Source organism: Streptomyces sp. NPDC091271, from assembly GCF_044757505.1.
GTDB lineage: Bacteria > Actinomycetota > Actinomycetes > Streptomycetales > Streptomycetaceae > Streptomyces.
Genome location: NZ_JBIVVD010000007.1, coordinates 57,672 through 168,906 on the forward strand (window position 1 = coordinate 57,672; position 111,235 = coordinate 168,906).

The window sequence follows — 111,235 nt, forward strand, 5'->3', positions numbered from 1 at the left end:
TGTGGCGTCTCCGGCGCCGGCTCCCGGGACGTCGTGCGGCGTCGTGGCGGACGGCCGCGGAGCAGTCGCCACAGGAGCACCAGGACGGCCGCCGCGGCCAGGAACGGCGCCGTGGCGCCGAGCGCCACCGCGATCCACCGCAGCATCGTCACGAAGGCGTCCCAGCCGCCCTCCAGCGCGTCCAGGAAACCGGTGTCCTCGTCCTCGGGGTCCTTCCCGTCCTCGTACGGCTCGCTGAGTTCGAGCGTGACGGTCGCGAGCGAGGTGCGATCCTTCAGCGACGCCTGCTGGGCGAGCAGGGACTCCAAGTCGGACTGCCGACTGCTCAGTTCGCCCTCCAGCGTCACCACGTCGGTGAGCTTCTCGGCCTTGTCCATCAGGTCACGGACCCGCGCGACGCTCGCCCGCTGCGTGGCGATCCGGCTCTCGACGTCGACGACCTGCCCGGTGACGTCCTTCGCGTTCGACGTACGCGACAGCAGCTTCCCCGACCCGGCGAGGCCGCTCAGCACCTCCTCGTACCGGGCCTGCGGCACGCGCAGGACGAGATGGGACATGTCGTGGGTGTCGTCGACCCGTTCCGTGGTCTCGTCCGCCACGATCCCACCGGCGTCCTCCGCGGCGCTCCGGGCCGCGGCGACAGCCTTCGGCACGCTCTTCACCTCGATGGAGAGCGTGGCCGTGCGGATGACGTGGACCGCGACCGTGGAACCCGGATCCGGCGCCGAGGAGGCCCCGTCGGCGGGCTTCACCGCCGACTTCCCGCCGGCGCCGGCCTCGGCGGGCGCCGCCGCCTTGTTGTCGCCCGCGGATCGCGGTTCCCGCGTGCCGCTGTCGCCGGAGGCGCCGCACGCGCCGGTGGCCATGAGCACCACGAGCAGCCCGGCGGCCGCCGTCACGCGTGACCCGCGGCGGCCGGGGCGAGTGGGTGGATGACTGTCCGTGTGTCGGTCGAAAGGCATAACGCGTCCCCCCAGGGCCGTTGTTGATGGTGCCGGTTCGACGTACGTGGCCCGTGCGCGGGTTTCCTGTCAGCGGTTTCGAAGCGGTCACGTTCGGGACTCGGCGCGGGTTTGAGAGAGTGGACCCATGCAGGGTTCTTCTCAGCGCGACACCATACGTACGGGCCACGTCGTCGTCATCGGCGGCGGCATCGCCGGACTCGCCGCCGCCCACCGGCTGCTGGACTCCGGCCTCAGGGTCACCGTCCTGGAGGCGACCGAGCGGCTCGGCGGCAAGCTGATGACCGGCGAGATCGCGGGCACCCGGGTCGACCTCGGTGCCGAGTCGATGCTCGCGCGCCGGCCCGAGGCGGTCGGGCTGGCCACCGCGGCCGGACTCGGCGACCGGCTCCGGCCGCCCGCCACCGCCACCGCGTCGGTCTGGACCCGCGACGCCCTGCGCCCCATGCCCAAGGGCCATGTGATGGGCGTGCCGGGCGACCCGTCGGCGCTCAGCGGCGTGCTCTCGCCCGAGGGCCTGGCCCGGATCGCCGAGGAGCGCGACCTCACTCCGACCGCCGTCGGCGACGACGTCGCGGTCGGCTCGTACGTCGCCGACCGGCTCGGCCGTGAGGTCGTCGACCGGCTCGTCGAGCCGCTGCTCGGCGGGGTGTACGCGGGTGACGCCTACCGGATCTCGATGCGGGCGGCCGTGCCCCAGCTCTTCGAGGCCGTGAAGGAGGGCGGCCCGCTCCTCGACGGCGTACTCCGCATCCAGGAGAGGGCCGCCGCCCGGCAGCAGACCGGACCGGTCTTCCAGGGCATCGAGGGAGGCATCGGCACCCTGCCGGGCGCCGTGGCCGACGCCGTACGGGCCGCAGGCGCCGAGATCCTCACGGAGACACCGGTGCTCGGCCTGACCCGGACCGGCGAGGGCTGGGACGTGCGCACCGACAGCCGGGTGATCGCCGCCGACGCCCTCGTCCTGGCCACCCCGGCCTGGTCCGCGTCCACCCTGCTCGCAGCCGAGTGCCCGGCCGCCTCGGTCGAGCTCGCCGCCGTCGAGTACGCGTCGATGGCCCTGGTCACCATGGCCTTCCGGCGCACCGACATCGAGGACACCGAGGCGCTCCGGGGGCGCTCCGGGTTCCTCGTGCCCCCCGTCGACGGGCGCACGATCAAGGCCGCCACCTTCTCCAGCAACAAGTGGCAGTGGGCCGCCGACGCGGCCCCCGACCTCTTCGTGCTGCGCACCTCCGTCGGCCGCTACGGCGAGGAGGAGCACCTGCACCGTGAGGACTCCGAGCTCGTCGCCGCGTCCCTGGGCGATCTCGCCTCCGCTGCCGGGCTGACGGCGAGGCCCGTGGACACCGAGGTCACCCGGTGGATCGGGGGGCTGCCCCAGTACCCCGTGGGCCACCTCTCCCGCGTCGCCAGGATCCGCGAAGAGGTCGCCAAGCTGCCCGGTCTGCGGGTGTGCGGAGCGGTGTACGACGGCGTCGGGATCCCGGCCTGCGTCGCGAGCGCGCACCGCGCCGCGGACGAGATCGTCCAGGACCTGACGGGTCCGGACACGAGGGAGATCGACAACACGCCGCCCCGGGTTCGGGGCACCGGGAGCGAGGCGGGACAATAGCCGTATGAGTGCGCCAGAAAAGCTTCCGAACGCAGGCAAGAAGGCCAAGGACCTCAACGAGGTCATCCGCTACACCCTGTGGTCCGTCTTCAGGCTGAAGGACGTCCTTCCCCTGGACCGCGCCGGTTACGCCGACGAGGTCCAGGAGCTGTTCGACCAGCTCGGGGCCAAGGACATCACGGTCCGCGGCACGTACGACGTGTCCGGTCTCCGGGCCGACGCCGATCTGATGATCTGGTGGCACGCCGAGACCTCCGACGAGCTCCAGGAGGCGTACAACCTCTTCCGGCGCACGAAGCTGGGCCGCGCACTCGAGCCTGTCTGGTCGAACATGGCGCTGCACCGCCCCGCCGAGTTCAACAAGTCGCACGTGCCGGCCTTCCTGGCCGACGAGACCCCGCGCGACTACATCAGCGTGTACCCCTTCGTGCGCAGCTACGACTGGTACCTGCTGCCCGACGAGGACCGCCGTCGTATGCTCTCGGACCACGGCAAGATGGCCCGCGGCTACCCCGACGTGCGCGCCAACACGGTCGCCTCCTTCTCGCTGGGCGACTACGAGTGGGTCCTCGCCTTCGAGGCCGACGAGCTGTACCGCATCGTCGACCTGATGCGTCACCTGCGGGCCTCCGAGGCGCGGCTGCACGTCCGCGAAGAGGTCCCGTTCTACACCGGACGCAGGAAGTCCGTCGCAGACTTGGTGGCCGGACTCGCATAGCCAGCGTTTCCGGTCATCCCGACCCGGAAGATCAGTTGGCGGGCAACGGCGCGTGTGACGCCGCCCGTCGTTCCAGCGACACCGGGTCCGGTGCCGGGTACACATCGGCCGACGGCCGGCGAACTGTCGTGGCTCGCGGGGGAGTCAGCCATTCCTCTCCGCGGGCCGCCGCTCCTCGCCGGTCCGGCCGATGTGTCCCGGCCCGTACAACTGGATAGGACAGCACGAGGGCCGCCCCCGACGCCGGGGGCGGCCCTCGTGCTGCACGGCCCCCGACCGGGGGTTCAGCCGCCGGTCCGCGCCCTGCTCAGCATCGCCGCCCGCAGGCCCGGGTCCTCCAGAGCTCCCACGCCCCTCACCGCCACCGCAGCCAGGAGATCACGGTCCGCGCCGCGCACCGGGGCCGGCAGCGAGTCCAGCCAGCGCTGCCCGGACGGGGAGGCCCACGGGCTGTGCGGATGGTTCTCCGCCCGCGCGATGGCCAGGCAGCCCAGCGTCAGTACGAGCGGCAGCCCGAACCACGCGGCCACCGGACCGGCGTCACCCGTCTCCTGACCGGGCATCAGCATGGCGGCGACCGCCAGGGCCACCACCAGCACCGACGCGCCCCGCACGGCCCGCACCGCCGACTCCAGACCCGTGCGGGTCCCGTGGGGCACGGCGAGGCCCGCCGCGACGAGGCGGTCGGCGAGGGAGAGTACGGCGTCGGCCGCAGCCGCGGCGGCCCGGGTGGGGCCTATCCGGGACTGTCCTTCCGGGCCGATCACGCGGATCACGGTGCGCTCGACCTCGTCCCGGCCCTCCGGATCGACGACCGTCGCCCAGCCCGTGTGGGCGAGCAGCAGGCGCCGCCGCAGATGCATGGAGACCAGCGCGAGATCGGCCACCCGCTGCGGCCCGCCGGCCAGGAACGCCGTCTCGTACAGATTGAGTTCGGGGGCGGCGGGCATCCGCGCGGCACGAGGCTGCCGCTGGGCCGCACCCGCGGTGAGGAGGCACAGCCGGATGCAGGAGACGGCGGCGGCGCCCCATGCGACCAGAAGAAGCAGGACCCAGAGCATGGCCGAGTTCTATGCGAACCGGCAGGGAAGCGCCATAGGTTGTTCACGATATGGACCAAACTCGGTCACGGACGGTCATGGGTGGCTGAATCCATACGCCTGCCGACCCCGTCCCCTCACGAGCCGCCGCCGCAGCTGGACCCTCCGCCGGAACTCGACCCGCCGCCGCAGCTGGATCCACTGCCGGAACTCGACCCGCCGCCGCAGCTGGATCCACCGCCGGTACTCGACCCGCCGCCGCAGCTCGATCCCGAACTGCACGCGGAACCCGTCCCCGAGTGACCGCCTCCGCCGCTGGACCCGCCGCAGCTCCCACCGCCGGGGCCCGCCCCGGCGCACCACACCACCGGCACGAACGTGACGGCGGCGGACGAGGAGACCGATGAGGAGCGCACGGCGGGCCGCTGCCTGGCCGCAGCCACCAACTGACCCTGGAGCTCGGGGTAGGGGAGCGCGGCCAGCCCCCGGGTGGCCACCAGGTGGGCCGGGTCGGTCACATGGGCGTTGGCCACCCGGCAGCTTTCGGCTGCCCTGCGGCCCGCCCCGGTGATCCGTGCCCTGGCCGACGCCGCGGTGGCCAGACCGACCCCGGCCCCGGCCACGAGCGCGGGCAGCACCTTCAGGACGAAGGGGAACGGCAGGTCCCCGTACGAGTCGTGCAGGGCGTACTGCGCGACGGTCAGCGCGATGGCGACCGGGAATCCCACGAGGCACCCGATGCCCAGGGTGAGCGCCCAGGCACGGCGGGCCCGGCTCTCGCCGGGCGCGACCAACAGCCCCCGGGCGGCCAGACCGTCGCCGATCTCCTGCACCGCCGGATGCCGCATCACGGCCTCCCGCAGGGTGTGCAGCGCGCCGTTCGGGGCCGCGGCCAGCTCCTGGAGCACGGCGCGCTCCACGGCGTCCCGGGCCTCGGGCCGCTGGACCACGACGATGCCGGGCCCACCGATGCTCAGCCGCCCGTCGGTGTGCATGCGGGTCAGAGCGGTGTCCACGACCCTGGCCGGGCCGCCGCTGAGAAAGGCCTGCTCGGAGAGGTCGTGCACATACACGGCGGTGCCGCTGTCCCGCAGGCCGACGCGGCGCGTCGCGACGACCAGGAGCGTGCAGGAGACGGCCACGGCCAGGGTCAGCAGAAGGGCAAGAGCGTTCATCCGGAGTCACCTTCCGAGCAGGGTGGTACGGGCGGCGTGGACCAGACGGGCCCCTCGGCGCGGCGGACGGGGGGCGGCGCGCTCCTGCCACCAGCGGGTCAGCCTCCGGCGGGTCGCGTCGTCGGCCGGGCGGCCGGTGGCGAGCAGCTGCTCGGCGAAGCCGAGCGCGTCGCGGCGGTAACCGCCGGACATCGGCCGGTTCCTGGCGTACGCGAGGAACGCGTTCCGGTAACCCTCGCCGAGGATCTCGGGCAGCTCCGGTGCGACCTTGGCGACGACGTCGGCCCGCTTCGCGGCCAGGGCGCGGCTCTGCACCCCGAGGCGCCGGTGGTCGAAGCCGTCCGGGGCGGGGGTGCCGGCCACGAGCGAGGAGAGCAGTGCGGTCTGGGCCACGGCGGTCCGGTCACGGGCCCCGGCCGCGCGGGCGGCCGGCTCCGGGGGCCGGGAGGGCCGCTGCCGGCCGGTCCCCGGAGCGGTGGCCGCAGCGGCCAGGGTGGAGCGGATCGCGGTCAGTTCACCGGCCAGCTCGCCGGCCGGCGGGAAGTCGTCGTCGCGCTCCAGCAGGACCCCGGGCGGGTCCACGCGGGATCGCAGCTCGCCCAGCACGTCCAGGACGGGGCGGGTCACGGGGTGGGCGTGCGTGTCGTGCCAGACGCCGTCCTTCTCGACGCCGCCCGCCACATGGACGTACGCGATGGCCTCCACCGGCAGTTCGTCGAGCGCCGTCGCGGGGTCCTCGCCTCGGTTCACGTGGTTGGTGTGCAGGTTGGCGACGTCGATCAGCAGCCGTACGCCGGTGCGCTCGACCAGCTCCGCGAGGAACTGGCCCTCGGTCAGCTCCTCGTCGGGCCAGGAGATCAGGGCGGCGATGTTCTCCAGGGCCAGCGGGACGGGCAGCGAGTCCTGCGCGATCCGCACGTTCTCGCAGAGCGCCTCCAGGGCGTCCCAGGTCCTCGGCACCGGCAGCAGATGGCCCGCCTCCAGGACCGGCGACGCGGTGAGCGGTCCTCCGGCGCGCACGAACGCGATGTGCTCGGTCACCAGAGGGGTGCCCAGCAGCTCGGCGCGTGCGGCGAGGCCGGCGAGACGGCCGGGATCCGGGCGGTCGGCCCCGCCCAGGCCCAGCGAGACCCCGTGCGGGACGACCGTGACCCCGCGCTCCCGCAGGCGTACGAGGGACTCGGGGAGGTGGTCCGCGCAGAGGTTCTCCGCGACCGCCTCGACCCAGTCGATCCCCGGCAGCGCCTCGACAACGTCCGCGATCTCCGGCCGCCATCCGATGCCGATCCCCAGCTTCATGGTGTCCCCTCCCCGTCCTGTGCAGGGGTCATGACCCCGTCGTGCGGCGGTGAATCCGGAAGGGGGGACGTTCAGAGCTGAATTTGAGGTTCCCGGACAGGACCGAAGTGCTCCGTTATCTGATCGTGATGCTCCTTGCGGACTCATCGGCACCCCACCGACCTGCGGAAACGCGGAGTGACACAGATATGCCGACGAGCCGGACACTCCGGATTAATTCCACGGTCTGTTGACGGAGATCAACAGGCCTTCGCATGCTGATCGACATGCCGTCCAAGGACGGCCGCACACGCCCGGCGGAGTGTACGGGCCGGCACCGTACGACCGCCGCGCCGCGCATCCCGTAGCGCCGACGCGGGCGTGGACCGCCGCCCGGTTCCGCCTCCACCGGCGGGTACGTCCGGCGGAGAAGCCGGACTCGATCCCACCGAAACCGGCCCAGGACCGGGCCGGACGATCCGCCGTGCCCGCCGACGGTCCCCGTGGACCGGCACGGCGTCCTGGACGAACGAAGGAGAACGCAACCGATATGACCAGCACCGAGAACAGGCCGCACCTCGGCCGGCGGTCCCTGCTGGCCCGTGCCGCCGGAGTGGGAGCGGCGGCCGCGCTGCCCGTGGCCGCCGCGCCGGCGACGCAGGCCTCGGCCACCCCGGCTCCGGACCCCGCCGCCGCGGCCGCGGGGAAGCGGCGGTACCCGGCGAACTGGCCCGATCCCGAGCCCTACGGCCTCGCGGACACCCGGCAGGACCTGTGGCCCCGTGAGGACAACTCGTTCGTCCTGCCGCTGGAGCTGCGCCCCCGCGACAAGGAGCGCGGAGTGGTGTGGATGCGGGACACCTACGTCAACTGCTTCGTCGTCGACGGCCGTCCGCTCTACGTCGCCACGGGCACCACCCGCGTGCCCGGCCTCGAAGCGGCCGGCCCGTGGAACGACGGCATCTTCGTCTGGACGGCCCGCTCCCTCAAGGGGCCCTGGAAGCTGGCCGACACGACAGAGATCCGCCCCGGCGCGGAGAGGGGCAAGGTCTGGTCGCCGGAGTTCACCGACGAGAACCGGCCCGGGCGCACGGTCGTCGCCCCGTGGCAGGAGTACTGGTACGACGAGGAGTTCGGCAAGCGCGGCCAGGCGTGGGCCCCGGAGCTGCATCTCTTCCGGGGGAAGTGGTACATCGTCGCGTGCATGGGGGACCACTCCGAGAAGGTGGGCTCGTTCATGCTCGTGAGCGAGGGCGGGGTCGAGGGCCCGTACCGGCTCGTCGAGGGCAACCTCGAGAAGCCCTTCGGCGAGTCGTTCATCGGAGGGCCGAGCTTCATAAAGCCCGGCGCCTACCACCACATCGACGGCAGCCTCTACAGCGAGGGCGACGACGCCTGGCTCGTGCTGCACAACAACCTGTACGCGAAGTTCCGCGACGACATGGAGGACATCGTCCCGGCGACGGACCTCCCCGCGTTCCGGCAGACCCCCTACACGCCCGAGCCGTATCTCGAAGGCGCGTACGTGTTCAAGTACGGGGGGACGTACTTCCTCCTCCACGCCGCCTGGGACCGGACGTCGGTCGAGGCCGACGGCACCGCACGCCAGGCCTACGACCCGGGCGGCACGGGCCGTGTGCAGTACCAGTACGACGCGGTCGCCGCCGTCTCGGACACCTTCGAGGGCCCGTACTCCGAGCGCTGGACGGTCGGTGTCGGAGCCGGGCACAACAACTTCTTCGAGGATTCGCGCGGCGACCTGTGGGCGACGTTCTTCCGCAACCCGAACTTCGGCCACTGGTCCAACCCGTCACGGCTCGCCGACGCGGCCGTGCCCGGTGTCGTGCGGGTGGAGTGGACGGGCTCGAAGGGCAACCGCCTGTACGTCCAGCGCCGCGACCGTGACTGACGCACCCTACGGCTGACGCACCCTACGGCTGACGCACCCTACGGCTGACGCACCCTACGGCTGACGCACCCTACGGCTGACGCACCCTACGGCTGAGGCAGCGGAGCCATCGTCGGTGGCACCGGGCGGGAGGTGAACGACTGGTCACCGCTCGGCGTCACCGGCACCGGGACCTGCGGGACACCCGCACCCGAGGACACGGGAGGCCCCGAGGGGCTGGCCGTCGAAGCGCCGGCCGCTTCGCGCGCCAGGCCGTCGAAGTCGACGAAGCCGGTGCGCTCCAGCATCGTGATGTGGTCGAGCACGGTCTGGTTGGCGTCGGACGCCAGCTGCCGGATCAGCGAGTTGCGCGTGGTGTGCCGGACCTGCGCGATCAGGGCGAACACCTTGCCGTGCGCGGCGCGCAGCAGGTTGGCGAACTTCTGCTCGTACTCCTGGCCACTCGCGGCGGTGAGCTCCCTGAGCCATCCCTGCTGCTGCTCGGTCGGCTGGTTCGGGAGCTCCACCCCGAGCTTGGCGGCCACGTCGCGGGCCCGACGGTCCAGGTCCGTGTGGCCGACCACCAGGTGATCGCCGGCGAGCTTCACCCCCTCGCTCGGCGCGCGCTCGATGGCCTGCTGCCCCGCGGGCAGTTCCCACAGTCCGGCGAGACGCACCTTGACCAGGAAGTCCCGGTCGGTCGCGGAGAGCGGGCCCCACTGGGTCGCGACGCTGGAGGCGTTCAGATTGGCCTCGCCCGTGCCGGAGCGGTCGGCGTACGACCACACGGGAAAGGCGAGCGCGCCGAGCGTGGCGACCAGCGCGGCGATGATGAGGGCCGTTCCGTTGATGCGTCGCAGCAAGATGTCTCCCGGGCCGGTGCGTGACAGCTCGAATCAACCGCCAACTGACTCGGCGTTCAACCTACTTGGCGGTAATGCCGGTGTGGCAGTACGGGGAGATACGTATATCGGCGCAGGGATGTTCAGCCGGGTGGACAGAACGCTGGGTACGCCGGTCGGCCCGGCGGGTCAGCGGCGCAGGGCCGGGTGGTCGGCGACGACCGTGCAGGACCCCGGTGCGATCTCGGTGAATCCGGCGTCCCGCACCACCGGCAGCCCGCCGGCGGTGAGTTCGCGCCAGCGGGCGGCGTCGGGGGTGGCGACGGAGAGCGGGAACCCCGCCTCGCGCCATGCCTTGCGCTCGGTGTCCGACAGCTCCCACCAGGCGAGCTGGGCCCCGTGGCCCGCCTGGGCCATGGCCTTGCCCGCCGACATGCCGACGTCCGGACTCATCCACAGCACCGGACCGGCCGGATCGGGTGCGGCCGGAGGCTCCGGGTCGTCCAGGTCGGTGCCCGACACCTGGAGCTTGGCCAGCTCCTTGGGCCAGCCGTCCAGGGGCACCGGGGGGAAGACCCGGACCTCGGCGTGCTCGCCCGTGACCGTGATCCCGGGCAGCGCGGAGGCCTTGCGCCACTCCGCGCCGCGCGCCCGCCGCACCACCTTGCGGATCCGGGCGTCCTGCCAGTCGCGCATGACCTGCGCCCACTCGCCCTCCGCCCCGCCCTCGTCCTCACCGAGCGACCGGGGGTCCGACAGAATCGTGAGCACCGCGCGGGCCGCGGTCACCAGGGCGTCGTTGCGCGCCGGGGGGTCGGTCTTCTCGAGGTGCACCACCAGCGGCAGGACGAACTGCGGGGCCTCGTCACGGGCCGTCGGTTCCGTACGGAACGGGCTGTCGGCGGAGGCCTCCGGCGCGGCGGGAAGGGGTTCAGGAATGCTGTCGCTGCTCACGCGTCCAGTCTGCCAGGCCCCTCCGACAACGTGTTCTTGGCGGAACAGAGGCCTCCGGGTGAGGATGCCCGCTATGAAGAGCGACCTCTTTTCCAGCGAGCACATGGCGCAGCAGGCCACCGCCCCCGGCATGACCCTGCAGAACGCCAAGTCCGTCAAGTACGCCGTCAACGGTGAGATGCACGCACGTCAGGGATCCATGATCGCCTTCCGTGGCAATCTCCAGTTCGAGCGCAAGGGCCAGGGCATCGGTGGCATGCTCAAGCGGGCCGTGACCGGCGAGGGGCTGGCCCTGATGGCGGTCACCGGCCAGGGAGAGGCCTGGTTCGCCCACGAGGCGGCCAACTGTTTCATCGTGGAGATGGAGCAGGGTGACGTCCTGACCGTCAACGGCCGCAACGTCCTCTGTTTCGACGCCAGTCTGTCCTACGAGATAAAGACCGTGAAGGGCGCCGGAATGACCGGCGGCGGCCTCTTCAACAGCGTCTTCAGCGGATACGGCAAGCTCGGCCTGATCTGCGACGGCACCCCCATCGTGATCCCCGTCACCGCGCAGCAGCCGGTGTACGTCGACACGGACGCGGTCGTCGGCTGGAGCGCCCAGCTCTCCACCTCCCTGCACCGCTCGCAGAGTGTCGGCTCCATGGTGCGCGGCGGGTCCGGCGAGGCGGTCCAGCTGATGCTCCAGGGCGAGGGATTCGTGATCGTACGCCCGAGTGAGCTCAAGCCGGAGAAGTCGTCCTCTTGATCCTTCGAGGAGTCGGCCGCCGGTACGGCCTGCGCGGCCCCTGGGTGCTGCGCGGGCTCGATCTGGAGCTGCCCGCGCGCACCCTGCTCCGGATCGAGGGCGCCAACGGTGTCGGCAAGTCGACTCTGCTGAGGCTGCTCGCCGGCGTCGACGCGCCGACCGAGGGGCGGCTCACGGACCGGCCGCGCACGGCGTACGTCCCCGAACGCTTCCCCGCGGCGCTCCCGTTCACCGCGGCCGGCTACCTCGTCCACATGGGCCGCGTCCACGGGCTCCCCACCGCCGAGGCCGCCGTGAGGGCCCAGGAGTGGCTGGCGCGCTTCGGGGCCGCCGGGCACGCCCGTACACCTCTCGCGGAACTCTCCAAGGGGACCAGCCAGAAGGTCGCCGTCGCCCAGGCGCTCCTCGCCGAACCGGACCTCCTCGTCCTGGACGAGGCCTGGACCGGGCTCGACGCCGCGGCCCGCGGCGAACTGGACCGCGCCGTCGCCGAGCGGGTCGCCGAGGGCGCCACGGTGGTGTTCGTCGACCACGACCCGCGGCGGCTCGCCGGAGCGGCCGGCCTCGCGTACCGGCTGGAGGGCCGCACGCTCACCCCGGCGGCGGATTCGCCCGGTGATACCGGCCCGCGCGTCCGGATCGAGGCGACGGGCCGCCCGTCCGCCGCCCTCCCGCCAGGGCTGCCGGGCGCACCCGTGGTGGAACGGGACGCCGGGAGCCCGGGCGCGGTCCGGCTCACGACGACCGCGGCACACTCGGACACCGTGCTCCACGCCCTCCTCACGGCCCGTCCGGCGTGGCACGTCACGGGGCTCTCACAGCTCCCCGCACCGGTGCCGGCCCCCGGACCCCTCGCCACGGACGGGGCGGCCGTGGATCCGATGCCCCGTCCGGCTCCCGGCCCGGGGCCCGCGGGCACGGCCGCTCCCGTGCCGGAGCGCCCGGGGCCCGCGGGCACCGCCGCTCCCGTGCCGGAGACGGCCTCCCGCCCGGCCCGTGCGGTCCGATCACCGGTGGGTGCCACGACCGCCGTGATCCGCTACCAGGCCGCGACCCTGGCACGCTCCCAGCGGTGGCTCGCGCCCCTCCTCCTGTACACGGCGGTCCTCGGCATCGGCGTACGGGCGGGACAGCCCCTGCTGGACTCGCTCGGCTACGCCGCCGCGGCGCTGCTCCCCGCGGCCGCCTGGTTCGTGCGGCTCTGCGTCACCCAGGAGCCGCTCGCCGCCCGGACGGTCACCGCCTCCGCCGTAGGGCCGTCGCGCGCCCACCTCGCCTCGCTGCTCACCGGCCTGGGGTGTGCGCTCGCCCTGGGCGCCGTGGGTGCGGGGATCGTCCTGCTGATCAGCGAACCGGTCAGCACCGACCACACCGTCGCCGTCCCGCTCCTGCCCGCCGCGCTCGCCGGACTGCTCGCGGCCTGGTGCTCCGCGCTGCTGGGAGCGGCGGTCGGGGCGCTCTGCGCCCGGCCGGTCCTGCACCGGCACGGATGGTCGCTCGCCGCCACCGTGTCCGGCGCGCTGCTCGCCCTCGTGACCGACGGCTCACCCGCGAAGGCCGCGGTGACGGGCCTGGTCTCCGGTTCGCTCACCGGCACGGTGCGGGTTCCGCTCCTGCCCCTGGCGGGGGCCTTCGCCATCGCCGTCGCGGTGGCCGTACCGACGTCCCGGATCGCCGCTCTGCGCGAGTGAGTACGCTCGGGCGTATGGACGATGCGTACTGCGAGACGCCCGCGCCGGACCCCGCACCCGTGGGCGCGGGCCCGCCGTACGCCGAGTGCGTGCTGTGCCGGAAGCCGACCGAACACCCGGAGTCGACGAAGGGCGCCACCCTCTGCCCGGTCTGCGCGTGGCAGGAGGCGGGGCGCACCGCCTGTTCCGGCTGACGCGCGGGTGGGACTGCTCAGCCGCGCATCAGCTCGGAGACCTTGACGAAGCGGAAGCCGCGCTCGCGCAGCTCCGGGACGATCCGGCGTACGGCGTCGTCGGTGACGGGCGCCGCGCTGCGGGTGCAGTGCATGACCACCAGGGACCCCGGCTCCACCCCGTCCAGCACCTGCTCGGCCACCGCGTCCGCGTCCGTGGCGAAGGCGTCACCGCTGACCACGTCCCACTGCACCGCGGTCACACCGGTGCCCGCCAGAGCTTTCAGCGACGCGTCGTCGTAGCAGCCGCCGGGGAAGCGGAAGTACGGCACGACGTTGCGCGCCCCGGTCTTCCGGATCGCTGTGAAGGCCCGCTCCACATCGCTCCGCATGTCCGCCTTCGCTACGGCCGGAAGGCCGTAGCAGGGGGAGGAGAAGGCGTAGTGGCTGAACGAGTGGTTGGCGATCTCGAACAGGGGGTCGGTGCCGATCGAGCGGGCCTGGGCCGGATACTCCTGCGCCCACCTGCCGGTCATGAAGACCGTCGAGGGGACCTTCAGCCGGCGCAGCGACGCGATCAGCCCGGGATTGTCGAAGCGCTCGCCGTCAGCGGCACGCGGCCCCTGATCCGCCGTCATGTCGGCGTCGAAGGTGAGGGCCACGACCTTGTCGGTCCCGCCCGCCTTGCTCCCGGAGCCCTTGCCGGCCCCGCCCGCCCGTCGTTCGAAGACCGGCGTGAGGCCACCGGGGCCGGGGGCCAGGACGGGCGGCTCGCTCTCCGGAACCCGCGACGAGGATGTGGGCCCCGTCGCGGGTTCCGCCGCCGGTGAAGGAGAGGCCGTCGGGAGCGCGGCGGTCGTGGCGCGGGTCGCCCCGGAGCTTCCGCAGCCGGTGAGCACGCCACCCACCACAGTCAGCACGATCATCGTACGAACGGATTTGATCATCGAAGGACGCTAGCCGTGGTCCGGCAGATCGTGCTCGCGGCGCTCCGGCCGCCGGCCGGCCGGGCAGCCGGATCACCCGACTGCCCGTACCCCCGTCAGCGCCAGGGGCCCGTCACCGCGAACGTCGTCCCCGGCGTGTAGCAGTTCACGAACATCGTCCCGCCGTCCGGTGAGAACGTGACGCCCGCGAACTCGCCCCACTCCGGCTCCTCGGCCGTCCCGATGTTCTGCCGGCCCCGCGCCATCGGGTAGACCTCACCGCGCCGCGTCACCCCGAGCACGTGCTGTGCGCCGCCCCCGTCCTCACAGACCATCAGTCCGCCCCCTGCGGCGAGGCAGATGTTGTCGGGGGACTCGCCGGGCAGCTGGATGTCGGTGTCCGGGCCGAAGACGATCACGAGGGTGAGCCTCCGCCGCTTCGGCTCGTACCGCCACACCTGGCCGAAGTGGTCGGCGGCCGACCCCTCCGAGCTGTGCGCGAAGCTGGAGACGAAGTACACCGAGGAACCGCCCCAGTAACAGCCCTCCAGCTTCTGGGCGTGCGTGATGCCCTTCGGCCCGAAGTCCTGCAGCCGGATCGGCGTCTGGGCCGCCTGCGGGTCGGGTACGGGGACCCACTCGATCCGGTCGAAGCTCGCACCCGTCTCCTGGATCGCCGAGAGGTCGGGCACGCCGGGCACCCGCATGGCCTCCAGCGCGCCGCCCGCCCGCAGGGAGCCCGTGCCGCCGAGCGGTTTCTCGGGGAGGAAGCGGTAGAAGAGCCCGAACGGCCTCTCGAAGGCGTCCTCCGTCTCGTACACGATGCCGTTCTTCGGGTCGACCGCGATGGCCTCGTGCTGGAAGCGCCCCATCGCGGTCAGCGGTACGGCCCCGGTGCGGCGCGGATCGGCGCCGTCCACCTCGAAGATGAACCCGTGGTCCTTGGTGTAACCGTTGGTGCCGGCCCTGTCCTCGGTCTCCTCGCACGTCAGCCAGGTGTTCCAGGGGGTGGGCCCGCCGGCGCAGTTGACGGCCGTGCCCGCGATGGCGACGCGCTCGCCGCGTACGTTGCCGCGGCCGTCGAGTTCGAGGGACGTGCAGCCGCCCTTGCCCATCGGGTCGTAGGTGAGGCCCTCGACCGTGGGGACGCCGATCTTTCCGGTGTTGCGGTTCTCGTGGTTGCGCACGAGGTGGACGCGGCCGTTGCGGCCCGCGAAGGCGGCCATGCCGTCGTGGTTGCTGGGAACCTGGCCCTCGCCGGAGCGGAGCTGGTCGCCCTCCCGGGAGAGCACCCGGTAGCGGAAACCTTTCGGCAGATCGAGCAGGCCGTCGGGGTCCGGCAGGAGGGGGCCGTAACCGCTGTGCCCCCTGGCTTCGGCGGTGCCGGAGAAGAGCTCGGTGAAGGCCCCGGTGAAGGCGACCGAGGCCGCGGTCGCGGCGCTGCCGGCCAGGACCTGTCGTCGTGTTGCGAGGTGTCGGGATGCGGATGACATGAGGCAACTCCCTGTTGGCGGACAGGTGAAGTGACCCGCATGTGTGTACCACGTGCCGTGGCGCGCGGGAACCATGCGGGCCACGATGCCGCCTGTGCCCCCGGGGCGGACGAGGCCCCGGGGACGGGTGGTTCTCAGGCCAGCGACGCGGTGAGCGTGATGGTGGTGCCCGAGAGCGCCTGGCTGACCGGGCAGTTCGCCTTGGCGTCCTCGGCGGCCTTCACGAAGCCCGCCTCGTCCAGACCCGGGACCTCGCCCTCCACCGTGAGGTGGATGCCGGTGATACCGGTGCCGGGCTGGAAGGTGACCTCGGCCTGGGTGTTCAGCCGGGTGGGCGGGGTGCCCGCCGTGGCCAGACCGTTGGACAGGGCCATCGAGAAGCAGCTGGAGTGCGCGGCGGCGATGAGCTCCTCGGGGCTGGTCTTGCCGTTCGCCTTCTCCGCGCGGGACGGCCAGGAGACCGGGTACGCCCCGATCCCCGAGGAGTCGAGGGTGACAACGCCGTTGCCCTCGAGCAGGTTGCCTTCCCAGACCGTGTGCGCCTGACGCGTGGTAGCCATGCTGGATCCCTTCAAACGGTGTGCGCGGTTGGTACGGGCGTACGCGGCACCCGGAGGCACTCGTACGCCCTGCAACCCCCGAACCTACTGCGCCACCAGTCCCTTTGCGTCACGCGCCAGTGCCGTCAGCCGCGAGATGGCCCGGAAGTACTTCTTCCGGTACCCGCCGTTCAGCATCTCGTCGCTGAACAGCCGGTCGAAGGGGAGACCGGAGGCGAGCACCGGGACCTCGCGGTCGTACAGCCGGTCCGCGAGGACGACCAGGCGCAGCGCCGTCGACTGGTCGGGCACCGGCTGCACATCGGTGAGGCAGACCGCCGTGACCCCGTCCGTCAGCGCGCCGTACCGGCTCGGATGCACCCGGGCGAGGTGGTCGAGCAGGGCGGGGAAGTCGTCGAGCGAGGCCCCCGGAGTCGCGTACGCGGCCCTGGTGACCTGGTCGTCGGAGTACGGCGGCGGCGCCTCGGGCAGCCCTCGGTGGCGGTAGTCCTCGCCGTCGATCCGCAGCGGCCGGAAGTGCGAGGACAGCCCCTGGATCTCGCGGAGGAAGTCGGCCGCCGCGAAGCGGCCCTCGCCGAGCTTGCCGGGCAGTGTGTTCGAGGTCGCGGCCAGTGCGACACCCGCCTCGACGAGCCTGCTGAGCAGGGAGGACACCAGGACCGTGTCGCCCGGGTCGTCCAGTTCGAATTCGTCGATGCAGAGCAGCCGGTGGCCGCTCAGGGTCCGGACGGTCTGCTGGAAACCCAGCGCGCCGACCAGGTTCGTCAGCTCGACGAAGGTGCCGAACGCCTTGAGCGAGGGGTCGGCCGGGGTGGCGTGCCAGAGGGAGGCCAGCAGGTGGGTCTTGCCGACGCCGTAGCCGCCGTCGAGGTAGACACCCCGAGGCCCGCTGGGCTCGGCGGCCTTCCTGCCGAACCACCTGCGCTTGCCGGTGCCCGTCGCATGCGCCCCGCCGAGCCCCGCCGCGAACGAGCTGAGGACCTCGACCGCCTCGGTCTGGCTCGGCTGGTTCGGGTCGGGTACATACGTATCGAAACGCACCGAGTCGAAGCGCGGCGGCGGCACCATCTCCGCGACCAGACGGTCGGCGGGGACGCGCGGCTCGAGGGCGCACAGGGACTGCGGGGCCGTTTCGGCTATGGGGCTCTGCCCCGGCACGGCTTTGGAGGACGACACAACTCTCCACCTTAAGGGCCGTGCCAGACTGCTGGGCATGCGACGCCTGCTCCCTGTGACGGACCTGACAACCCCGCCCGCCGCCACTGCGGCCGCCGACCGCGAGTGGACGCTCGACGAGCTGGCGGACGCCTACGCCTATCCCGACGGCGGGCGTCCCTGGCTCCGGGCCAACATGGTCTCCACCCTGGACGGCGCCGCCCAGCACGACGGCCGCTCCCAGGGCATCTCCTGCCCCACCGACATGCGGATCTTCGGCACCCTGCGAGGCCTTGCCGACGTGGTCGTCGTCGGCGCCGAGACGGTGCGTCTGGAGGGCTACCGGCCGGCGCGCGCACGCGAGGCCTTCGCCGCCCGGCGCGAGGCGGCGGGCCAGGGCCCCGCCCCGGCCGTCGCGGTCGTCAGCGCGAGCCTGGACCTGGACTTCTCGCTGCCGCTCTTCGTGTCGCCGCTGGTCCCGACCTTGGTGGTCACCGGGGCGACGGCGCCCTCGGACCGGGTCCGGGCCGCCCGGGAGGCGGGGGCCGAGGTGCTGTTCGCCGGGGACGGCGCCGCCGTCGACCCGGCGCGTGCGGTCGCCGCACTGGGCCGGCGGGGCTTCAGCCGGCTCCTCACCGAAGGCGGGCCGCGTCTGCTCGGCCAGTTCGTGGCGGCAGGGGTGCTGGACGAGCTCTGCCTGACCCTGTCCCCGCTGCTGACAGCCGGAGACGCGCAGCGCATCGCGGGCGGTCCCGCCGTCACCGTGCCGGAACGTTTCTCCCTCCTCTCGCTCCTGGAGGAGGCAGGATTCCTCTTCACTCGGTACGGGAAGATCTGACACTTAGCGGAATTACCCGTTCCGGTTAGCTCCGGGTGGGCACACTTAGTCCTGCTACCCCGTGCAATTGCGGGGAAGGATGGTTTCAGCAACAGCGGCCGTCCCTGCGGCCGACGAGATGAAGCGGAAGGGCGCCTGTCGTGTTCACAAGCGTTTTGATGATCGAGAAGCCCCTCACCCCCGAGGACGTGGAATTCGTCACGACCCTCCACGGCGAGGAGCGGATCTCGTTCGTCGTGCTGATGCAGCCCCGCAGTGACCAGGCCGATGTGCTGCTGCGCGCGATCGACGACGTGGCGATCGGTGAGCTGCGGGAAGCCGTCCGCGAGGGGGAGCAGCCGGAGGGGAAGGAGGCCAGGGAGCCCGCCGAGATGGCGCTGGAGTTCTCGCTCCGGGAGCTGCGCGAGGCAGGGTCGGAGGCCGTCGGACAGGTGGTCGAGGACCACCCCCTGGACAAACTGAAGACCGTGGTCGACGACTCCGGGGCCGACGAGGTGATCGTCCTGACGGCGCCGCACTACGTCGAGGAGTTCTTCCACCGCGACTGGGCCTCCCGCGCCCGCCACAAGGTCGGCGTACCGGTGCTCAAGCTCTTCGCGCACAGCGAATAGGCTGGGGGCCGACCCAGACCCACCCCACAGCTCGGGAGAGACACGTATGGCACCCGGTATTCCTGCCGCCCTGGAACGGCCGCACTTCATCGGCATCGGCGGCGCCGGAATGTCGGGCATCGCGAAGATCCTCGCCCAGCGCGGCGCGAAGGTGGCGGGCAGCGACGCCAGGGAGTCCGCCACCGCCGAGGCCCTGCGCGCGCTCGGCGCGACCGTCCACATCGGGCACGCCGCCGGCCACCTGGCCGACGACGCGACCTCGGTGGTCGTCTCCAGCGCCATCCGGGCCGACAACCCCGAGCTGGTCCGCGCCGCCGAGCTGGACATCCCCGTCGTCCACCGCTCCGACGCGCTCGCCTCCCTGATGGACGGCCTGCGCGCCATCGCGGTCGCCGGCACGCACGGCAAGACGACCACCACGTCGATGCTCGCCGTCGCACTCTCCGAGCTCGCCCTCGACCCGTCGTACGCCATCGGCGGCGACCTGGAGGGTCCCGGCACCAACGCCACGCACGGCAGCGGCGACATCTTCGTCGCCGAGGCCGACGAGAGCGACCGGAGCTTCCAGAAGTACGCCCCCGAGGTCGCGATCGTCCTCAACGTCGAGCTGGACCACCACGCGAACTACGCCTCGATGGACGAGATCTACGAGTCCTTCGAGACCTTCGTCGGCAAGGTCGTCCCGGGCGGGACCCTGGTCGTCGCCGCCGACCAGCCCGGCGCTGTCGAGCTGACCCGCCGGGTCCGCGAGCTCTCCTCCCTCACCGTCGTCACCTACGGCGAGTCCGAGGGCGCGGACGTACGCGTGCACAAGGTCACCCCGCGTGGTCTGACCAGCGAGGTCACGGTCGTCCTCAACGGCAAGTACCTCACCTTCACGGTCTCCGTCCCGGGCCGCCACTACGCGCACAACGCGGTGGCCGCGCTCGCCGCCGGTGTCGCCCTCGGCATCCCCGCGCACAATCTGGCCTCCGCCATCGGCAAGTACACCGGGGTCAAGCGCCGCCTCCAGCTCAAGGGCGAGGCGGCCGGCGTCCAGGTCATCGACTCGTACGCGCACCACCCCACGGAGATGACCGCCGACCTGGAGGCCATGCGCGGCGCGGTGACCGACGCCCGCCTCCTGGTGGTCTTCCAGCCCCACCTCTTCTCCCGCACCCAGGAGCTCGGCACGGAGATGGGCCAGGCCCTCGCCCTCGCCGACGCCTCGCTGGTCCTGGACATCTACCCGGCCAGGGAGGACCCGGTCCCGGGCGTCACGAGCGCACTGATCATCGACGCCGCGAAGGCCGCGGGCGCCGACGTCACGGCAGTACACGACAAGGCCGCCGTCCCCGCGGCCGTCGCGGGAATGGCGAAGCCCGGCGATCTGGTTCTCACCATGGGAGCGGGCGATGTCACCGACCTCGGCCCGCAGATCCTGGACCACCTGTCGAGCTGAGGGAGCCACCGTGTCGTACGACGTCGAGAAGCCGGACGAGCAATGGCGGGCGGAGCTGACCCCCGCCGAGTACGCGGTGCTGCGCAAGGCCGGCACCGAGCCCGCCTTCGTGGGTGAGTACACCGACACCAGGACGGCAGGCGTCTACTCCTGCCGTGCCTGCGGTGCGGAGCTGTTCCGCTCCGACACCAAATTCGAGTCGCACTGCGGCTGGCCGTCCTTCTACGACCCGAAGGACACCGACGCGGTCGAGCTGCTCCAGGACAACACCCTGGGCATGGCCCGCACCGAGGTGCGCTGCGCCCGCTGCGGCTCGCACCTCGGGCACGTGTTCGAGGGAGAGGGCTATCAGACGCCCACGGACCAGCGTTACTGCATCAACTCGATCTCGCTGACCCTGGCGCCGGACGAGAGCTGAGCGGCCGCACCCCCGGTGCCCCCGGCCCTCGGGCCGGGGGCACCGGTGTGTTCACGTCCTCACGAGCTCGACCGGATCCCGCTGCACAGGGATCTCCCGCCGCAGTCGCTCGCCCTCGATGTCGAGGTCGGGCAGAACCCGGTCGACGGGGCGGGGCAGCCACCACGCGGCGCGTCCCAGAAGGTGCATGACCGCCGGTACGAGCGCCATACGCACGACGAAGGCGTCGACGAGCACGCCGATCGCCAGGGCGAACCCGATGGACTTGATGATCGGGTCGGGCATGAAGACGAATCCGCCGAAGACGGCCGTCATGATCACCGCTGCTGCCGTCACCACGCGTGCGTTGTGGCCGACACCGCTGATGACGGACTCGCGGGCGTCGGCACCGTGGACGAAGTCCTCCCGCATCCGCGAGACGAGGAAGACCTCGTAGTCCATGGCCAGCCCGAAGAGGATGCCGATCAGGAGGATGGGCAGGAAGCTGACCAGCGGCCCGGGCGTGTCGAGGCCGACCAGATCCGCCAGATGGCCTTCCTGGAAGATGGCGACGGTGATCCCGAAGGTGGCGCCGATGGTCAGCAGGAAGCCCAGCGCCGCCTTGAGGGGCACCAGGATCGACCGGAAGACGAGCATCAGCAGCAGGACGGACAGCCCGACCACGAGCAGGAGATAGACCGGCAGCGCGGCGGCGAGCTTCTCGGAGACGTCGATGCCGACCGCGGTGGCGCCGGTCAGTGAGACGGCGGCGCCCCCGACGTCCGCCACCCGGTCACGGATCTCGTTGACGGTGTCCTCGGTCGCGGCGGCGGTGGGACCGGTCTCGGGGATCACGGCCAGGAGGGCGGTGGTGCCCTTCTCGTTCATCTGCGGGGCGGCGACGGCCAGTACCCCGTCGGTGTCCGTGATGAGCGCGGCGGTCTCCTTGGCCGCCGTACCGGTCGCCTGGGCGGTGTCGCCCGACACGACGGCGACCAGCCGGCCGTTGAAGCCCTCGCCGAACCCTTCGGTCGTCAGGTCGTACGCCTCGCGGTTGGGCGATCCGACCGCCTCGGTGCTCGCGTCGGGCAGCGCCAGACGCATGTCCTGCACGGGCAGGGCGAGAGCGCCGAGTCCGACCACCCCGAGGATGAGGACGGGCACACGCAGCCGTGCCACGATCCGGCCCCAGCGGAAGCCGAAGCCGGTCTCAACCTCGACGCGGGCCGGGTCGGGTGTCCGGTCCTGGGTCCGCTGCTTGCGGGGCAGTACACGGGCGCCCGCGAAGCCGAGGACGGCCGGCAGCAGTGTGAGGGACACCAGCACCGCGAGAGCGACCGTGGCCGCGGCGGCCAGGCCCATGACCGTCAGGAAGGGCACACCGGCGACTGCGAGCCCCGCGAGCGCGATGACGACGGTGGCACCCGCGAACACGACGGCCGAACCGGCGGTCCCGGCCGCCCGGCCTGCCGCTTCCTCCCCGTCCATGCCCTCCGAGAGGTAGTGGCGGTAACGGGAGGTGATGAACAGGGCGTAGTCGATGCCGACCGCCAGGCCCAGCATGAGCGCGAGGATGGGCGCGGTGCTGGTCAGCTCCACGGTGCTGCTGAGGGCGAAGAGCCCCGCCATGCCGGCCGCCACGCCGACCAGGGCGTTCAGCAGGGTCATGCCCGCGGCCACCAGGGAGCCGAAGGTGAGGACCAGGACGAGGGCGGCGACGCCGACACCGATGATCTCGGTCGAACCGATCTCCGGTACGCCCCGCATGATCTCGCCGCCGTGTTCGACCCGCAGACCGGAGACGGACGCGCCCGCCTCGGTGAACGCCTCCCGCTGCGCGTCCGTGATGCCGTCGGCACCCGACTCGAACTGCACCTGGATCAGGGCGTAGCGGCCGTCCTGCGAGACGGCCTTGGACACGAAGGGGTCGACGGCCGCGAGGACGCCGGGCACCTCGGCGGCCTCATCGGTCACAGGAGCGACAGCCGTGGGCGTGAGCTTCCCGCCCTCGGGTGCGGCGACGACTATGGTCCCCGTCGCGCCGCCCGCCTGCGGGAACTCCCGGGCGAGCGAGTCCAGGGCCTTCTGGGACTCGGTGCCGGGGATCGAGAACTTGCTGGTGGTGGGCCCGCTGAAGGCCGCGGCGCCCCCACCGAGCAGGGCGAGCAGCAGGAGCCAGAGGGCGAGGACACGCCCTCGGCGCCGGAAGGACAGCCGGCCGAGCCGGTACAGCAGTATTGCCATGCGAAGGAGGCGTCTTTCTCTTCGGTCTGGACGGCTTCTGTCAGCTCCGGCCGGTCGGATGCCCGAGGGTTCTCAGTGCTCCCTGGACCAGTTCGGCACGCATCGTGCCGGGTTCGACATCCACGCCGGCCGCGACCGTGACAGCCACGCCGCCGATCACCATCTGCGCCGTCACGCGCGCACGGGGCTCGTCCGAACGGCCGGCCAGCGCGGCCGCGAGCTGGTCGACGGCCCGGGGGATGACGGCCAGCACGGGATGGCCGAGCATGTCGGGCAGCTCGGCGAAGATGATCTTTATTTCGAGGTGGAAGCGCATGGCGAGGCCGACGTAGCCCGTGATGGCGGATTCGACGGCCTGACCGCCGGTCAGCGTGGCCAGCTCCTCGCCCATGGAGGAGAGCCCCTCGGCCGGAGGGGTCAGCAGTTCGGTGAGGATCGCGTCCTTGCCGGCGAAGTGGTACAGCAGGGACGCCTTGGAGCAGTGCGCCTCGACTGCGATGTCGTGCAGCGAGGTTCCCTTGAAGCCGTGCTCGGCGAAGAGACGCAGTGCGGAGTCGAGAATCTGACGACGCATCGCGGAAGGCGGACGTGGCATGAGGCCACCGTAGCTGACCGATCGGTCAGAGCTGACCGATCGGTCAGGCGTTCCGGGTGACGCACGCCACATCCGCCGCGGGGGAGGGGGCGCTACTTCTCCGGCCGGCTCCGGCCGACGAGCTCTCCGTCGCGCGCCACGACCACTCCGCCGTGCACGACCATGTCCCGCCGGGGCATGTCCACGACGACCTGAGGCAGGCACTCGCCCCGCAGCAGGACGAAGTCGGCCGGGGCCCCGGGCCGGAGGTCCGCGTGCGCGAGGCCCATGACGTCCGCGCCCCCATGGGTCGCGACGCGGTAACAGTCCGCCAGCTCCTCGTCCAGGCGCACGTCCGTGACCCATCCGAGCAGATGGGCGCGGTGCAGCATGTCGGCGTTGCCGAAGGGGCTCCAGGAGTCGCGTACGCCGTCGGAACCGAGCCCGACCCGCACGCCGTGCTCGCGCAGCCGTGCGATCGGCAGCACCAGGGAGTCGGACGGCGCCACCGTGGTGAGCGCGATGTCCAGATCACCCAGTTCGGCGGCGAGGGAGCCGAGTTCACCGTCCGCCAGCCCGGGCAGGCAGAAGACGTGGCTCACGGTGACCTTGCCGGTGAGGGACAGTGCGCGCGTCCGGTCGATGATGCCGCGCAGCGCCTCGATCCCCTGCGCTCCCCGGTCGTGCAGGTGGATGTCCACGCCGATGCCGTGACGGTCGGCGATACCGAAGACGAGGTCGAGCTGCTCGTCCAGGGCCTGGTCGAAACCGCCGGGGTCGATGCCGCCGATCAGGTCGACGGCGCCGGTGCGTGCCGCTTCCTCCAGCAGCTCCGCCGTGCCCGGAGTGCGGATGACACCGTGCTGCGGGAAGGCCACGATCTGGACGTCCAGGGCGTGCCGGAGCCGCTCGCGGGCCTCCGACAGACCCTCGACCCCGGCCAGGTCGTAGGCCGGGGCCACGTCGGCGTGGGCGCGCATCGCCCGCGTGCCGCGCGTGACGGCGTGGGCCATCAGGCCGTACGCCCGTTCCGCGACGGGCCGGCGCTGACTGTGGAACAGGTCCACGTCCTGGGCGACGTAGTCCGCGATACCGCTCGCCGGCCGGCGCGACACCCAGGATCCGCCCCAGGTGGTCTTGTCGGGGTGGATGTGCGCGTCCACGAGGGACGGCAGAGCGATCCGGCCGCCACCGTCGACGACCTTCGCGCCGCGAGGTGCCGGGCCCCGTGAGACGCGGCCGTCGACGACCACGAGGTCCGTGGTCTCCGGAGCCCCGCGCAGGCGTACGTCGCGGAAGACGACGGTCCTGCTGTCGTCCGGTGCGGCACCGGACGCGGCTGCTCCGGCCGGGGCGGCGTCGGCGCGGGCGGCCGGGGCCACCACGGCCGCGGTCGTCGTGGCCGTGGTGCCGGCGAGTGCGGCGGCACCGGCCAGCACCGTGCGACGGGAGAAGGTGCCGGGAGCGGGCGATGACGGCTGCATGGGGACTCCTACTGCGGGTCGGCGCGGCGAGGGTGCGGGGGAGGGGCGGGGGCCCGGACGGGTCAGAGTGCGACGCCCGCCCGGATCACCCGCACCGGCTTCGTGAGGACGGAGACGTCGGCCAGAGGGTCGCCGTCCACGAGGATCGCGTCGCCCGCGTAACCGCGCGCGAGACGGCCCACCGTGCGTTCCAGCCCGAGGAGGCGGGCCGCGCCCGTCGTGGCGGTGCGGATCGCGTCGAGGGCGGGCAGTCCGGCCGCACGCATCAGCTCCACCTCTCGGCCGATGGGCCGCACCGTGCCGCCGGACGAGTCCGTCCCGGCGGCGAGCGGCACGCCGAGTTCGTGCGCGGCGAGGACCGCCCGTTCCAGGACGGGGAGGTAGGTGCGCCCCCGCTCGGCGAGGACCGGGTCCGTGGACTGTGCCAGGCCGGCGATGGCGGTGAGGGTCGGCGTGAAGTACGTACCCCTGCGGAGCATCTCGTCCAGAGTGCGCTCCCCGACGAACGCGCCGTGTTCCAGGGAGCGGATGCCGGCGGTGACGGCGTCGTGGCAGCCCTGCTCGCTGTAGCTGTGGCAGAGGACGCCCTTGCCCCGTCGCCGTGCCGCGGTGACGACCTCCGAGAGCTGCTCGTGCGAGTACACCTGGGTGAGCGGGTCCTGTTCGGGCAGCCCGGCGCGCTCGTTGACCCGCGTCTTGATCACGTCCGCACCACGCGCGATGTTCACCTCCACCACGCGGCGCAGGGCCTCGGCCGAGCGGACACCGTCCTTGAGCCGGGCGAGCGGGGTGAGGTCCGGGTCGGCGAGCACGGTCTCACCGAGGTCCGGGGTGACGAAGACGCCCGCCGCGGTCAGCCGGGGCGCGAGGTCGGGGCTGTGCCGGGCCAGTTCGCGGACGGCGATGTCCTGGTAGAACGACGTCGACCCGCTGCGTGCGCTGGTCGCCCCCTGGCGGACGGCGTCACGGGCCTCGGCGGCCGTGCTCAGGTGGATGTGCGCGTCGACCAGGCCCGGCAGGACCCAGCGCCCGTGCGCGTCCAGGACGTCGGCGTCGCCCGGTATACCGACACTGCCGCGTGGTCCGGCCGCGCGCACCGTCCCGTCGCGGATGACGACGACGGCGTTCTCGGTGACCTCGCCGGTCGCCGGGTCGAGGAGGGTGCCGCCCCGGATGACGAGGCTGCCGCCTCGCACCGCGCCGCCGGAGGCGCCCCGGTCCGCGGGAGCGGCCACCGCCGGAGCCGCCGCGGCCACGGTCCCGGCGAGGGCGGCGGCACCGGCGAGAACTCCGCGGCGGGTCAGCTTGCCTGAGGGTGGGGGGAGGGCTTCGACGCACATGAGAGCTCCTTGGGGGGAGTGGGCCGATGGCTACAGAATTTGTATACCAAGCATCGGACGACGGGCAAGGATCATGTCGTCGAACAGCCGTAATGCGGGATTTGAGGCCATCACCCCCGGCATGGCGCACGTGTGAGATCGGCTTGGTATACAAGCCGCAGGCCTACAGGCCCTTGCCGGGTATCAGGCGTCGCCGAACAGCGAGCGAAGGGCGACGGCTCGGCTGTCACGTACATGCAGGAGCGTGCAGGCCGCAGCGGCCTCCACGTCGCCGGCGGAGATGTGCCGGAACATCTCCGCGTGCTGGGCCCGCATGTGGGCGGGCTCCTCGCGCATGCCGAACAGCAGCCGGAGCTGCCAGCTCAGCTGCTCCATGGTGCGTGCCAGCAGGGGGTTGCCCGACATCGCCACGACACCCTCGTGGAAGGCGGTGTGGGCGGCCACCTCGCGTGTCCCCTCGTCCGACGCGGCGGCCGACTCCGCTTGGCGGAGGGTGGATTCGAGAACGGCCAGCCCTCCGCTCCGGCCCCCCGCCACCGCACGGGCCGCGAGCCGCGACGCCTGGACGGCCAGGGGCTCCCAGACCTCGTACAGGTGCTCGACATCGGAGTATTCGAGGCGGCGCACGCGGACGCCGCTGTGGGGGAGCAGCTCCAGCAGACCTTCCGCGACCAGCGCGCGAAGTGCCTCGCGTACGGGCACGCGGGACATGCTGAGCTCCTCGGCGACCTCCCGCTCGACGAGGCGGGCGCCCTGCGCGTACCGCCGGTCGACGATGCGCTGCAGGACGGCTTCACGCGCCCTCGCGCTGAGCGAGGCCGGCACCGGCGCCCCCGGCGCACGTGAACCGCTGTCGCTTCCGTCCGCCACCTGTTCCGCCTTGAACCTAGTCCTCGTCGGACCCGGACCCGGACCCGGACCCGGACCCGGACTCCGCGGCCGCCTCGGCCCGCAGCAAGGGGTGCACCACCCCGGGGAACACCCTGGCCCGTACGACCTCCTCGGCCGCACCGCCCTGCACCACGGTCTCGGCCACGCCCCACGGGCGCCCCGCCAGGTGGACGGTGAGCGTGTACGACGACGAGCAGCCCATGCACTCGTAGCGGTCCGCCCAGACCTCGACGTCCGTGACACTGCCCGGGTAACGCTTCACATGCCGGTGCCGGGCATGGCAGTGATCGCACGTCTCGCCCGGCTCACACGTACCGCCGCACGGGCACGGCACGTCCAGCGACTCCGCGGGCTGCCACCGCTGGACGAGCCGGGCTTCGCCGGTGGCGCCCATGTCCTTCATCGCCTTGAGATTCCGCGCGGCGACGTTGTACGACTCGCCGGTCGCGGCCATCCGGTCCCGGATGACGTCCTTGCGTCCGCGGTTCGTCGTCATGCCGTCTCCTCCTGGGGTGTCACGCAGCCCGCCAGGAGGCACACGAGATCAGAACGTCCCACGGTACCCGCCGCCGGCAGCGTCCGGCGACCTCGTCACGCCCTCCGGACCCGCCCCGCGATGCGTCTGCCGAGGCGCCCCAGGGAGCGGGGCGGCCGGTTCCAGGTGCGGAACGCTTCGAGGGTGCGGCTGCTTCCCTCGCGTTCCACGGCCTCCTCCACCGCCGCGAGCCCCTCGGGGGACAGGGCGCGTACCGCGGGGCGCAGCACCTCGTCGAGCAGCGCGGTCCGGGCCCGGGCCCAGCCGGCGCCCGCGTGCGGGTGGGCGTTCCACACGGTGAAGCAGTCCGCCACGTACGCGGGATCCGCCCGCAGCAGCGCCAGGACCGGATCGCGGCGGGCCGCCCTGCCGTACGCCGCGATCAGCTCCTCGTCCCCGCTGTGCACGAACGCGTACAGCTCGTCCCCGGGCCGGGCCGGAGCGAGCAGCCGCTCGGCCAGGGCGCCCAGGGCGTGCTCCAGGGCCAGGGGCTCCGCCGGTTCGGCCTGGCCACGCAGCACCCGTATCCGGTCCGTCCAGCCGGGCTCCGCCGTTCCCGAGCGCATGTCGCGCGCGAAGTCCAGCAGCATCAGGCAGCCGCGTGCCCCGGCGCCGATCTCCTGCGGGAAGCCGCGCAGCAGGTCGTGGGCGAGCTCGGGAGCGTCCTCGTCGCCGACGGGCGCGGAAAGCGCGGCGTCGACCAGGAGCGCCCAGGTGCCGGCCGTCCGGTGGGCGTCGGACGTGGTCTCGCCCAGCAGCGACCGGGCCTCGCCCGCCGTCGGGGTGGCCTCGCCCCACACCAGGCCGACGGCTGTCCGCAGCACCAGCGGCTCGGCGAACGGGGACATGCCCGCCGCGCGCAACACCGTGTGCAGGGCCCCCACCCGGTCGGCGCCCCGTGCCTTCGCCCCGGGTGCCTCGGCGCACATCCGCAGATGCGGCAGCGCCTGGGTCCCGGTGAACGGCAGGGCCACCCGGACCAGCAGCCGTTCCGTGTCAGCCGGGCGGTCCGGGGCGAGCCGGTCCAGCTCACCCAGGAGCGCCGTACGGACGTCGAACTGCTCGTCCAGCAGGTCCGGCAGCGCGCGGCACGCGCCCGCCTCGGGGTCGTCGAGCAGTGCGCGCGCCAGTCGGCCCACCACGCCGGGAAGCAGTTCCGCGCGGTCGACGCCGAGCAGCCGGGCGATCCGCAGCAGCTGGACGGTCCTGGCGACGCCCCCCGGCGACGCGGCGGAGAGCTCGGCCAGCAGCTCGTCGCCGAGCTCCTCGACCAGTTCGGCGAGCGCACGCTCCCCCGCGGACTCCTCGAACGCCGAGCGCGCGGGTGGCTCCAGGTCCACGTCGCCGCCCCGCACCGCCTCCGTCACCAGCAGCGCGGCCAGCGGCGCGGTGACGGCGGCGGGGCAGCGGCCGTCGAGCGCCGTCAGCAGCCGGAGCGCCGCCGCGCACTCGGCGGCCGTACGGTCGTCGGCGGGCGCGGTCAGGGCGTCGGTCAGCTGGCGGGTCCGCTTCTCGTCCAGCGCGTAGGGCCGCTCGGCCGCCCAGTCGGCCGCCGCCGCCCGCTCGTCGGACCCGAGCGCGATGCCGGCGCCGAGCGCGGTGACGGCGAGCGGCCCGGCGGCGAACGGTTCACCCGGCAGCTCCGCAGCCTCCCGGAAGAGCTCGGGGGACCGGCTCCGCCAGATCCGGGCGGCAGTCCCCGCCCACGCGTCGTCCATCGCCCCGGAAGGGCGCGGACCGGAGGCGGTGTGCACGCGGAAGCGGGGGTCGCTGAGGTCGGGCGCGTCCTCGGGAAGGACACCGATGACCTGGTGCGTGGCGAGTCCGGGGTGCCGGGTGTACGTGGTGAAGGTCAGCCGTTCGGCGTGCTCCGGGGGCAGCACGGCGGTGGCCAGCGCGACCCACCGGGCCACGTCCGCGCTCTGCCGCTCCACGAGCACGACCGGCGGCGCGGACGGGTCCTCGCTCACCCGGCGCAGATCGCTGAGCACGGCGGCGAGCCACGGGCTGCGGGCCACGGCGAAGTCGCCGAGGCCTTCCCGGGTGAGCCCCCGCGAAGGGCCGTGCGCGGTGAGCATGGAGGTCAGGGGATCGGGCGGCATGCGGTCCGGCGGCGCGGAGAGCCACCCCGCGGCCCCCCAGGCGGCGACCGGCGGCACCCGGCCGGGTATCGGCGTACCGGGCAGGAGATGTACGGCGTGGGCGTGGAACCCGCCCGTGCCCGTGGCCACCGTACGGCTGAGCAGATGGCTGCCGTCGGAGAGCAGGGCGAAGCCGAACGCCACGGGCAGCGCGCGGAGTCCGGCATCGGGGAGCCGCTCGGGAGTGCCCGCCGGAGCGTCGTACGCCAGGATCGGCGCGGCCTCCGCGCGCACCGGCCCGGGTATCGCGGGGTCCACGGCGGTGAACCGGCCGGAGGGCGCCCCGCCCCCGGCCACGACGGAGGTGTAGTGCAACTGCGGGAGGCTCATGCGTAGGCCCTCATCGTCCCTGCCACGTGCGTCCCCGTCACACGCACCGGCCGCCGCTCGCCGCCCTGTCGGTGCGGCCCGGCCCGGCGGAGCGACGACCCCGGCGGGGAGCTTTCCGTAGTCGTGCGGGCGACGCTATCAAGCCCTGACGCCCCGTTGGGACCCCATGGAGGGGGCGGAGGCCCTAGGTTGACCGTATGACCGAGGTGACGCTTTCCGCGGGAGTGGTGGAGTACGAGGACACCGGTGGCGACGGGCCCGTGGTGGTCCTGCTGCACGGAGTAGCGATGAACGGTTCGCTCTGGCGCCACGTCGTCGACGGTCTGCGCTCCGACTACAGGTGCGTCGTGCCCACGCTGCCGCTGGGAGCCCACCGCAGGCCGATGCGCCCGGACGCCGATCTGACGGTGCTCGGAGTCGCCCACCTGGTGGCGGAGTTCCTGGAGAAGCTGGACCTCCGGGACGTCACCCTGGTGATGAACGACTGGGGCGGGGCGCAGGCCCTCGTCGCGGACGGCCGGGACCAGCGGATCGGCAGGCTGGTGATCACTTCCTGCGAGGCGTTCGACAACTTCCCGCCCGGCCTGCCGGGCCGGAATCTTTACGCCGCGGCCAAGGCGCCCGGTGGGCTGCGGTTCGCCTTCGCCCTGCTGAAGTCGAAGCGGATGCGCCGGCTCCCCCTGACATGGGGATGGATGAGCAAACGGCCGGTACCGCACGACGTGATGGACGAGTGGTTCCGGCCGCTGTGGACCTCCGCCGCGATCCGGCGGGACCTGCGGGCGTACGTACTCGGGGTGCCGCCCAAGGACGAGCTCCTCGCCTGGGCGGAAGCGCTGCGCACGTTCGACCGACCCGCGCTCGTCGTCTGGGCGACGGAGGACAAGGTCATGCCGATCGCCCACGGCCGGAGGCTGGCCGAGATACTGCCCAAGGGCGAATTCGTGGAGATCGCCGACAGCTTCACGCTCATCCCCGAGGACCAGCCGCAGCGGCTGAGCGAGGCCGTCAAGGCGTTCGTGCCGCTGTCCTGAACGCGCCCCGGCCGGGTGCGAGAAGCGCGGACACGCGCTTCACACCCCCGGCCGGGGGTGGATGGCAGGGGCCTCAGCTCGCCACCGCCCCGGTGCGACTGCGCATCCCGAACCCCGCAAGCAGCGCGCCGGCGGCACACAGGACCGCGGTGACGACCACCGCGGCGTGCATGCCGTTCACGAAGGCGTTGCCGCTGCCCTCGATCACGGCGGCCCTCAGTTGGGCCGGCATGTCGGCGGAGACCGGCGAAACACCCATGGACACGGCGTCCTTGGCGCCTTCGAAGCCGGTCGCCGCCTCGGGCGGCACACCGGCGGAGGTCAGCTCGCCCGTCAGCGTCGAACCCACCTTGCCGCTGATCAGGGAGACCAGCACGGACGTGCCGAGCGCACCTCCGATCTGCAGCGAGGTGGCCTGGAGCCCACCCGCGACGCCGCCGTCCTTCCGCGGGGCGTTGCCCACGATGGCGTCGGAGGACGCGGACATCACCATGCCGACGCCCAGACCGATGGCGAGGAACGGCGGCCACATCGCGGTGAACGCCGAATCCGCGTCCCAGGTCAGCATCCACAGCGAGGCCGCCGCCTGGAGGACCATGCCGGCCGGCATGGTCACCCGCGGGCCGAAGCGCTGGGTCAGCGCGGCGCCGAGCGGTGCCGCCACCACGGTGGCCAGGCTGAACGGCAGGGTGCGGACACCGGCCTCGACCGGGGTGAAGCCGCGCACGTTCTGCAGGTACAGCATCACGAAGAAGATCACACCGAGCATCACGAAGAAGTTGATCGCGGTGACGATCGTGCCGATGGTCAGCGAACGGTTGCGGAAGAGGCGCATCGGCAGCAACGGGTGCTCCTGGCGGGTCTCGTACCAGCAGAAGACGGCCAGCACGGCCAGGCCCGCGACGATCGACCCCAGCGTTCCACCGGAGGTCCAGCCCCAGGTCTCCCCCTTGACGACGCCGAAGATCAGGGCGACCAGACCGACGGCGAGCAGGAGCACGCCGGGTACGTCGAAGCGGTGGTACCCCGTGGAGTCCTTGCTCCTGGGGAGGACGAACAGGCTGAACGCCAGCGCGAAGACGCCGATGGGGGCGTTGATGTAGAAGACCGACTCCCAGTTGACGTGCTCGATGAGCAGTCCGCCGACGATCGGGCCGAGAGCGGTGGAGCAGGAGGCCACCATGGCCCACAGGCCCACGGCCATGCCGAACTTCCGGGGCGGGAACACCGCGCGCAGGAGGCCGAGGGTGTTGGGGATCAACAGGGCGGCGAAAAGACCCTGGACCGCCCGGAAGGTGATGACGCCCTCGATCGAACCGGAGAGGGCGATCGCGACCGAGGCCAGTGTGAAGCCGACGGTGCCCGTCATGTAGACCGTGTGCCGCCCGAAACGGTCACCGAGCTTTCCGCCCAGGATCAGCAGGGCGGCCATGGCGATCAGATAGGCGTTGGTGACCCACTGCAGATCGGCCGTGGACGCGCCGAGGTCCCGGCCGATCTCGGGGTTGGCGATCGCGACGACGGAGGAGTCGAGGTTGACCATGAACAGACCGATGGCCACGGCGATCAGAGTCAGCCAGGGGTTGGTACGCCTGCTCCGGGGCGCGTCGGGCGGACTGCTCTCGGGCAGGGCGGAGGTGTCCACGGTGGTGGAGGACATGCGGAAGCCTTGTCTGTGGAACTCGGTACGGAGGAAGGGGACTTCGGGACAGCGGAAGGCGCGCCCCGGCTACGACGGCCGCGCCGGGGGAACCGGTCACGGCCGGGCCCGGTGACGGAGTCAGCCGAGGGGGGAGTGGAGGCCCCGGTTCAATGAGGTCAGTGCGCCCAGGGCGGCACCGAGAGCGTCGAGCTCCCCCTCGGTGAGGGTGCGCAGCGCGCCTGCCAGATGGGCTTCCTTGAGCCCCCGCGCCTCGGCGAGCCGCTCCCGGGCCGTGGACGTCGGGTGCAGATGGGCGACCCGCTTGTCGGCCCCGTCCTGCCGGCGTTCCAGCAGCCCCCGGTCGGTGAGCTGGGAGACGAGGGCGCTGACGTTGTTCGGCTTCATCAGCAGGGCTTCGGCCGCATCCCTGACGGTGATCCCTTCGCGCTCCTCGACGAGGAACAGCAGAGCCAACTGGCCGTCAGGGAGCCGTGGATGCGGGAAATCGCGTGCGACCTGCCGCTCCAGACCCCGGTGCAGCGCAGGCAGGGACGCCACGAGCGCGGAGGCTACGTGGTCGAGGTCCTGGTCGGGCGCGGTGGGGTCGGGCACGCCCACAGCATAGGTACCGGAACATAGCTATGTCAACATACCTAAATGTGGGGCGGTCCACCGGGTGGTATATGTGCCGTGAAGAGAGCCCCGAGGCGCCGCGCACGCGGTCGAGAGAAGGACCGTGGACAAGCCGACGCACTTGATCGAATTCGAGGCGATGCTGCTCGGGCGGCACCTCCAGCCGGGCGCGTCCCGGTCGAGGAGCGGCGGCGGACACCTCGACCGCAGCGCGTACACCTTGCTGAGCCGGATCCGTATGGAAGGCCCGATGTCCATCGGACAGCTCAGCGACGCCTTCGGCCTCGACGCCTCCACCCTGAACCGGCAGACCGCCGCCATGCTGCGGGCCGGCCTGGTCGAACGCATCCCGGACCCCGACGGGGGCATCGCCCGCAAGTTCCGCATCACCGGTGCGGGTGAAGACAGCCTCGACGCGGAGCGTGCGGGGAACATCAGCGGTCTGGAGCGGGTCATGGCCGACTGGTCGCCCGACGAGGTCGCGACCTTCGCCGCGTACCTCAAGCGCTTCAACGGCGACATCGAGAACCTCGACGGACGGCCCTGGCCCCGGCCCTGCGTGAAGCGCAGCTGCGGCGGCGCTTAAGAAATCCTCGATGGACCTGCGGTCCGGCGTGCGGCATGGTCTCTGTGACGGCAGCAAGCGGCGGATGACGCGCTCACCTGCTCCGTCCGCCCCCCCCAGCCACCCCGGGCCGCAGGCCGCCTTCGGCATGCCCCCTGCCCGGGGTGTTCACCAGGTACCAGGTACAGGGAGCCGCAGCTGTGAAGGCACTCGTGAAGCACAAGGCCGAGCCCGGACTGTGGCTGATGGACGTGCCGGAGCCGGAGACCGGCCCCGGGGACGTGCTGATCAAGGTGCTGCGCACCGGGATCTGCGGCACCGACCTGCACATCCGCGACTACGACGGCTGGGCGCAGCAGGCCGTGCGCACCCCGCTCGTCCTGGGCCACGAGTTCGTCGGCGAGGTCGCCGGAATCGGCGCGGACGTCGTCGACATCAAGATCGGCGACCTGGTCAGCGGCGAGGGCCACCTGGTCTGCGGGAAGTGCCGCAACTGTCTCGCCGGGCGCCGGCACCTGTGCCGCTCCACCCTCGGGCTCGGGGTCGGCCGCGACGGGGCGTTCGCCGAATACCTGGCGCTGCCCGCGTCGAACGTATGGGTCCACCGGGACAAGGTCGACCTCGACATCGCCGCGATCTTCGACCCGTTCGGCAACGCCGTGCACACCGCGCTCTCCTTCCCCCTGGTCGGCGAGGACGTGCTGATCACCGGCGCCGGCCCGATCGGCATCATGGCCGCCGCCGTCGCCCGCCACGCGGGCGCCCGCAACGTCGTCATCACCGACGTCAGCGAGGCGCGGCTCGACCTGGCCAGGAAGGTCGGGGTGGACCTCGCCCTGAACGTCGGCGGAGCGACCGTCGCCGACGGCCAGCGCACCCTCGGACTGCGTGAGGGCTTCGACATCGGCCTGGAGATGTCCGGACGACCCGAGGCCATGCGGGACATGATCGCGAACATGACGCACGGCGGCCGGATCGCGATGCTCGGACTGCCGTCCGCCGAGTTCCCCGTCGACTGGTCCCGCGTCGTCACCTCGATGCTCACCATCAAGGGCATCTACGGCCGCGAGATGTACGAGACCTGGTACGCCATGTCCGTACTCCTGGAGGGCGGGCTCGACCTCGCCCCCGTCATCACCGGCCGGTACGGCTACCGCGACTTCGAAGCCGCCTTCGACGACGCCGCGAGCGGACTCGGCGGCAAGGTCCTGCTCGACTGGGCCGCCTGACGCTCCTCGTACGCACCCGTATCCACCTGGGAGACACCCCTGATGTTCGATTCCGTACGCGATGACCTGCGCACCACCCTCGACGAGATCCGCGACGCCGGACTCCAGAAGCCCGAGCGCGTCATCGGCACCCCGCAGTCCGCCACCGTCGCCGTCACCTCCGGGGGCCGCGCCGGTGAGGTGCTCAACTTCTGCGCCAACAACTACCTGGGCCTCGCCGACCACCCCGAGGTCGTCGCCGCGGCCCACGAGGCGCTGGACCGCTGGGGCTACGGGCTCGCGTCCGTCCGCTTCATCTGCGGCACCCAGGAGGTGCACAAGGAGCTGGAGCAGCGGCTCTCCGCCTTCCTCGGGCAGGAGGACACGATCCTCTACTCCTCCTGCTTCGACGCCAACGGCGGAGTCTTCGAGACCCTTCTCGGCCCCGAGGACGCGGTGATCTCCGACGCCCTCAACCACGCCTCCATCATCGACGGCATCCGGCTCTCCAAGGCGAAGCGCTACCGCTACGCCAACCGCGACATGGCCGACCTGGAGCAGCAGCTCAAGGAGGCGTCCGGGGCCCGGCGGCGCCTCGTCGTCACCGACGGCGTCTTCTCCATGGACGGGTACGTCGCCCCGCTCGCGGAGATCTGCGACCTGGCCGACCGCTACGGCGCCATGGTCATGGTCGACGACTCGCACGCAGTCGGTTTCGTCGGCGCCGGCGGCCGGGGCACCCCCGAGCTGCACGGCGTCATGGACCGCGTCGACATCATCACCGGCACGCTCGGCAAGGCGCTGGGCGGCGCGTCCGGCGGTTACGTCGCGGCGCGCGCCGAGATCGTCGCGCTGCTGCGCCAGCGCTCGCGCCCGTACCTCTTCTCCAACTCCCTCGCCCCGGTCATCGCCGCAGCCTCTCTCAAGGTCATCGACCTGCTGGAGTCCGCGGGGGACCTGCGCGAGCGGCTGAACGCCAACACCGCGCTCTTCCGCTCCCGGATGACCGAGGAGGGCTTCGACATCCTGCCCGGCGACCACGCCATCGCCCCCGTCATGATCGGGGACGCGGCGAAGGCAGGCCGGATGGCTGAGCTCCTCCTCGAACGCGGTGTGTACGTGATCGGGTTCTCGTACCCGGTGGTCCCGCAGGGGGCCGCGCGCATCCGCGTCCAGCTCTCCGCAGCCCACTCCACCGACGACGTCAACCGCGCCGTGGACGCGTTCGTCGACGCCCGGGCCGCCCTGGAGGCGTAGAACCGTCTCACGATCTGGGATCATGGGCGCATGATCGATGCACGGCGGCTGCGCATCCTCCGTGCGGTGGCGGACCACCGCACGGTGACGGCCGCGGCCGCCGCGCTGTATCTGACCCCCTCCGCGGTCTCCCAGCAGCTCGCCGCCCTGGAGCAGGAGACCGGCCACCGGCTGGTCGAGCGCGGGGCGCGGGGGGCCCGGCTGACCGTGGCGGGGGAGATCCTGCTGACCCACGCCAACGCGGTGCTCGCCCAGCTGGAGCGGGCGGAGGCGGAGCTCGCCGACTACAGCGCGGGTGTCGCGGGGACGGTCACCGTCGCCGCGTTCGCCACGGGGATCGGGCTCGTCCTCGCCCCCGCGATCGCCGAGCTCACCCGCACGGCCCCAGGCATCCGGGTCCGGGTGCAGGACGCCGAGGGCGACGCCAGCGTGCCCATGGTGCTGGACCGGCAGGTCGATGTGGCGGTCGCCGTCGAATACCGGGGCGCGCCCGGTGACGACGACCGGCGGCTGACCCGGGTGCCGCTGTACTCCGAACCCTTCGACGCGGTGCTGCCGGTCGGCCACCGTCTCGCGGGCAAGGACCACGTCGCCGTCGCCGATCTCGCCAAGGACGTGTGGATCGGCCCGTACCCCGGTAACCCCTGCCACGACGTGGTGGTCCTGGCCTGCGAGTACGCCGGCTTCGAGCCCCAGCTGGAGCACTCGTCGGACGACTTCCACGCCGTCGTCGCCTTGGCCGGTGCGGGTGCCGGGGTGGCGCTCGTGCCCCGCTCGGCGCTGCGCGGCACGGAGCTAGGCCGCGTCGTCGTACGGCCTGTGGAGGGCGCCGCTCCGACCCGGCGGGTCTTCGCCGCCGTACGGCAGGGGGCCGAGGGGCACCCCCTGATCAAGCCGGTCCTGGAAGCACTGCGCGCGGCGGCCGGGCCGGCCTAGGGTCTCTCGCTCGGACCATGCCGGGCTCGCGTGCCCTGGCGCCGCGCCTCGCAGCGTTGTCGTCAGTCCTTGGGTCAGCCGACACGACCGACCCGGGAAAAGGCGCTGCTGTCCAGATGCGCGAGGAGATCGGCCGGGTTGCGGTACACCTCACCGGCCCCGGCCTCCACCAGCTCCTGTCGGGCGATACCGCCCGACAGGAGTGCCACGGCCGTCACGGACGCGCCGGTCGCGGCTTCCATGTCCCAGACCGAGTCACCCACGTACACCGTCTCCTCGCTCGTCCCACCGGCAAGCTCCATCGCGTGCCGGATCGGTGCGGGGGACGGCTTCCCCTCGTCCACATCGTCCGCACTGGCCGTGTCGGTGATGACGTCGTCGGCGTCCAGCACGCGCCGCAGAGCCTTGAGCTCCGGACCGGACGCAGAGGTGGCGAGAACCACCTTCCACCCCCGAGCCGCCAGCGCCCGCAGCAGGTCAGCCGCTCCGTCCACCGCGACCAGCCGCTCGAAGTACGTCGCGTACAGCGCTGAGTGGGTGCTGCTGATCAGCTCGTCCCGTTCGCTGTCCCGCCCAGCTCCGAGAAGGTGCTCGATCAGATCGGCGGAGCCCAGGCCGATGGCCCGGTGCACCGCGGTCATGGGCACCGTGTGCCCGGCTTGTCGAAAGGCCTCCCACCAGGCTGTTACGTGGAGGTAGTTGGTGTCCACGAGCGTTCCATCCACATCGAACAGGGCGGCGCGAACCATGACACTCCTTCTGGTGGGCCGGGGCCACCGGCTCCGTGAGGTTTCGGCGTGACCGCCGGGGCTTCCTCCGGACTCTTCCCGGGATCAACGAATGCAGTCCGTGGTGTGCCGCGGCGGCCGGCGCGCAGATGGTCCGGTCAGTGGGAGTGAGGCTCCGAGGGGCCGGTGTCCCCCATGCCCCTGCGATCCTGGTCCGTCCACTTGCTGGTGTCCCGGGGCGTGACATACGGCTCCTCCCTCTGCGGATGGCCGCCGATGACGGCCCGCTCACGAGCCGACTCCGCATCGAACTCGAGACCGAGCAGAATCGCCAGGTTCGTGATCCACAGCCAGACGAGAAAGATGATCACGCCGGCCAAGGCACCGTAAGTCTTGTTGTACGACCCGAAATTCGCGATGTAGAAGGCGAAGGCCGCCGACGCGACCATCCAGATCACCAGCGCCAGCAGGCTGCCCAGCGACACGAACTTGAAGCCCCGCCCTTTGGCGTTCGGCGCCGCCCAGTAGAGCATCGCCAGCAGCATGGTCACCAGCACCACCAGGACGGGCCATTTCGCGATCGACCAGACGGTCATTGCTGTGTCACCAATGCCCAGCGCGGTACCGAGCCTTCGCGCGAGGTCACCCGAGAGAATGACGATCAGCGCACTCGCGCAGGCCAGCACCATCAGCGCCAAGGTCAACCCGACCCGGACCGGGAGCACCTTCCAGGCCGGCCGCCCCTCGGGCACGTCGTACACGGCGTTGGACGTCCGGATGAACGCCGCCACGTAGCCGGACGCGGACCACAGTGCGGCCAGCAGTCCCACGATCGCCATGACCAACCCGGTCCCGCTGCTGGACTGCAACTGGGTCACCGCGTTCCTGAGGACGTCGCGCGCCGCCCCGGGAGCAAGCTTCTGAATGTTGTCCAGCACGGTCCGGGTGTTCGACTCACCCGCGATCCCGAGCAGGGAGACAAGAACCAGCAGCGCCGGGAACAGCGCCAGGATTCCGTAATAGGTCAGTGCCGCCGCCCGATCGGTGAGCTCATCCCGCTTGAACTCCTTGAGCGTGCGTCGTAGCACTGCTCCCCACGACGCTTTACCGACCTTCGTGGGCGTGTCCGGTGCATCACGCTCCACCTCCGGGTCCGGGCCGGCACCCCCACCCTCGCGCGGCCCGGTGCTGTCCCCGCTGTTCTGTTCGTTCGGCATGTGGATCAGACAATCCCAGGCGCGCCCGCCGCGCGACCGCACAGCGGGCCCATGCCTCCAGGCGGACCAGCCGCCGGGTGGCCCTACCGGTACCGCTCCGGGAGGGGGGCGCCGGTGGGGGCGTGGTGGGGCCGGGCTCCCCGCGAGTGCTGGGCGGTCTGCGGGTAGCCGGTGTGGAACGCCGGAGCGAGGGTTCGCGAGGGTACGTCGGAGTGCTTGCTCCCGTGCTGCTGGTGTGTGCCGTACACGACCAGAGCCCAGGCCAGGCAGGCGAACGCCGCCGTGTGCAGGAGTGCGCGGACGATGTTCCAGGTGACCCACTTGTTCTCGAAGTCCGCGCGGACCGTCGCCAGGTGTCCGGCGTGGCCGGGATCACCGGCACGCGCGAGCTCGTCGTTCAGGGGGACGTTGACGCCACCGGTGACGGCGAAGGCCACCAGGTACAGCACCAGTGCGGCGATCAGCCAGGCCAGTGCGGGACGGCCTTGGCCACGCCAGGCCAGGACGACGGCCAGGCCGAGGAGAGGGATCGCCCCCATGAACGGGAGCATGAAGACCGGGTTGAGGATCGCCTTGTTGATGCCCTGCATCGCCTCGACGAGGGTGCGGTCGGACGAGCGGGCCAGGCCGGGCATGACCGCGTAGGCGAAGGCGGCGAACAGTCCGGCCATGAGCCCGGCGGAGAGAGTGGCGGCGAGTAACACGCCCGTCTGAAGGTGCCTCATACTGCGTCCTCCTGGTTCCAGATCGCTTCGACGACCACGTCGCCACGGCTCAACACTCGGCCGCGGGTCGGTCATCGGCAACGGCGGTTCCCGCAGGGCGCGTTAACCTGGCGGTTAACGCGGGAACGAGGAGCGGCACCGAGACCGGGGGCAAGATGGAGATCAGGGACATCGAGATCTTCCTGACGCTCGCTCAGGAGCTGCACTTCGGCCGGACCGCCGAACGGCTGCACGTGTCCCCGGCGCGAGTCAGCCAGGCGATCAAGAAGCAGGAGCGGCGCATAGGCGGCGCGCTCTTCGAGCGCACCAGCCACCACGTCCACCTCACCCCACTCGGCCGGCAGCTCCACGACGACCTGCTGCCGGTGCAACGCGGTCTGCAGCAGAGCCTGGAGAGGGCCGCGCTGGCCGCGAAGGGGAAGACGGAGGTGCTGCGCCTGGGCATGATGTCCAGCAACAGCGAGGATCTGCGGCCCGCCCTCACCGCGTTCGCGTCGCGCCGTCCCGGCTGCACCGTGCAGATTCGCGCCGTGGGTTACGACGACCCGTTCTCCGCCCTGCGCCGAGGCACGGTCGACGTCCTGCTCGCCTGGCTCCCCATCCGGGAACCGGACCTCACCGTGGGACCCGTCGTCTACACCGAGCCCGTCGTGCTGTGCGTGTCCTCCACGCACCGGCTGGCCACCCGTACCTCCGTCTCCTACGAGGACCTCGCCGACGAAGCCGTTCTGACCGGCGCGGCCCCGGACTACTGGCGCGAGGCGCTGGTCCCCACCCGCACCCCCAGCGGACGGCCGATCGCCAAGGGGCCCGCCGCGGTCGACGGCATGCAGCTGCTCGCCATAGTCGCCAGTGGGGAAGCGGTCTGCCCCGCGCACGCGCACGCGCTGCGTTACTACGCCCGGCCGGACATCGCCTACATTCCCGTCCACGACGCCCCACTCGGCCGCTGGGCACTGTGCTGGCGCACCAGCAGTGAGACCGACTCGATCCGCGATCTGGCCGAAGTCGTCGAGGAAACCGGCCCGTTGACCCTTTGAGCGCCCCGCGGCACCGGCAGCCTCGCTGTAGTCGCCCGCAGGGCACCGGCCGCCGCCTCACGCCGGCTGCAGCAGGTCCCACCGGTTGCCGTAGAGGTCCTCGAACACCGCGACGGAGCCGTACGTCTCGTGCCTCGGCTCCTCCAGGAAGCGGACCCCGGCGGCCCGCATCCGCTCGTGATCACGCGCGAAGTCCTCCGTGTGCAGGAAGAAGCCGACCCGCCCGCCCGTCTGCGCACCGACGCTCGCGAGCTGGGCCTCGTCCTTGGCGCGCGCGAGCAGCAGCCCGGTGCCCGTGGTGCCACGCGGCCGCACGACGACCCAGCGGGAGCCGTCACCCCGGTCCGTGTCCTCCACCAGCTCGAACCCGAGGGCGCCGGTGTAGAAGGAGAGGGCCTCGTCGTAGTCGCGGACGACCAGCGTGACCAGGGCGATGAAAGACATGGGGACCTCGTCCTCGACGTACGGACACTGTGTGAGTTATACGTAACACTAACGCGGCCCGGGCCCGTGCGGGGACAATGCCCGCCATGGACACGATCGACCTCGCCACGCTGGCGGACCGCGCCCGGGGCCTCGCCGCCGGGGGCCGTCGCCGCGTCCTCGGCATCGCGGGTGCGCCCGGAGCCGGAAAGTCCACGCTGGCCGCCCGGATCGTCGAACGGCTCGAAGGCCGTGCGGTCCTCGTCCCGATGGACGGCTTCCACCTGGCGGGGGCGGAGCTGGAACGTCTCGGCCGGGCCGGACGCAAGGGCGCCCCCGACACCTTCGACGCCGCCGGGTACGCCGCCCTGCTCCGGCGGCTGCGCGACCCCGACGGCCAGGACCCGGTGTACGCGCCCGCCTTCGACCGGGCGCTGGAGGAGCCGGTGGCCGGGTCCGTGCGTGTTCCGGCGGACATCCCGCTCGTCGTGACCGAGGGCAACTACCTGCTGCTGGACGAAGGACCCTGGGCGCCGGTGCGCGGACTGCTGGACGAGGTGTGGTTCCTCGACTCCGATCCGGGGCTGCGGGTGCGCAGGCTCGTGGACCGGCACGTCCGCTTCGGGAAGCCGCGCGCCTGTGCCGAGCGCTGGGTCGCCGGATCCGACGAGCGCAACGCCCGGCTGGTCGAGCGCCACCGAGACCGGGCCGACCTCGTCGTGCGGCTTCGCTGAGCGGGGCGCGGCAGGGCGCATTGTGCCGCCCCGCCCCGGCCCCGCGCGGCCATGGGTCGCTACGCGCTAAGGGCTGTCCCGTAATCCCTGGTGGATCAGCGCATGGCGTCAGATGCGGTGCATCGCAAGGCGGAGGGGCGTTCGCATACTGGATGTATTCGGGCGTTCCGACAACGCAGCGAGGTGCCGTAGCTGTCGTCGTGCGCCCGCCAGGGATTACGGGACAGCCCTTAGCCGGCGTCGCGCGGCGACAGCCGCCGTGTGATCCGGTCGAACAGCTCCGTAAGCGGCTCGCCGACATCCCGGCCGAACTCGGTCAGCCCGTAGGTGACCTGGGGCGGCGTCGTCGGCTCGACCTCCCGCCAGACCAGACCGTCCTGGACCAGTGCCCGCAGAGTCTGGGCGAGCATCTTCTCGCTGATACCCCGGATGCTCTCGCGCAGCTCGTAGAACCGCAGGCTGTTGCTCCGCAAAGAGATCAGCACCCAGATGCCCCACCTGCTGGTCACATGGTCGACCACATCGCGCGCGGGGCAGTCCGTGTGAAACACGTCATACCGCTCGCCCGTCTCGACCCGCCTGCGCTGGACACCTTCCACCATGTCATGAGCTTACCCTGAGGTACGTCCTTACCAAAAGTTAGCTCATGCTCCTACCGTCAAGCCCACAGAAGGCATCTGACAAGGAGCTGAACATGATCGTAGTGACCGGGGCCACCGGAAACATCGGCCGTCCGTTGACGCAGGCCCTGGCCGAGGCGGGCCGGCAGGTGACGGCGGTGTCGCGGCACGCGGCGGCGGTGCCGAACGGCGTCCGCCACGTGGTGGCCGACCTTGCCGAGCCGGCCGGCCTCAAGCCCGCGCTGGCCGGGGCGGAGCAGCTGTTCCTGCTGCTCTCCGGCGACCTGCACGCCACGGGGGCCAACCCTGCCGACATCATCGGCGACGCCGCGGCCGCCGGGGTCCGCCGGGTCGTCCTGCTCTCCACGCTGGGCGTGGTGACCAGGCCCTCGGGCGGAACGCGGATCGCTATGCGCGCACTGGAGGACACGCTGCGGGAGTCCGGCCTGGAGTGGGTCATCCTGCGGCCGGGCGGCTTCGCCTCCAACGCCCTGTGGTGGGCCGAGTCCGTCCGCACCCAGCAGGTGGTCGCCGCGCCCTTCGGTGACGTCGGCGTGCCGATCATCGACCCGGCGGACATCGCCGCGGTCGCGGCGGCCTGTCTGCTGGACGACCGGCACACCGGCGGCGTCTACGAGCTGACCGGCCCGGAGGTGATCACTCCGCGCGGGCAGACGGAGGCGATCGCCACCGCGCTGGGCTCACCTCTGCGGTTTCACGAGCTCACCCGCGACGAGGCCAGGACCGCCATGGCCCGGAGCATGCCGGCGGAGCTCGCCGACGACACCCTGGACATCCTCGGCTCTCCGAACCCGGCCGAGCTGCGCGTCAGCCCGGATGTCCAGCGGGTCCTCGGCCGCGCGCCGCGCCCCTTCACCGACTGGGCCGTCCGCAACGCCGACGCGTTCCGCTGAGGCATGTGCATCGGCACGGCCGGTTCGAGCCGGACAGGAACAGCGGCGTACGGCTTCGTCGAGCCGGGCGCGGCACACCCGGAATCCTGCTCGCGTCCGCCCCGGCGGCCGGGCAGGATGCTGTGTGCCGCGTCGCCCCGCCAGGAGGTCCTCATGTCCAGCACCGACCAGCCCGTGCCCTTCACCGCCGACGACTACCGGGCCAGGATGACCCGCGCCGCCGAGACGGCCGACGCGGCCGGCCTGGCCGGCGTGCTCGTCGCGCCAGGCCCCGACATGGTCCACCTCACGGGCTACCGGCCGACCGCGGACACCGAGCGCCTCACCCTGCTCGTCCTGCGGGCGGGCCACGAACCCGTCCTCGTCGTACCGGCCCTGGAGGCGGCCGACGCGGAACGCGCGCCGGGTTCACCCGCCCTCGCCCTGAGGGAGTGGACCGACGCGGCGAACCCCTACACCCTGACCGCCGGGCTGCTGCACGCCAAGGGCCGGTTCGGGATCAGCGACAACGCCTGGGCACTGCATCTGCTGGCCCTGCGCAAGCTCCTCCCCGACTCCTCCTACGCCTCGCTCACCGAGGCTCTGCCGATGCTGCGCGCGGTCAAGGACGCGGCCGAGCTGGAACGGCTCGCCGCGGCGGGGGCCGCCGCCGACGCGACGTACGAGGAGATCCTGAAGGTGCGCTTCTCGGGCCGGCGGGAGAGCGACGTGGCCGCCGACCTGGCCGCCCTTCTCACGGAACACGGGCACTCCCAGGTCGACTTCACCGTGGTCGGCTCGGGCCCGAACGGCGCCAACCCGCACCACGAGGCGGGCGGCCGCACCATCGAGGGGGGCGACATGGTCGTCCTGGACTTCGGCGGGCTGATGCACGGCTACGGCTCCGACACCTCCCGCACGGTCCATGTCGGCGAACCCACCGCCGAGGAGCAGCGGGTCCACGACGTCGTGCGCGAGGCACAGGAGGCAGGCTGCCGTGCTGTCCGGCCCGGGGTCGCCTGCCAGGAGATCGACCGGGCGGCCCGTGCCGTCATCACGGAGTTCGGCTACGGCGAACGCTTCATCCACCGCACCGGCCACGGCATCGGCGTCACCACCCATGAACCGCCCTACATGATCGAGGGGGAGGAGCAGCCGCTGGTCCCGGGGATGTGCTTCTCCGTCGAGCCGGGCGTCTACCTCCCGGGCCGCTTCGGGGTCCGCATCGAGGACATCGTCACGGTCACGGGAAGCGGGGGCAGGCGGCTGAACGCCACCGCCCGCGAACTGGCGGTCGTCGAGTAGCGGTTACAGCCGCCGGCGGGTCCCGGCCCCGGTGGACCGCCCTCGCTCACGCGGGCCGAGCGGGGCGCGTGACCTCCCAGGCCGCCTCGATCATCCGGAAGATCTCGTCCACCGCTCCATCCGGATCGGCCGCCTCGCGGGCCAGCGCATGGGCGTCGACCACGAACCGCGCGATCGTCCGGCTCGCCGTCGTGCCCCGCGCCAGTCCGGGACCGGCGGCGATGGCCGTCGCCAGCGTCTCCGCGTGGCGCAGCCTCATCGACTCCTCGTACTTCCGCAGGGCGGGCGACCGGTCGATCATGCGCCAGATCGGCGCGCCGTCGCGCGCCGTGCAGTGCCGCACCATGGCCAGGATCTCGACCTGCAGCGCGGGGATGAGCGGCTCGTTCGGGGCCCGGCCGGTGACCGCCCGCGTGAGGCGTTGCTCGAAGTCCTCGTCCTGCTCGAAGACCAGGGCCTCTTTCGAGGCGAAGTGGGAGAAGAGCGTGGTGACGGCCACGTCGGCCTCGGCGGCCACATCACGGATGCCCACCGCGTCGTAACCGCGTTCCAGGAAGAGCCGCAGGGCGGCGTCGGCGATCCTCTGGCGGGTCGCGGCCTTCTTGCGCTCACGGCGTCCGGGCGGCTCGGTCATACGTGCACGCTATCAGCTAGGAAATCGTAACCGTTTCAAAACACTAACCGTTAGTGCTACGGTCCACCGCATGAAGAAAGTGAGCTTCGCCGAGTTCGGCGGTCCGGACGTTCTGCACCTCATAGACGCCGAGGAGCCCCACGCGGGTCCCGGCCGGATACGCATCGCCGTGCGGGCGGCCGGCGTGAATCCCGTCGACTGGAGGGTCCGCGAAGGTCAGATGCTGAAGGCCCATCCGACCGAGCTGCCCGCGGGGGTCGGGCTGGACGCCGCCGGGGTGGTGGACGAGGTCGGCGAGGGCGTCGAGGGGGTCGAGGTCGGCGACCCCGTGTTCGGCGAGGGCTCCAGCACCTACGCCGAGTTCGCCGTCCTGTCGGCCTGGGCCCGTATGCCCGAGGGGCTGACGTTCCAGGAGGCCGCCGGGTACCCCTCCGTGGTCGAGACCGCGCTGCGCGTCATCCGCGAGGTCGGCGTGCGGCCCGGGGAGACGCTGCTCGTCAGTGGTGCGTCCGGGGGAGTCGGGTCGGCGGTGCTGCAGATCGCCCGCGACCGCGGCATCGCGGTGATCGGCACCGCCGGGGCCGCCAACCAGGACTATCTGCGGAGCCTCGGAGCCCTCGCCACGACGTACGGCGACGGCTGGGCCGAGCGGGTGCGGCAGCTGGGCCGTGTCGACGCGGCGCTCGACCTGGCCGGCTCGGGCGTGATCCGCGAACTCGTCGGGCTGACCGGGGACCCTCGGAAGGTGATCTCCATCGCCGACCTCGACGCACCGGCGCACGGTGTCCGGTTCTCCGGGGTGGCCGGGAGCGTGCCGGACGCGCTTGCCGAGGCCGTCCGCCTCATCTCGCTGGGGAAGCTCCACATCCCGGTCGAGAGGTCCTACACGCTCGCCGAGGCCGCGGCGGCGCACATCGACAGCCAGGCCGGTCACTCGCGCGGGCGCCGGGTCATGGTCGTCTGAGCCCCCCCACCCGGCCGCACAGGCTCGCGAGGGGGAAACCCCTTGTCCGGAAAGCGAGTTGCCCGGCGCCTGAGGCGGAAGCGCCCTCACGGTCGTAGGATCCGTACGCTCCTCGCACCGGCGGGGAGCGTACGAGGGGGGATACCGGATGGCCGGCATTCTGACGATGAGTCACCCGAGGCGACAGGAGGGCGTCGCTCCCGAGCCGGTCGCCCGCAAGATCGACTTCTTCGTCAAGCCGGGGCCGTCCCGGACCGTGGCCCACGTGGAACGGGAGCTGCCGCCGGGCGGCGTGCCCGCCTATCTCGCGGCCCGGGGCAGCGGCGCGCGCTCCTTCGTCCTGTGGGCGGACGAGTACCGCGGGGCACGGGCCGCCACCGTGGTGACCGTCTCCTGCGGGAAGGGGACCTCGGTGTATCAGGTACTCGGCGCGCAGGGCTCCTGTGCACCGTCGTACGCGAGAAGGCGTTGAGGAGGGGGCTGCGCGTCCGGTGGACGGTGAGCCGGCCCGGCGCACCCGACGCGGTGGGATACAAGGGCCGGATCTTCTGGTGGTGCGTGTGGTGGCTGTTCTCGCCCCTGCTGCCGTTCCTCTTCGTGGCGGCCGTGTTCGGTGGCGACGTTCCTCGTGGACCGGGCCGCATCATCTGGCGCGAGGGCGGCCGGGTGCCCCTGGAGTTCAAGGCGCACGGAAACCAGCTGCATCTCCAGGAGGCCTTCCTGGACCCGCGGTCGGGGGCCGCCGTACTGGCCCTGGTCCGCTCCTTCGACGGCGCTCTGAACTCATGGGACCGGGGCAAGATCTGACGGCCGCCCGCAGGGGGCGCGGCCTCAGTCGTCGGCCAGCACCACGCACGACTCCGGCGGCAGGTGCAGCACCCCGTCGTCACCCGGGGCCTCGGCCGGCTCCCAGGCGGCCAGCACCCTGCCCCCGGGCGCACGGCGCCGGCCGGCCCCCAGCGGGATGGCGGCCGGCTTCCCGGACAGGTTGACCGCGATCCGCAGATCGCCCCGCCGGTAGGCGATCCAGCGGGCCTCCTCGTCGTACGCCGTCCGCACCGACGCCAGATCCGGATCGGAGAGGTCCGGCAGGGCGCGGCGCAAGGCGATCAGCTCGCGGTACCAGGCGAGCAGCCGGGCGTGGGGCTCGAGCTCCGGTTCGCTCCAGTCGAGGCAGGAGCGGGCCCGGGTGTCCGGGTCCTGCGGATCGGGGATGTCCTCCTCGGCCCAGCCGTGCGCCCCGAACTCCCGCCGCCTGCCGTCGCGCACGGCGTGGGCCAGCTCCGGGTCGGTGTGGTCGGTGAAGAACTGCCACGGGGTGCGGGCGCCCCACTCCTCGCCCATGAAGAGCATCGGGGTGAACGGCCCGGTGAGCACGAGCGCCGCGGCGCACGCCTGAAGCCCGGGGGAGAGCCCGGCGGCGAGCCGGTCACCGAGGGCACGGTTGCCGATCTGGTCATGGGTCTGGGCGTAACCGACGAAGCGGTGGGCGGGCGTCCGCGTGACGTCGACCGGGCGGCCGTGCGTGCGGCCCCGGAAGCTGGAGTACGTGCCGTTGTGGAAGAACGCCCTGGTCAAGGTCTTGGCGAGGGCGGCCAGCGGGGCGGCCGCGAAGTCGGCGTAGTAGCCCTGGGACTCGCCGGTGAGCGCGGTGTGCAGGGCGTGGTGGAAGTCGTCGTTCCACTGGGCGTGCAGCCCGATGCCGCCCTCCGTGCGCGGAGTGGTCGTCCGCGGGTCGCAGAGATCGGACTCCGCGATCAGCCCCAGCGGTCTGCCGAGCTCCGAGGCGAGGGCGTCGACGGCCGTGGAGAGCTCCTCCAGGAAGGTGAGAGCCCTCCCGTCGGCCAGCGCGTGGACGGCGTCCAGCCGCAGGCCGTCCAGGCGGTAGTCCCGCAGCCAGGCGAGCGCACTGCCCAGCAGATACGCGCGCACCTCGTCCGAGCCGGGAGCGTCGAGATTGACGGCCGAACCCCAGGGGGTGTGGTGCGTGTCCGTGAAGTACGGACCGAAGGCCGGCAGGTAGTTGCCCGAGGGGCCCAGGTGGTTGTGGACCACGTCCAGGACGACCGCGAGGCCCAGACCGTGCGCGGTGTCGACGAAGCGCTTCAGCCCTGCCGGACCCCCGTAGGGTTCGTGCACCGCCCAGAGCGACACCCCTTCGTACCCCCACCCGTGTGTGCCGGGGAACGGACAGACGGGCATCAGCTCCACATGGGTGACGCCGAGGTCCACGAGGCTCCCGAGCCGCTCGGCCGCGGCGTCGAAGGTGCCCGCCTCGGTGAACGTGCCGATGTGCAGCTCGTAGAGGACGGCGCCCGGCATCCCGCGCCCCGCCCAGACGGTGCGCCAGGCGTGGGTGCCGTGGTCGACGACCGCGCTCTCGCCGTCGGGACCGTCCGGCTGGCGGCGGGAGCGCGGATCGGGCAGCACGGGGCCGTCGTCGAGCGAGAACCCGTAACGGTCCCCGTCCGCCGCCTCGGTCTCCGTGGTCCACCAGCCCGCGCGCAGCGGGTCACGCTCCATCGGCCGGCGGCCGCCCGCCACGCACAGTGCGGCAGAGCCGGCCTCGGGGGCCCACACCTCGAACTGCATTCAGCACTCCTCGTCCATGAACCTGATGCCTCGCCGGAGGCCCCACGATCGGCGGAATTCGCACGCACGGCCCCAGGACACTGGAACGAGCCCGTAAGTGGCGATTAGGGTCTGGTCCTGATCATTGCCCTAGCGGGTTCTGCTCATTCGCGGCGAGCCCGGGCAGTAGTGCCAGGTCTCCCGTTCGGATCAGGCTGTCTCAGGGAGCGGCGCGGGAGCGCGCGAGCCCGGCATGATCCAGACGAAAGGCCCTGGGTCCCTCCTACGGCTGCTGGAGGCCGAGATGACCGTGCCGACCTTCCCACCCGGCTTCCTCTGGGGAGCCTCCGCCTCCGCTTTCCAGACGGAAGGGGCCTTCGACGCCGACGGCAAGGGGCCCTCCGGCTGGGACGCCTTCGCCGCCCAGCCCGGCCGGATCAAGGACGGCACCGACACCACCCGGGGCACCGGCTTCCACGAGCACTACCGCGAGGACGTCGCCCTGCTCGCCGGACTCGGCGCGGACGCCTTCCGCTTCTCCATCAGCTGGCCCCGTGTCGTACCCGGCGGCAGCGGCGCGCTCAACCCGGCGGGGCTGGACTTCTACGACCGGCTCGTCGACGAACTCTGCGCCCACGGCATCGCCCCGGCCCCGACGCTCTACCACTGGGACACGCCGCTCCCGCTGGACGAGGCGGGTGGCTGGCTCAACCGGGACACCGCCTACCGCTTCGCCGAGTACGCGGGCATCGTCGCCGAACGCCTCGCCGACCGGGTCCCCATGTGGATCACCATCAACGAACCGGCCGAGGTCACCATGCTCGGCTACGCGCTCGGCGAGCACGCCCCCGGCCGCACGCTCCTCTTCGACGCCCTGCCGGCCGCCCACCACCAACTGCTCGCGCACGGACTGGCCTTACGGGCACTGCGCGCCGCCGGAGCCGGCAACATCGGCATCGCGCTCTCCCACTCACCGGTGTGGACGGCGGGGGAGTCGGACGAGGACCGCACGGGCGCGGAGCTCTACGACACCCTGACCAACTGGCTCTTCGCCGACCCGGTCCTCACCGGCCGCTATCCCGACGAGGGCTTCGCCTCGCTGATGCCGGGGCCGGTCGAGGACGACCTCAAGGTCATCTCGGCGCCCCTCGACTGGTACGGCGTCAACTACTACAACCCGACGCTCGTCGGCGCCCCGCGCCCCGAAGCGCTCGGCTCGTTCTCCGGCTACACCATGCCCGAGGGGCTTCCCTTCGGCATCAGGGAGATCGAGGGCTACGACACCACCGACTTCGGCTGGCCCGTCGTCCCCGAAGGGCTCGCCGAGACCCTCGGGCAGCTGAGGGACCGCTTCGGCGACCGGCTGCCGCCCGTCTACATCACGGAGAACGGCTGCGCCGTCGACGAGCCCGTCGCCGACGGCCGCCGCATCGCCTTCCTGGAAGGGCACCTGGAGGCACTGCGTACGGCCATCGACGCGGGCGTCGACGTGCGCGGCTACTTCACCTGGTCACTCACCGACAACGTCGAATGGACCGAGGGCGCCAGCAAGCGGTTCGGCCTGGTCCACATCGACTACGAGACGCTGCGCCGCACGCCCAAGGAGTCGTACGCCTGGTACCGCGACGTGATCAGCGCGCAACGCACCGGGGGCTCGCGGGGGACGGCGCTCACACCAGGTGGACGCGCTCCTGCGTGATGCGGTGACCGGCCCGGGCGAACGCGGCCGCCATCGGCGTGTTGCCCCGGTCCGTCGCCCCCGCGACGGACGTCGCGCCCTCGGCCGCCAGGAAGTGGGTGCACTCGACGAGCAGGTCGTAGCCGTAGCCGTGACCGCGCTCCTCCGGAACGACCCCGATGAAGCCGATGCAGGGCCCGCCCGGATTGCGGGCCGGCACATGGATGCCCGCGAGACGGCCGTCCGGGGTGTACGCGAGCTGCCACCAGGAGCGGGGCGAGGGGCACCAGTTGAAGAAGTCCAGCTCCTCCTGGGCGGCCTGCTCCAGACCGCCCGGCCCCTCGATGGTGCGCCGGGCGTGGGCGTCCAGCGTCTCGGAGTGGACCCGGCGCAGGACGTCCAGGACCACCGCGTCGTCGGGCTCCGCGCGGAACTCCAGCCGGCCGGGCCGCACGGGCAGCCCGTCGGCGGGCGTCCACTCGTAGCGGTAGCGCTCGACCAGCGGCTTCATACCGGCCGCCTCGGCCGCCGCGATCCGCGCCGAGGCCGCCGCCCGGACCGCGGGCACGTCCCGCCAGCGGGGCGGCACGATCAGCTCGTACTCGACGGACCACGGTGCTCGGCGCAGCAGTTCGGTGCCCGCGGCCTCCTCGCCCTCGGCGAAGTCGAAGTAGTTGAGCAGCACGGGCTCGGTGTCCTCGGGCCCGCCCCACCAGGCCGCCCTGGCGACGACGACGCCGTCACGCAGGGCCACCCAGGACCACTCGGGCCGGTACTCGCCGCCCTCGTCCACGGTGGCGTAGCGGTGGCCGAACGCGGCACGGCCGACGAGAGAGTGACCCTGCAGGGAATCGAAGAGATATGCGTCGCTCGGGGTGAGCGAACGGATGACCGGAACGGTCATGGTGGTGTCCTCCGGGGACTCGGCGCCCCCGGTCAGACCGAGTCCGACACCGTCCTGCGGACGGGACGGGAGCGCGTGAACGTGGTGCTACGGGTGGTGCCGATGTCACGCACGTGTCTCGCCTCCTTCCTCGTCCTGGGCAGGCGCCCGAGGGGGTGCCGGGCGCCGACACTACGGCCTCCGGCACCCCGCGTCCACCGGTTTACGGCTGGTCCCACACCATGTCGAAGGCCCGCTCGAAGTTGACGTACCCCAGGCGCTCGAAGGACCTCGCCATCGGGACGTTCCCGAGGTCGGTCGCCGCCCTGATCCGCTCCACACCCTCCTGCGCGGCGAGCACCCGGGTCCCCTCGGCCAGGATGTCGTCGATGTAGCCGTGGCCCCGTTGCGCCGGCAGCACCCCGATGTAACTGATCATCGGGTGGTAGTTGTTGCGCGCCGGAATGACGAAGCCCACCGGCTCACCGTTCGGCAGCTCCGCGATCCGCCACCACTCCCGAGGCGTCCTGAGACCGGCGAACTCCTCGTCGTACTGCTTCTCCGCCGCCTCGCGGGCGCTCAGGCCGGAGGCCAGGTCCGCCTGGCCGTGGGCGTCCAGGGTGCCTTCCATCACCGGGGTCATCAGCGCGACGAGGTCCTCGCGTCCGGTGACCCGGCGGAACACCAGCCGGCCGGTGTCCTCGGGCACCGGTGTGCCGGCCCGCCACTCCAGACGCAGCCGCTCGACCAGCATCCGGGCGCCGCTCGCCTCCATGACCCGTATCCGGGCCTCCACGACATCGCGGGCGGCGGGGTCCTCGCGCCAGTCCGGCGGGATGTAGCGACCGTACTCGGGCCGGGCGGACCCGGCGGGAACGACCGCGGCGGTCGCCTTCTCGACCAGTTCGAGCCCGATCGTCCCGCGCTCCGGCTCCGGCAGGGTGTCGTCCAGGTCGAAGAAGTCCAGGAGCTGAGGGCTGCCGCCCTCCTGGCCCGTCCACCAGGCGATCCGCCCCACCACGCGGTCGCCGCGCAGGGCCACCCACATCCACTCGGGGCGGCGACGGCCCGTGGCGAGGTCGTCGGCGAGCTCATGGTCGAGCACATAGGGCAGCCGGAGGAAGAGACCGAGTTCGTCCGCTCCGGTGAGCGGACGGATGGTCAGTTCCGGTGGAGCATGGGTCACAGAGTCTCCTCGACGCGAGTGCCGCCTACGACGGCGGCAGCGCGCGAGGATAACAAGTGCCGGGCCCCCGGCGAGCGGCATCCACCCACTGCGGCGCAGGTCAGGGTGGCCGGAAACGGGCATCGTCTGGACACCTCGGGCCTGTCGGCCGACAATCGGTGCTGTGACGTCCTCCTTCGAGCACTACACGTATCCCGCGCGGCTCTCGGACGCCGAGCGCGACCGTGTACTCGGTGTGCTCCGAGACGGCGCCGCACAGGGCAAGCTCTCCCACGACACGTTCCTGCGACGCATGGAACTCGCCCTGACCGCCCGGCGCTCCGAGGAGCTGAAGGCGCTGACCTCGGACCTGGAGTCGGGCGGGCGCTGGTCCCGCAACCTGTTCCGCGCTGTGGGCGGGGTCTCCGCCTTTCCGGCCCGGGTGCGCAGGGCGTGGCAGTCCGAGCGGCTGCCCAGACTCCTGCTGCCCGTGCCCGGACCGCACCCGCTGCGCATCGGCCGCGACCCGGGCAACGGGCTTCGGCTCAGCCACGAGACGGTGTCGCGGCTGCACGCCGAACTGACCGCGCACGGCAGCCGGTGGATCCTGCGCGACCTGGGCTCGACGAACGGCACCTGCGTCAACGGCCAGCGGGTCGTCGGCTCGGTCGTGGTGCGCGACGGCGACCAGGTGAGCTTCGGCCGGATGAGCTTCCGGCTCTGCGCGTCGCTGCCCGTGCCCCCACCCTGAGCGAGCGCACCGCTCAGCGCCCCGCCCTCACCAGCAGCGCAACCGGCCGGTCCGCGAAGAGCTCCGCCACCCGGACCACGGGCCCGGTGAACTCCCGTCCGGCGGACAGAAGATCGGCCCACGGCCCCTCGTCGGGCAGCGCCAGCTCCGTGTCGCGCCAGCCGCCCTCCTCGTCGAGCCGGAGCGACAGCCGGGTCACCGCCGTGACCACCTCGCCGGACCGGCAGAACGCCAGACAGTGCGCGGCCGCCGGGCCCCGCGCCGCCAGCGGGGCGTAGGTACCCGACTCGGCGAAGAGCTCCGGGCGCTCCCGGCGCAGCCGCAGCGCGGCCGTGGTCAGCGCCGCCTTCTCGTCCTCACCCCCCGAGGGCCTGCTGAACGGCCTCCGGTTGTCCGGGTCGACCAGCGCGATGTACTCCCGCTCCGTGCCCTGATACAGGTCGGGCACCCCGGGCATCGTCAGATGCACCAGCGCGGCACCGAGCACATTGGCCCGCACGAAGGGGGCGAGCGTGTCCGCGAAACCGGTCATCATCGACCGGGCCTCGCCCGCGTCGCTGCCCGGACCGGCCGCCACGAAGTCGGTCACCGCCCGCTCGTACGCGGGATCCGGCTCCGTCCAGCTGGTGAACAGCCCGGCCTCGCGCACGGACTTCAGCAGCGCGGGCTCCAGCCTGCCCGCCATCTCACCGGCGGGAAGGCCCGCGCAGCCGTACGCCGACTGCCAGGCCTGCCAGGCCAGCTGGGGGTCCGGGGCCGGCACGGAGGCCGCCCCGGCCAGCCGCGCGACCAGCGCGGACCACCGCTCGGGACATTCGGAGAGGACCGCGATCCGGGCCCGTACGTCGCCGCTGCGTTTGGTGTCGTGGGTGGTCAGCACCGTGCCGGTGGCCGGCCAGTCCCGCGCGATCCGGGCACAGAAGGCGTGGAACTCCTCCGGGCCCACCGCCGGCCGGCCCGGATCGCCGCCCACCTCGGTCGCCGAGATCAGCGGGACGTAGCGGTAGAACGCCGTGTCCTCGACCGACTTGGCGTGCAGCGCCGACGCGGTCTGCGCGAACCGGGCACAGAACGCCACGTGCTCCGGTCCGTCGCCGAGCCGGCCCAGCGCCAGATCCCGCACCACATCGACGGCGTCCGCCTCCTGGGCGACCGAGAACACCGCCCTGGCGTCCCGCACCGCCTCGGCCGGCAGTGTCGACTCGGCGATCTCCGTGAGCGGACCGCCCGCGGTCACGTACGGCCGGTAGACGGGCACCCGCACCAGCAGCTCGCGCACCGCCGTGTGCAGCGCCCACGGCGCGTGGTCCCGCAGTGCGGCGTCCCCGGCGCACGCCTCGACGGCGAGGCGGGTCAGCCACTCCGTCTCGGCGGCCAGCTCATGGGTGACCACACGGTACGCCGCGCGGCGGACGGTCGCGGTCCAGTAGCCGCCGCGGTCCCCGGGAGGGCCCGCGAAGTCCCGGTAGCGGCCCAGCAGGTCGGCCGCGCCCATCGGGTCGGTGAACACGCCGTCGATCCGGTGCAACGCGTCGTACCCGGTCGTGCCCGCGACCGCCCAGCCGGCCGGCAGGGCCTCCGGACCGGTGAGGATCTTCTCCACCACCGTCCACCGCCCGCCGGTGGCGTCGCCGAGCCGCCCGAGATACGCGGCGGGGTCGGCCAGCCCGTCAGGGTGGTCGACGCGCAGCCCGTCGACGACCCCGTCGCGGACCAGTTCGAGGATCTTGGCGTGGGTGGCGGCGAAGACCTCCGGGTGCTCCACCCGGACACCGATCAGATCGGAGATCGTGAAAAAGCGCCGGTAGTTCAGCTCCGTCCTGGCCAGCCGCCACCAGGCGAGCCGGTAGTGCTGGGCGGCCAGCAGCTCATCCGGCGGGAGGTCCGCCGTACCCTCACGCAGGGGGAACTCCAGGTCGCCGTACCGGAGCACCGGCGTGCCGTCGTCCCGGATGCCCGGCTCGATGCTGCCGCGCTCCTCGCCGAACCGCCCCGCCAGCACGGGCAGCAGCACCTTCCCGCCGCCCGCCGCCCAGTCGATGTCGAACCAGCGGGCGTACGGGGACTCCGGGCCCTCGCGCAGCACCTCCCAGAGCGGCAGGTTGTGCCGGGGCGCTGCGGCCATGTGGTTCGGCACGATGTCGAGGATCAGCCCGAGGCCGTGGGCGCGAGCCGTGACGGCCAGCTCCCGCAGCCCCTCCTCGCCCCCGAACTCGGCCCGCACCGTGTGGTGGTCGACGACGTCGTAGCCGTGCCCCGAGCCGGGCACGGCCTCCAGGACGGGGGACAGATGCAGATGGGAGACGCCGAGCTCGGCGATATACGGCACGGCGTCCGCGGCGGCGGCGAACGGGAAGTCCGGTTGGAGCTGCAGCCGGTACGTGGCGGTGGGCGTCATGGACTCGTACGTACCCACCCGGACGCCTCTCTCCCACCTTCTGCGCCACCCGGACCGACCGGTCGGGCCCGCCCGGTCGGTCCGGTCACCCCAACGGCCTACGCCGGACGCTTGAGCACCGTCAGGCTCCGCCCGACGAGCGTCACCCGCTCGCCCGCCGACACCTTGGGGCCCGCCCCCGGCGGCACGCCGTCCGGGATCGCCGTGTCCACGACGACCTGCCACTGCTTGCCGTGGTTCATCGGGACGGCGAACTCCAGCGTCTCGGCACCCGCGTTGAACATGAGCAGGAACGAGTCGTCGGAGATGCGCTCACCGCGCGGCCCCGGCTCGGAGATCGCGTGTCCGTTCAGGAAGACCGTCATGGCCTTGGCGTGCGCGGCCTGCCAGTCCCGCTGGGTCATCTCCTCACCCCTGGGGGTGAACCACGCGATGTCGGACAGCTCGTCGTGCGTGCCCTCCACAGGACGGCCGTGGAAGAAGCGTCTGCGCCGGAAGACCGGGTGGTCGCGGCGGAGCCAGACCATGGACCGGGTGAACTCCAGCAGGCTCGTGTCCGTGGAGCCGCCCTCCTCGTCGCCGTCCTCCGCGTGCGAGGCGGCGGCCGGGTCGGGCCAGTGGACCCAGGAGAGCTCGTTGTCCTGGCAGTAGCCGTTGTTGTTGCCCCGCTGCGTCCGCGCGAACTCGTCGCCGTGACTCAGCATGGGCACGCCCTGGGAGAGCATCAGCGTGGCGATGAAGTTGCGCATCTGGCGGCTGCGCAGCTCCAGGACCTCCTTGTCCTCGGTCTCCCCCTCCGCCCCGCAGTTCCACGAGCGGTTGTGGCTCTCGCCGTCCCGGTTGCCCTCGCCGTTGGCGTCGTTGCGCTTCTCGTTGTACGAGACCAGGTCGTGCAGCGTGAAACCGTCGTGGCAGGTGGTGAAGTTGATCGAGGCCAGCGGGCGTCTTCCGTCGTCCTGGTAGAGGTCCGAGGAGCCCGTCAGGCGCCCGGCGAACTCCGCGAGGGTCCGGGGCTCACCCCGCCAGAGATCCCGCACCGTGTCCCGGTACTTGCCGTTCCACTCGGTCCACAGCGGCGGGAAGTTCCCCACCTGGTAGCCGCCCTCGCCCACGTCCCAGGGCTCGGCGATCAGCTTGACCTGGCTCACCACGGGATCCTGCTGCACCAGGTCGAAGAAGGAGGACAGCCGGTCCACCTCGTGGAACTGGCGTGCGAGTGTCGCGGCCAGGTCGAAGCGGAAGCCGTCCACGTGCATCTCGGTCACCCAGTACCGCAGGGAGTCCATGATCAACTGGAGGACGTGCGGGGACCGCATCAGCAGGGAGTTCCCGGTGCCGGTGGTGTCCATGTAGTACTTCTGGTCGTCCGCCAGGCGGTAGTACGAGGCGTTGTCCAGGCCCCGGAAGGAGAGCGTCGGGCCGAGATGGTTGCCCTCGGCGGTGTGGTTGTAGACCACGTCGAGGATCACCTCGATGCCCGCCTGGTGCAGTGCCTTCACCGCCTGCTTGAACTCCAGCACCTGTTCACCGCGGTCGCCCCAGGAGGCGTACGCGTTGTGCGGGGCGAAGAAGCCGATGGTGTTGTAACCCCAGTAGTTGGCCAGGCCGGCGTCGGCGAGACGGTGGTCCTGGACGAACTGGTGCACCGGCATCAGCTCGATCGCGGTGACGCCCAGCTCCGTCAGATGGGCGATGATCTCGGGGTGTGCGAGTCCCGCGTAGGTGCCGCGGAGCTCCTCGGGCAGGCCCGGGTGGAGCATCGTCAGGCCCTTCACATGGGCCTCGTAGATCACCGTGCGGTGGTAGTCGGTGCGCGGGCGGCGGTCGTCACCCCAGTCGAAGTAGGGATTGACCACGACCGAGCTCATCATGTGCGGCGCCGAGTCGAGGTCGTTGCGCTCGTCCGGCTTGCCGAACGGGTAGCCGTACACCGCCTCGCCCCACTGGATCTGCCCCGAGATCGCACGCGCGTACGGATCGAGGAGCAGTTTCGCCGAGTTGCAGCGCTGTCCGTGCTGCGGCTCGTACGGTCCGTGCACCCGGAAGCCGTAGCGCTGCCCCGGCATCACCCCGGGCAGATAGGCGTGACGGACGAAGGCGTCGGTCTCGCGGAGTTCCACCGCCGTTTCTGAACCGTCGTCGTGCAGAAGGCACAACTCGATTCGGTCGGCGGCCTCCGAAAAGACCGCGAAGTTGGTTCCGGCGCCGTCGTACGTGGCGCCGAGCGGATACGCGTGTCCCGGCCAGACCTGCATAGATAGGACTCTTCCACTTCTGATCCGGGTGCTGGGGGTTTTCGCCCCGATACTCCCCGAAAGACGGTCCTGTACCTAGTACGTCGACCGGTGCGGCCGGTTTCCGTCGTCGGAGCCCACCGGGCCGGTCAACCCGGTACGCCTCGGTGTCGCCCGGACAGGGGCCCGGGCCGCCGGGCAGCTCCTCCGTCCGGTATGCGGCGTGCGAGGGGGTGCGCAATCACTATGAACCATCTCACTCCACCCGATCTCACCGCAAGGAACGAGCCTGCGGCATAGGGGAGTTGAGTAAGGAGCCTGTGCATCCTGCTGCACCGGCTCCCGCTACCGGAGTACCCTTCCTTGATCGTTGGTGGGGGAGTGGAAGGCGGTACACGGGTGAGCTCGGGAGGGTTCGAGCTGCCCCCAGGTGACACGGGTCACGAGGGGGAATCGACCGATGCCCCGCCAGGGGCTGTCTCCCTCGCACAGCCCATGGAGATCGGTGCCGATCTGAACTGGGGAGCGGACGCCTGGAACGAGGTGCGCACACGCGCCCAGCGCGCCGGGCGGGCGTACATCTGGCTGAATCTGGTGGAACAGCGGCTGCGCGCCGTGGTCTCCGCCGTGATCCGGCCGATCTACGAGCCGGTGCACGGCGAGGACTGGGTGGTGGCCGCCGCGGGGCCCGCGGGCCAGGAGTGGGTGCAGCGCGCCGTCGCGGTCCGGGAGGTCTCGCGCCGCAAGGGCTATCTGCTCGACCCGGCCGACGACAACGTCCTGAGCTTCCTCACACTGCCGCAGCTGCGTGAGCTGATGGTCCAGCACTGGCCCTGCTTCGAGCCGTACTTCGACGACCGCCGCGAGGTGGAGCTCGCGCTGGACGAGCTGGAGGTGGCGCGCAACGTCGTCTCCCGTAACCGCGCGCTCAACGAGGCGGTCCTGGCGCAGGCCGAACGCGCCTCCGCGCGGCTCCTGGAGATCCTCGGCAGCGGCGCGGCCGTCCCCTCCGCCGAGCGGCTGCCGGTGGACGCCGTGGAGGAGCTGGTCGGCGACCGCTACGCCGACGTGGTCTCCGTCCACCCGGACCGGGTGCGGCTGCAGCGTCAGCTGCCCGCCGAGGACCTCTTCGGGAGCGCGCGCCGGCTGGACGCGATCGGCATCGGGCTCAACCTCCTCACACAGAACTTCTCGGGGCGTCGGCTGGTGCGCCTCGCCGAGTCGGGCTGCCGGGTCCGGCTGCTGTTCATCAACCCGGCGAGCAGCGCGGTCAAGCGCCGGGAGCGCGAACTGGGCCTCAAGAAGGGCGAACTGAGCCGCTCCGTCGAGATGAACATCCTCCATATGCGCCGGGTCCGCTCCAAGCTCCGCGACCCGGGTGCCTTCCAGATCCACGTCTTCGACGAGACGCCGCGCTTCACGGCGTATCTGGTGGACGGCGACGGATCCGACGCGGTCGGGGTCGTCCAGACGTATCTGCGGCGCGCACGCGGCATGGAGGCGCCCGTGCTGGTGCTGCGCGGCGGGGGGCGTGCGGTGGTCAGGGCGGGGCAGGACAGCGAGCACGGCCTCTTCGAGACGTACCGCGAGGAGTTCGAGTCCGTCTGGACGGACTCCAGGCCCGTCTCCTGACGCCCCTTCCAGCGTTGTCAGTGGTGCGTGCGAAGGTGGTCATCACTTGGGGGAACGCACCAAAGAAGGAGGTACGGGATGAGCTGGATCAGCGGGCCGCTGCTGGCGTTCGACCTGGAGACCACGGGGACGGACGTCGAGACCGACCGCATCGTGACGGCGGCGGTCGTCCGGCTGGAGGCGGACGGATCCGTCTCGGAGGAGCTGACCTGGCTGCTGGATCCGGGCGTCGCCATACCGGAGCAGGCGTCGGCGATCCACGGCATCTCGACCGAACGCGCCCGCGAGCACGGGGCACCGGCCGCCTCCGCGATCGAGGAGATCACCCGGGCCGTCGCCGACGGGCTGCGCTCGGGGACGCCGCTGGTGGTGATGAACGCGCGCTACGACCTCTCCCTGCTCGACCGTGAGTGCCGGAGGTACGGCGTGGAGTCGGTCAGCGAGCGGCTGGGGGACGCGCCCTCGCCCGTCATCGATCCGCTGGTGATCGACAAGCATGTCGACAAGTACCGCAAGGGGAAGCGTGCCCTTCACGCCCTGTGCGACCACTACGGGGTGTCGCTGGAGGACGCGCACGACGCGAGGGCGGACGCCGTGGCCGCGGCCCGGGTGGTGCGGAGCATGGGGGAGAGGCACCAGCCCGTCGGAGTGATGGCGCTGGAGGACCTGCACGGCCTCCAGGTGCACGCGGCCGCCGAGCAGTCGCTCTCCCTGCAGGCCTATCTGCGGCGCACCGCGGACCCGGCGGCCGTCGTCGAAGCCGCCTGGCCGCTCATCCCCCGGAGGCGCGAGCCGCAGGCGGGCGAGAGCGATGCGGGGGCGTCAGTTCGAAGCCGGTGAGGCCGTTTCGTCGGCCTTGATGTCGAAGTCGATCCGGTCACCGTCGACCGAGGTCACGGTGACGGACACGCCCAGGGTGCTGCCGTCGTCCGCCGTCAGTGTGCAACGCGTGGTGGTGCCGGTCTTCCCGACGAGGTCCTCGGGGCAGATGACGTCCGGCTTCGGCTGGTTCATGGTGCTTGCGAGCTTCTCGGCCACCGTGTCGGCCAGCTTGTCCGCGGACATCTTCGGCTCGGAGCTCCCGACGTCGACCGAGGCCGAGCAGCCGACGAGCAGCAGGCCGGCGGCCAGGGCCGAGAGGCTCCATGTCACCGCGGTCGAGCGGGTTATGGGCATGGGGGAGCTCCAGTTCCGAATGTTCCGAGGCAGTGGCCGGAAGCATACGCGGCGCGGGCGCGGCCGATACGGGGCGTCCGGATCCGGCCGGATCACAGCTTCCCGAAGAGCACTCCGCGCCAGGTCCAGCCGGCCGTGAGGGCGGTGTTCCGCAACGGGCCGGTCAGCTCCGCGCTGTCGAAGCTGGACGTCTCCGTCGCCTGGAGGCGGCCGTCCTCCCCGCGCTGGAGCGACCAGCGACGGGAGACGGTCCTGCCCGAGCCCCGCCCGTACTCCGCGGAGGTCCGGAGCCGAGGGGGATTGCCGACGCGGGTGACCTCCCACTGCTCCTCGACGGCCCGCACCTCATGGCTCTCCTCGACCAGGCGCATCCGGATCCGGATGGCGTGCGTCAGCTGGGATCCGATGAAGAAGGTCTGCCAGGCGGGCTCGGCGATCCGCCACTCCGCCACCAGGTCGGCGCCGTCCGACGCGCCGTCACGGATGATGTAGGGGACGTCGGGCCGGTTGAGGCCGAGCAGGGCACTCCGCAGGTCCTCGGCCGGACGCGGCTCCACCCCGTCCTCGGGGTGCCTGGTTCCGGTGAGCATGTCGAGGATTCCCATGCGGTCAACCTATGCCACGCGCATCAGGCGCTGTGCGCGACGGGGGTGCGGCTCAGAAGGGATACCAGCGCACCTCGGGGTCGTCCTCGCGCAGTGACGCCACCCTGCGCCGGAACTCCGCCAGGGCCTTGGGGTTCGCCGGGGCGTGCTGGGACACCCAGGCGCAGCTCGCCGTCTCGCGGGCGCCGCGCAGCACCGCGCACCCTTCCCAGGCGCGTACGTCCCAGCCGTACGCCTCCGTGAACGCGTCGTAGGCCTGCGCGGGCAGGCCGTACCGGTCACGGGAGAGCGCGAGAACCACCAGATCGTGCTCGCGCAGGTCGGCGGAGAAGGTCTCCAGATCGACCAGCACCGGCCCGTCCGGGCCGACGTGGACATTGCGGGGGAGCGCGTCGCCGTGGACGGGACCCGGCGGCAGGTGCGGGGCGAGGGCCGCCGCGGCCTTCGCGAAGCCGTCGCGCCGGCCGCGGAGATAGTCGGCGTCGGCCGGATCGATCGCCTCGCCCGCCAAGCGCAGCCAGCGCTCGACACCGCCGAGCAGCTCACGCCGCGGCAGCGTGAAGCCCTCCGGGGCGGGCAGTGCGTGCACCTGGGTGAGCAGCGGGGCCAGATCCCGCGGTTCGGACGGGCGCACGGCGCGGGGCAGCCGGTGCCACAAGGTCACCGGGTGGCCCTCGACCAGGCGGGCCAGGGGTTCGGCGGCCCGCACGGCGGGTACGCCCGAGTCGGCGAGCCACAGGGCGACGGCCACCTCGCGCTCGGCCCGCTCCCGGAGCTCCGGGTGTTGCGTCGAGTCCCGGCCGACCTTCACCACCAGGTCGCCGAGGCCGAACACCGCGTTCTCGCCGAGTGCGAGGAGTTCCGCCCCGGCGGGCAGTCCGGCGGCCGTCAGTACCTCGCGCGCACGCATGTCGTCCATGGCTCGATTTTCTCATCCTCGCAGGCCACCTTGACGAACGGGCGGTCCGTCAGCACGATGACGGGGGCCGCCCGGGCGGCGATACGGGGATGAAACCGATCCAAGGAAGTAAAAGGGGTCGAATTCATGACATTGGCGACCGCAACGGAGCGGTCCGGGCGTAAGAGCCCACAGGGCGGCCGGGGTGAGGGCCGCCGACGGGACGGCGCCACCTGGTTCCTGGTGCTGCCCGCACTGATCCCGATCCTGATCCTGAGCGTCGGCCCGCTGGTCTACGGCATCCTGCTGGCCTTCACCGACGCCCAGTCGGGCCGCACCCGCTCCACCCAGTGGATCGGGGTCCTCAACTTCCAGGACCTGCTCCACGACACCCTGTTCTGGGACTCGTTCCGGATCGGCCTGCTGTGGGCGGTCGGGGTCACGGTCCCGCAGTTCGTGCTGGCCCTCGGTCTCGCTCTGCTGCTCAACGCGAACCTGCGGATGCGCTGGCTCGCCAGGGCTCTGGCGATCATTCCCTGGGCCATGCCCGAGGTCGTCGTCGGCATCATGTGGCGGCTGGTCTACAACCCCGACGCGGGCATCCTCAACGAGACCATCCGCGATCTCGGGCTCGGCGACGGCAGGGACTGGCTGACCGGTCTCGCCACCGCTCTGCCCGCCGTGATAGTCGTCGGCATCTGGGCCGGCATGCCGCAGACCACCGTGGCGCTGCTGGCCGGGCTGCAGAACACCCCACACGAACTCCACGAGGCGGCCGCCCTCGACGGAGCGGGAGCCTGGCGACGCTTCCGCACGGTCACCTGGCCCGCCATCCGGCCGGTGGCACTGGCCATCAGCGCGCTCAACTTCATCTGGAACTTCAACTCCTTCGCCCTGGTCTACGTCCTGACCAGCGGAGGGCCGGGAGGCCGCACCCGGCTGCCCATGCTCTTCGCCTACGAAGAGGCCTTCCGCTACGGGCAGTTCGGCTACGCCGCCGCGATGGGATGCGTGATGGTCGCCGTCATCTCGGTGCTCCTCGCCGTCTACCTCGTCGGCCGGCTCGGGGGAGGCGAGGACGCATGAGCCTCCGTACGGGCAGAACCGCGCGCGCCGGGCAGTACGCCGCGCTCCTGTGCTACCTCGTCTTCCTGGCGTTCCCCTTCCTCTGGCTGATCTCCACCGCCTTCAAGCCGGCCCGTGAGCTCGGCTCGCTGCACCCCACGTGGATCCCCGAGGACCCGACGCTGGACAACTTCCGGCAGGCCTTCGACGAGCAGCCGCTGCTCCGGGCCGCGGCCAACTCGCTCACCGCGGCGCTCTGCGCCGCCCTGATCGCGGTCGTCATCGCCACGCCCATGGCCTATGTGATGGCCCGTCACCGCGGGCGGCTGTCCACGGCCGCCACCGGGTGGGTCGTGGTCAGCCAGGCGTTCCCCTTCGTCCTGGTGATCATTCCGCTGTTCCTGGTCCTCAAGTACCTGCACCTGATCAACTCGCTGTGGGGGCTGATCCTGGTGTACGTCGTCTGGTCCCTCCCCTTCGCGCTCTGGATGCTGGCCGGGTACGTGCGGGCCGTGCCCCCCGAGCTGGAGGAAGCCGCCGCTGTCGACGGGGCCGGCAAGGCGCGGATCCTGATCTCGGTCACCGCGCCGCTGCTGGCCCCCGGGATCGTCGCCACCGCGCTCTTCGCGTTCATCACCGCATGGAACGAGTTCTTCTTCGCGCTCGTCCTGCTCAAGACACCGGAGAAGCAGACCTTGCCGGTCGTACTCACCCACTTCCTCGGCGCGGAGGGCGTGGCCGACCTCGGGCCGCTCGCCGCCGCCGCGTTCCTCGCCACTCTTCCCTCGCTCGTGCTCTTCGCGATCATCCAGAAGCGCATCACGGGCGGTCTCACGGCCGGGGCGGTGAAGCACTGATGCGCCGTCGGCTGCCCGCGCTCGCCGCGGTGACCACCACCCTCGTCCTCCTGCTGGCCGGCTGCTCGGGGGAGGGCGGCGGTACGGACGCGGACGGCACGATCCGGCTCAGCTTCCAGTCGCTGGCCTGGCAGAAGGAGTCCGTCGACGCCAACAAGCAGCTCGTGCGCGAGTGGAACGCCGTCAACCCCGACGTGCAGGTGGACTACGTCCAGGGCAGCTGGGACAACGTCCACGACCAGCTGCTCACCTCCTTCGAGGGCGGTGAGGCGCCCGACATCATCCACGACGCCTCGGACGACCTCGCGGACTTCGCGTACGGCGGCTACCTCGCCGATCTGCGGACCCTGCTGCCGGACCGGCTGACCGAGGACATCCCGCAGCAGTCCTGGGCCACCACCACCTTCGATGACGGCGTCTACGGCGTGCCGTTCCTCCAGGAGCCCAAGGTCCTGATCGCCAACAAGAAGATCCTGGAGTCCTCGGGTGTCCGGATCCCCACCCCCGAGAAGCCCTGGAGCTGGCCGGAATTCCGGCAGGTCACCGCGGAGCTGACGAAGAAGGGGACGTACGGGGTCGCCTGGCCGCTCAAGGAGCCCGTCTCCGTCACTCTCAATCTGGGCCTCTCCGCCGGCGGGCAGCTCTTCCACCGGGGCGCGGACGGCAAGGTGGCCATCCGGTCGGGCGAGGGCGACCAGGTCATGCCCGGCACGGTACGGGACCAGGTCAACTCCGACCGCAGCGCGGCACGTTCGGCGCTCGGCATGGGGGGCTCGGACACGCTCCCCGGATTCTTCGGCGGCAAGTACGCCATGGTCCCGCTGGGCTTCTCCTACCGCCAGCAGGTCGTGGAGCAGGCCCCCGAGGGCTTCGAATGGACGGTTCTGCCCACCCCGGCAGGCAGCGGAGGGCTCGCCCAGGGGGTCAGTCCGCAGACCCTCTCGGTCGCCGAGGACAGCCCGCACAAGAAGGAGGCCGCGCGGTTCATCGACTTCCTCCTGCGCCCGCCGAACATGGTGCGGCTGGCCAGGGGCGACTGGATGCTGCCGACCGGCACCGAGGCGCTCGCGGATCCCGCACTGCACACCGAGAAGAACGGCTGGGCGACCGGCACCGCTCTCGCCCGGTCGCTGCGCCCGGCCCCCGCACAGTCGGTGCGCGGCTATCCCGAGTGGAAGGACAAGGTCGCCACGCCCGCGCTCCAGGAGTACTACAGCGGGGCCATCGACACCGAGGAGCTGAGGAAACGCCTGGTCGACGACGGGAACAGGGTGCTGGCCCGCTACCAGCGCTGAGCAGGGCCCGGCACGGACCGGGAAATAGGCTGGACGAGACGTTGCGTCTCGTTTACGGTGAGGGCATGACATCGACCCCGCGTGCCCACATCGCCATGTTCTCCATCGCCGCCCACGGGCACGTGAACCCGAGCCTCGAAGTGATCCGGGAGCTCGTCGCCCGTGGGTACCGCGTCAGTTACGCCATCCCGGCCTCCTTCGCCGAGAAGGTCGCCGCGACCGGAGCCGAGCCGGTGATCTACACCTCGGTGCTGCCCACCGAGGACAACCCGGAGGACTGGGGGACCGAACTGATCGACAACCTCGAACCGTTCCTCGCGGACGCGATCCAGGCCCTCCCGCAGCTCGCCGACGCCTTCCAGGGCGACGAACCGGACCTCGTCCTGCACGACATCACCTCCTACCCGGCCCGCGTCCTCGCCCACCGCTGGGGAGTGCCCGCCGTCCAGCTCTGGCCCAACCTGGTCCCCTGGGAGGGGTACGAGAAGGAGGTCGGGGACCCCGCGACCGCCGAGTTGAAGCAGACCGACCGGGGCCGGGCGTACTACGCGCGCTTCGCGGCGTGGCTCGCGGAGAACGGCCTGGGTGACCTCTCGTCCGACGACTTCGTGGCCCGGCCGCGCCGCGGCCTGGTGCTCATCCCCGAGGCGCTCCAGCCGAACGCCGACCGGGTGGACCACGCCAGGTTCACCTTCGTCGGTGCCTGCCAGGGGGAGCGCGCCGACCAGGGGGAGTGGAAGCGGCCCGCCGGGGCCGGGAAGGTCCTGCTGGTCTCCCTCGGCTCGTCGTTCACCAACGAGCCCGCGTTCTACCGCGAGTGCGTGAAGGCCTTCGGTGACCTGCCGGACTGGCACGTGGTGCTGCAGATCGGCCTCCACGTCGACCCTGCGGAGCTCGGGGACGTACCGGACAGCGTCGAGGTGCACTCCTGGGTCCCGCAGCTGTCCGTGCTGAAGCAGGCGGACGCCTTCATCACCCACGCGGGCGCGGGCGGCAGCCAGGAAGGGCTCGCCACCGGTACCCCCATGGTGGCGGTCCCGCAGGCCGTCGACCAGTTCGGCAACGCGGACATGCTCCAGGCCATCGGCGTCGCCCGGCACCTGCCGAAGGAGGAGGCCGACGCCGCGTCCCTGCGCGACGCGGTGCTCGCCCTGGTGGACGATCCGGACGTGGCCGCGCGGCTGGTGCGGATCCGGGAGCAGATGGCGGGGGAGGGCGGGGCGAAGCGGGCAGCCGACATCATCGAGGCCGAACTCCCCGCCCGCCAGCGCTGACCGGCCTCGACGGGGCCGCAGGAGCCGCTACCCGCGCCGTGCCCCGTCCTTCCCCGTGCCGGCCGACGGACGCACCGTCAGGGAGGTGAAGCGCGGCCAGCCCCCGTCGGGGTCACCGTTACGCACGCTGACGGCGATCCCTCCGGTCGCGTCGCCGCCGGCCGCGCGCGCGGCCTGTCTGATCTGCGTCCTCCCGTCGACGGCGACCAGGGTCCGGCCGCCCTCCACGGTGATCCTGACCCGGTGCGCCGAGGCGTCGGTCAGGGTGCGGCGGCCGATCTCGTGCCACCGGCCGCCCCTGTGTTCGCGCAGCCGGACGTAACTGAAGCTGAGCGACACCTCGAGCGGGTCGAGGCTGCCGTCGCGCACGATCACGCCGACGCTGTTCTCCGACTCCCGCAGCCCTGCCACCCGGAAGTCGACTCCGTAACCGGTCCAGTCGGCCGAGCCCGTCGGCCGGTAGGCGGCAGAGGTGTACCCCGTGCGGCCGGGGTAGGGGCCCGCGCCGGTGAACGCCCCGAGACCGGGGGCGCGCCAACGGCCGTCACGCCGCCACGACCCTGGCTGGGTGAGCGGGGCCGGGCAGTCGGCCGGGGACACCGCCGTCCAGCGCCGGACCTCGGCCAGCAGCTCCAGGACGCCGGTTGTGGCGGTGACCTCCACCCGCTGCACCTCACCGGCGGCCGCCGCCCGGCGCCCGGCCGGCAGCGGACGGCCGGAGTAGTTGGTCAGGGCGGCCACGAACCGCTCGGCGAGCGCCGTACGCAGCATCCGGTCGGTGGCCAGAGCAGACGCGTGCCCGTTCGTCTCGGAGAAGGGGTAGGCGAAGAGCCGGGGCCTGGGCAGCCCCCGGCGGGTGATGTCGCCGATCGACCGGTCCAGGTCGGCCTCGATCCGCCGCCGGTACTCCTCCGCCGTCTCCCGCCGCTCCTCGCCGGGCAGCCACAGCCGGGAGGCGAGCGCGGAGGACGTACGGCCCGCCGCGTCCACGGCCTCGCGCCGGTGCAGGTCGTGCGTGTGGTTCTCGAAGTCCCAGCGCCCCGACCGGGCCATACGGCCGATCTCCTCCCAGGAGAGGTAGTACGGGCGATGGCTCCCCACCGCACGGGTGATGAGGAAGGCGGCCGCCCGCATGCGGTGTCCGGCGAGGATGCGGTCGGCGTGCACCCACAGCCCGTGGGCGCCGTCGTCGAAGGTCAGGAACACCGAGCGCGGCGCCGGCGCCGGACCTCCGCGCAGATACGCGGTGAACTCCTCGCTGCTCAGCGTGCGGTAGCCCGCCGCCGAGAGGGCGTCGAGCTGGGCGTCGAACGCCTCGGGGGTCACCGTGTAGCGGCTGCGGCTGTCACGGCCGATGTCGTGGTACGCCAGCACGACGGGGGCGGTGCCTTCCGTCCGCCGCCCGGAGGCCGGCCCGCCCGCGACCGCGGCGGCCCCGCGACCGGGCCCGGGAGGGGCCTCCTGCGCCGCCACGGCCCGGTCGGACTCGTCGTAGCGCCAGGCGCCGTAGAAGGGCACGCAGACCATCGCCACGGCGAGCAGCCCGAGCAGCGCCCGCCTGGGTGCGGAGTGGGTCACGGCAGGGCCCCCCGGGAGAGCACGAGAAGGTAGACGGTGATGACGGCCGCCGCGCTGAGCAGTGCGGCCAGCGCCCTGGTGAACAGACGGGCCAGATCTCTCATGCCGCCCCCCTGGACCAGACGCCGCGCCGGACGGTGAGCAGGGAGTACGGCAGCAGCCAGGCGAGCAGCACCGAGGAGAACAGGCTCATGAGGGGCCGGTAGCGCCAGCGGGTGTCCCCGGGGTGGTCGAGCCTGTACGCGAGCCCCCAGACACAGCCCTTGAGGATCACTCCGCAGAAGTAGAGCAGGGTCAGGAAGAGCGCTCCGTGCACCGGCGCCCAGACCAGATGCCGGAACGCCATCACCGGTGCGGCGAGGACCCACAGCACGTGCCCGTAGTAGAGGGCGGCGGGGCCGGGCCCGCGGCGCCACATGAAGGAGCCGGTGAAGAAGAGGTTGCGGATGAAGCTCTTCTTCCAGCGGACCTGCTGCCGCAGGAGGGGCCCCAGCCGGGCCGGCACATCGGTCCACACCCTCGCGGAGCGTACGTACCCGACGCGCCAGCGGCGTTCGGCGAAGTCCTCCTCGACGAAGGGGGACGCGGCGTAGCGGCGCTTGAGCGCCGCACCCCTCCAGGCCTGTCCGAGGACGTATCCCGTCAGCTGGCGGTCCGTGGCGAAGCGGAACGGCGCGCCCATGAACCGGTCGTCGGCCCACGCCGGCAGGTAGTTGTAGACGGCGTCCCGGCGGAAGACGGCCAGCGGTCCCGAGACGCAGGACACCGAGCCGAAGGACGCCTCCGCCGCCTTCGCCACCCTGAACTGGCCCTCGTACCAGACGTCCTGCGCCCGTGCCAGGAATCCGGCGTCCGTGTTGAGGGCACGGCAGTGGCCGCTCACGGCGCCCAGTTCGGGGTGGGTGACCAGGGCGCGCACACAGCGGCGCAGGGCGTCGGGGGCGAGGACGCAGTCGGAGTCGGTGAAGGCGATGATCTCGGTGTCGGCGAGCTCGCAGGCGCGGACCAGCGCGTGCTTCTTGCCGACGTTGGAGTCCAGGTGGATGACGGTGATGCCGAGCTCGTCCCGGAGCCGGCGCAGCACGTCGCCCGTCCCGTCCTGGGAGTGGTCGTCCACCACGATGATCCGTACCCCGGGGCAGTCGGAGGCGGCCATGGAGCGTACGCACGCCTCGATGCCGTCCACCTCGTCCTTGACGGCCAGCAGGAACGCGACCCGGGGGTCGGCGGGGAGCGGCGGGAAGGCCTCGTCGGGGCCCGGCCGCACCCGTAGTTCGCCCTCGGCCGGGTCCTCGTACCGGCTGTAGGCGATGTAGAGCAGGGTGATCGTGCCGGCCAGCACGACGAGCCCGTAGCAGACCGGCAAGGTCAGCCGGGGCAGCCGTACGGCGTGATGGGCCAGGACGACCAGGAGCGGCATCAGGCAGAGCAGGACGAGCAGCCGGCGCACCCCGTGCCGGAGCGCGGGGTCGGTGGGGGTGACCCGGTGCTTGAGCGCGCGCATCCCACGGGGGCCCGGCACGGTGTCGTGCGCGGTGTCCGGCGCAGAGGCGCGGGGACCGGCCTGTGGCCGGTGGAGGGCGTTCACCGGTACGTCCCTTCCGCCGGGCGGTGCGGGGGGCGGCGGCCGGTGTGGTCCCGCGCCGTGAAGCCGAGGAACGCCATCTCGGTGTTGTCGCCGCGCAGCCCGACCCCTCCCGCCTCCGTCAGCCGGCCCGGTTCCCGGTCCTCCGCGTCGAGGACCGTTCGCCCGTTCAGGGACAGCGCGATACGGACCCGGTCGTCGCTCCTGGTGGTCACCGTGGCCGAGATCTGATGCCACCGGCCGTAGTCGAGGGCGTGATCCGCCGTCGCGAGAGTGGTGTAGACGCCGTCCTCGTCCACGGGCCGGCCCGGCGCCGGGTGTTTGCGCTTGAGAACGACCATGCCGTCGCGGCGGCGGAAGCTCAGGGCGTACAGCTCCTGCGCGCTGTGGTGGCGGAGCCAGAGATGTCCGCCGTCCCAGTCGCGCGCGGGGGTACGTCCGGTGGCGCCCGGGGGCTTCAGGAACACCCATGACCGCACGGTGGTGTCGCCGAAGTCCTGACGGCGGCTCACGAGCCGGAAGACGGCCGACCCCGTGTGCAGGCCCGAGTCGGGGCCGGGCGCCTCGCCGTCGGGTACGCCGGTCCATCCGAAGGCCCAGTGCGCGAACAGGGAACCGCTGGTGACGGTCCAGTCGGGCGAGAGACGGGCGTCCTCGGAGTCCGGATGGCTGTGGGCGTACTCGTTGGTGACCAGCCCCTCCGCCGGGAAGTCCGGGCGGAAAGGGTCCCCGGGACCACCGGCGGGCGCCGCCGGGTCCGCTTCCCCCGGGCTCGGGCCGGCGGCCGCCTGTCCGCCCGCGGCCTTGCCGTCCCCGAACCTGACGGCGGTGTCCGGATCCGGCCCGTCCGAGGTGAGGACACCGGCGAGCCCGGCGGCCGGGGTCGCGACGGCGGCGGTGAGCAGCGTGCGCCGGCTCGGGGCCGGGGAGGCTCTCATACGGCGGCGCCGGTGGCGGCGGCCGTGGTCAGGCGATGCGTGACGTCCAGGACGCCGGGGCCGTCGTCCAGCCAGCCCAGGTCCGTGCCGGGATGCACGGTGTGGACGACGACGAGGTCCCAGTCCAGCGCTCCGGGGGCCTCGACACTGCGCCGTACGACGCCGTGCCGGTCCAGGCACGGCACCAGCGGGTCCGTGTACTCGACGGTGGCGCCCCAGGCCGTGAGCCGGTCCATGATCTCCAGGGCCGGGCTCTCGCGCAGATCCGCCACACCGGGCTTGTAGGCCACCCCCAGGATCAGCACCCGGGAGCCGGCGGTCCCCAGCCCTCCGGCCGCGAGGGCGTCCCGCGCCTTCCCCGCGACCCGGGCGGGCCGCTCGGCGATCGCCGTCATGGCGGTGTCCACCAGAGGGGACGTCCTCTTCCTCGCCCGCAACTGCCACAGCAGGTAGTGCGGGTCGCAGGGGATGCAGTGCCCGCCGACGCCCGCGCCCGGATAGAAGGGCATGAAGCCGTACGGCTTGGTGGCCGCGGCCTCGATGACCTGTCGCGGGTCCAGCGCGAACTCCAGGCAGCTCTCCGTCAGTTCGTTCGCCAGTGCGATGTTGACCGCCCGGAAGGTGTTCTCCCACAGCTTGCTCATCTCCGCTGCCTCCGGGCTGTCCACCCGGTGGACGAAGGGTGCGGTTCCGGCCAGCAAGGAGGCGGCGAGCTCGGTGGACCGGGGAGTGACACCGCCGATCACGCGCGGTGTCCGGTCGGGGGAGTGGGCCGGGTTCCCGGGGTCGATCCGCTCGGGCGCGAACGCCACGAAGACATCGGTGCCGGGCCGCAACCCCCGTGCCGCGAGCGGCTCGACGAGGAGGTCACGCGTGGTGCCGACATAGCTGGTCGAGGTGAGGACCAGCAGCTGTCCCGCAACCGCGTGGGCCACCGCGGACGCGCAGGCGGCGGTCAGCGCGCGCAGATCGGGCACGAGCTCCCCGTCGACCGGGGTCGGCACGCAGATGATCACCGCGTCCGTGCCCATGACCGCAGTGGGGTCGGACGTCAGCCGGAAGTCCGCGTCCTGGAGCACCGCGGTCAGCCGGACGTGCTGCGAGGGCAGCAGGTCGACCAGCCCGGACCGGATGTCCCGCAGCCGGGGCTCGCTGGTGTCCACGCCGACCACCGTGTGGCCGGCCGCGTGCAGCGAGAGCGCGGTGGGCAGTCCGACGTAACCGAGACCGACGACCGCGACCGTCGGGCGGCGGCCGTGCTGGACCTGGGACGGCAGGCTCGCGGCGGTCACGGGCTCCGGAGGTACGGCGGCGGCGCGCGCCGGGCTGCCCGACGCCTCGTCACTCTGATTCGTCGTGCAAGCGGTTTGTCGCGCGTTCTCGCGTGAGGGACGGGGTGGGTTGCTGGGGGTGTGCACAACCGAAACATGACATTCCGTTCCCGCGTTCATTAGCAATGAAGTGGGGTTATGCGTGCTCGATCAAGCGAAATTCACCCGACCGGAACCCGTGTACGTCCTCATGTTCGTTCGGAGGTCCGGCAGTTTGCCCGACATGGAGTGGAGTGCGCAGGTTTTCTGTGACGAAAGGTTGCCGAGTACGTGACGGCTACATGAAGGTCTTGATCTGGGCGCGTCAATCGAGCAGTGTTTCGAGGCAGCCCCCGGAGATCTTCCGGCCGAGGGCCAATCCCCCCACAAAAGAATGACGAGGAGACCCCTCTTCATGGCAATTCACAAGCGCGTGCGTTCGGTCAAGCTCACCGCCGCGATAACCGCCGTGGCAGCGGCCGCCGGTGTCACCCTGCTCACCACCCCGTTCGCCGGAGCCGCCACGGCGCCTGCGACGGGCACCGTCTACGGCGCGGACGCGGCGACAGCCGTCTCCGGCAGCTACATCGTGATGCTGGACCAGAAGGCAGACAAGGCCGGCCTGGCCGAGGAGTACGGCGGCACGCTCCGGCGGAACTACAAGTCTTCCATCAACGGCTTCTCGGCCAGCGGGCTTTCGGACACCGAGGCCAAGCGGCTCGCCGCCGACCCGGCCGTCTCCAAGGTCGTCCAGAACAAGAAGTTCCACATCGACGCCACCCAGGACAACCCGCCGTCCTGGGGTCTGGACCGGATCGACCAGGCCGAGACCGCCGGTGACGGCGCGTACACCTACCCGGACGCCGCGGGCGGGGACGTCACCGCGTACGTCATCGACACCGGTGTCCGTGTCACCCACAAGGACTTCGAGGGCCGCGCCACTTCGGGCTTCGACGCCATTGACAACGACGACGACGCCGACGACGGCAACGGACACGGCACCCACGTGGCCGGAACCATCGCGGGCGCGTCCCACGGTGTGGCCAAGAAGGCGAAGATCGTGGCCGTCCGCGTCCTGGACGACGCGGGTTCGGGCACCACCGAGCAGGTCGTCGCGGGCATCGACTGGGTCACCGCGAACCACGAGGGCCCGTCCGTCGCCAACATGAGCCTCGGCGGATCCGCGGACCCGGCCCTCGACGCCGCCGTACAGAAGGCCATCGCCTCCGGCGTCACCTTCGCGGTCGCCGCGGGCAACGAGTCGAGCGACGCGGGCGAGGGCTCCCCCTCCCGCGTCCCCGAGGCCATCACCGTCGCCTCGTCCACGGTGGACGACGAGCAGTCGTCGTTCTCCAACTTCGGCTCGGTCGTGGACATCTACGCCCCCGGTTCGGACATCACGTCGGACTGGAACGACAGCGACGACGGCACGAACACCATCTCGGGCACGTCCATGGCGACCCCGCACGTCGTCGGCGCCGCCGCCGTCTACCTCGGTGGACACCCGGACGCCACGCCCGAGGAGGTCGCCACGGCGCTGACCGACGGAGCCACCCCGGACGCCATCTCCAACGCGACCGAGGGCACGGCGAACAAGCTCCTGAAGATCGTGGAATAGGCCGAGCCGGCCGGGTAGAACATGCAGGAGGCCGCCGCGCCCTCCCCCACGGGGCGCGGCGGCCGTCGCCGGTGGAAAAGATCTAGGGTGGGGGCATGAGCACGATGTACGCGGCGCTGCTGCGCGGGGTCAACGTCAGCGGCCACCGGCGGGTTCCCATGGCGGAACTCCGTACGCTGCTCGGGGAGCTGGGCCACGAGGACGTCGCCACCCATCTGCAGAGCGGCAACGCCGTGTTCCGCAGCGCGTCGGGCGACGAGGGCGCACTGGCCGCCGAGCTGGAGCGGGGGATCGAGGAACGGTTCGGCTTTCCGGTCGACTGTCTCGTCCGCTCTGGTGCCTATCTCGCCGGCGTGGCCGACGCCTGTCCCTTTCCGGCCGCCGAGCTCGAGGCGAAGCAGCTGCACGTCACCTACTTCGACCAGGCCGTGGACGCCGCACGGTTCGCCTCGCTCGACGCCGACGCCTTCCGCCCCGAAGAGTTCCGGCTGGGGGACCGCGCCCTCTATCTGTACGCACCCGACGGGCTCGGGCGCTCCAAGCTCGCCGTGGCGCTCGGGCGGCCCGCCTTCACCCGTGGCCTTGTCGCCACGAGCCGTAACTGGAACACCGTGGTCAAGCTTGTGGAGATGACGCGTGACTGAGCCCTCGCCCGCCGTGGCCGCAGCCATCGAGGGCGAGCTCCGCCTCCTCGACCCCGTGGTGCGGGTTTCCGCCGATGTGCTGGCCACACTGCTGCACCCGGACTTCCGGGAGATCGGTACCAGCGGCCGCCTCTGGCAGCGGGACACGATCATCGCCATGCTCACGCAACCGGAAGCGGACCCGGATGCTCCGCCCCCCGTCCCGCTCACCGCGTCACGGATGCGGGGCGACCAGCTCGCACCGGACCTGGTGCACCTCACCTTCGACACGGAGTCCCAGGGCCTGCGGTCGCACCGCAGTTCCCTGTGGCGTCTGACGGGGGACGGCTGGCTGCTCTACTTCCACCAGGCGACGCCCTTCATCGACGATCCGTTCGCCGAGGTCTGAGCCGGCGCCTCCCGCCCGTTCCCTCCCACCCCCGCAGCACACGCCGGGGCGGCCCCGCAAGAGTGCCGCGCCGGTCTGATCTGTGTCCGGCGCCCGGCCGGTTTTCGCCGGATGGGCTGATTCCGGCCACCTCGAGCCACCGGGCAAAACGCCGGTTAGCCACCCGAACGGGCCACGCCCCGGCGGGCCCGGCCCGGGCCGCGGGAACCCGCGCCGCCGCGCTGTCCGGGCAGGGGCGGTGTGTGTGAACGCGATGCGCGTAGACAGCGGCCGACGTCCGCTCCCCGTTACGGGCTTTGCTGCAATTCGCTGCCCTCCTCCGTTCGGTGAGCGGACGCCGTTGTTCGGAGGTCATCCGCACGCATATCGGAGTTCAGGGTCCGTTCTCCGTCCCGGTCCGGAAGACGTCCTTGTCACCGGTTCAAGCGGAGTCAAGGATTCGAGGCGTGCGGTTGGCAGGTCCACGACTAGAACCCACTGGTCGCGGACAGCCGCATACTCCGGCCCGCCCACCCAGCGAACCGGACACCCCCCAATGACGGAGGATCCTGTGACCTTCAAGCGCTTCGCACCCCTCTCCTCGATCTCCAGACGCGCCCGTCTCATCGCCGCGACCTCAGGTCTGGTCACCGCCGTGGCGCTCGCGGCACCCACCGCGGTCGCTCAGGCGGCACCGGACACCACCGTGACGAAGGCCGAGCTGGCCGACGCGAGTTCCGCCGTACGCGGTGCCGACATCGCGGGCACCGCCTGGTACACCGAGGCGAGCACCGGCAAGGTCGTCGTGACCGTCGACAGCACGGTCACCGCCGCCGAGATCGCCACGATCAAGAAGTCGGTCACCGACTCGGGCGCGAAGGCCGACGTCAACCGCACCGAGGGCACGTTCAACAAGCTCATCGCGGGCGGCCAGGCCATCTACGCCGGCGGCGGACGCTGCTCCCTCGGCTTCAACGTCCGCAGCGGCAGCACCTACTACGCGCTGACCGCCGGGCACTGCACCGAGATAGGCAGCACCTGGTACACCAACTCCGGGCAGACCACCACCCTCGGCACGAGGGCCGGCTCCAGCTTCCCGACCAACGACTACGGTCTGATCCGCCACTCCAGCTCCGCCGCGGCGGACGGCCGGGTCTACCTCTACAACGGCAGCTACCAGGACATCACCTCCGCCGCGACCCCGCGCGTCGGCCAGGCCGTCAAGCGCAGCGGCTCCACCACCGGTGTCCACAGCGGCACGGTGACGGGCCTCAACGCGACGGTGAACTACGGCAGCGGTGACATCGTCTACGGCATGATCCAGACCAACGTCTGCGCCGAGCCCGGCGACAGCGGCGGCTCGCTCTTCTCCGGCACCACGGCCCTCGGCCTCACCTCCGGCGGCAGCGGCAACTGCTCCTCCGGCGGCACCACGTTCTTCCAGCCGGTCACCGAGGCGCTGAGCGCCTACGGCGTCAGCGTCTTCTAGACCTCACGCACCGCACCACCTGCCGACGGGCCGCGCTCACCGAGCGCGGCCCGTTGTCGTGGCCGCTTCCCGTGCGGGCGGGCGCTGTGCCAGGCTCGCGGGCATGCGTTACATCATCGTGGGAACCGGCGCCGTCGGCGGCGCCATAGGCGGACGGCTGGCGGAGGCGGGCCACGAGGTGGTGCTGGTCGCCCGCGGAGCGCAGTACGGGGCCCTGCGCGAGGGCGGGTTGCGCCTCACCACACCCGAGGGCACCCGCACCCACCGCCTCCCCGTCGCCGACGGCCCGGAGGCAGTGGACCTCGGCCCTGACGACGTCCTCGTCCTCGCCGTCAAGACCCAGGACAGCGTCGCCGCCCTCGACGCCTGGAGCGCACGGCCCGTGGCGGGCGGCGGAACCGCGGGGGAACGGCTCCCCCTGATCTGCGCGCAGAACGGCGTCGAGAGCGAACGCCTGGCCCTGCGCCGGTTCCACCACGTCTACGGCTGCTGCGTCTACCTCCCCGCGAGCTTCGTGGAGCCGGGCAGGGTCCTCGCCGCCGGAGCCCCGCTCACCGGCATCCTGCACCTGGGGCGTTATCCGTCCGGCGCCGACGACACGGTGCGCGCCGTGGCCGCGGACTGGGAGAAGGCGAAGCTGGGGGCCCCCGTCGTCCCCGACGTCATGCGCTGGAAGTACGCCAAGCTGCTCTCCAACCTCGCCAACGCGATCGAGGCGGTCACCGGTGTGATCGACGGGCCTGAGGGATTCGCCCTCTTCGACCGGGCCCGGGCGGAAGGGCGGGCGGTGCTCGCGGCGGCCGGCATCGAGGCGACCGGAAGCGCGGAGCAGGAGGAGGCCCGCGGGGGCAGGATCCGCTTCGACCCGTCCGACGGGTCCGAGCGCGGCGGCGGCTCGTCCTGGCAGAGCCTCAGCCGAGGCACGGGCACCATCGAGGCCGACTACCTCAACGGCGAGATCGTCCTGCTCGGCCGGCTGCACGGCATCCCGACACCGGTCAACGAGGTGCTGCGGCACACCGCGAACGCCTTCGCCCGTGAGCGGCGCGCCGCCGGCTCGATGACGGTCGCCGAACTCACCGCCCTGGCGGACGCGGCGTCCTGAGCACCCCGAGGGCGCTGTCGCATTTCTTCAAGACCCGGCCGCCGGGCGGAACGCACGATGGGCGCATGCAGAACGCGTACACACACATGGCCGAATGCGCCACGGAGTCCGCCCGGGTCGCCCGCGGCATCGATGCCACGCTGCCGCTCTCCTCCACGACCCCCTGCCACGGCTGGGACCTGCGGGAACTGATCAACCACTGGGTTCTTCACAGCGCGTACGGCCTGGAGCACCGGGCCCTGCGCACCCCCATCCCCGACGAGCTGACGGCCCGGGATTTCACGGCCGACCCCGGCTGGCCCGAGCGGTACGCGGCCCAGCTGGAACGCGCGGTCGCCGCCTGGTCGGACCCTGCGGCCCGGGAGGGCACCGTCGACACCGGGCACGGCTCCACCCCCGCCGGGGAGATGGCCGCGATGCTCCTCATGGAGATGGTGCTGCACGGCTGGGACGTGGCCCGGGCCACGGGACAGGAGTTCCGGCTCTCCGGACCGGCGGCGGCCTGCCTCCTCGAAACGGTCGAGGGGACGGCCGCGCTCTACCGGAAGTACGAGGGATTCGCCGCCGAGGCCACCCCGCCGGGCGCCGCGTCCGACTTCGAGCGCGGGCTGGCTCTCAGCGGCCGCGATCCGCGCGGGGCCGCCGTGGTCTGATGCGTCACGTGGCACCGGTGGCCCAGCCGAAGGCCGTCCGAATGGCCCAGAGCCGTGGGCCACGGTCTCTCGTCGCCGAATCCCTCGCCGAACTGGGCCTGCCCCCCGCCCTGGCGGAGGCCGCGCACACCGACACGTACGACGAGGCCGTCCGCCGTGGCCACGACCGGGGAAGGACCCCGCTGCCGGTTCCTACGTCGGCACTCCCACGATCCGCGTCGACGGCACCGTCTGGCTCGGCCCGGTGCTCAACTCCGTCCCACGCGGCGAGGTGGCGGTACGGCTGTTCGACAGCTGGCACCCGGCCCTCATGACGGAGGTTCCACCGACACGGTGGGCTCCAGCCGGACCACGATGCCCTTGGCGGTCGGCTGGTTGCTGGTCACGGCCACGCTGTCCAGTGGCAGCAGGACATTGGTCTCGGGGTAGTAGGCGGCGGCGCATCCGGCCGACGTCGGGTAGGGCACCACCTTGAAGTCCTCCGCGCGGCGCAGGACATCGTCGGCCCACACGCTCACCAGGTCGACGCGCTGACCTTCCACCAGGCCCAGCCGGTCCATGTCGTCCGGGTTCACCATCACCACCCGGCGGCTTCCGTGGATGCCCCGGTAGCGGTCGTTCTCGGTGTAGGGGATGGTGTTCCACTGGTCGTGGGAGCGCAAGGTCTGCAACAGCAGGTGGCCCTCAGGAGCGTACGACATCTCCCAGGCGTTGCAACTGAACAGGGCCTTGCCAGCAGGGGTGGGGTAGATCCCTTCGTTGACGGGATTGGGCAGCCTGATTCCGCCGGGACGGATCACGCGGCGGTTGAAGTGGTGCAGCCCCGGCACCACGTTGGAGATGCGGTCACGGATGGCCCCGTAGTCGGCCTCGAACTGCACCCACGGAATCCCGCCCTTGCCGTCGAGAGTCCGGACGGCGAGCCGGGCCAGGATGGCGACCTCGCTGAGCAGGAGCTTGGAGGCCGGCTTCAGACGCCCGTGGGAGGTGTGCACCTCGCTCATGGAGTTCTCCACGGTGACGAACTGCTCACCGGTCGCCTGGGTGTCCAGTTCGGTACGGCCGAGGGTGGGCAGAATGAGGGCGGTCCGGCCGCACACGGTGTGGGACCTGTTGAGCTTCGTGGAGATGTGGGCGGTGAAGCCGCATCGCCGCATGGCGTCCTCGGTGAAGGTGCTGTCCGGAGCGGCTCGGACGAAGTTGCCGGCGACGCCGAGGAAGACCTTCACACGGCCTTCGTGCATGGCCCTGATCGAGTTCACCGAGTCGAGCCCGTGGGCGCGAGGTGGTTCGAAGCCGAACTCCTGCTCCAGCGCGTCCAGGAACGAGTCGGGCATCTGCTCCCAGATTCCCATCGTCCGGTCACCCTGCACGTTGCTGTGCCCCCGGACCGGGCAGGTACCGGCTCCGGCCTTGCCCAGGTTGCCGCGCAGAAGCAGGAAGTTCACGATCTCCCTGACGGTGGGGACACCGTGCTTCTGCTGCGTGACCCCCATGGCCCAGCACACGATGACGCGCTTGCTGCGCAGGACCTCGTCGCGGACCACCTCGATCTCCTCGCGAGTGAGATCCGTGGCGGTGAGGATGTCTGCCCAGGCGACGGTCCGGGCGTGCCGGGCGAACTCCTCGAATCCGCTGGTGTTCGAGCGGATGAACTCGTGGTCGAGCACGGTGCCCGGCCGCTCGTCCTCCGCTTCGAGCAAAAGCCGGTTCAGGCCCTGGAACAGCGCGAGGTCGCCGCCGCTGCGGATGTGAAGGAAACGATCGGCGATCTGGACGCCGTCGCCGATGACGCCACGGGCCTTCTGAGGGTTCTTGAACCGCAGCAGTCCGGCCTCCGGCAGGGTGTTCACCGCGATGACGCGGGCCCCGTTTCCCTTGGCCTCCTCCAGTGCGGAGAGCTGCCGCGGGTGGTTGGTGCCGGGATTCTGCCCCACCACGAAGATCAGATCGGCATGGTGGATGTCCTCGAGGCTCACCGAGCCCTTGCCCGTGCCCAGGGTCTCGTGCAGAGCGAAGCCACTGGACTCATGGCACATGTTGCTGCAGTCGGGAAGGTTGTTGGTGCCGAAGACCCTGGCGAAGAGCTGGAGGAGGAACGCGGCCTCGTTGCTCACCCGGCCCGACGTGTAGAAGACCGCTTCATCCGGCGAGTCCAGCGCCTTCAGTTCCTCGGCGAGCAGCCCCAGGGCGTCGTGCCAGCTGATCGGCTCGTAGTGGTCCGAACCGTCCCGCTTGACCATCGGCTCGGTGAGCCGGCCCTGCTGGTTGAGCCACAGATCGGACCGCTTCCCCAGTTCGGACACCGAGTGCCTGCGGAAGAAGTCGGCGGTGATGCGGCGCGTCGTGGCCTCGTCGTTGATGTGCTTGGCGCCGTTCTCGCAGTACTCGTTGAGGTGCCGGTGGCCCGGGGAGGGATCCGCCCAGGCACAACCGGGACAGTCGATGCCACCCACCTGGTTCATGGTCAGCAGCGTCGTCCCCGTCCGCCGGACCGATGTCTCCTCCAGGGAGTACTCCAGGGCGTGCGTCACCGCGGGCACTCCGGCCGCCCACTTCTTGGGCGGAGTCACTCTGAGTTCGTCATCCGGTTCGTGGCTCGGGGGCTTCTTCATCAGGCGTCTCTCGCTCTCTTGCGCTGAAGGGAGGCGGGTCAGCCGACAGGCCAGTGGGCAACCCGGCTTCTGGGCGGTTCCGGCTCCATCGGCTGGACATGGCCGTTTCGGATGGAGCCTCGCCAGGCGCCGCCCTCCTGGCCCAGACCCTCGATGAACTCCTTGAAATGCGCGAGTTCGGATCGGAGCACGCGATGGATGAACCTGGAGACGAGATCTGCGATTCCGTGCTGCTTCACTCTTATGCGTACGGAGATTTCGGTACGGTCCGGCCCCGTCGTACGGAATGACACCTCCCCCCGATGGCTGGAGCGCCCCTCGAGGCTTCGCCACACCACATGCGAGTCGGGAAGCTGTTCCAAAGTCTCCGCCGCGAACTCGCGTCGCACCGGGCCGAAGCCGATCACCCAGTTGGTGAGATTCGGCCGGATCTGCTCGACCTTCTTCACCGCGGACATGAATCGCGGAAAGCTCTTGAACTGCGTCCACTGGTTGTAGGCAGTACGAATCGGCACCGCGACTTCAATTGTCTCTTCAATGAGATTCATGTCCCACCTGTCCTCAGCGCAGCCGCTCTCGGTGTCACCCGTTTCCATACACGAGGAAGCCACTTCCGTAGACAGTCAAACCTGCCCCATATCGCTCCGCAAGCGGCGGAGCGCGGTGCCGGGACCTGGCCGGGCACTCCCTGCCCGCGGTCAGCCCGTGACGATGCCGGTCACGAGGTTGATGGTGGTGGCCAGGATGCTGGCGCCGAAGACATAGGACAGCAGGCAGTGCCGGAGGGCGACCGCGCGAATCGTGGACGTGGAGACATCGGTGTCGGAGACCTGGTAGGTCATGCCGAGGTTGTAACTGAAGTAGAGGAAGTCGCTGTACCGCGGGCGGTCGTCGGTGTTGAAGTCGATCCCGCCCTCGGGAGCCCGGTAATAGATGTACGCGTAGCGGGTGGCGTACATCAGATGAAGTGCCGCCCAGGCTGTGAACACACCGCAGAGCGCCGTCGCGGCAGCGGCGTGGCTCAGGTCCGTGTCGCTGACGAGGAGCAGCACCACGATGCCGACCAGGCCGCACGAGGCGGATCCGACAACGGCGAGTTCCTCGGTGACGGGACGGAACTCCTCGCGCCGGGCGTTGCGGTGGGTGGCGGCGGCATCCATGGGCCACAGGACGATCCACCCCGCGATGACGAAGACCGTCTCCGCGCAGGCGATGCCTACGAGGATTCCGAGCGGCGTATTGGTCAGACCACCGGCGACCGCCCCGGCAACCGCTCCGAGGACCGACGCGCCGGTGAGCCGGGGAACGGCGGAAAGTACCAGCCTGCGGATCATGGGGACCTCGAAGTGGTGCCTGGGCCACCGATGGGCTCGACCACGCATCGATGCTGTCGCACCGTGACACGGGCAGCGCGGACGCGACAGTCTCAGAGTATCCGCGCACGGGTCGGGTGGCAGTCCGTGCGGTGCATATTGCATACCATGTCGTCGCGCCGGCCTCCCCGGTCACCGGGCGCCGGACACGGCCTAGGGGCTCTCGTTTGGATCAGCGGTCGTAGAAGCAGGCATCCCTCTGGCTGACGTGTAGAGGGCTCGCATCGCACGCTTCCGCGCCGATCGACGGTGCGGGAGAACGGAGGTTGGCTTGCGACGTAGGGCGGGGTTTGCCCTCCCTGGCCGCTGGGCTTCTGCCCAGTGCTAGGTTCCGAACGACCATCAAGGGGGCGCCATGAGTAGTGACATAACATCCAAGCGGGGTGTTTCAAGAAGGGGCGTCGCCCTGTTTGTCTTGAATGCCCTGGCGTGGGGCGGGGCTGCGACGCTTTTCGTTGACCTTTGGAATTTGGCAGGAACGGCTGAGAGGTGCGGAGGTCGTTTCGGGCAGCCATGCCCGGAGGGCTACGGATTCGGGCTTGTGGGGATCTGGGTGTCAGTGGCTGCCATGGTCCTTCTGCTCGTGTTTCTCTGGCGTGAGGGTGTCCGCGGTCCCATGCCTGCTGCGGCCATACCGGGTGTGATGGGTATCGTGCTGGGGTTGCGCTTCCTCTGGTCGGCAGTGGTGATCGCCGACGACGCCGCCTCGCGGGTGGTGATGTCGGTGGCCGGCCTGCTCGTCGGGGGCTTGCTGGGGATTCTGTACGGAAGTTGGCTGTTGCGGCGGTGGGGTACCGCGTTGCTCTTCCGGTGTATCCGGATCGGATGGACTGATGCAGTCCCTCCGTCCGGCCGGAAGACGCCCGCGATAGTACTTCCGTCCGGCAGTACCGAGCGGCGGCAGCGCAACGCGTTGCTTGTCGTCGACCTGTCGGCCGCAGTGGCCGGCTGCGCTGCCATAGGCGTACTTCCCTAGGACCAACGGTTCGACCAGAGGAAGATGCCCGCGACGTGGAGTCCGGCCAGGTAGATGGTCGCGGTCTTGTCGTAGCGGGTGGCGATACCCCGCCACTGTTTCAAGCGGTTGATGCAGCGTTCGACGGTGTTGCGCTGCTTGTATGCCTCGCGATCGAAGGCGGGTGGCAGGCAGGCCATGACATGAACGAAGGCAGGTGCGTCACCGGCCTGTCCGGCGGTGAGCACGAAGGCCGGTGGCCGGCATAGGGCATCGGAGGCCAGGTGGTTTTAGTGGTCAGTCCGTCCCAGTGGATTCACCTCCCGGAGAAGTACGGCAACTGGCGAGGCGTCTACAACCGGCAAGTAACGGCTCGATTCGCGCCCAATGCGCGTCAGTCAACGGCACACACGAACAACGACTGGCGGGGCTGGTCGGAACGGCGCCCCTGTCAGGCGGTCGGCCCAGTGCGGAGCCGCCGCACGTCCCGCACGAGCGTGTACGAAGCGCCAAGGAAGATCACGGCTCCAGCCATAAGGCGGAGGACCGAAGCGCCAGAGCGGTATTCACGAACGTAAGAACGAGCAGAGTCACGCTGGCAAGGACGCCGAAGGCCCAGATCAGAGCACCGATGCGGTTAGTCACATGGACATCATCAACGGCAACCTCGGCCAGGGGGAGTGATCCAGACGAACCGGCCTAGGCGCTCATGGCGCCGTTCACCGGCACGCGCGCCTCGTCGTACCGGGTCAGCAGCAGCCGGGCCAGCGCGGGGGACGGCCCGAGGACGCCGGCCAGCACATCCGCCCCGGCCTCCTCCGCCCCCGCCGCGATGCGGTCGGGGAGACGGCCTGGGGCGATGACGTACGGCGCGACCGCGACCCGCCGTACGCCGTCGGCCCGCAGGGCGCGTACGACGTCGGCGGTGCGGGGAAGGGATGCGGAGGCGAACGCAGGCCGCACGGCGCACCAACCGGTGTGCCGCAGCTCCCGCGCGATTTCAGCGATCACTGCGATCGCCTCCGGGTCTGTGGAGCCCGCCGAGGCCAGGACAAGCCCCGTCGAGCGCTTGTCGCCGGGGGAGACCCCGGCCTCGTACAGCCTCTGTTCCAGCGCCGCGTTCAGTAGCGGGGACGGGCCGAGGACCTCGGCCTGGCCGATCCGCAGCCGCGGCAGCCGTGCGCGGGCCTCGCGCAGCACCGAAGGGATGTCCGACTTGGCGTGGAAGGCCCGGGTCAGCAGCAGGGGGAGCGCGACGACCTCGCCCGCCCCCTCGGCGGCCAGGCGCTCCAGCACCCTGGGCACGGACGGGGCGTTGAACTCCAGGAAGCCCGTCTCCACACGCAGCCCGGGCCGCAGGGACCGTACCCGCGCGGTGAGCGCGTGGACGGTCGCCGCGTGCCGCGGGTCGCGGCTGCCGTGGGCGATGACGAGCAGGACGGGGGAGGCCATGGGAGATCAGCCCTTCACGAGGAGACCGCGGCTGCGCAGCACCCGTCGCTCCAGCGGGCTGAAGATCAGCAGGTCGATCGCGATGCCGACGAACAGGATGAGGAGAATCGCCAGGAAGATCCCCGGCATGTCGAAGTTGTTCCGGCCGTTCTCCAGCAACTGGCCGAGCCCCAGGCCCAGGTCGGGCGAGGACGCGATGATCTCGGCGGCCATCAGCGAGCGCCAGGAGAACGCCCAGCCCTGCTTGAGGCCCGCCAGATAACCGGGCAGCGCCGCCGGCAGGACGATGTGGATCGTCCCGCGCAGCCCCGTCGCACCGATCGTGCGGCCCGCGCGCAGGAACAGTGGCGGCACCTGGTCGACGCCGGAGACCAGACCGTTGGCGACCGACGGCACCGCGCCGAGCAGGATCACCGCGTACATCGTCTTGTCGTCGAGGCCGAGCCAGATGATGGCGGGTGCCACCCACGCCACGGACGGCAGGGACTGCAGCCCGGAGAGGATCGGGCCGATCGCCGCCCGGACCACCTTCACCCGTGCGACCAGCAGACCCAGCGGGGTACCGATCGCGACGGCCATCACGAAGCCGAGCAGACCGCGCGACACACTGGTCCAGATGACCTCCAGCAGGGTGCCCTGCATCCACATGTCGGTCAGGCTGTCCCAGACCGCCCCGGGCGGCGGGAGCTTGTAGTCGTCGGTGACCTTCGCCCAGACCAGCAGCTGCCAGACGAGGACCACCAGGACGACCGCGACGACCGGCGGCAGGACCTTGTTGAGCAGGATCTCGCGAGCCGGCGTCCTGCGTACCTGTACGGCGTCGAGGGCGTCCAGGCCCGCCTCGAGACCCGCCAGGTCGTCGGCCTTCGTTTCAGTGCTGGCCATGTCGGCGGATCTCCCCACGCAGTTGTTCGGTGATCTCGACGGACAGCTCCGCCACGGCGGTGTCCTCGATGCGGCGAGGCTGCTCGATGTCGACCGTCCACTCCCGGGCGATCCGGCCGGGACGCGAGGAGAGCAGGATGACGCGCTGGGCGAGCCGCACCGCCTCACGCACGTTGTGGGTGACGAAGAGGACGGAGGCGTTCGTCTCCCGCCAGATCCGGGTCAGTTCGTCGTGCAGCACGTCCCGGGTGATGGCGTCGAGCGCGGCGAACGGCTCGTCCATCAGCAGCAGTTGGCTGTCCTGGGCGAGAGCCCGGGCCATCGCCACACGCTGGCGCATCCCGCCCGAGAGCTCGTGCACCCGCTTCCCGTACGCCCCGCCGAGGCGTACGAGTTCGAGCAGCCGTTCCGCCTCCGGGCGGCGGTCCGACTTCGGTACCCCGCGCAGCCGCAAGGCGAGTTCGATGTTCTTGCCCGCGGTCAGCCACGGGAAGAGGGCGTGCTCCTGGAACATCAGGGCCGGCCGCCCGCCGGGGGTCTCGATGGATCCCGCGGTCGGGCGGTCGAGTCCGGCCACCAGGTTGAGCAGAGTCGATTTGCCGCACCCGGATGCTCCCAGGAGGGTGACGAACTCGCCCGGAGCGACATCGAGCGTGATGTCGTCCAGGACGAGCTGCTGCCCCGTGGGCCCGGCGAAGGATTTGGACACGTTCGTGATGCGAGCGGCGTGCTCGACCGCTGCACGGTCCTCGGCCTTGGTGAGGGTGGTGGTCGCCATGGTCGTCACCTCCTGGGAGTCGTCAGTGATCCTGATGCGGGCGGACTTACTTGACGCCGAGACCGGCGTCGGCGACCTCGGGCTGCCCCGCGGCCTTGAGGATCTTGTTCAGCGGCTTCAGGTCGTAGATGCCGCCCAGGTCGGGCTTCTCCAGCAGGCCGGCCTTGACCGCGTGGTCCGCCTGCGCCTCGAGCGTGGCGGCCAGCGGGTCGTCGGTGATCTGGATGGACTTCCAGGCAGGGTCGAGGACCTCGGCGGGCAGCGCCTTGCCGCTCAGCTCCTCGAGCGCCGCGTTGGCCGAGGCCTTCGCCTTGTCCGGGTTGGCGTTGATCCACTTGTTGGTGCTCACCGTGCCGCGCAGCACCGCGTCGACGACATCCGGGTGCTCGGAGAGGAACTTCTGCGACACGATGATGTTCGTGATGACGAACTTGTCGTCCGGCCACAGCGTCGACTCGTCGAGCAGGACCTTGCCGCCCTCGGCGACCAGCTTCGAGGCGGTCGGCTCCGGGACCCAGGCGCCGTCCAGGGAACCGGACTTGAAGGCGTCCGGAGTCACCTTGTTGTCCGAACGGACCACGGAGACGTCGCCCTTGCCGCTCTGGGCGTCGACCTTCCAGCCCTTCTCGGAGATCCAGTTGAGGAACGCCACGTCCTGCGTGTTGCCGAGCTGCGGGGTGGCGATCTTCTTGCCCTTGAGGTCGTCCAGGGTCTTGATCTTCTTCGGGTTCACGACGAGCTTCACGCCGCCGGAGGCCGAGCCGCCGACGATCCGCAGGTTCTGGCCCTTGGACTTGCTGTAGCCGTTGATCGAGGGGGAGGGGCCGATGAAGCCGATGTCGATCGAACCCGCGTTGAGCGCCTCGATCTCGGAGGGCCCGGCGTTGAACGTCGAGGGCTTGACCGTGGTGCCGCCCAGCTCCTTGGCGATGAGGCCTTCCTGGATACCGACCAGGGCGGTGGCGTGCGTGAGGTTCGGGAAGTAACCGATCTTCACGGTGTCGGCCGAGAGCTTCTTCCCGCCGGCGGAGACGTTCGACTGCGCGGAGTCGTCCTCCTTCGCCTCGGAACCGTAGCCGCAGGCGGTGACCGCGACGGCGAGCAGCGGCAGAGCGGCGGCAGCGGCGAGGCCGCGGCGGAGAGTGGTACGGGTGGCTGGCACGGGAGGCTTTCCTCTCGTTGGCCCGGTGCTCACGTCCCCCTGGGATCAGGTGGCGCGGCCGGGCGGTCGGCAGGTCTTCGTCCGAACTGGCGGTGCGGTCGGTGCGAGCGGGCGCGCAGGCAGTGCGCGTACGTCATCACGCACATCGCCCGACCCCGCCCTGGCCGCTGCCGAGGGCGCCGCTGCCGACCCGGCCGCCCTCCTTCGCGAAGGTCGAGAAGAAGTCGGTGAGCATCAGAAGTCCCACTCCGCGTCCTCGGCGGAGGTGTCCGCCTCCGCGTCCCCCTCGGTGACGGCGGCGAACGAGACGCCGGCCATGCCGGCGGTCAGCGTCGTGCCGTCGGCGGGATCGATCAGCAGGAACGAGCCGGTGCGCCGCGAGTCCGCGTAGGCGTCGAGCGCGAGCGGCTCGGCGGTACGCACCACGACCCGGCCGATGTCGTTGGCCACCAGCTGCCCGGGGGCCGGGTGCTGGGAGAGGTCGTCCAGGGTGAGCCGCGACGGGATGTCCTTGACGATCGCCTTGACCGTCCGGGTCGTGTGCTTGAGGAGCACGCGCTGGCCGACGGTGAGCGGCCGGTCGGCCACGTGGCAGACGGTCGCCTCGACGTCCTGCGTGGTGGCGGGCGTGTCGGAGCTCGGCGCGATCAGATCGCCGCGCGAGACGTCGATGTCGTCGGCCAGCCGGATCGTCACCGACTGCGGAGCCCAGGCGACGTCGACGCTCTCCCCGAGCGCGTCGATCCCCTCGATCGTCGTGGTACGCCCCGACGGCAGCACGGAGACCGCCTCGCCGACCCGGAACACCCCGGCGGCGATCTGACCGGCGTACCCCCGGTAGTCGGGGTGCTCGGCGGACTGCGGGCGGATCACGTACTGGACCGGGAAGCGGGCGTGGCACTCGGTCAGGTCGTGGCTGACCGGGACCGTCTCCAGGTGCTCCAGGACGGTGGGGCCTCCGTACCAGTCCATGTGCGCGGACGGCTCCACGACGTTGTCGCCGGCCAGGGCCGAGATCGGGATAGCGGTGATCTCCGGGACGCCGAGGGAGGCGGCGTACGCCGTGAACTCCTCCGCTATCGCGGCGAACACGGGCTCCGCGTACTCCACGAGGTCCATCTTGTTGACGGCGAGGACGACGTGGGGGACGCGCAGCAGGGCGGCGACGGCGGCGTGGCGGCGGGTCTGTTCGACCACGCCGTTGCGGGCGTCGACCAGGACGACGGCGAGTTCGGCGGTGGAGGCGCCGGTGACCATGTTGCGGGTGTACTGCACGTGGCCGGGGGTGTCGGCCAGGATGAACCGGCGGCGGGGTGTGGCGAAGTAGCGGTAGGCCACGTCGATGGTGATGCCCTGCTCGCGTTCGGCGCGCAGTCCGTCGGTCAGCAGCGCCAGGTCGGGTGCGTCCTGGCCGCGGTTGGTGGAGGCCAGCGCGACGGCTTCGAGCTGGTCGGTGAGGACCGACTTGGAGTCGTGCAGCAGGCGTCCGACGAGGGTCGACTTGCCGTCGTCGACGGACCCCGCGGTGGCGAACCGCAGCAGGGTGGTGGCCGAGAGCTGCTCGGTGGTGGTGGTCATTTTTAGAAGTACCCCTCGCGCTTGCGGTCTTCCATCGCGGCCTCGGACATCTTGTCGTCGGCGCGGGTGGCGCCCCGCTCGGTGAGGCGGGAGGCGGCGATCTCGGTGATGACGGCGTCCAGGGTGGTGGCGTCGGAGTCGACGGCGCCGGTGCAGGACATGTCGCCGACGGTGCGGTAGCGCACCTGGCGGGTCTCGGTCTTCTCGTGGTCCTTGGGGCCGCCCCAGTCGCCCGCGGTCAGCCACATGCCGGAGCGGTTGAAGACCTCGCGCTCGTGGGCGAAGTAGATGCCGGGCAGCTCGATGCCCTCACGCTCGATGTACTGCCAGACGTCGAGCTCGGTCCAGTTGGAGATGGGGAAGACCCGGACGTGCTCGCCGGGGGCGTGGCGGCCGTTGTAGAGCTGCCACAGCTCGGGGCGCTGGCGGCGGGGGTCCCACTGGGAGAACTCGTCGCGCAGGGAGAAGACGCGTTCCTTGGCGCGGGCCTTCTCCTCGTCGCGGCGGCCGCCGCCGAAGACGGCGTCGAAGCGGTGCTGCTGGATGGCCTCGGTCAGCGGGACCGTCTGGAGGGGGTTGCGGGTGCCGTCGGGGCGCTCCCGGAGCTTGCCGGCGTCGATGTACTCCTGGACGGAGGCGACGTGCAGGCGCAGCCCGTGCTTCTCCACGGTGCGGTCGCGGTATTCGAGGACCTCGGGGAAGTTGTGCCCGGTGTCCACGTGCAGCAGTGTGAAGGGGATCGGGGCCGGGGCGAACGCCTTCAGCGCGAGGTGCAGCATCAGGATCGAGTCCTTGCCGCCGGAGAACAGGATCACCGGCCGCTCGAACTCACCCGCCACCTCACGGAAGATGTGCACCGCCTCCGACTCCAGGGAGTCCAGGTGGCTCAGTGCGTACGGGTTGACGGTGCCTTCCGGCACGGTGGCGACGGTGCTCACGCCAGGCCCCTCTCGGTGAGCAGCGCACGAAGCGCCGCTGCGGACTCCTGCACGGTCTGCTGGTGCGACTCGATCCGCAGATCCGGCGACTCGGGTGCCTCGTAGGGGTCGTCGACCCCGGTGAGACCACTGATCTCGCCTGCTGCCTGCTTGGCGTACAGCCCCTTCACATCGCGCTCGGAGCACACCTCGACCGGGGTCGCGACGTGCACCTCCAGGTACGCGGTGCCCTCCTGCTGATGACGCTTGCGTACCGCGTCACGGCTGTCGGCGTACGGCGCGATGACCGGGACGAGGGCCTTCACACCGTTGGCGGCCAGCAGTTCGGCGACGAAGCCGATCCGCTGGACGTTGGTGTGCCGGTCCTCGCGGGAGAAGCCGAGACCCGCGGAGAGGAACTCCCGGATCTCGTCACCGTCGAGCACCTCGACCCGGTGCCCGTCGGCACGCAGCCGGCCGGCCAGCTCGTAGGCGATGGTGGTCTTGCCCGCGCTCGGCAGACCGGTGAGCCAGACGGTGGCTCCCGTCTCCGTCACGCTCATCGATATCTCCTGATCAGTCGTCATCAGCCGTGCAGCCCGCACTCGGTCTTGCCCCGCCCGGACCAGCGGCCGGCCCGTGCGTCCTCGCCCTCCAGCACCCGGCGGGTGCAGGGCGCGCAGCCGACGGAGGCGTAACCGTCCATCAGTAGCGGGTTGGTCAGTACGCCGTGTTCGGCGACGTACGCGTCGACGTCGTCCTGGGTCCACCGGGCGATCGGCGAGACCTTGACCTTGCGGCGCTTCTCGTCCCAGCCCACGACCGGGGTGTTCGCCCGGGTGGGGGACTCGTCGCGGCGCAGCCCCGTCGCCCAGGCCGCGTACGCCGTCAGCCCCTCCTCCAGCGGCTTGACCTTGCGCAGCGCGCAGCACAGGTCGGGGTCGCGGTCGTGCAGCTTCGGTCCGTACTCGGCGTCCTGCTCGGCCACCGACTGACGCGGGGTCAGGGTGATGAGGTTGACGTCCATCACGGCGTCCACCGCGTCCCGGGTGCCGATGGTCTCCTCGAAGTGGTAGCCCGTGTCCAGGAAGACGACGTCCACGCCGGGGAAGACCCGGGAGGCGAGGTGCGCGACGACCGCGTCCTCCATGGAGGAGGTGACGCAGAAGCGCTTGCCGAAGGTGTCGGCCGCCCACTTCAGGATGTCGCTCGCGGAGGCGTCCTCCAGGTCGCGCCCGGCCCGCTCGGCCAGATCCCTCAGTGCCTCGTCGGTGAGCTCGGCGGTGTGCAGCGTGTCCGTCATGTCCCGTCCCCTTCCACGTCGTTGCGCTGGAGTCCCTGGGTCAGCAGACCCAGGAACTTCAGCTGGAACGCGCGATTGCAGGAAGCACATTCCCAGGCGCCGTGCCCCGCCTCGTGCGGGCGCAGGTCCTCGTCGCCGCAGTACGGGCAGTAGAACGGCGCGGCTCGCTCGCTCATGACAGTGACTCCGCACTGGCCCTGGCCGCCCAGGTGGCGAAGCGCTCGCCGTCCTCCCGCTCCTCCTGGAACCTGCCGAGCACCCGCTCGACGTAGTCCGGGAGTTCGGCCGAGGTGACCTTCAGCCCGCGGACCTTCCGGCCGAAGCCCGCCTCCAGTCCGAGCGCACCGCCGAGGTGCACCTGGTAACCCTCGACCTGGTTGCCGTCGCCGTCCAGCATGAGCTGGCCCTTGAGGCCGATGTCCGCGGTCTGGATACGGGCACAGGCGTTGGGGCAGCCGTTGATGTTGATGGAGAGCGGCTCCTCGAAGTCCGGCATGCGGCGCTCCAGTTCGTCGATGAGCGCGGCTCCGCGCGCCTTCGTCTCGACGATCGCCAGCTTGCAGAACTCGATGCCGGTGCAGGCCATCGTGCCGCGCCGGAAGGGTGAGGCGTGCACCTGGAAGTCCAGTGCCTCCAGCCCCTCGGTCAGCGACTCGATCCGGTCCTGCTCCACGTCCAGGATGAGCATCTTCTGCTCGACCGTGGTGCGCACCCGGCCGGAGCCGTGTGCTTCGGCCAGGTCGGCGATCTTGGCCAGGGTGGAGCCGTCCACGCGGCCGACGCGCGGGGCGAATCCGACGTAGAAGCGGCCGTCCTGCTGGGCGTGCACGCCGATGTGGTCGCGCCAGCGGGAGGACGGCTGCGCGGGCGGCGGTCCGTCCAGCATCGGACGCTTGAGGTACTCGTCCTCAAGGATCCGGCGGAACTTCTCCGGGCCCCAGTCGGCCATCAGGAACTTCAGGCGGGCACGCGTACGCAGCCGGCGGTAGCCGTAGTCACGGAAGATCCCCACGACACCGGCCCAGACATCGGGGACCTCGTCCAGCGGCACCCAGGCGCCGAGGCGCTCGGCGAACCGCGGGTTGGTGGAGAGACCGCCGCCGACCCACAGGTCGAAGCCGGGGCCGTGCTCGGGGTGGTCCACCCCGACGAAGGCGATGTCGTTGATCTCGTGCACCACGTCCTGGACCGGCGAACCCGAGATCGCGGTCTTGAACTTGCGGGGCAGGTTGGAGAATTCCTTGCTGCCGATGTAGCGCTCGTGGATCTCGTCGACCGCGGGCGTGCCGTCGATGATCTCGTCGGCGGCGATCCCGGCCACCGGAGAACCGATGATCACACGGGGGCAGTCACCGCAGGCCTCGGTCGTCGAGAGCCCGACGGCCTCGAGCTTGTCCCAGATCGCCGGGACGTCCTCGATGCGGATCCAGTGCAGCTGGACGTTCTGGCGGTCGGTGATGTCGGCGGTGCCGCGTGCGTACTCCTGCGAGATCTCGCCGATGACGCGCAGCTGCTCGGTGGTCAGCTTCCCGCCGTCGATGCGGACGCGCAGCATGAAGTACCGGTCGTCCAGCTCCTCCGGCTCCAGGACGGCGGTCTTGCCGCCGTCGATGCCGGGCCGGCGCTGGGTGTACAGGCCCCACCAGCGCATACGTCCGCGCAGGTCGTTCGGGTCGATGGAGTCGAATCCGCGCTTCGAGTAGATCGTCTCAATGCGCGTCCGCACGTTGAGACTGTCGTCGTCCTTCTTGAACTGCTCGTTCCCGTTGAGCGGGGTGTAGTGACCCATGGCCCACTGACCTTCACCACGATGACGTCCGGCCTTGCGGCGGGGCGTGGCGGTAGCAGGCTTCTCGGGGATGGCGGCCATGGCTATACGTCCTTCGGGACTGCAGGAGGGCGGCTCTGAACTGCACACTCGCGCGAGGCGCGGCGGTGCGCAGGGGTGGAGCGGACTTCAGGAAATCGCGGTGCTGGAGACTCTCAGCGGACCGGACAGATGGCGCTGGACATGCGGCCGAGGTCGACGTGCCGCCGACTCACCAAGGCAATTCCAGTTCCAGACATGACGGAAGCGTGTCACGCGAATCTCGGGCCAGTCCACCACGATCCAATATGTGGACGTGATGGTCCCGAAGGGTGAGACGATGTGGTGTCGGTCACGCCCTCGCTGTCGACAAAGCGACATGAGGGCGTGTGATCGGGGCGTGCGATCAGGCGTGCGCGCCGGGCCAGGAACCGGGGTGGGCGGCCTGGGCCCCCTGCTCGGTCTTCGTGTCGAACAGCCGGAACCCCCGCCGCAGATAGTTGTCCATCGCGTGCGGCCCGTCGTCCGAGCACGTGTGCAGCCACACCCTCTTGGTGGGGGTCCGCTCCGGGTGGCGCTCCGCGAGGTCCCAGGCGCGCGCCACGCCGTACGACAGCAGGTGCCCGCCGATCCGGCGGCCCCGGAAGGCCGGGATCAGGCCGAAGTACGTGACCTCGACGGCCCCGTCCTCCTGGGCGTCGAGCTCGATGAACCCCGCCGGGGTCCCGTTCTCGTACGCCACCCAGGTCTCGACCCCAGGCCGTTCCAGGAAGTCCCGCCACTGCGCGTAGGTGTGGTCCAGCCGGTCGGTCCACCGGACGTCCGCGCCCACCGCCGTGTAGAGGAACCGGCTGAACTCCGGCAGCGGTATCTCCGAGCGTGCGACCGCCACCCCGTCCGCGGGGAGGGCGGCGGGGCTCAGGTCGGCGGGCGACGTCTGTTCCAGATACCAGACGGTCACGTCGCGGACGGCTGGGGCGGAATGCGTGGAGTCGTTCATGGCGGTCAGAAAACCACGACTGCCGGCCGCCGCCAAACCCGGCCCGGCTCAGCCCGTCTCCGCAGGCATACGTGCCCTGAGCACCACCGGAGCCGTCGAACGGGGCAGCAGATCGGCCGGCACGTCCGGATGGACCACCTCCACCTCGACACCCTCGCGGAAGCGGTACGGCCGATGGGTCAGCACCTCCGCGAGATGGCGGCGAATCCGGGATATCTCGGCCCGCACCGTCACCGTCCTGGAGGCGTCACCGAAGACGTCCTCGGCCAGCTCGGCCGCGGTGCGCCCCTCCCGGTGCAGGGCCAGGGCGTACAGCAGCTCCGCGTGGCGGGGTGAGAGCGGGTGCGTCCAGTTGCCCACGGGGCCCGCCACATGGATGGTGAGTCCCCGCTCCCGGCTCAGGTCGAGCACCACCCGGCGCGGCGGGCGGTCGTGCGCGCCCTCCGCGACCTGGACCAGCCAGCCGCCGGGCAGCGGCTCCACCCGGCACATCCCGAGCGCGGCCAGCCACACCGTGCCCGGCTGCAGCGACTTCGGCAGCGGAAGACGGTCCACGGGCGGCATCCCGCTGACGGCGGCCAGCCAGCCATGGGTGTCCACCACCAGGGCCCGGCCGCCCAGCCGGCACAGAAGCGGCGCGGCCACCGAGCGCAGCCGCTCGATCGCCCCCAGATGCCGGCCGCGCAACTCGCTCTCCGCGAGCGCCGCCACCGAACCCACCAGCGCCAGCGTCGCCGGATGGAAGGTGGAGGCGGGCCCGCTGATGTCGACGATGCCCATCAGCCGGCCGTCCCGGGGGTCGCGCACCGGGGCCGCCGCGCAGGTCCAGTTGTGCAGGGCGCGGATGAAGTGCTCGGCGGAGTGGACCTGGATGGGCGTGCGTGCGGCGAGCGCCGTACCGATGGCGTTCGTGCCCGTGGCCGACTCCGCCCAGGCGGCACCCTCCTCCAGGCAGATGTCCTTCGCCCGGCGCATCACGGCCGAGTGCCCCTGACGCCACAGGACCCTGCCCTCCGCGTCCGTGACGACCATGATCTGCTGCGCCGCGTCCGCGATCGTGGCCAGCCCCTCCCGGAGTACGGGCATGACCTCGCCGAGCGCCGTGTCCCTGCGCCGGTACTCGATCTCGTCGGTCTCCAGCAGCCTGCTCTCCGGCGACTGCTCGGGATCGATCCCGCTGCGCAGCACACGGTCCCAGGACGCGCCGATCTCCGCGCGCGGAGCCGCCGCCGTACGCTCGCCCACCAGCCGGGCCTCCCGTGCGCGGTGGACCAGGCGCTCGGTCAGCGCCGGGTACGAGGCGTTCTCCGGCCGCGGTCGCGCGACAGGGTCTGCTTCCATGACGGTCCCCCCAACACCACATGGGCCCGGTCCGGAAGAGAAACCAGGCCCGAAGGACACATCCTGCCGTGCAGGGTGCCCGTTGGCTGGTACTCCACGCAATGGTTGCAACCCTTTGCAACTCTGGTGAACAGGCCGCAGACCGTACGACAGTGGCGGAACGCCGTGCGGTGAGTCCTCGACCCGCCGTGCGGTGGTGCACAAGCGTGGAGGGTGGTGCCGTGTCGGCGCAGCACCACCCTCCGTCGTTTGTCACCGTTTCTCCGGAATTCCTACCCCTCCTGGGCCCGCGCCCGCTCCACGACCGTGGCCAGATCCAGACTGTGCGGCAGCGTCCCGAAGGCCGAGCCCCAGTCCCTGCCCAGCCGTGAGGCGCAGAACGCGTCCGCGACCTCCGGCGGCGCCCAGCGCAGCAGCAGCGAGCCCTGCAACACCAGGGCCATCCGCTCCACCAGCCGCCGGGCGCGTGCCTCGACGGCGTCCAGGTCGGCCAGCTCCGTCAGCAGGTCCTTGATCGCCGCGTCGAGCCGGTGGTCCGCGCCCCGCGCCTTGCCGACCTCCTGCAGGAAGGCGTTGAGCGCCTGCGGCTCACGCTGCAGGGCCCGCAGCACATCGAGGGCCTGCACGTTGCCCGAGCCCTCCCAGATCGAGTTGAGCGGCGCCTCCCGCAACAGCCGGGGCATGCCGGACTCCTCGACGTAACCGTTGCCGCCGAGGCATTCGAGGGCCTCCCCGACCACCGCGGTGCACCGCTTCGTCACCCAGTACTTGGCCGCGGGCACCGCGATCCGCAGGAAGGCCCGCTCCTCCTCCGTGTCCGCGTCGTAGGCGGCGGCCAGCCGCAGCGCGAGGGTCGTCGCCGCCTCCGACTCCAGGGCCAGGTCGGCCAGTACGTTGCGCATCAGCGGCTTCTCGATCAGCAGCCCGCCGAACGCGCTGCGGTGGGCGCTGTGATGGATCGCCTGCGTCACCGCCTGGCGCATCAGAGCCGCCGAACCGACCACGCAGTCCAGCCGGGTCGCCGCCACCATCTCGATGATGGTGCGCACCCCCCGCCCCTCCTCGCCGACCCGGCGGGCCCACGTCCCGTCGAACTCGACCTCGCTGGAGGCGTTGGACCTGTTGCCCAGCTTGTCCTTGAGGCGCTGGATCGCGAAAGCGTTGCGCTCACCGTCCGGCAGGACCCGCGGCACGAGGAAGCAGCTCAGCCCGCCCGGCGCCTGCGCCAGCACCAGGAAGCCGTCCGACATGGGTGCCGAACAGAACCACTTGTGGCCGGTGAGCAGATACTCCCCGTCGCCGGCCAGTGGCTCGGCCCGGGTGGTGTTGGACCGCACGTCGGTGCCGCCCTGCTTCTCCGTCATGCCCATCCCGAAGAGCACACCGGCCTTCTGCGACGCGGGCCGCAGCCCCTCCTCGTAGACGTGCGACGTCAGCAGCGGCTCCCACTCCGCGGCCAGCGCGGGGTCGGTCCGCAGCGCCGGGACCGCTGCGTGCGTCATCGACAGCGGGCATCCGTGGCCCGCCTCGGCCTGCGTCCAGACCAGGAACCCGGCAGCGCGCCGGACATGACCGCCCTGTCTGCCCCAGGCGTCCGTCAGCCCGGCCGTGACCGCGTGCCCCAGCAGCCGGTGCCAGGCCGGGTGGAAGTCCACCTCGTCGATGCGGTGTCCGTAGCGGTCGTGCGTACGCAGCTTCGGCGGGTTCTCGTTGGCCTGCGCACCCCACTCCTGGGCCTGCACAGAGCCGGCGGACCGGCCCAGCCCGCCGAGCTCGTCCCGGGCCTCGTCGAGGATTCCGGGCGCGAGATGCCGCTCGACGGCCTCCGTCAGTGCCCGGTCGGCAGCGAAGACGTCATAGCCGACCAGCGGCGGAACCTGGTTGGTCACTGTGTGGGTGCTAGGTGCCATGCCGATACGGTAAGGAGGTGCAGGCAGCAAACGAAACACCCGAGCGGCCACCGGGTCGGCTCCACCGGGCTCGAGTTCTCTACCGCAACGTCTCGAAGCGGCAGATGGCATGGCAATTGCTCAAGGACACGGTCAATTCGTGCATCGAGTACCGCATCCTCGGCCTCGCGGCCGAGGCGGCGTTCTTCACCCTGCTGTCCCTGCCGCCGCTGCTGCTCGGCCTGATCGGGCTGCTCGGCTACGTCGACGACTGGACGTCCACCACGACGGTCGCCTCCATCGAGCGCAACATCCTGGGCGCGGTGCAGACGGTGCTCTCCGAGCGGGGTGTCAAGGAGATCGCCGAGCCCCTCATAGCCGACGTGACCACGGGCGCGCGCCCCGACGTCATCTCCCTCGGGTTCGCGATCGCGCTCTGGTCGGGCTCGCGCGCCGTGAACGTCTTCATCGACACCATCACCGTGATGTACGGGCTCGACGGCCACCGCGGCATCGTCAAGACCCGTCTGCTCGCGTTTCTGCTGTACGTGGTCGCGCTGTTGCTGGGCGCGGTCGTGCTGCCTCTGCTGGTGGTCGGTCCCGACCGGGTGGTCGAGTTCGTCCCCTGGGGCACCGAGGTGCTCGCGGTCATGTACTGGCCGCTCGTGATACTGCTGTCCATCGCGTTCCTGACGACGCTCTACCACGTGTCCGTCCCCGTCCGTTCGCCGTGGATAGAGGACGTGCCCGGGGCGCTCGTGGCGCTCGGGATGTGGGTGGTGGGCAGCTTCCTGCTGCGGATCTACCTGACGAGCACGGTCGAAGGGCCCACCATCTACGGCTCGTTGGCCGCGCCCATCGCCGTCCTCCTCTGGATAGGCATCTCCGCCTTCGCCGTACTCGTGGGCGCCGCCGTGAACGCGGCGATCGACCGTGTCTGGCCCTCGCTCGCCACCGCCGCCGCTCGCGCCGCCAGCGACCGGATCAAGGCCGCCCAGGCCGCGGAACTCGTGGCACGGGCCGCGAACTGGGACGCCTACGCCGACGAGGACGAGGACGAGGACGTGTCCATGCCGTCCGAATTCCCCGAGCGCTGGTCACGCTTCCTGCCCCCCGACGACGTGAAATCCCGCCTGCACGGGAACCGGGACAAGGATTCCCCCTGAGGACCCGGGGGCTCTCCCGATAGCCTGGTGACATGGGCGCACGGTACGAGGAGCGGGCATCGCGCTTCGGCGGCGCGGTCCTGTGGACCTGGTCCGGGCCGCGCGAACCCTCACGGCCCGTCCTGCCCGACGGCTGCATGGACCTCCTGTGGGCCGGCGGGCGACTGCTGGTGGCAGGCCCCGACACCCACGCCTTCACCCCCGCCGCGGCGCTCTCCGGCAGCTGCGCGGGCATCCGCTTCGCCCCCGGCACGGCACCCGCGCTCCTGGGCGTCCCCGCGCACGAGCTGCGCGACCGGCGGGTCGCGCTCGACGCCCTCTGGCCGGGCCCCGAGGTCCGCGGGCTCACCGAGCGGACCGGCGAGGCCGACGACCCGGCCGCCGCGCTGGAGGACATCGCCCTGCGCCGGGCAGCCGGCACCGAGCCCCCGGACCCGCTCACGGCGGCCGTCGCCGCACAGCTGCGGCAGGGGCGTTCCGTCGCCGCCACCGCGCAGGAGGTCGGGCTCGGCGCCCGCCAGCTGCACCGGCGCTCGCTGGCCGCGTTCGGCTACGGCCCCAAGACGCTGGCCAGGGTCCTCAGACTGCAGCGCGCCCTGGACCTCGTACGGGCGGGAACGCCCTACGCCGAGGCCGCGTACGCCGCGGGCTGTACGGACCAGGCGCACCTGGCCCGCGAGATGCGGGACCTGGCCGGAACGACCCTCGGCGGCTACCTGGCCGCGACGGGCTACGACGGGTTGGCCGCGAACAGCGAGACCCCGCAGCCGTCCGGGTCGAGGACGACCGCGTAACGCTGGCCCCAGACGGCGTCCCAGGGCTCCAGACCGCCCTCGTATCCGGCGGCGGTCAGTTCGGCGTACACCGCGTCGACCTCCGCCGGGCTGTCGCAGAGGAAGGCGAGCCCGAGGCGCTCACCGCCCTTCGGAGCCGTCCAGCCGGGGTCGAACGAGCGGATGACGTCCTCGGTGTCCCACAGCAGGCGCTGCCCGCCCGGAAGGGTCACTTCGACATGAGGTGCCGATTCGGCCCCGGCGGGGACGTCGAGCCCGAGCCTCCGGTAGAAGGCCAGCGAGGCGGCCATGTCGGCGGTGATGACGGAGATCGCGTCGAGTCGTGGAGTCATGGAAGGACCGTACGGCGGGGGTCGTGACCAGGTCTTGTACGAAACGGTCACGGCCCCCGCATACGGCTCAGGCGCAGTCGGCCGGCGCGTTGCCCGGGTCCGTCAGCGGCAGCCTCAGCTGAGCGCGCTCGGTGAGCCAGCGGGTCGGCCGGTGACGCGGGTCGCCGGTCGTGGCGTGCAGGGCCCGCTGCAGCTCCAGCATCCGCGCGGCGCCGACCCGGTCGCCCCAGGCCAGCGGCCCCGCCGGGTAACCGAGGCCGGTCGTGACGGCGAGGTCGATGTCCGCCGGGGTGGCCAGCGAGCGTTCCGCGATCGACGCGGCGACGGACACCACCGACGCGAGCAGCCGCTGCGCGACCGAGCCCGCGGTGTCCCGCACCACCGACACGGCCCAGGGGTCCTCGCCGTCCGCCGCGCGGGCCAGGACGGCGCGGGCGTCCCGCGCCGCGGCCGGGTCGGCCGCGGGCGTCACCGCGAGCACCCGCCGGCGGCCCGCCGGGGCCAGCGGATCGACGCCGAAGGTGCGTGCGGCGGGAAGGCCCAGCGAGGCGACGGAGGCCGCCACCGTGGTGCCCCAGACCGGGACGAGGACGAGGGCGCGGCCGGAGGGCTCGGCACCGCTCTCGACCGTCGCTCCCGCGGCGGACAGCGCGGACCGCAGCGCTGCCGTGTCCCCTGCGCCCTCGCCGCCCGCGACGAACACCGGCCGGTCCGCGTCACCCGTCACCGGCGCCTCCGGGGCGGGGGCGGGCGCCTCGGGCCCGTACGCGAACCAGCCCTGCCCGGTCTTGCGGCCGTGCAGGCCCGCGGTCACCCGGTTCGGGGTCAGGTAGGAGGGGCGGAGCCGGTCCTCGTGGCGGAAGCCCTGCCAGATCGAGTCGATCACGGCAGCCGTGACGTCGAGCCCGGTGAGATCCATCAGTTCGAAGGGGCCCATGCGCAGCCCCAGGACGTCCCGGGCGATCCGGTCGATCCCGGCCGGGTCGGCGACGGACTCCTCCAGCAGCGCCAGGGCCTCGGTCACCAGTCCCCGGCCGGCGTGGTTGACCAGGAAGCCGGGGGTGTCGGCGACGGTGACCGCGCGGTGGCCGCAGCTCTCCACCAGCTCCGTGAGAGCCGCCGGGATTCCGGGGCGGGTGGCGGCGCCAGGCACGACCTCGACGATCCTCATCAGCGGCACGGGGTTGAAGAAGTGCAGCCCCGCCAGGCGCCCCGGGTCCCGGAGCGACGCGGCGATCCGGGTCACCGACAGGGACGAGGTGTTGGTCGCGAAGACCGCCGACTCCGGCAGGGCCTGCTCCAGCTTCCCGAAGACCTCGGCCTTGGTGTCCAGGTCCTCCCGTACGGCCTCGATGACCAGTCCGACCTCCGGCCCGGGTCCCCACGGGTCGTCCAGCGGGACCAGCCGCTCCAGGGCGGCGTCCCGGTCCCCGGCGGACATCCGTCCCTTGTCCACCGCGCGCTCCAGCATGGACCGTACGAAGTCGACGGCCGCCGTCACCGCCTCGGTCCGGACGTCGCAGAGCTCTACGGTGTGTCCGCCGGCCGCCGCCCACTGGGCGATGCCGCGTCCCATGGCTCCGGCGCCGACGATCCTGATACGCATGGCAGTTACGGTCCTCTCGGGGTGGGGATCGGGGAAACGCTCCCCGGGATCGGGTGTGCCCTCAGCGAAGATAGACGCGGCCGGGGTCGACGTCCTCCCGGAGGAGCCGCAGCTCCGCGGCGGTCGGGGGCGGCACGGTGCCGACCTCGTCGGACACCTTCAGGTCCCAGCCGGTCGCCTCCCGGACCTGCTCGACCGTGACACCCGGGTGGACGGCGATCAGCTTCAGCTCCTCGCCGACGCCCTCGCGTGCCAGGATGCCCAGTTCGGTGATGACCCGGGTGACTCCGGCGCCCAGCGGCCTGATGCCCTCGGCGAGCGCGCGGTCCGGCCCCGGGGTGGTGCAGAAGTCCAGGGTCCCGGTGAAGGAGCGCGGGTTGTGACGGCGCATCACCACGAAGACCTCGTGGGAGTTGGCCATCACCTCGATCGCGCCGCCGGAGCCGGGGAGCCGCACCGTGGGACTGTCCCAGTCGCCGATGACGGAGGTGTTGAGGTTGCCCCACCGGTCGATCTGCGCGGCGCCGAGGAAGCCCACGTCGATGTGGCCGCCCTGGAGTACGCAGCCGAACAGCGCAGGCATCGAGAGCACGGCCTCCGCGCCCGAGATGAGTACCGCGTCGGCGATCGTCTCCGGCAGATGCGAGGGGTGCGCCCCGCAGACCCCGGACTCGTACACCACCTCGATCTGCGGCGCGACGGTCAGATGGGCGAGCTCGGTGGCGAGCGTCGGCAGCCCGATGCCGGCGAACACCGTGCGGCGGGAGGCCAGTTCGCGGGAGGCGACGACGGAGAGCAGCTCGGACGAGGTGACGGTCTCCGGTGCGGTGGTGGTCATGGTCCGTTCCTTCCCCTGGGGCGTGCTCACAGCCGCCGCCCGTAGTTCACCGGTTCGCTGAGCGCCTCGCCCACCGCGAGCCCCGCCCAGAAGTCCTCGCCCAGCTTGTCGACGTACGCGGCGTGGTCGGCCGTTCCGTACACCCACTCGTCCAGCCACGCCCGCAGCCGCTCCGGGTCCTTGCTGATGTGCGACCAGGCCCGGTAGAAGGCGTTGTCGCGGTCGTAGTACCCCTGCGCGAAGGACGGGTGCGCGCCACGCGGACAGACGACGACGGCGTCCACGGCGTGGGACGGGACGAGCGTGCGGTTGGGGTCCGAGCGGACCACCTCGTCCCCGACGATCTCCTCGACGACGACGATCGCCTTGTCCGCGGCGTACACCGCCTCGGCCTGGATGCCGGTCAGCCCCCAGATCTGGGTGTTGCCCCTGCGGTCGGCCCGCTGGGCGTGGATGATCGTCACGTCCGGGTTCACCGGCGGCACGACGTAGATCTGCTCCGGCTCCCCGTCGGGCCCCGGGTAGGGCGAGGTCACCTTGCGCAGATCGCTGTTGACGGACGGCAGATCGCTGCCGCCGTAGCTGCGCAGCGGATAGAACGGCAGGCGCTGGGAGCCCGCGAGGTAGCGGCAGACCATCCCGTAGTGGCTGTACTCCTCGAAGGCCAGCGGAGCCGGGTCGGCGCGCTCGATCCTGCGCCGCAGCTCGCCGAGCGAACCGGCGGACGAGTTGCCCACGAAGGAGGAGACCAGCCGCGAGACGCAGCCCGCCGCGATCATCTGGTCCACCACGATGTCCGCCGTCATCCGTACGACGGTGAGGTCCTTGCGGCCCTGCCGGATGATCTCGTGCCCCGCGGCGGTGGGGACGAGATGGGTGAACCCTTCGAGGCTGACGGTGGCCCCGTCGTGCACGAAGGAGGCGACGGCCTCCTTCATCGACATGACTTTGCCGGCCCCGTCGGCCGTATCCGTCCGCTCCACGGTGCTCCTCGGGCGAGTGCGTGCTGGTCGCCCTTACCGTGTCAGCGGCCATTGATTGCTGTCCAATACCAAATTAAGGTCGGATCAAGACTGATCGTTAATGAATGGAAGTCCCGATGGAACTGCGTCATCTGACAGCGTTCACCGCCGTCGCCGAGGAGCTGCACTTCGGCCGCGCCGCCAAGCGGCTCCAGATGGCGCAGCCCCCGCTCAGCCAGCAGATCCGGCAGCTGGAGAAGGAGCTCGGCGTCCAGCTCTTCGAGCGCAACACCCGCTCGGTGAGGCTCACCAGCGCGGGGGAGTCCTTCCTCGAACCCGTACGGACCGTGCTCGACGACCTCGACATCGCGGTACGCGCCGCGAAGGCCGCAGGGCGCGGGGAGTACGGCCGGGTCACCATCGGCTTCGCGGGAGCGTCGAGCCACGAGACCCTCCCCCTGCTGACCCGGGCGGTGCGGGCCGCCCACCCCGGGATCGAGCTGGTCATGAAGGGCCAGACCTACGCCAACGTCGCCCTGTCCCGGGTCGCCGACGGCTCCCTCGACCTGGGATTCGTCCGGCTGCCGGTCACCCAGCCCGGGGTGGCCTACCGGGTGATCGACGAGGAGGAGCTGCTCTGCGCGCTGCCCTCCGACCACCCGCTCGCCCGCCTGGAGAGCATCCCGATCGGGATCCTCGCCGACGAACCCTTCGTCTCCTTCCCCGCCAACGCCGGCTCCACGGTGCGCGACGCGATGGTGCAGGTCTGCGAGGCCACCGGCTTCAACCCGCGCGTGGTGCAGGAGGCCCCCGACTCGTACACGATCCTGGCCCTCGTCGCCGCGGGCGTCGGCGTCACGCTCACGGTCTCCTCCGTCCGCCACATCCAGCAGAACGGGCTGGTCTACCGGTCCCTCGCCGGCCCGCCCGTCCGGCGCCAGGCGGCGCTTGCCTGGCGCACGGACAACCCGTCGGCCGCGCTCCGAGCGGTGCTCGCGGTCGCCGAGGAGGCCCTGCCCACGCCGTAGGGGCCCGATTGAGACGCGTGGCGTCTTGAATGTGCGGTAACTCGATATTGGACCGACTCAGTGGTCCAGTGCGAAGGTCACCCCACACACCCGAGCCGCCGAAAGGTGTTCCGCCGTGCCCGACCAGACCGATGTCGTCATCTGCGAACCGCTGCGCACCCCCATCGGGCGGTTCGGCGGAGCCTTCGCCCAGCAGACGCCCGCCGCGCTCGCCGCACGCGTCATCGCCGAGGTCGTCGCCCGTACGGGAATCGACCCGGACCGGGTGGACGAGGTGATCCTCGGACACGCCTACCCCTCGTCCGAGGCCCCCGCCATCGGCCGCGTCGCCGCCCTGGACGCCGGACTCCCCGACTCCGTCACCGGCGCCCAGACCGACCGGCGCTGCGGCTCCGGGCTGCAGGCCGTCCTCGACGCGGCCATGCAGATCCGGGCCGGCTTCAGCGACGTCGTCGTCGCGGGCGGCGTCGACGTCATGAGCGCCGCCCCGTACTACACGCACGACGGACGCTGGGGCATCAAGGGCCCCGGCCTCCAGCTCCACGACTCCCTGGCCCGGGGCCGCGTCACCGCCGGTGGCGTCCACCACCCCGTCCCCGGCGGCATGATCGAGACCGCCGAGAACCTGCGCCGCGAGTACGGGATCAGCCGGGCCGACCAGGACGCCCTCGCCCTGCGCTCGCAGGCCCGCGCCGCACGCGCCGCGAAGGAGGGGCGCTACGACGCCGAGACCGTCCCCGTGACCGTGCGCACGAGGAAGGGCGAGACGGTCGTCACCGCCGACGAGCACCCCCGCCCCGACACCACCGCCGAGCAGCTCGCCGCGCTGCGCCCCATCATGGCCAAGACCGACCCGGAGGCCACCGTCACCGCGGGCAACGCGAGCGGACAGAACGACGCGGCCGCCGCCTGCCTGGTCACCAGCGCCGCCACCGCCGAACGGCTCGGGCTCACCCCGCTCGTCCGTCTGGTCTCCTTCGCCCGCGCGGGTGTCCCCGCCGCGACGATGGGCATCGGCCCCGTCCCGGCCACCCACGCGGCCCTCGGCCGCGCCGGTCTCACCCTCGGCGACCTCGACCTGATCGAGATCAACGAGGCGTTCGCCGCCCAGGTCCTGGCCTGCACCCGGGAGCTGGGGCTCGGCGAGAAGGACCACGAGCAGCGGATCAACGTCAACGGATCCGGCGTATCGCTCGGCCACCCCGTCGGCGCCACCGGCGCCCGCATCCTCGCCACGCTCAGCCGGGAGATGCACCGCAGCGAGTCACGCTACGGCCTGGAGACCATGTGCATCGGCGGCGGCCAGGGCCTCGCCGCGGTCTTCGAACGCATCGCCGCCTGACACCCCTCTCACGTCGAGAATTCCGTCCCCTCCCCACCACGCGACCAGGGCGTCCCGGGCGACGCCGGGTCAGCCGTGTCCATCCGCTCGATCAACCATGTTCACGGGAGCCACCATGAGTGCGAACACCGCAACCGCACGCGAGCGAACGAAAGCCGCCAACCGCGCAGGGTTCGGAGCCTTCATCGGCTCCACCATCGAGTGGTTCGACTTCTACATCTACGGAACCGCGGCAGCGCTCGTCTTCGACAAGGTGTTCTTCCCCGAACTCGAAGGCCCCATAGGCACCCTGGTCGCCTTCGCCACCTTCTGGGTCGGCTTCCTCGCCCGCCCCCTCGGCGGCATCATCTTCGGCCACTACGGCGACAAGCTCGGCCGTAAGAAGACCCTCGTCATCACCCTGCTGATGATGGGCGTCTCGACCACCGCGATCGGCCTGCTGCCCGGCTACGCCTCCATCGGCATCGCCGCCCCGATCCTGCTGGTCTGCATCCGCATGATCCAGGGCATCGGCCTCGGCGGGGAGTGGGGCGGCTCCGTCCTGATCGCCTCCGAGCATGCCCCCAAGGGCAAATCCGTGCTGTACGGGGCGTTCGCCCAGCAGGGCTCGCCCGTCGGCAACACCCTCTCCACCGTGAGCTTCCTCGCCATCAGCCAGCTGCCCGACGACGCCTTCGTCTCCTGGGGCTGGCGGGTGCCGTTCCTCGCCTCCGCCGCACTCGTCATGGTGGGCCTGCTGGTCCGCCTGAAGGTCACCGAGTCCCCGGCGATGGCCAAGCTCATCGAGAAGAAGGAAGTCGTCAAGCTCCCGCTGACCGAGGTCCTGCGCAGCCACCCCATGCTGATCGTCCTCGGCATCGGCGCCTGCACCATCGGCCTCTCGGCCACGTACTTCAAGTCGACGTTCGCCCTGTCCTGGGCCACCACGTCCCTCGACTTCGACCGCAGCTCGTTCCTGACGATCATCCTCGTCGCCAACGTCACCCAGATCATCGTCCAGCCCTTCGGCGCCCTCATCGCCACCCGGATGAAGAGCTGGTCCCGCGCGGTGACCGTGATGCTGCTTCCCGAGCTGATCCTGATGCCGGTGATGTTCCTCCTCATCAGCACCGAGAACTACGGCCTCGCGATGCTCGGCGTCGCCGTCGCCACGATCCCGCACTGCCTCTACTACGCGGCCCTCGCCGGCATGCTCGCCAGCCGCTTCCCGGCCCACCTGCGCTACACCGGCATCTCGCTCTGCTACCAGCTCTGCGGCACGCTGCTCGGCGGTACGACCCCGATCATCGGCCAGTTCCTGCTCAACCGCACCGGCTCGATCACCGCCGTCATCGCGTACGCCGTCTTCCAGGTGGCGCTGACCCTGGGGTGCATGCTCCTCCTGCTCAAGCGCCCCAACCACGACGAGCAGGCCGCGGAGCCCGTCGCCGCGCCCCGCACCGCGCCCGTCACCGCCTGACCACACCCCCGTACGAGCAGAACGGAGCACCACCGATGCCCCTGACCGTCAACGGCATCCCGGAGATCCTCGCCCTCGGCGGGCGCGACCTCGGGCACTCGGAGTGGAAGGAGGTCACCCAGGAGCTGATCGACGCCTACGCGTACGTCTCGGGGGACCACCAGTGGATCCACACCGACGTCGAACGCGCGGCCGCCGGCCCGTACGGGCGCACCATCGCCCACGGCTACATGGTGCTGAGCTGGGGCATCCCGATGTTCGGCGAGCTGCTCCAGGTCCACGGCGTGGGACGCGCGCTCAACTACGGGGTCAACCGGGTCAGGTACCCGGCGCCCGTCCCCGTCGGCAGCCGCGTACGGCTGCACGCGTCCGTCGCGGAGGTGACGGAGGTCGCGCGGGGCGGCGTGCAGATGACCCGGGCCTTCACCTTCGAGCTCGAAGGGTCGCAGAAGCCGGCCTGCGTCGCGGAGTCGCTGACGCACTTCTATCCCTGACGGCCGCTGCTCCCGTCAGGGGCCGCCCGGGGGGAGCTCGCGCGCGAGGAGCTCGGCCAGGTGCAGGCCGGTACGTCCGGTCAGATCGGCGATCTGGGTCCGGCAGGAGTAACCGTCGGCGAGGACGGCCGTGTCCTCCCGCGCACCGCGCAGGGCCGGCAGGAGCTGCTGCTCGGCCACGGCGACGGACACCTCGTAATGGCCCTTCTCGGTACCGAAGTTGCCGGCCAGCCCGCAGCATCCGCCCAGCCGCCGGACCGTGGCACCCGCGGACTCCAGGAGCTTCGCGTCGGTGTCCCATCCCATCACCGCGTGGTGGTGGCAGTGGGGCTGCGCGACGACCTCGCGTCCGCCCAGATCCGGGGGTGCCCAGGCCGGGGTCGCCGCCAGCAGCTCGGCGAGGGTGCGGGTGGCCTCGACGACCGGCCGCGCCCTGGCCCCGCCGAGGAGCTCCAGGGAGTCCGAGCGGATCGACGCGGTGCACGACGGTTCCATGCCGACGATGGGCGTGCCCGGGGCCGCCGCGGCCCCCAGGACGTCGACCGTCCTCCCGAGGAGCCTGCGTGCGGTGTCGAGCTGCCCCGTGGAGATCCAGGTGAGACCGCAGCAGAGCTGTTCCCTGGTGATCTGCGGCCGGTACCCGGCGTCCTCCAGGACACGGACCGTGGCGATGCCCACGCCGGGGGAGAAGTGGTCGGTGAAGGAGTCCACGAAGAGCAGCACGGGTCTGCCGCCCGCGTCGCGCTCCGCCCGGGTCCGCTCGAACCACTTACGGAAGGTCTCGCGCGGGAACGACGGCACGGTCCGCCGGCCGTCCACACCGGCCGCCGCCAGCGCGAGCCGGGCGATGCCGGGAAGCCGTGCCACCCAGTTGGCCAGGCCGGGTGCGTGACCGGCGAGGCGCGCCCAACGGGGAAGCCACCCAAGGGAGTAGTGGATGGCGGGGCGGATCCGGTGCCGGTAGCTCTGGTGGAGCACCTCGGACTTGTACGCGGCCATGTCCACGCCCGTCGGGCAGTCCGAGAGGCAGCCCTTGCACGACAGGCACAGGTCGAGGGCCTCGTGGACCTCCGGCGACCGCCAACCCGAACCGACCAGCGTGCCGTTGACCATCTCCTGGAGGACCCGGGCCCGGCCGCGGGTGGAGTCCTTCTCCTCCTTCGTCGCCAGATACGACGGACACATCACACCCCCGGCGGAGGTGTTGTCCGCCCGGCACTTGCCGACGCCCGTGCAGCGGTGCACCGCCTGGGTGAAGTCGCCGCCGTCCGCCTCGTACAGCAGGGCGAGCCGGTGGCTCACCCGTTGCGCGGCAGGGACGCGCAGGTCGGCGTCGACGGGCCGGGGATCGACGAGGACACCGGGGTTCAGGATGTTGTCGGGGTCGAACACTCCCTTGACGCCGGCGAACAGCTCCAGGGCCTCGGGCGAGTACATCGCGGACAGGAGTTCGCTCCTGGCCCGTCCGTCACCGTGCTCACCGGAGAGCGATCCGCCGTACCCGGCGACGAGTTCGGCGGCCTCGCCGAGGAACGCGCGAAGGACGGCGCTGCCCCCGGGTCTGTCAAGAGGCAGGTCCAGCCGGATGTGGAGACAGCCGTCGCCGAAGTGACCGTAAGGCAGCCCGGTGACGCCGAACCTGTCCATCAGCCGCTCGAAGTCGCGCAGATAGCCGCCGAGCGCCGCAGGGGGGACTGCCGAGTCCTCCCACCCGGCATGCGCCGGAAGGCCGGCCGGGCTGCGCCCCGACAGGCCCGCACCGTCCTCGCGGATGCGCCAGAGTGCCGCCGCCCGGGCGGGGTCGGGGACGACCAGGCTGTCCTGTGCTCCGCAGTCGCGACCCAACGCGCGTGCCGTGTCGGTGAGTTCGCCGAGGGAGTCACCCGACACCTCGACGAACAGCCACGCCCCGCCCGCCGGCAGCGGAGGCACGGCGCCGGCCCCGTGGCGCGCCCGGACCACGTCGACGATGCGTGAGTCGATCGCCTCGCACGCCGTCGGCCGGTGTGCCGACGCCCCGGGCGCGTGGTCCGCCGCCGTGGCGATGTCCGGGTAGCCGAGGACCACGAGAACGCGGTGGCGCGGGTCGGTGACCAGGCGGACGGTGGCCTGGGTGGACACGGACAGCGTTCCTTCGCTGCCGACGAGGAAACGGGCGACGTCGAAGCGGTTCTCCGGCAGGAGGTGCTCCAGCGCGTAGCCGGACACCTGGCGGCCGAACGTGCCGAACTCGGTGCGGATGGTGGCCAGGCCCGCGCCGACGACGCTCCGCAGCGCGGCCAGCTGCGTACTCCCGGGCACCCGGCCCGGCGGCGAGGTGAGGGCGAGTGCGCTGCCGGTGCCCGTCAGCACGGTGAGCCCGAGGACGTTGTCGGACGTCCGGCCGTACGCCAACGTCCGGGAGCCGCAGGCGTTGTTCCCGATCATCCCGCCGATCGTGCAGCGGGTGTGGGTGGACGGGTCGGGGCCGAAGCGCAGACCGTGACGCGCAGCGGCGCTCTGCAGGGTGGCGTGGACCGTGCCTGGTTCGACGGTCGCGGACCTGGTGGCCGGGTCGATCTCCAGTACGCGGTTCATGTGGCGGCTGAAGTCCATGACGACGCCGGGCCCGATGGAGTTGCCCGCCACCGAGGTCCCCGCGCCCCGTGAGGTGAGGGCGACCCCTCGCCGCCGGCAGACCTCCAGCGTCGCGGCGGCCTCCTCGGCCGAGCGCGGCCGGACGACGACGAGCGGCGGCACCCGGTAGAGGGAGGCGTCGGTGGAGTGGGCGGCCCGCGACGTCGTGTCCGTGAGGACGTCGAGCACGCCCGCTCGGCGCAGATCGGTGCGGACCGCTGCGCCGAGACGGGGGTTGCGGGGCTCAGTCGTCGACAAGGCCACTTCCGACGGTTCCGGGCTTGCTCGTGGTGAACGCGATGGCCAGAGCATAGGGGAAGGAGAATCCGGTGGCCCGGAACCGCGTGGGGAAGAAATCAGGCCACGAGATCGTCGAGGCGGTCGCGGCCGCCGACGAGGTGCGTGCGGTGCGGGCGATGAGCACCCATTTCGACGGGATCCGCAACGGCCTGGAGCCTCAGTCCGCGTAGAGGTAGCTGCTCGTGCCCGCCAGGGTGGTGCGGCACCACGCGTCCACCGCGCCCTGGTCCATCGCGGTCCAGTCCGGGGCCAGCTCCACCTGGGCGCGGCCCAGTCTGCGGCCCAGCTCCACCAGCCGGGCCCCCTCGGGGGTGCGTTCACGGGCGTAGTGCCGCAGCGCTCCGGCGGCCGTGGCCGACGTCCGCAGTGCCTCCTCCAGACAGAGGGCGTCCTGCAGCGCCTTGACCGCTCCGCTCGCCGTGTGAGGGCGGGTCACCCCCGCCGCGTCGCCCGCGAGGAGGAACGGGTGCTCCGCGGCGAGGGGCGCGTGCAGATCGGCGACGGGGTGGCAGGTCATCGCGGTGTGCTCCCCGCGGGCCACGATCTCTGCCCACTCCCGGGGAAAGTGCTCCTCGGCCAGCTGCCGTACGTACCCGGCCTCGCCGGCCGCCCCGCCGGGCGGGGGCGCGTAGATCGCATAGGCGAGCAGGCGGTCGTCCGGCCCCGCACCGTCACCCCGGGGGATCAGGTAGAAGATGCCGTGCCCGCCGGGGAAACCGATCGTCACCCAGGCGCCGCGCAGCAGCTCCAGCGGCCGGCGGTGGTCCGCGAGCGCCTCCAGGGGGAGCGTGCCGCGCCACACGGCGTACCCGGCGGGGGTGGGCCGCAGGTCCGGGGCCAGGACGCGGCGGGTGAGCGATTCGTGCCCGTCG

General features: G+C 71.6%; 104 protein-coding genes and 2 pseudogenes (2 of these 106 only partly in view). 45 read left to right on the plus strand and 61 right to left on the minus strand.

Annotated features, from left to right (window positions below; translation table 11 throughout):
- Positions 1-962: the 5' portion of a DUF4349 domain-containing protein gene (locus ACIQM3_RS27290; protein ID WP_401628518.1), read on the minus strand. The gene continues 19 nt to the left of window position 1, outside the view; only the first 962 of its 981 coding nucleotides appear in the window; its start codon is at positions 960-962; its stop codon lies off the left edge, out of view.
- Between the two features lie 127 nt (positions 963-1,089).
- On the opposite strand from ACIQM3_RS27290, the gene hemG reads away from it, so the two are divergent.
- Positions 1,090-2,577, plus strand: coding sequence for a protoporphyrinogen oxidase (gene hemG / locus ACIQM3_RS27295; protein WP_401628520.1), 1,488 nt, complete (start codon positions 1,090-1,092; stop codon positions 2,575-2,577).
- A 4-nt stretch (positions 2,578-2,581) separates the two neighbouring features.
- Positions 2,582-3,295 (plus strand): hydrogen peroxide-dependent heme synthase, encoded by a 714-nt coding sequence (hemQ, locus tag ACIQM3_RS27300; RefSeq protein WP_401628523.1) that lies wholly within the window; start codon positions 2,582-2,584, stop codon positions 3,293-3,295.
- A gap of 284 nt (positions 3,296-3,579) precedes the next feature.
- Here hemQ and ACIQM3_RS27305 read toward each other — a convergent pair whose 3' ends face one another.
- The 3 genes from ACIQM3_RS27305 to ACIQM3_RS27315 all read right to left on the minus strand — a co-directional run bounded on the left by ACIQM3_RS27305 (position 3,580) and on the right by ACIQM3_RS27315 (position 6,809).
- Complete coding sequence (locus ACIQM3_RS27305) at positions 3,580-4,356, minus strand: TIGR04222 domain-containing membrane protein (RefSeq protein WP_401628526.1); 777 nt, start codon at positions 4,354-4,356, stop codon at positions 3,580-3,582.
- Between the two features lie 116 nt (positions 4,357-4,472).
- Positions 4,473-5,510, minus strand: a complete 1,038-nt coding sequence (locus tag ACIQM3_RS27310) for a TIGR04222 domain-containing membrane protein (RefSeq protein WP_401628528.1) — start codon at positions 5,508-5,510, stop codon at positions 4,473-4,475.
- A 6-nt stretch (positions 5,511-5,516) separates the two neighbouring features.
- Positions 5,517-6,809 (minus strand): DUF692 domain-containing protein, encoded by a 1,293-nt coding sequence (locus tag ACIQM3_RS27315; protein WP_401628530.1) that lies wholly within the window; start codon positions 6,807-6,809, stop codon positions 5,517-5,519.
- A gap of 529 nt (positions 6,810-7,338) precedes the next feature.
- Here ACIQM3_RS27315 and ACIQM3_RS27320 point away from each other — a divergent pair.
- Entirely contained in the window at positions 7,339-8,697 is a 1,359-nt protein-coding gene (locus ACIQM3_RS27320; RefSeq protein ID WP_401628533.1) for a family 43 glycosylhydrolase, read from the plus strand.
- 86 nt (positions 8,698-8,783) lie between these two features.
- Here ACIQM3_RS27320 and ACIQM3_RS27325 read toward each other — a convergent pair whose 3' ends face one another.
- Both ACIQM3_RS27325 and ACIQM3_RS27330 read right to left on the minus strand, forming a co-directional pair.
- Positions 8,784-9,536: a DUF4142 domain-containing protein gene (locus ACIQM3_RS27325; RefSeq protein ID WP_401629766.1), complete on the minus strand. Its 753-nt coding sequence runs from the start codon at positions 9,534-9,536 to the stop codon at positions 8,784-8,786.
- Between the two features lie 171 nt (positions 9,537-9,707).
- Positions 9,708-10,472, minus strand: coding sequence for a peptidyl-tRNA hydrolase (locus ACIQM3_RS27330; protein WP_401628536.1), 765 nt, complete (start codon positions 10,470-10,472; stop codon positions 9,708-9,710).
- A 73-nt stretch (positions 10,473-10,545) separates the two neighbouring features.
- Between ACIQM3_RS27330 and ACIQM3_RS27335 the strand changes: the two genes are divergently transcribed.
- From ACIQM3_RS27335 to ACIQM3_RS27345, 3 genes are read left to right on the plus strand one after another with little or no spacing between them, the layout of a single operon-like run.
- Positions 10,546-11,220: an AIM24 family protein gene (locus ACIQM3_RS27335; RefSeq protein ID WP_401628538.1), complete on the plus strand. Its 675-nt coding sequence runs from the start codon at positions 10,546-10,548 to the stop codon at positions 11,218-11,220.
- The gene (locus ACIQM3_RS27340) at positions 11,217-12,911 is read left to right on the plus strand and encodes an ATP-binding cassette domain-containing protein (RefSeq protein ID WP_401628541.1); all 1,695 of its coding nucleotides are present in this window, start codon (positions 11,217-11,219) and stop codon (positions 12,909-12,911) included. Before ACIQM3_RS27335 ends, ACIQM3_RS27340 begins: the two co-directional genes overlap by 4 nt.
- A gap of 14 nt (positions 12,912-12,925) precedes the next feature.
- Entirely contained in the window at positions 12,926-13,105 is a 180-nt protein-coding gene (locus ACIQM3_RS27345) for a hypothetical protein (protein WP_401628543.1), read from the plus strand.
- A gap of 17 nt (positions 13,106-13,122) precedes the next feature.
- Here the strand turns inward: ACIQM3_RS27345 and ACIQM3_RS27350 are convergent, their stop codons facing one another.
- The 4 genes from ACIQM3_RS27350 to zapE all read right to left on the minus strand — a co-directional run bounded on the left by ACIQM3_RS27350 (position 13,123) and on the right by zapE (position 17,239).
- On the minus strand, positions 13,123-14,031 hold the full coding sequence (locus tag ACIQM3_RS27350) for a polysaccharide deacetylase family protein (RefSeq protein WP_401628546.1): 909 nt from the start codon (positions 14,029-14,031) through the stop codon (positions 13,123-13,125).
- Positions 14,032-14,126: 95 nt separating this feature from the next.
- On the minus strand, positions 14,127-15,503 hold the full coding sequence (locus ACIQM3_RS27355) for an alkaline phosphatase PhoX (protein ID WP_401628549.1): 1,377 nt from the start codon (positions 15,501-15,503) through the stop codon (positions 14,127-14,129).
- A gap of 134 nt (positions 15,504-15,637) precedes the next feature.
- A complete protein-coding gene (locus ACIQM3_RS27360; protein ID WP_362936546.1) occupies positions 15,638-16,063 on the minus strand; it encodes an OsmC family protein in 426 nt (141 codons plus the stop codon).
- Between the two features lie 84 nt (positions 16,064-16,147).
- On the minus strand, positions 16,148-17,239 hold the full coding sequence (gene zapE / locus ACIQM3_RS27365) for a cell division protein ZapE (RefSeq protein WP_401628551.1): 1,092 nt from the start codon (positions 17,237-17,239) through the stop codon (positions 16,148-16,150).
- 37 nt (positions 17,240-17,276) lie between these two features.
- Here zapE and ACIQM3_RS27370 point away from each other — a divergent pair, with 37 nt between their 5' ends.
- The 4 genes from ACIQM3_RS27370 to msrB all read left to right on the plus strand — a co-directional run bounded on the left by ACIQM3_RS27370 (position 17,277) and on the right by msrB (position 20,526).
- The gene (locus tag ACIQM3_RS27370; RefSeq protein WP_401628554.1) at positions 17,277-18,056 is read left to right on the plus strand and encodes a pyrimidine reductase family protein; all 780 of its coding nucleotides are present in this window, start codon (positions 17,277-17,279) and stop codon (positions 18,054-18,056) included.
- Between the two features lie 158 nt (positions 18,057-18,214).
- Positions 18,215-18,667 (plus strand): indole-3-glycerol phosphate synthase, encoded by a 453-nt coding sequence (locus ACIQM3_RS27375; RefSeq protein WP_362936555.1) that lies wholly within the window; start codon positions 18,215-18,217, stop codon positions 18,665-18,667.
- Positions 18,668-18,713: 46 nt separating this feature from the next.
- The gene (gene murC, locus ACIQM3_RS27380; RefSeq protein ID WP_401628557.1) at positions 18,714-20,108 is read left to right on the plus strand and encodes a UDP-N-acetylmuramate--L-alanine ligase; all 1,395 of its coding nucleotides are present in this window, start codon (positions 18,714-18,716) and stop codon (positions 20,106-20,108) included.
- A 10-nt stretch (positions 20,109-20,118) separates the two neighbouring features.
- Positions 20,119-20,526 (plus strand): peptide-methionine (R)-S-oxide reductase MsrB, encoded by a 408-nt coding sequence (msrB, locus tag ACIQM3_RS27385; protein ID WP_401628559.1) that lies wholly within the window; start codon positions 20,119-20,121, stop codon positions 20,524-20,526.
- 51 nt (positions 20,527-20,577) lie between these two features.
- Here msrB and ACIQM3_RS27390 read toward each other — a convergent pair whose 3' ends face one another.
- The 7 genes from ACIQM3_RS27390 to ACIQM3_RS27420 form a co-directional block, all read right to left on the minus strand.
- Positions 20,578-22,749, minus strand: coding sequence for an MMPL family transporter (locus ACIQM3_RS27390; RefSeq protein WP_401628561.1), 2,172 nt, complete (start codon positions 22,747-22,749; stop codon positions 20,578-20,580).
- 40 nt (positions 22,750-22,789) lie between these two features.
- Entirely contained in the window at positions 22,790-23,344 is a 555-nt protein-coding gene (locus tag ACIQM3_RS27395; protein WP_401628564.1) for a TetR/AcrR family transcriptional regulator, read from the minus strand.
- Positions 23,345-23,436: 92 nt separating this feature from the next.
- Complete coding sequence (locus ACIQM3_RS27400; RefSeq protein ID WP_401628567.1) at positions 23,437-24,807, minus strand: amidohydrolase family protein; 1,371 nt, start codon at positions 24,805-24,807, stop codon at positions 23,437-23,439.
- Between the two features lie 62 nt (positions 24,808-24,869).
- A complete protein-coding gene (locus ACIQM3_RS27405; RefSeq protein WP_401628570.1) occupies positions 24,870-26,147 on the minus strand; it encodes an amidohydrolase family protein in 1,278 nt (425 codons plus the stop codon).
- A gap of 183 nt (positions 26,148-26,330) precedes the next feature.
- On the minus strand, positions 26,331-27,017 hold the full coding sequence (locus ACIQM3_RS27410) for a GntR family transcriptional regulator (protein WP_401628573.1): 687 nt from the start codon (positions 27,015-27,017) through the stop codon (positions 26,331-26,333).
- 16 nt (positions 27,018-27,033) lie between these two features.
- Positions 27,034-27,534 (minus strand): hypothetical protein, encoded by a 501-nt coding sequence (locus tag ACIQM3_RS27415; RefSeq protein ID WP_401628576.1) that lies wholly within the window; start codon positions 27,532-27,534, stop codon positions 27,034-27,036.
- A gap of 95 nt (positions 27,535-27,629) precedes the next feature.
- Positions 27,630-30,044, minus strand: a complete 2,415-nt coding sequence (locus ACIQM3_RS27420; RefSeq protein WP_401628579.1) for a GTPase-associated protein 1-related protein — start codon at positions 30,042-30,044, stop codon at positions 27,630-27,632.
- A 197-nt stretch (positions 30,045-30,241) separates the two neighbouring features.
- Here ACIQM3_RS27420 and ACIQM3_RS27425 point away from each other — a divergent pair, with 197 nt between their 5' ends.
- Positions 30,242-31,078 (plus strand): alpha/beta fold hydrolase, encoded by an 837-nt coding sequence (locus ACIQM3_RS27425; RefSeq protein ID WP_401628582.1) that lies wholly within the window; start codon positions 30,242-30,244, stop codon positions 31,076-31,078.
- A gap of 73 nt (positions 31,079-31,151) precedes the next feature.
- Here ACIQM3_RS27425 and ACIQM3_RS27430 read toward each other — a convergent pair whose 3' ends face one another.
- Positions 31,152-32,738, minus strand: a complete 1,587-nt coding sequence (locus ACIQM3_RS27430) for an MFS transporter (RefSeq protein ID WP_401628585.1) — start codon at positions 32,736-32,738, stop codon at positions 31,152-31,154.
- A 120-nt stretch (positions 32,739-32,858) separates the two neighbouring features.
- The gene (locus ACIQM3_RS27435; RefSeq protein WP_401628588.1) at positions 32,859-33,332 is read right to left on the minus strand and encodes a MarR family winged helix-turn-helix transcriptional regulator; all 474 of its coding nucleotides are present in this window, start codon (positions 33,330-33,332) and stop codon (positions 32,859-32,861) included.
- Positions 33,333-33,456: 124 nt separating this feature from the next.
- Between ACIQM3_RS27435 and ACIQM3_RS27440 the strand changes: the two genes are divergently transcribed.
- The 4 genes from ACIQM3_RS27440 to ACIQM3_RS27455 all read left to right on the plus strand — a co-directional run bounded on the left by ACIQM3_RS27440 (position 33,457) and on the right by ACIQM3_RS27455 (position 37,319).
- On the plus strand, positions 33,457-33,939 hold the full coding sequence (locus tag ACIQM3_RS27440) for a MarR family winged helix-turn-helix transcriptional regulator (protein WP_401628590.1): 483 nt from the start codon (positions 33,457-33,459) through the stop codon (positions 33,937-33,939).
- A gap of 179 nt (positions 33,940-34,118) precedes the next feature.
- Positions 34,119-35,147 carry an L-threonine 3-dehydrogenase gene (gene tdh / locus ACIQM3_RS27445; RefSeq protein ID WP_401628593.1) on the plus strand — a complete coding sequence of 343 codons (1,029 nt, stop codon included), beginning with the start codon at positions 34,119-34,121 and terminating at the stop codon, positions 35,145-35,147.
- 42 nt (positions 35,148-35,189) lie between these two features.
- Positions 35,190-36,383 (plus strand): glycine C-acetyltransferase, encoded by a 1,194-nt coding sequence (locus tag ACIQM3_RS27450; protein WP_401628596.1) that lies wholly within the window; start codon positions 35,190-35,192, stop codon positions 36,381-36,383.
- 30 nt (positions 36,384-36,413) lie between these two features.
- Positions 36,414-37,319, plus strand: coding sequence for a LysR family transcriptional regulator (locus ACIQM3_RS27455; protein WP_401628599.1), 906 nt, complete (start codon positions 36,414-36,416; stop codon positions 37,317-37,319).
- 74 nt (positions 37,320-37,393) lie between these two features.
- Here the strand turns inward: ACIQM3_RS27455 and ACIQM3_RS27460 are convergent, their stop codons facing one another.
- The 3 genes from ACIQM3_RS27460 to ACIQM3_RS27470 all read right to left on the minus strand — a co-directional run bounded on the left by ACIQM3_RS27460 (position 37,394) and on the right by ACIQM3_RS27470 (position 39,989).
- Positions 37,394-38,068, minus strand: a complete 675-nt coding sequence (locus ACIQM3_RS27460; protein WP_401628602.1) for an HAD family hydrolase — start codon at positions 38,066-38,068, stop codon at positions 37,394-37,396.
- Positions 38,069-38,205: 137 nt separating this feature from the next.
- Positions 38,206-39,264 carry a YihY/virulence factor BrkB family protein gene (locus tag ACIQM3_RS27465; RefSeq protein WP_401628605.1) on the minus strand — a complete coding sequence of 353 codons (1,059 nt, stop codon included), beginning with the start codon at positions 39,262-39,264 and terminating at the stop codon, positions 38,206-38,208.
- A gap of 83 nt (positions 39,265-39,347) precedes the next feature.
- Positions 39,348-39,989 (minus strand): DUF1772 domain-containing protein, encoded by a 642-nt coding sequence (locus ACIQM3_RS27470; protein ID WP_401628608.1) that lies wholly within the window; start codon positions 39,987-39,989, stop codon positions 39,348-39,350.
- A gap of 155 nt (positions 39,990-40,144) precedes the next feature.
- On the opposite strand from ACIQM3_RS27470, the gene ACIQM3_RS27475 reads away from it, so the two are divergent.
- Positions 40,145-41,029, plus strand: coding sequence for a LysR substrate-binding domain-containing protein (locus ACIQM3_RS27475; RefSeq protein ID WP_401628611.1), 885 nt, complete (start codon positions 40,145-40,147; stop codon positions 41,027-41,029).
- Between the two features lie 57 nt (positions 41,030-41,086).
- On the opposite strand, the gene ACIQM3_RS27480 is transcribed toward ACIQM3_RS27475, so the two are convergent.
- Entirely contained in the window at positions 41,087-41,473 is a 387-nt protein-coding gene (locus tag ACIQM3_RS27480; RefSeq protein WP_401628614.1) for a VOC family protein, read from the minus strand.
- A gap of 86 nt (positions 41,474-41,559) precedes the next feature.
- Between ACIQM3_RS27480 and ACIQM3_RS27485 the strand changes: the two genes are divergently transcribed.
- Positions 41,560-42,186, plus strand: a complete 627-nt coding sequence (locus ACIQM3_RS27485) for a nucleoside/nucleotide kinase family protein (RefSeq protein ID WP_401628616.1) — start codon at positions 41,560-41,562, stop codon at positions 42,184-42,186.
- 230 nt (positions 42,187-42,416) lie between these two features.
- Here ACIQM3_RS27485 and ACIQM3_RS27490 read toward each other — a convergent pair whose 3' ends face one another.
- The gene (locus ACIQM3_RS27490) at positions 42,417-42,788 is read right to left on the minus strand and encodes a winged helix-turn-helix transcriptional regulator (protein WP_401628619.1); all 372 of its coding nucleotides are present in this window, start codon (positions 42,786-42,788) and stop codon (positions 42,417-42,419) included.
- A 92-nt stretch (positions 42,789-42,880) separates the two neighbouring features.
- Here ACIQM3_RS27490 and ACIQM3_RS27495 point away from each other — a divergent pair, with 92 nt between their 5' ends.
- Together ACIQM3_RS27495 and ACIQM3_RS27500 are read left to right on the plus strand one after the other, a co-directional pair.
- Complete coding sequence (locus tag ACIQM3_RS27495) at positions 42,881-43,720, plus strand: SDR family oxidoreductase (protein WP_401628622.1); 840 nt, start codon at positions 42,881-42,883, stop codon at positions 43,718-43,720.
- 153 nt (positions 43,721-43,873) lie between these two features.
- The gene (locus tag ACIQM3_RS27500) at positions 43,874-45,004 is read left to right on the plus strand and encodes a M24 family metallopeptidase (protein WP_401628624.1); all 1,131 of its coding nucleotides are present in this window, start codon (positions 43,874-43,876) and stop codon (positions 45,002-45,004) included.
- Positions 45,005-45,050: 46 nt separating this feature from the next.
- Here the strand turns inward: ACIQM3_RS27500 and ACIQM3_RS27505 are convergent, their stop codons facing one another.
- Positions 45,051-45,638, minus strand: a complete 588-nt coding sequence (locus ACIQM3_RS27505) for a TetR/AcrR family transcriptional regulator (protein ID WP_401628626.1) — start codon at positions 45,636-45,638, stop codon at positions 45,051-45,053.
- A 70-nt stretch (positions 45,639-45,708) separates the two neighbouring features.
- On the opposite strand from ACIQM3_RS27505, the gene ACIQM3_RS27510 reads away from it, so the two are divergent.
- The 3 genes from ACIQM3_RS27510 (at position 45,709) to ACIQM3_RS27520 (ending at position 47,409) form a co-directional block, all read left to right on the plus strand.
- Positions 45,709-46,602 (plus strand): NADP-dependent oxidoreductase, encoded by an 894-nt coding sequence (locus tag ACIQM3_RS27510; protein WP_401628628.1) that lies wholly within the window; start codon positions 45,709-45,711, stop codon positions 46,600-46,602.
- A 148-nt stretch (positions 46,603-46,750) separates the two neighbouring features.
- A complete protein-coding gene (locus ACIQM3_RS27515) occupies positions 46,751-47,074 on the plus strand; it encodes a hypothetical protein (RefSeq protein WP_401628630.1) in 324 nt (107 codons plus the stop codon).
- A gap of 26 nt (positions 47,075-47,100) precedes the next feature.
- Positions 47,101-47,409 (plus strand): hypothetical protein, encoded by a 309-nt coding sequence (locus tag ACIQM3_RS27520; RefSeq protein ID WP_401628632.1) that lies wholly within the window; start codon positions 47,101-47,103, stop codon positions 47,407-47,409.
- Between the two features lie 24 nt (positions 47,410-47,433).
- Here ACIQM3_RS27520 and treZ read toward each other — a convergent pair whose 3' ends face one another.
- Positions 47,434-49,194: a malto-oligosyltrehalose trehalohydrolase gene (treZ, locus tag ACIQM3_RS27525; protein WP_401628635.1), complete on the minus strand. Its 1,761-nt coding sequence runs from the start codon at positions 49,192-49,194 to the stop codon at positions 47,434-47,436.
- Positions 49,195-49,477: 283 nt separating this feature from the next.
- Between treZ and ACIQM3_RS27530 the strand changes: the two genes are divergently transcribed.
- The gene (locus ACIQM3_RS27530) at positions 49,478-50,872 is read left to right on the plus strand and encodes a GH1 family beta-glucosidase (protein WP_401629769.1); all 1,395 of its coding nucleotides are present in this window, start codon (positions 49,478-49,480) and stop codon (positions 50,870-50,872) included.
- Here the strand turns inward: ACIQM3_RS27530 and ACIQM3_RS27535 are convergent.
- Positions 50,844-51,755 carry a GNAT family N-acetyltransferase gene (locus ACIQM3_RS27535; RefSeq protein WP_401628638.1) on the minus strand — a complete coding sequence of 304 codons (912 nt, stop codon included), beginning with the start codon at positions 51,753-51,755 and terminating at the stop codon, positions 50,844-50,846. The two genes, ACIQM3_RS27530 and ACIQM3_RS27535, sit on opposite strands and share 29 nt — an antisense overlap.
- A 202-nt stretch (positions 51,756-51,957) precedes the next feature.
- Positions 51,958-52,920: a GNAT family N-acetyltransferase gene (locus ACIQM3_RS27540; RefSeq protein WP_401628641.1), complete on the minus strand. Its 963-nt coding sequence runs from the start codon at positions 52,918-52,920 to the stop codon at positions 51,958-51,960.
- A gap of 163 nt (positions 52,921-53,083) precedes the next feature.
- On the opposite strand from ACIQM3_RS27540, the gene ACIQM3_RS27545 reads away from it, so the two are divergent.
- A complete protein-coding gene (locus tag ACIQM3_RS27545; RefSeq protein ID WP_401628644.1) occupies positions 53,084-53,650 on the plus strand; it encodes an FHA domain-containing protein in 567 nt (188 codons plus the stop codon).
- A 13-nt stretch (positions 53,651-53,663) separates the two neighbouring features.
- On the opposite strand, the gene treY is transcribed toward ACIQM3_RS27545, so the two are convergent.
- A complete protein-coding gene (gene treY, locus ACIQM3_RS27550; RefSeq protein WP_401628647.1) occupies positions 53,664-56,048 on the minus strand; it encodes a malto-oligosyltrehalose synthase in 2,385 nt (794 codons plus the stop codon).
- A 98-nt stretch (positions 56,049-56,146) separates the two neighbouring features.
- Entirely contained in the window at positions 56,147-58,303 is a 2,157-nt protein-coding gene (glgX, locus tag ACIQM3_RS27555; protein WP_401628650.1) for a glycogen debranching protein GlgX, read from the minus strand.
- 378 nt (positions 58,304-58,681) lie between these two features.
- Between glgX and ACIQM3_RS27560 the strand changes: the two genes are divergently transcribed.
- Together ACIQM3_RS27560 and ACIQM3_RS27565 are read left to right on the plus strand one after the other, a co-directional pair.
- Positions 58,682-59,914 carry an SAV2148 family HEPN domain-containing protein gene (locus ACIQM3_RS27560; protein ID WP_401628653.1) on the plus strand — a complete coding sequence of 411 codons (1,233 nt, stop codon included), beginning with the start codon at positions 58,682-58,684 and terminating at the stop codon, positions 59,912-59,914.
- 78 nt (positions 59,915-59,992) lie between these two features.
- Complete coding sequence (locus tag ACIQM3_RS27565; protein ID WP_401628656.1) at positions 59,993-60,754, plus strand: 3'-5' exonuclease; 762 nt, start codon at positions 59,993-59,995, stop codon at positions 60,752-60,754.
- Here ACIQM3_RS27565 and ACIQM3_RS27570 read toward each other — a convergent pair.
- The 3 genes from ACIQM3_RS27570 to ACIQM3_RS27580 form a co-directional block, all read right to left on the minus strand.
- On the minus strand, positions 60,737-61,090 hold the full coding sequence (locus ACIQM3_RS27570; protein ID WP_401628659.1) for a DUF4333 domain-containing protein: 354 nt from the start codon (positions 61,088-61,090) through the stop codon (positions 60,737-60,739). The genes ACIQM3_RS27565 and ACIQM3_RS27570 overlap by 18 nt on opposite strands.
- Before the next feature lie 92 nt (positions 61,091-61,182).
- Positions 61,183-61,695: a hypothetical protein gene (locus tag ACIQM3_RS27575; RefSeq protein ID WP_401628662.1), complete on the minus strand. Its 513-nt coding sequence runs from the start codon at positions 61,693-61,695 to the stop codon at positions 61,183-61,185.
- Between the two features lie 52 nt (positions 61,696-61,747).
- Positions 61,748-62,614 carry a phosphotransferase enzyme family protein gene (locus tag ACIQM3_RS27580; RefSeq protein ID WP_401628665.1) on the minus strand — a complete coding sequence of 289 codons (867 nt, stop codon included), beginning with the start codon at positions 62,612-62,614 and terminating at the stop codon, positions 61,748-61,750.
- Between the two features lie 126 nt (positions 62,615-62,740).
- Between ACIQM3_RS27580 and ACIQM3_RS27585 the strand changes: the two genes are divergently transcribed.
- The 4 genes from ACIQM3_RS27585 (at position 62,741) to mgt (ending at position 67,084) form a co-directional block, all read left to right on the plus strand.
- On the plus strand, positions 62,741-63,679 hold the full coding sequence (locus ACIQM3_RS27585; RefSeq protein WP_401628668.1) for a carbohydrate ABC transporter permease: 939 nt from the start codon (positions 62,741-62,743) through the stop codon (positions 63,677-63,679).
- Complete coding sequence (locus tag ACIQM3_RS27590) at positions 63,676-64,515, plus strand: carbohydrate ABC transporter permease (protein ID WP_401628671.1); 840 nt, start codon at positions 63,676-63,678, stop codon at positions 64,513-64,515. Before ACIQM3_RS27585 ends, ACIQM3_RS27590 begins: the two co-directional genes overlap by 4 nt.
- A complete protein-coding gene (locus tag ACIQM3_RS27595) occupies positions 64,515-65,810 on the plus strand; it encodes an ABC transporter substrate-binding protein (protein WP_401628674.1) in 1,296 nt (431 codons plus the stop codon). Before ACIQM3_RS27590 ends, ACIQM3_RS27595 begins: the two co-directional genes overlap by 1 nt.
- Positions 65,811-65,875: 65 nt before the next feature.
- Positions 65,876-67,084: a macrolide-inactivating glycosyltransferase gene (gene mgt / locus ACIQM3_RS27600; RefSeq protein WP_401628677.1), complete on the plus strand. Its 1,209-nt coding sequence runs from the start codon at positions 65,876-65,878 to the stop codon at positions 67,082-67,084.
- 27 nt (positions 67,085-67,111) lie between these two features.
- Here the strand turns inward: mgt and ACIQM3_RS27605 are convergent, their stop codons facing one another.
- The 4 genes from ACIQM3_RS27605 to ACIQM3_RS27620 all read right to left on the minus strand — a co-directional run bounded on the left by ACIQM3_RS27605 (position 67,112) and on the right by ACIQM3_RS27620 (position 72,477).
- Positions 67,112-68,662, minus strand: a complete 1,551-nt coding sequence (locus tag ACIQM3_RS27605) for a polysaccharide deacetylase family protein (RefSeq protein WP_401628680.1) — start codon at positions 68,660-68,662, stop codon at positions 67,112-67,114.
- A gap of 100 nt (positions 68,663-68,762) precedes the next feature.
- Positions 68,763-70,250, minus strand: coding sequence for a glycosyltransferase (locus tag ACIQM3_RS27610; RefSeq protein WP_401628684.1), 1,488 nt, complete (start codon positions 70,248-70,250; stop codon positions 68,763-68,765).
- Entirely contained in the window at positions 70,247-71,185 is a 939-nt protein-coding gene (locus ACIQM3_RS27615) for a hypothetical protein (RefSeq protein ID WP_401628687.1), read from the minus strand. The genes ACIQM3_RS27610 and ACIQM3_RS27615 overlap by 4 nt, the downstream gene beginning before the upstream one ends.
- Positions 71,182-72,477 (minus strand): nucleotide sugar dehydrogenase, encoded by a 1,296-nt coding sequence (locus ACIQM3_RS27620; RefSeq protein WP_401628689.1) that lies wholly within the window; start codon positions 72,475-72,477, stop codon positions 71,182-71,184. The genes ACIQM3_RS27615 and ACIQM3_RS27620 overlap by 4 nt, the downstream gene beginning before the upstream one ends.
- A gap of 433 nt (positions 72,478-72,910) precedes the next feature.
- On the opposite strand from ACIQM3_RS27620, the gene ACIQM3_RS27625 reads away from it, so the two are divergent.
- The 7 genes and pseudogenes from ACIQM3_RS27625 to ACIQM3_RS27655 all read left to right on the plus strand — a co-directional run.
- Entirely contained in the window at positions 72,911-74,113 is a 1,203-nt protein-coding gene (locus tag ACIQM3_RS27625; RefSeq protein WP_401628691.1) for a S8 family peptidase, read from the plus strand.
- 95 nt (positions 74,114-74,208) lie between these two features.
- Positions 74,209-74,757 (plus strand): DUF1697 domain-containing protein, encoded by a 549-nt coding sequence (locus ACIQM3_RS27630; protein WP_401628693.1) that lies wholly within the window; start codon positions 74,209-74,211, stop codon positions 74,755-74,757.
- A complete protein-coding gene (locus ACIQM3_RS27635; RefSeq protein ID WP_401628696.1) occupies positions 74,750-75,145 on the plus strand; it encodes a DUF4440 domain-containing protein in 396 nt (131 codons plus the stop codon). Before ACIQM3_RS27630 ends, ACIQM3_RS27635 begins: the two co-directional genes overlap by 8 nt.
- Positions 75,146-75,695: 550 nt before the next feature.
- The gene (locus ACIQM3_RS27640) at positions 75,696-76,613 is read left to right on the plus strand and encodes a S1 family peptidase (protein WP_401628700.1); all 918 of its coding nucleotides are present in this window, start codon (positions 75,696-75,698) and stop codon (positions 76,611-76,613) included.
- Between the two features lie 103 nt (positions 76,614-76,716).
- Entirely contained in the window at positions 76,717-77,718 is a 1,002-nt protein-coding gene (locus tag ACIQM3_RS27645; RefSeq protein WP_401628702.1) for a ketopantoate reductase family protein, read from the plus strand.
- Positions 77,719-77,783: 65 nt separating this feature from the next.
- Positions 77,784-78,371, plus strand: a complete 588-nt coding sequence (locus ACIQM3_RS27650) for a TIGR03086 family metal-binding protein (RefSeq protein ID WP_401628705.1) — start codon at positions 77,784-77,786, stop codon at positions 78,369-78,371.
- A 65-nt stretch (positions 78,372-78,436) separates the two neighbouring features.
- A pseudogene (locus tag ACIQM3_RS27655) lies at positions 78,437-78,669 on the plus strand (disulfide bond formation protein DsbA); the annotation flags it as partial.
- Positions 78,670-78,679: 10 nt separating this feature from the next.
- Here the strand turns inward: ACIQM3_RS27655 and ACIQM3_RS27660 are convergent.
- The 3 genes from ACIQM3_RS27660 to ACIQM3_RS27670 all read right to left on the minus strand — a co-directional run bounded on the left by ACIQM3_RS27660 (position 78,680) and on the right by ACIQM3_RS27670 (position 82,320).
- Positions 78,680-80,986, minus strand: coding sequence for an FdhF/YdeP family oxidoreductase (locus ACIQM3_RS27660; protein WP_401628708.1), 2,307 nt, complete (start codon positions 80,984-80,986; stop codon positions 78,680-78,682).
- Between the two features lie 38 nt (positions 80,987-81,024).
- Positions 81,025-81,534 carry an SRPBCC family protein gene (locus tag ACIQM3_RS27665; RefSeq protein ID WP_401628711.1) on the minus strand — a complete coding sequence of 170 codons (510 nt, stop codon included), beginning with the start codon at positions 81,532-81,534 and terminating at the stop codon, positions 81,025-81,027.
- 150 nt (positions 81,535-81,684) lie between these two features.
- Positions 81,685-82,320, minus strand: a complete 636-nt coding sequence (locus ACIQM3_RS27670; protein ID WP_401628714.1) for a DUF1345 domain-containing protein — start codon at positions 82,318-82,320, stop codon at positions 81,685-81,687.
- Between the two features lie 682 nt (positions 82,321-83,002).
- Between ACIQM3_RS27670 and ACIQM3_RS27675 the strand changes: the two genes are divergently transcribed.
- The gene (locus ACIQM3_RS27675) at positions 83,003-83,335 is read left to right on the plus strand and encodes a hypothetical protein (protein ID WP_401628717.1); all 333 of its coding nucleotides are present in this window, start codon (positions 83,003-83,005) and stop codon (positions 83,333-83,335) included.
- Here the strand turns inward: ACIQM3_RS27675 and ACIQM3_RS27680 are convergent.
- From ACIQM3_RS27680 to ACIQM3_RS27750, 15 genes and pseudogenes are all read right to left on the minus strand, one after another.
- A pseudogene (locus tag ACIQM3_RS27680) lies at positions 83,332-83,502 on the minus strand (IS5/IS1182 family transposase); the annotation flags it as partial. The gene ACIQM3_RS27675 and the pseudogene ACIQM3_RS27680 overlap by 4 nt on opposite strands.
- A gap of 511 nt (positions 83,503-84,013) precedes the next feature.
- Entirely contained in the window at positions 84,014-84,766 is a 753-nt protein-coding gene (locus tag ACIQM3_RS27685; RefSeq protein ID WP_401628720.1) for a sirohydrochlorin chelatase, read from the minus strand.
- Positions 84,767-84,772: 6 nt separating this feature from the next.
- Positions 84,773-85,651, minus strand: coding sequence for an ABC transporter permease (locus tag ACIQM3_RS27690; protein ID WP_401628723.1), 879 nt, complete (start codon positions 85,649-85,651; stop codon positions 84,773-84,775).
- Positions 85,638-86,429, minus strand: a complete 792-nt coding sequence (locus tag ACIQM3_RS27695; protein ID WP_393765303.1) for an ABC transporter ATP-binding protein — start codon at positions 86,427-86,429, stop codon at positions 85,638-85,640. Before ACIQM3_RS27695 ends, ACIQM3_RS27690 begins: the two co-directional genes overlap by 14 nt.
- A 46-nt stretch (positions 86,430-86,475) precedes the next feature.
- A complete protein-coding gene (locus tag ACIQM3_RS27700) occupies positions 86,476-87,591 on the minus strand; it encodes an aliphatic sulfonate ABC transporter substrate-binding protein (protein WP_401628726.1) in 1,116 nt (371 codons plus the stop codon).
- A 234-nt stretch (positions 87,592-87,825) separates the two neighbouring features.
- Entirely contained in the window at positions 87,826-89,169 is a 1,344-nt protein-coding gene (locus ACIQM3_RS27705; protein WP_401628729.1) for a sulfate adenylyltransferase subunit 1, read from the minus strand.
- 2 nt (positions 89,170-89,171) lie between these two features.
- A complete protein-coding gene (gene cysD, locus ACIQM3_RS27710) occupies positions 89,172-90,107 on the minus strand; it encodes a sulfate adenylyltransferase subunit CysD (RefSeq protein WP_401628731.1) in 936 nt (311 codons plus the stop codon).
- A complete protein-coding gene (cysC, locus tag ACIQM3_RS27715; RefSeq protein WP_099174957.1) occupies positions 90,104-90,673 on the minus strand; it encodes an adenylyl-sulfate kinase in 570 nt (189 codons plus the stop codon). Before cysC ends, cysD begins: the two co-directional genes overlap by 4 nt.
- On the minus strand, positions 90,673-91,389 hold the full coding sequence (locus ACIQM3_RS27720) for a phosphoadenylyl-sulfate reductase (protein WP_401628735.1): 717 nt from the start codon (positions 91,387-91,389) through the stop codon (positions 90,673-90,675). The genes cysC and ACIQM3_RS27720 overlap by 1 nt, the downstream gene beginning before the upstream one ends.
- Positions 91,386-91,565, minus strand: a complete 180-nt coding sequence (locus ACIQM3_RS27725; protein WP_014153269.1) for a hypothetical protein — start codon at positions 91,563-91,565, stop codon at positions 91,386-91,388. Before ACIQM3_RS27725 ends, ACIQM3_RS27720 begins: the two co-directional genes overlap by 4 nt.
- A complete protein-coding gene (locus ACIQM3_RS27730; protein WP_401628738.1) occupies positions 91,562-93,259 on the minus strand; it encodes a nitrite/sulfite reductase in 1,698 nt (565 codons plus the stop codon). Before ACIQM3_RS27730 ends, ACIQM3_RS27725 begins: the two co-directional genes overlap by 4 nt.
- A gap of 113 nt (positions 93,260-93,372) precedes the next feature.
- Positions 93,373-93,456 (minus strand): putative leader peptide, encoded by an 84-nt coding sequence (locus ACIQM3_RS27735; protein WP_349817346.1) that lies wholly within the window; start codon positions 93,454-93,456, stop codon positions 93,373-93,375.
- Between the two features lie 146 nt (positions 93,457-93,602).
- Complete coding sequence (locus tag ACIQM3_RS27740) at positions 93,603-94,196, minus strand: GNAT family N-acetyltransferase (RefSeq protein ID WP_401628741.1); 594 nt, start codon at positions 94,194-94,196, stop codon at positions 93,603-93,605.
- A gap of 48 nt (positions 94,197-94,244) precedes the next feature.
- Positions 94,245-95,537, minus strand: coding sequence for a GAF domain-containing protein (locus ACIQM3_RS27745; protein WP_401628743.1), 1,293 nt, complete (start codon positions 95,535-95,537; stop codon positions 94,245-94,247).
- 272 nt (positions 95,538-95,809) lie between these two features.
- The gene (locus tag ACIQM3_RS27750) at positions 95,810-97,447 is read right to left on the minus strand and encodes an acyl-CoA dehydrogenase family protein (RefSeq protein ID WP_401628746.1); all 1,638 of its coding nucleotides are present in this window, start codon (positions 97,445-97,447) and stop codon (positions 95,810-95,812) included.
- A gap of 17 nt (positions 97,448-97,464) precedes the next feature.
- Here ACIQM3_RS27750 and ACIQM3_RS27755 point away from each other — a divergent pair, with 17 nt between their 5' ends.
- On the plus strand, positions 97,465-98,592 hold the full coding sequence (locus ACIQM3_RS27755; RefSeq protein WP_401628749.1) for a YihY/virulence factor BrkB family protein: 1,128 nt from the start codon (positions 97,465-97,467) through the stop codon (positions 98,590-98,592).
- Between the two features lie 32 nt (positions 98,593-98,624).
- Positions 98,625-99,386, plus strand: a complete 762-nt coding sequence (locus tag ACIQM3_RS27760) for a DUF6597 domain-containing transcriptional factor (protein WP_401628752.1) — start codon at positions 98,625-98,627, stop codon at positions 99,384-99,386.
- Here ACIQM3_RS27760 and ACIQM3_RS27765 read toward each other — a convergent pair.
- From ACIQM3_RS27765 to ACIQM3_RS27780, 4 genes are all read right to left on the minus strand, one after another.
- Positions 99,323-99,718, minus strand: a complete 396-nt coding sequence (locus ACIQM3_RS27765; protein WP_401628755.1) for a VOC family protein — start codon at positions 99,716-99,718, stop codon at positions 99,323-99,325. The two genes, ACIQM3_RS27760 and ACIQM3_RS27765, sit on opposite strands and share 64 nt — an antisense overlap.
- Positions 99,719-99,785: 67 nt before the next feature.
- Complete coding sequence (locus tag ACIQM3_RS27770) at positions 99,786-101,324, minus strand: 3-hydroxyacyl-CoA dehydrogenase (RefSeq protein WP_401628758.1); 1,539 nt, start codon at positions 101,322-101,324, stop codon at positions 99,786-99,788.
- 61 nt (positions 101,325-101,385) lie between these two features.
- A complete protein-coding gene (locus ACIQM3_RS27775; RefSeq protein ID WP_401628760.1) occupies positions 101,386-102,162 on the minus strand; it encodes a CoA-transferase subunit beta in 777 nt (258 codons plus the stop codon).
- A 26-nt stretch (positions 102,163-102,188) separates the two neighbouring features.
- Positions 102,189-103,106 (minus strand): CoA transferase subunit A, encoded by a 918-nt coding sequence (locus ACIQM3_RS27780; RefSeq protein WP_401629772.1) that lies wholly within the window; start codon positions 103,104-103,106, stop codon positions 102,189-102,191.
- Positions 103,107-103,261: 155 nt separating this feature from the next.
- Between ACIQM3_RS27780 and ACIQM3_RS27785 the strand changes: the two genes are divergently transcribed.
- The 4 genes from ACIQM3_RS27785 to ACIQM3_RS27800 all read left to right on the plus strand — a co-directional run bounded on the left by ACIQM3_RS27785 (position 103,262) and on the right by ACIQM3_RS27800 (position 107,447).
- Positions 103,262-104,152 (plus strand): LysR family transcriptional regulator, encoded by an 891-nt coding sequence (locus ACIQM3_RS27785; RefSeq protein ID WP_401629774.1) that lies wholly within the window; start codon positions 103,262-103,264, stop codon positions 104,150-104,152.
- A gap of 115 nt (positions 104,153-104,267) precedes the next feature.
- A complete protein-coding gene (locus ACIQM3_RS27790; protein ID WP_401628763.1) occupies positions 104,268-105,494 on the plus strand; it encodes an acetyl-CoA C-acetyltransferase in 1,227 nt (408 codons plus the stop codon).
- Positions 105,495-105,609: 115 nt separating this feature from the next.
- Positions 105,610-106,953 carry an MFS transporter gene (locus ACIQM3_RS27795; protein ID WP_401628766.1) on the plus strand — a complete coding sequence of 448 codons (1,344 nt, stop codon included), beginning with the start codon at positions 105,610-105,612 and terminating at the stop codon, positions 106,951-106,953.
- Positions 106,954-106,988: 35 nt separating this feature from the next.
- On the plus strand, positions 106,989-107,447 hold the full coding sequence (locus tag ACIQM3_RS27800; protein ID WP_401628769.1) for a MaoC family dehydratase: 459 nt from the start codon (positions 106,989-106,991) through the stop codon (positions 107,445-107,447).
- Between the two features lie 15 nt (positions 107,448-107,462).
- On the opposite strand, the gene ACIQM3_RS27805 is transcribed toward ACIQM3_RS27800, so the two are convergent.
- Positions 107,463-110,327 carry an FAD-binding and (Fe-S)-binding domain-containing protein gene (locus tag ACIQM3_RS27805; RefSeq protein WP_401628772.1) on the minus strand — a complete coding sequence of 955 codons (2,865 nt, stop codon included), beginning with the start codon at positions 110,325-110,327 and terminating at the stop codon, positions 107,463-107,465.
- Between the two features lie 65 nt (positions 110,328-110,392).
- Here ACIQM3_RS27805 and ACIQM3_RS27810 point away from each other — a divergent pair, with 65 nt between their 5' ends.
- The gene (locus ACIQM3_RS27810) at positions 110,393-110,533 is read left to right on the plus strand and encodes a hypothetical protein (protein WP_401628775.1); all 141 of its coding nucleotides are present in this window, start codon (positions 110,393-110,395) and stop codon (positions 110,531-110,533) included.
- On the opposite strand, the gene ACIQM3_RS27815 is transcribed toward ACIQM3_RS27810, so the two are convergent.
- Positions 110,521-111,235, minus strand: partial view of an FAD-dependent monooxygenase gene (locus ACIQM3_RS27815; RefSeq protein ID WP_401628777.1) — the 3' portion only. It continues 461 nt past the right edge of the window; 715 of the gene's 1,176 nt are visible here — the last part of the coding sequence; the start codon falls outside the window, past its right edge — the gene reads right to left on this strand; the stop codon is at positions 110,521-110,523. The genes ACIQM3_RS27810 and ACIQM3_RS27815 overlap by 13 nt on opposite strands.

Coding starts and splice junctions, on each gene's coding strand:
- hemG (WP_401628520.1), top strand. CDS start 1,090: ATGCAGGGTTCTTCTCAGCGCGACACCATACGTACGGGCCACGTCGTC.
- hemQ (WP_401628523.1), top strand. CDS start 2,582: ATGAGTGCGCCAGAAAAGCTTCCGAACGCAGGCAAGAAGGCCAAGGAC.
- ACIQM3_RS27305 (WP_401628526.1), bottom strand. CDS start 4,356: ATGCTCTGGGTCCTGCTTCTTCTGGTCGCATGGGGCGCCGCCGCCGTC.
- ACIQM3_RS27310 (WP_401628528.1), bottom strand. CDS start 5,510: ATGAACGCTCTTGCCCTTCTGCTGACCCTGGCCGTGGCCGTCTCCTGC.
- ACIQM3_RS27315 (WP_401628530.1), bottom strand. CDS start 6,809: ATGAAGCTGGGGATCGGCATCGGATGGCGGCCGGAGATCGCGGACGTT.
- ACIQM3_RS27320 (WP_401628533.1), top strand. CDS start 7,339: ATGACCAGCACCGAGAACAGGCCGCACCTCGGCCGGCGGTCCCTGCTG.
- ACIQM3_RS27335 (WP_401628538.1), top strand. CDS start 10,546: ATGAAGAGCGACCTCTTTTCCAGCGAGCACATGGCGCAGCAGGCCACC.
- ACIQM3_RS27345 (WP_401628543.1), top strand. CDS start 12,926: ATGGACGATGCGTACTGCGAGACGCCCGCGCCGGACCCCGCACCCGTG.
- ACIQM3_RS27350 (WP_401628546.1), bottom strand. CDS start 14,031: ATGATCAAATCCGTTCGTACGATGATCGTGCTGACTGTGGTGGGTGGC.
- ACIQM3_RS27355 (WP_401628549.1), bottom strand. CDS start 15,503: ATGTCATCCGCATCCCGACACCTCGCAACACGACGACAGGTCCTGGCC.
- ACIQM3_RS27360 (WP_362936546.1), bottom strand. CDS start 16,063: ATGGCTACCACGCGTCAGGCGCACACGGTCTGGGAAGGCAACCTGCTC.
- ACIQM3_RS27370 (WP_401628554.1), top strand. CDS start 17,277: ATGCGACGCCTGCTCCCTGTGACGGACCTGACAACCCCGCCCGCCGCC.
- ACIQM3_RS27375 (WP_362936555.1), top strand. CDS start 18,215: ATGATCGAGAAGCCCCTCACCCCCGAGGACGTGGAATTCGTCACGACC.
- murC (WP_401628557.1), top strand. CDS start 18,714: ATGGCACCCGGTATTCCTGCCGCCCTGGAACGGCCGCACTTCATCGGC.
- ACIQM3_RS27390 (WP_401628561.1), bottom strand. CDS start 22,749: ATGGCAATACTGCTGTACCGGCTCGGCCGGCTGTCCTTCCGGCGCCGA.
- ACIQM3_RS27395 (WP_401628564.1), bottom strand. CDS start 23,344: ATGCCACGTCCGCCTTCCGCGATGCGTCGTCAGATTCTCGACTCCGCA.
- ACIQM3_RS27400 (WP_401628567.1), bottom strand. CDS start 24,807: ATGCAGCCGTCATCGCCCGCTCCCGGCACCTTCTCCCGTCGCACGGTG.
- ACIQM3_RS27405 (WP_401628570.1), bottom strand. CDS start 26,147: ATGTGCGTCGAAGCCCTCCCCCCACCCTCAGGCAAGCTGACCCGCCGC.
- ACIQM3_RS27415 (WP_401628576.1), bottom strand. CDS start 27,534: ATGACGACGAACCGCGGACGCAAGGACGTCATCCGGGACCGGATGGCC.
- ACIQM3_RS27420 (WP_401628579.1), bottom strand. CDS start 30,044: ATGAGCCTCCCGCAGTTGCACTACACCTCCGTCGTGGCCGGGGGCGGG.
- ACIQM3_RS27425 (WP_401628582.1), top strand. CDS start 30,242: ATGACCGAGGTGACGCTTTCCGCGGGAGTGGTGGAGTACGAGGACACC.
- ACIQM3_RS27430 (WP_401628585.1), bottom strand. CDS start 32,738: ATGTCCTCCACCACCGTGGACACCTCCGCCCTGCCCGAGAGCAGTCCG.
- ACIQM3_RS27450 (WP_401628596.1), top strand. CDS start 35,190: ATGTTCGATTCCGTACGCGATGACCTGCGCACCACCCTCGACGAGATC.
- ACIQM3_RS27455 (WP_401628599.1), top strand. CDS start 36,414: ATGATCGATGCACGGCGGCTGCGCATCCTCCGTGCGGTGGCGGACCAC.
- ACIQM3_RS27460 (WP_401628602.1), bottom strand. CDS start 38,068: ATGGTTCGCGCCGCCCTGTTCGATGTGGATGGAACGCTCGTGGACACC.
- ACIQM3_RS27465 (WP_401628605.1), bottom strand. CDS start 39,264: ATGCCGAACGAACAGAACAGCGGGGACAGCACCGGGCCGCGCGAGGGT.
- ACIQM3_RS27470 (WP_401628608.1), bottom strand. CDS start 39,989: ATGAGGCACCTTCAGACGGGCGTGTTACTCGCCGCCACTCTCTCCGCC.
- ACIQM3_RS27475 (WP_401628611.1), top strand. CDS start 40,145: ATGGAGATCAGGGACATCGAGATCTTCCTGACGCTCGCTCAGGAGCTG.
- ACIQM3_RS27480 (WP_401628614.1), bottom strand. CDS start 41,473: ATGTCTTTCATCGCCCTGGTCACGCTGGTCGTCCGCGACTACGACGAG.
- ACIQM3_RS27485 (WP_401628616.1), top strand. CDS start 41,560: ATGGACACGATCGACCTCGCCACGCTGGCGGACCGCGCCCGGGGCCTC.
- ACIQM3_RS27490 (WP_401628619.1), bottom strand. CDS start 42,788: ATGGTGGAAGGTGTCCAGCGCAGGCGGGTCGAGACGGGCGAGCGGTAT.
- ACIQM3_RS27495 (WP_401628622.1), top strand. CDS start 42,881: ATGATCGTAGTGACCGGGGCCACCGGAAACATCGGCCGTCCGTTGACG.
- ACIQM3_RS27500 (WP_401628624.1), top strand. CDS start 43,874: ATGTCCAGCACCGACCAGCCCGTGCCCTTCACCGCCGACGACTACCGG.
- ACIQM3_RS27505 (WP_401628626.1), bottom strand. CDS start 45,638: ATGACCGAGCCGCCCGGACGCCGTGAGCGCAAGAAGGCCGCGACCCGC.
- ACIQM3_RS27510 (WP_401628628.1), top strand. CDS start 45,709: ATGAAGAAAGTGAGCTTCGCCGAGTTCGGCGGTCCGGACGTTCTGCAC.
- ACIQM3_RS27515 (WP_401628630.1), top strand. CDS start 46,751: ATGGCCGGCATTCTGACGATGAGTCACCCGAGGCGACAGGAGGGCGTC.
- treZ (WP_401628635.1), bottom strand. CDS start 49,194: ATGCAGTTCGAGGTGTGGGCCCCCGAGGCCGGCTCTGCCGCACTGTGC.
- ACIQM3_RS27530 (WP_401629769.1), top strand. CDS start 49,478: ATGACCGTGCCGACCTTCCCACCCGGCTTCCTCTGGGGAGCCTCCGCC.
- ACIQM3_RS27535 (WP_401628638.1), bottom strand. CDS start 51,755: ATGACCGTTCCGGTCATCCGTTCGCTCACCCCGAGCGACGCATATCTC.
- treY (WP_401628647.1), bottom strand. CDS start 56,048: ATGACGCCCACCGCCACGTACCGGCTGCAGCTCCAACCGGACTTCCCG.
- glgX (WP_401628650.1), bottom strand. CDS start 58,303: ATGCAGGTCTGGCCGGGACACGCGTATCCGCTCGGCGCCACGTACGAC.
- ACIQM3_RS27565 (WP_401628656.1), top strand. CDS start 59,993: ATGAGCTGGATCAGCGGGCCGCTGCTGGCGTTCGACCTGGAGACCACG.
- ACIQM3_RS27570 (WP_401628659.1), bottom strand. CDS start 61,090: ATGCCCATAACCCGCTCGACCGCGGTGACATGGAGCCTCTCGGCCCTG.
- ACIQM3_RS27575 (WP_401628662.1), bottom strand. CDS start 61,695: ATGGGAATCCTCGACATGCTCACCGGAACCAGGCACCCCGAGGACGGG.
- ACIQM3_RS27580 (WP_401628665.1), bottom strand. CDS start 62,614: ATGGACGACATGCGTGCGCGCGAGGTACTGACGGCCGCCGGACTGCCC.
- ACIQM3_RS27585 (WP_401628668.1), top strand. CDS start 62,741: ATGACATTGGCGACCGCAACGGAGCGGTCCGGGCGTAAGAGCCCACAG.
- ACIQM3_RS27590 (WP_401628671.1), top strand. CDS start 63,676: ATGAGCCTCCGTACGGGCAGAACCGCGCGCGCCGGGCAGTACGCCGCG.
- ACIQM3_RS27595 (WP_401628674.1), top strand. CDS start 64,515: ATGCGCCGTCGGCTGCCCGCGCTCGCCGCGGTGACCACCACCCTCGTC.
- mgt (WP_401628677.1), top strand. CDS start 65,876: ATGACATCGACCCCGCGTGCCCACATCGCCATGTTCTCCATCGCCGCC.
- ACIQM3_RS27615 (WP_401628687.1), bottom strand. CDS start 71,185: ATGAGAGCCTCCCCGGCCCCGAGCCGGCGCACGCTGCTCACCGCCGCC.
- ACIQM3_RS27625 (WP_401628691.1), top strand. CDS start 72,911: ATGGCAATTCACAAGCGCGTGCGTTCGGTCAAGCTCACCGCCGCGATA.
- ACIQM3_RS27630 (WP_401628693.1), top strand. CDS start 74,209: ATGAGCACGATGTACGCGGCGCTGCTGCGCGGGGTCAACGTCAGCGGC.
- ACIQM3_RS27645 (WP_401628702.1), top strand. CDS start 76,717: ATGCGTTACATCATCGTGGGAACCGGCGCCGTCGGCGGCGCCATAGGC.
- ACIQM3_RS27650 (WP_401628705.1), top strand. CDS start 77,784: ATGCAGAACGCGTACACACACATGGCCGAATGCGCCACGGAGTCCGCC.
- ACIQM3_RS27660 (WP_401628708.1), bottom strand. CDS start 80,986: ATGAAGAAGCCCCCGAGCCACGAACCGGATGACGAACTCAGAGTGACT.
- ACIQM3_RS27665 (WP_401628711.1), bottom strand. CDS start 81,534: ATGAATCTCATTGAAGAGACAATTGAAGTCGCGGTGCCGATTCGTACT.
- ACIQM3_RS27670 (WP_401628714.1), bottom strand. CDS start 82,320: ATGATCCGCAGGCTGGTACTTTCCGCCGTTCCCCGGCTCACCGGCGCG.
- ACIQM3_RS27675 (WP_401628717.1), top strand. CDS start 83,003: ATGGGTATCGTGCTGGGGTTGCGCTTCCTCTGGTCGGCAGTGGTGATC.
- ACIQM3_RS27685 (WP_401628720.1), bottom strand. CDS start 84,766: ATGGCCTCCCCCGTCCTGCTCGTCATCGCCCACGGCAGCCGCGACCCG.
- ACIQM3_RS27690 (WP_401628723.1), bottom strand. CDS start 85,651: ATGGCCAGCACTGAAACGAAGGCCGACGACCTGGCGGGTCTCGAGGCG.
- ACIQM3_RS27695 (WP_393765303.1), bottom strand. CDS start 86,429: ATGGCGACCACCACCCTCACCAAGGCCGAGGACCGTGCAGCGGTCGAG.
- ACIQM3_RS27705 (WP_401628729.1), bottom strand. CDS start 89,169: ATGACCACCACCACCGAGCAGCTCTCGGCCACCACCCTGCTGCGGTTC.
- cysC (WP_099174957.1), bottom strand. CDS start 90,673: ATGACGACTGATCAGGAGATATCGATGAGCGTGACGGAGACGGGAGCC.
- ACIQM3_RS27720 (WP_401628735.1), bottom strand. CDS start 91,389: ATGACGGACACGCTGCACACCGCCGAGCTCACCGACGAGGCACTGAGG.
- ACIQM3_RS27725 (WP_014153269.1), bottom strand. CDS start 91,565: ATGAGCGAGCGAGCCGCGCCGTTCTACTGCCCGTACTGCGGCGACGAG.
- ACIQM3_RS27730 (WP_401628738.1), bottom strand. CDS start 93,259: ATGGCCGCCATCCCCGAGAAGCCTGCTACCGCCACGCCCCGCCGCAAG.
- ACIQM3_RS27735 (WP_349817346.1), bottom strand. CDS start 93,456: ATGTCTGGAACTGGAATTGCCTTGGTGAGTCGGCGGCACGTCGACCTC.
- ACIQM3_RS27740 (WP_401628741.1), bottom strand. CDS start 94,196: ATGAACGACTCCACGCATTCCGCCCCAGCCGTCCGCGACGTGACCGTC.
- ACIQM3_RS27745 (WP_401628743.1), bottom strand. CDS start 95,537: ATGGAAGCAGACCCTGTCGCGCGACCGCGGCCGGAGAACGCCTCGTAC.
- ACIQM3_RS27750 (WP_401628746.1), bottom strand. CDS start 97,447: ATGGCACCTAGCACCCACACAGTGACCAACCAGGTTCCGCCGCTGGTC.
- ACIQM3_RS27760 (WP_401628752.1), top strand. CDS start 98,625: ATGGGCGCACGGTACGAGGAGCGGGCATCGCGCTTCGGCGGCGCGGTC.
- ACIQM3_RS27765 (WP_401628755.1), bottom strand. CDS start 99,718: ATGACTCCACGACTCGACGCGATCTCCGTCATCACCGCCGACATGGCC.
- ACIQM3_RS27770 (WP_401628758.1), bottom strand. CDS start 101,324: ATGCGTATCAGGATCGTCGGCGCCGGAGCCATGGGACGCGGCATCGCC.
- ACIQM3_RS27775 (WP_401628760.1), bottom strand. CDS start 102,162: ATGACCACCACCGCACCGGAGACCGTCACCTCGTCCGAGCTGCTCTCC.
- ACIQM3_RS27780 (WP_401629772.1), bottom strand. CDS start 103,106: ATGTCGATGAAGGAGGCCGTCGCCTCCTTCGTGCACGACGGGGCCACC.
- ACIQM3_RS27785 (WP_401629774.1), top strand. CDS start 103,262: ATGGAACTGCGTCATCTGACAGCGTTCACCGCCGTCGCCGAGGAGCTG.
- ACIQM3_RS27795 (WP_401628766.1), top strand. CDS start 105,610: ATGAGTGCGAACACCGCAACCGCACGCGAGCGAACGAAAGCCGCCAAC.
- ACIQM3_RS27800 (WP_401628769.1), top strand. CDS start 106,989: ATGCCCCTGACCGTCAACGGCATCCCGGAGATCCTCGCCCTCGGCGGG.